Source organism: Kitasatospora purpeofusca, from assembly GCF_042691725.1.
Taxonomy (GTDB): domain Bacteria; phylum Actinomycetota; class Actinomycetes; order Streptomycetales; family Streptomycetaceae; genus Kitasatospora; species Kitasatospora purpeofusca_B.
Window position 1 is genome coordinate 3,854,449 of the sequence record NZ_CP170483.1, and the last position, 113,245, is coordinate 3,967,693.

Genomic DNA, 113,245 nt, shown 5'->3' on the forward strand with positions numbered 1-113,245 from the left:
TCAGGGTGGAGCGCAGCAGCGGGTCGGGGCCGGGCTCGGGGACGACGCTGCGGCCGGTGCGCAGCGCCCGGGCGTGCGGGGAGCGGCGCGGGTAGCAGAGGGTGCCGCCGGCCTCGGCGATGGGCAGGCCGGTGACCGAGCCGAGTACCGAGGAGGCGCCGCCGACCACGCTGGAGACGGCGACCCGGCGCAGTTCGCCGCTGCCGTCGGTGAGCACGGTGTCGCCGAGCCGGCCGGTGCTGGGCACGGTCTCGCCGGAGAGCAGCGCGGTGTAGAGGTCGACGGTGGCGAGGTCGCAGAACGGCGGGACGACGACGTCCAGCAGTTCCTTGGCGGTGGTCTCCAGGTCGAGGGTGGAGCCGATGTGGGCGCTGGCCTCGTTGAGCAGGGCGAGGTTGCGGCGCACGCCGTCGGCCTCGCGTTCGGCCACGTGCCGGCTGGTGACGTCGGAGACCTGTCCGGCGACGCCCATCGGCTGGCCGGCCGCGCCGTTGAGGCGGTAGAGCGAGACGGCCCAGAGCCGGTTGCCCTCGCGGGTCGGGACGGCGGCGTGGAAGCGCAGGTCGAAGACGGGCTCGCCGCTGGCGAGGACCTTGCGCAGGGCGGCGGTGAGCCGGTCGGCCTCGGAGCCGGGGAAGATGTCGTGCGGGGTGAGGCCCTCCAGGTCGGTGGGGGCCAGGCCCATCCCGGAGGCGAAGGCGTCGTTGACGCGCTGCAGCCGGAGCCGGTCGTCGAAGAGGACGAAGCCGGTCGGGGTCTGTCCGAAAACCGCCTCCGAAGCGGCCAGATCGGTCTCGATCCGGCGGAGCCGGCCCAGGTCGACCGCGAGACAGGTGGCCCCGGCAGCGGGCAGCTCGCTGTCCGGCATGAGGTAGAGCTCGGCGAGGCCCTCGCCGCCGTCGGCGTGCCGGTACGGCGTGGTGCCGACCCACTCCTCGCCCGCCAGGGTGCGCTCCAGCCGGGCGCGGCCGCGCAGCCAGAGTTCCCGCGGGACGAAGGTGGTCACCGGGTCGGCGCCGACCGCCTCGGCGGCGGGCACGCCGAAGAACTCGGCCGCGCGGTCGCTCCACTGGCTGATCCGGCCGTCCGGGCCGATCGCGAAGGTGGCGACCCGGATGTAGTCGTAGATCGAGCCCGGATCCCCGGCACCCCACCGCTGCTCCTCGGCCGCCGGCCGCGGGGCGCGGGCGGGTGCGGGCAGGTGGTGGGCAGGACCGGGCACGTGTTGAGCGCCGGCCTGCCCGGGTACAGCGGCATGACCGCTGCTGCTCGGCGCATTGCGCGCCGGGGTGCTGTTCACGGACCGACCCCTCCAAACCCGCGACCGTCCGGATGTCGAGAAGACCGAGTATTCATCATCGAGGGGTACGTTCACACGCCCTCAACATCACAACATCAGATCGGGCGAAGGTTTTTGTCCTACCGCCCGCGCAACCACAATGCCACGCTCGCGCCCCCTGCCGGAGCGCGCGCTCCCCCGGGGGCCCCCGAGGGCCTGGGCAGCGGCGTTCTCCCGGGCGGCCGGCCCGCCCCTGCGGCCACCGCCCCGCCACCGCCCGGTCACCGTCCCGCCGCCGTCCGGCCACCGCTCAGCCGCCGGCCACCTCCGCCTCGGGAGTGCCCGGCAGCGCCTGCTCGAACCAGACCACCTTGCCCATGCCCTCCGCCCTGGCCCCCCAGTGCAGGGCCAGCAGGGCCACCAGCTCCAGCCCGCGGCCGCCCTCGTCCGCCTCGGCCGCGTGCCGCTCGCGCGGCGGGTCCGGCAGCGGGTCGGAGATCTCCACCAGCAGCGTCTCGCCGAGCGTCAGCCGCACCCCGATCGGCGCGCTCGCGTACCGGACGGCGTTCGTGACCAGCTCGCTGACCAGCAGCTCCGCGGTGTCGGTCAGCTCCTCGACGCGCCACTCGGCCAGGGTCGCGCGGACCAGCCTGCGGGCCCGGGAGACGGCGGTCGGCTCGGCGGGCAGCGTCCAGCCCGCCGTCGGGGTGCCGGCCTGCCCGTGGCCGAGCCGGGCCAGCAGCAGCGCCACGTCGTCCGGCTCGCGGCCCTGCTCCATGGTGTCCAGCACCGCCTCGCAGGCCGCCTGGATCGAGGCGTAGGGCTGCTGGAGCACCGTGAGCAGCCGGTCGAGGCCGACGTCCAGGTCCTTGTCCCGGGACTCCACCAGGCCGTCGGTGCACAGCGCCAGCAGGCTGCCCTCGGGGATCTTCAGCTCGACGGACTCGAACGGGACGCCGCCGACCCCGAGCGGGGCGCCGGAGGGCAGCTCCAGGATCCGGCCGGCGCCGCCGGGCAGCGGGCCGCCGTTGCGGGTCGGTCCGTCCGCCTCCTCCCCCGGCACCACCAGCACCGGCGGGATGTGGCCGGCCTTGGCGGCGGTCAGGGTCGCGGTGGCCGGGTCGAACACCGCGTACACGCAGGTGGCGAGCAGCGCCTCGTCCGGGCCCTGGGCGAGGTCGTCGGCCAGTTCGTGGACGTGCCGCAGCAGCACGTCCGGCGGCAGGTCCAGGGCGGCCAGCACGCGGACCGCGGTGCGCAGCCGGCCCATCGTCGCGGCGGCCCGCAGGCCGTGGCCCATCACGTCGCCGACCACCAGCGCGGTCCGGTCGCCGGGCAGCGGGATGACGTCGAACCAGTCGCCGCCGACCTCGGTGCCGCTGCTGCCCGGCACGTACCGGTAGGCGACCTCGACGCCGGTGGGCTGCGGCACCTGCTGCGGCAGCAGGGTGCGCTGGAGGGTGAGGGCGGCGGTGCGTTCGCGGGCGTACAGCCGGGCGTTGTCCAGCGAGGAGCCGGCCCGGTCCGCCAGCTCGACGGTGAACGCCAGGTCGTCCCGGTCGAAGCCCTCGCGGTAGCCCGCCCGGCTGACCAGCAGCAGACCGATCACGATGCCCCGGGCCCGCAGCGGCACCACCAGCATCGAGTGCACGCCCAGGTCGTGGGCCGCCTGCATCTTCGGGTCGCCGGCGTAGGTGACGTCGCTCAGCCGGTCGGCGCCGGAGAGCAGCTCGGGCACGCCGGTGCGCAGCACCCGGCCGCAGGCGGAGTCCTCGGCGAAGGTGATCCGGGCGCCGCGCCGCAGCATCACCTCCACCTCCGGGCCGTCCTGGACGGAGGCGGTGCCGAGCTGGAGCAGCGAGGTGCGGCGGTCGTGGCCGTGCCGGGGCAGGTCGTCACCGTGCGCGACGGCCTGCAGCAGGACGACGGCGGCGTGGTCGGTCAGCCGGGGCACCACCGCGCCGGCCAGCTCCTGCGCGATCCGTGAGGCGTCCAGCAGGTCACCGACCCGGGAGCCGAACTCGTTGAGCAGCGAGAGGCGGCGGCGGGCGTGCTCGACCTTGGCCACCGCGCGGTAACGCTCGGTGACGTCCATCACGGTGCCGGAGATGCCGAGGACCCGCCCGGCGCGGTCGGTCATCCGGCTGTAGGAGACCGAGCGGTAGCCGGAGCGGGCGGTCATCGGCGAGGCGAGGGTGACGTCGATGACCGGCTCGCCGGTGGCCAGCACCTGGCGCTGGATCGCGGTGATCTCGTCGGCGGCCCGCTCGGGCAGGGTCTCGCCGGTGGTGCGGCCGACGTGGTCCTCCGACGCGACGCCGTTCATCTCGGCGAGGGTCCGGTTGACGGCGGTGTAGCGCAGTTCGGTGTCCATGATCGCGATGCCCAGCGGGGACTGCTCGAACAGCGCGTCGCGCACCGCGAGGTCCCGCTCCACCGCCCGGACGGCCGCCGCCTCGGCCAGGTTGACCTGGAGGAACGGGGTGCCGTCGCCGTCCACCAGGAGCGAGATCCGGGCGTCCACCAGCACCGGGCCGCCCTCGCGGTCGCGCAGCTCGGCCGGACCGGACCAGTGGCCGTGCCGCAGGGTGTCCTGGATCGCGGTCCGGATCCGGGCCACCTGGTCCTCGTCGGGGACCAGCTCGTCGATCCGGCGGCCGACCAGCAGCTCGTTCGGCCAGCCGAGGAGGTCCTCGGCGGCCGGGCTCCAGAGCACCACGCGGCCGGCGGTGTCCAGGATCGCGATGGCCACCCTGACCACGTCGAAGAGGCTGCCGCCCACGCGCGCGCCGCTCCCGCCGCCGAGGACCGCCGGGACGGCGCGCGGGCCGCCCGGGAACGGCCGGCCGGGGCGGCTGCGCAGGCCGGTCGGCGGCGCCGCGTCGGGCACCGTCAGCGACGGGGCGGGCTGCACCGGCTGGGCGGACGACGCGCCTTCGGGCATGCCCTCGCCCCGGCGCCGGCCGGACAGGCCGCCGGCCGTCCGGTTCGCGCCGCGGCGCAGCCGGGCGCGGGCGGCGGCGCCTCCCCCGGCGCCCGCACGTCGCGCTCCCCCGCCGCCGTACCCGCTGCTCGACACCGACGGGGCCTCCGGCTCTGCTCGGATCGGCGGCGCCGGCTGGGGGCGGCTCACCGATGGTGACGAATAGTGCCGAAAAGTGACATACCCAGCAGGACCAAGGCTATCCCGCCGGTCGCACCGGCTTTTCCGATTTGCCCGATCCGTCGCCCCCACGCGTCGTTCACGGGCGCGGCACGGCGGTTCGCCGGTGCGGGCCGGTACCATCCGGCCCGCACCGGCCCGGGGTGCCGCCGAGGGGCGCTCCGCGGACCGTGGCTCAGGGGGCGGTCAGCAGGCGGGCGACCTCGGGGAGGACCTCCCGGTCGTGCTCCAGCCACTCGACGTCGGCCAGCTCGGCCGGGCCGAGCCAGCGCAGCTCGTCGTGGTCCTGCAGGGGCCGCGGCTCCCCGGCGAGCAGTTCGGCCGCCCAGAGCCGCAGCTCCAGGCCCGGGCGCACCAGCCACGCGCCGGGCAGCCGGGTGAGCGCCCGGGCCCGGACGCCCAGCTCCTCCATGAGCTCGCGCTCCAGCGCCTCGGTCTCGGTCTCCCCCGGCTCGGCCTTGCCGCCCGGGAACTCCCAGCGCCCCGCCACCTCGGCGGGCGCGCTGCGCCGGGCGGCGAGCACCCGCGCCCGGTGGATCAGCGCGCCGCCGACGACGATCCGGTTCTCCGCCGCGCCGCCGTCGGGCTCCGGCCCGCCCATGCTCCTGTCCATGGACGCCGACCCTACGGCCTGCCCGTCAGTCGCGCGGGCCACGCGCCTGCGAGGCCCCGGCGGGCTCGGCCTCGACCCAGTACAGCTGCTGGTGGCCGCGCGCCTCGAACTCGGCCGCGAGCCGCTCGGCCGCCTCCCGCTCGATCCCCCCGACGACCAGGAACCGGTTGCCGTTGTCGTCCTGCCGCATCACCCGGTAGGTGTCCATGCCGCCCAGGCTAGGGCCCGTCAGACCCGGGCGTCGGAGGCCTGCTCGCCCGTCGACAGCCCCAGCGCGCTGCGGATGTCCACCGCGAGCCCGTTGCTCTTGACGGACAGCGCCCGCGCCTTGCGGACCTCGCGGACGAGCGTCTCGTCGTCCGTGGACTTGGCGGCGGCGTCCCAGGCGTTGGCCGCGTCCAGCTCGACGGCGCCCAGCTCGATCAGCTTGGCCCTGGCCCCGGCTGGCCAGTCGATCCCGTTGGCCGACAGGTCCGCGACCTCCTTGCGGCAGGCGCCGGCCATCGTCTTCGCCCAGGTGCGGTACTCGGCCGGCTCCTCGTCGACCTCGCCCTCCGGCTCGACGGCGAGTGCGCCGTTGTAGGCCTGGACGGCGTCCAGGTAGGTGCGCTGGGCCTGGGTGAGCTTGGTCCGGTCGGTGCGGACGCTGCCCGTGTGCATCCTCGTCTCGTCCTGGAAGGTGCAGGTCACCCGGCGGTCGCCGGACGCCCAGCCGGCGCGGCTCGGGTAGTAGTAGGACTCCTCCATGCCGTCGGGGACGAGCCAGGAGTCGAGGGCGTAGTCGTCGCGCACCGGGTTGCAGAGCCGCGCGGCGGCCTTCTCGATCTCGGTCAGGGTCGGGTACTCGGCGGGACCGCGGCCCGCGAGGTGGGAGAAGCCGGCGACCTCGCCGTGGTGCGGCGAGGAGCAGGGCACCACGCGCACCCAGTAGACGCTCGCGGACTCGGAGTCCTGGCCGGAGCCGAGCGGCGGCTGGTCGAAGCAGTCGCCCGCCGTCAGGTCGTCGATGGACACCGACCCCTTCGGGCCGTGCCGGGTGTCCGCGTACTGCTCCTCCTCGAAGCCGGCGGCGGCGAGGCCGATGAACGCGATCAGGGTGACGATCACCCCGAGGACACCGGTGACCAGACCGGTGACCGCCATGCCGCGGCCCTTCTCGTTCCGCTTGGGGATCTGGACCAGCGCGACGATCGCGAAGGCGAGCGCCAGCGGCCACATGCAGAGCAGGCCGGTGACCAGCGCGGCGACCGCGAAACCGTTGGTGATCGTCGGGGCGGCGGGATAGGCGAAGCCGGGCTGGAAGCCGGAGTGGGCGGCGGGGGTGACGGCCGCCCAGCCGGTGGCGCGCGGCCGGTCCGGGTCGAAGGGCGGCGGCCCGCCGACGGGGGTGGCCCACGGGTCGGCCGCGGGCGGCGCGGCGGGGGCGGAGCCGGGGGCGGGGGCGCCCAGGGGTCGGCGGCGGCCGCCGGGGCCCGGGGCCGCCTCCGCGGCGGGCGCGGGGGCGGACACGGGCTCAGGCGCGGGGACGGGCGCGGGCGCGGACACGGGCGCGGACACGGGCGCGGGCTCGGACACGGGCGCGGGCTCAGGCGCGGGCCCGGCCGTCGGCTTGGTCAGCTCGACCCGCTCGGCCGGCCCGACCGGCTCGGGGGCGGCGGCGTCGGACTCGGGCTTGGACACGTGCGATCTCCCCCGGCCCGCGGGTGGCGGGCGACAGCTCGGCAGGACGACGACCCGCGGAGCCCCTGGGCGGATCGCCCCGTCGGGCCGTCGGGTACGGGAACAGGCGCGCGACTTTACCCGATCTTGTGAAACACCCGCGCACCTTTTCGCCGCCCCACGAACCATCCCCTCACCGCACGCCCGTACCCCGGCTCAGCGCCGTGCCAGCACCTCCCCGTGCAGCATCGCGAACCACCCGTCGCCGGCGGCCGCCCACTCCCGCCACCCGGCCGCGATCCGGGCCAGCCCGGCCTCGTCCGCGTACCCCTGCGCCACCGCCGTCCGCGCGATGGCGGAGTCCGTGATCCGGTCGGCCCACAGCCCGCCCCACCACGCGCGCTGCTCGGGCGTCGCGTACGTCCAGGTGCTCGAGGTGGCGGTGACGTCGGTGAAGCCGGCCGCCCGCGCCCAGGACAGCAGCCGCCGTCCGGCGTCCGGCTCGCCGCCGTTGTGCCGGGCGATCCGCCGGTACAGCTCCAGCCAGTGGTCCAGCTCGGGCACCTCCGGGTACCAGGCCGTGGCCGCGAAGTCGACGTCCCGCACGGCGACCACGCCGCCCTCGGCGGTGACCCGGCGCAGCTCGCGCAGCGCGCCGACCGGGTCGGCCACGTGCTGCAGCACCTGATGGGCGTGCACCACGTCGAACTCCCCCTCGGCATACGGCAGCCGGTGCACGTCGGCGACCTCGAACGCGACGTTCGACAGGCCCCGCCCAGCGATGTACCCGGCGGCCGCCTCCAGCACCTCGGCGGAGGCGTCGGCGGCCACCACCCGGCCCTTCGGCCCGACCAGTTCGGCCAGGTCCGCGGTGATCGTGCCGGGGCCGCAGCCGATGTCCAGCACGGCCTGTCCGGGCCGCAGCCGCTCGCGCAGGTAGGCGGCGGAGTTCTCGACCGTCCGGGAGCGGTGCGAACGCAGCACCGACTCCTGGTGGCCGTGGGTGTAGACGGCGGGCTTCGGTGCGGTCATGGTGACGTCCCCCTCGGGATCGGCCGGCTCCTCGACAGCTCCGACGCTACTCCCGTCCCGCATTTCAAGAAGATTCGTCTCATATTCCGAACGCATCGGCGATGGGAACGAAACGGCCCCCGCCCGGACGACGGACCGTCCGGACGGGGGCCGAAAGCCCTGCGGTACCGCCTAGTTGAGCGTGAACCAGGTGGTCCGCGACTTCTTGAACTCCGGCTGGGCGAGGTCCTTCGCCTCGATGCCGTCGTTGTAGAGCACGGCCGAGCCGTCGTCGGTGATCAGCTGCACCCGGGCGCCGGGAGCGGTGAGGTCCGGGACGTCCGCCACGGCCTCCCAGCCGCCCGCGTCGGAGGTGGGCAGGTCGAGCACCTTGACCGGCTGCGAGCCGGGCTGCCCGTCCCAGCGGTAGAGCGCGTACGGGTCGGAGTTGTCGTCCGCCGCCCAGGAGCCGGCCACGATCAGGTACTGGCCGAGCGCGTTGCGCCGCAGGTCGCGCACGGAGAGCCCGCCGAGGTCCAGCTCGATCGGCTCGCCGAAGGTGGCGTGCGAACCGCTGAACAGCGACGGGAAGTTGGTGACCGGCACGATCAGCGCCCGGCCGCCGGTGACCGCCGGGGTGAGCGGCGCGCGGAAGCCCACGTACGCGGTGGTGGTGCTGCCCGGCGCGAACTCCAGGCCCTCGACGTTGAAGCCGTCGATCTGCTTGGGCGCCTGGCCGGACGCCGCGCCCGCCGCGAAGCCGTAACGGTTGCCGTGCGCGCGGTCCCAGGCGATCAGGTCGTCGCGCAGGACGGAGGAGGAGCCGGCGAGCGACAGCTGGGTGGTGGCGCCCGAGCCGGTGACGGTGGTGGCGAACACGGTGTGCCGGGCCGTCTTGATCTCGCCGTCCTTGTTGTTGCCCAGCGAGCCGGTCCAGTAGACGGTGTTGCCGACCCGGGTGGCGCCCTCGATGTCGATCTCCTTGGAGACGCCGAGCGCGGAGGAGAAGTCCCAGGTGCGGACGGGCGCCCCGGAGGCGTTGCGGTCGTACAGCCGCAGCACGTTGGACTCGTCGTCGGCCACCACGATGTAGCCGTTGCCCGCGTCCACCGCCGCCGAGGCGTCGCTGGAGCCGGTCAGGTAGCGGCTGTCCGCCGAGAAGCCCACCGCCGGCGAGGCCGCGTAGTGCAGCGTCTTCGACGCGGTCTTGCCGCCCAGCCCGGTGACCTTGACGGTGAGGTCGGTGTAGCCGACGCCCTGCGCGGCGACCGCGAGGGAGCGCGCGGAGCCGGTGCCGGTGACGGTGACGTCACCGGTCCGGGCCACGGCCGTGCGGGTGCTGGCGGTGGCGGCCACGGTGAGCGAGGAGACCGGGGCGCCGCTCTGGGCGACCGTGACGGTGACCGACGGGTCGCCGGTGGCACCGACCGCGCCGGACAGGTAGGCGGCGGAGAGCGTGATCGTCGGGGTGCCGTAGGCCACGGCGGCGGCGGGACCGGCCGGCAGCGCGAGCAGCGGCAGGGCGGCGGTGGCGACGGCCAGCGGCAGCAGGCGGCGGGAGGGACGGGACACGGTGACTGCCCTTCGACGTGGGGGCGGTGCGAGGTCCGCACCAGGGTGGGGCCCGTCGGCGAACACCGCCCCGACGGCAGCCGACCGTTCGGCGAACACCAGCCCTCGCCCGGCCCGCTCCTCCGCGGGCGCCGTACCGTGGACGGGCAGCCGCCTCACAGAACGGTCCCCACCATGCCCGCGCCGCGCCCCTTCGTCCTGCTGAGCGCCGCGATGTCGCTCGACGGGCACCTCGACGACGCCTCCCCGGAGCGGCTGCTGCTCTCCGGCCCGGCCGACTTCGACCGGGTGGACGCCGAACGGGCCGCGAGCGACGCCGTCCTGGTCGGCGGCAACACCCTGCGCGCGGACAACCCCCGGCTGCTGGTCAACGACCCCGGACGGCGGGCCGCCCGGCGCGCGGCGGGCCGCCCGGAGTACCCGCTGAAGGTGACGCTCAGCGCGAGCGGCCGGCTGGACCGCTCGCTGCGGTTCTGGCACACCGGCGGCGAACGGCTCGCCTACACCACGGACGCCGGGGCCGCCGTACTGCGCCCGGCGCTGGACGGGCTGGCCGAGGTGGTGGCGCTCGGCGCGGCGGTGGAGCTGGGCGCGGTGCTGGACGACCTCGGCGCGCGCGGGGTGCGGCGGCTGATGGTCGAGGGCGGCAGCGGGGTGCACACCCAGTTCCTGGCCCAGGGGCTCGCGGACGAGCTCCAGCTGGTGGTGGCGCCGCTGCTGGTCGGCCAGGCGCGGGCGCCGCGGTTCGTCGGCCCGGCGGACTTCCCCGGCGGCCCGGCCCGGCGGATGCGACTGTTGGAGGCCCGTACGGTGGGCGATGTCGTCCTGCTCAGGTACGCCCCGAAGGAGCCCGCCCCGTGACCGACCCGCGCCCCGCCGACCAGCGCCCCGCCGACCTGGCCTTCCTCCGCCGGGCGGTCGAGCTCTCCCGGCGCTGCCCGCCCTCGCAGACCGCGTTCTCGGTCGGCGCGGTGGTCGTCGCCGCCGACGGCACCGTGCTGGCCGAGGGGTTCAGCCGCGAGGTGGACGGCCACGCCCACGCCGAGGAGGCGGCGCTCGGCAAGCTCCCGGCCGGCGACCCGCGGCTGCGCGGCGCGACCGTCTACAGCTCGCTGGAGCCCTGCGGACAGCGCGCCTCCCGCCCGGTGCCGTGCGCCGAGCTGCTGATCGCGGCCGGCGTCCCCCGGGTGGTGGTGGCCTGGCGCGAGCCGTCCACCTTCGTCGCCGAGACCCGGGGCGCCGCCCGGCTGGAGGCGGCCGGCGTCGCGCTGGTGGAGCTGCCCGAGCTGGCCGAGGAGGCCCGCGCGGTCAACGCGCACCTGTTGGGCTGAAGCCACTCGAAGCGCGGGGCAATCTTTTGTATCCTTCTTAAACAATCTCCTTTGCCCGCCCTCCCCGCGCCCCCTGGAGCCGCCCGATGCCCGCGACGACCTTCACCCCCCGCGCCCTCCTGCTCGACATGGACGGCACCCTGGTCAACTCCGACGCCGTGGTCGAACGCTGCTGGCACCGCTGGGCCGAGGAGCACGGCCTCGACCCGGCCGAGGTGCTGCGCGTCGCCCACGGCCGCCAGGGCCACGCCACCATGGCCGCCCTGCTGCCCGACCGCCCGATGGAGGTCAACCTCGCCGAGAACGACCGGATGCTCGCCGAGGAGAAGGCCGACACCGAGGGCGTCGTCCCGGTCCCCGGCGCCCCCGCCTTCCTCGCCGCCCTGGCCGGCCTCCCGCACGCCCTGGTCACCTCCGCCGACGCCCCGCTCGCCCGCATCCGGATGGCCGCCGCCGGCCTCCCCCTGCCGCCGGTCCTGGTCACCGCCGAGTCCGTCGGCGCCAGCAAGCCCGACCCCGAGGGCTTCCTCAAGGGCGCCGCCGCCCTCGGCTTCGCCCCCGCCGACTGCCTCGCCTTCGAGGACTCCGAGGCCGGCATAGCCGCCGCCCACGCCGCCGGCGTCCCGGTCGTCGGCATCGGCCCCCGCGCCGCCGCCCACCGCCCCACCGCCCACGCCCTCACCCTCGAGTCCCTCACCATCACCCCGGGCCCCGCCGCCACCTTCACCGTCACCCTCGTCTGACCCGAGCAGGGGGACCGCCCGCCGCCGCGCGCTGCGCCCCGCGACCACCTGTGCTTCTCTGGAAATACGCCAGAAAGGCCGTCGCCCATCCGGGTGCGATCGCAAAGGAATTCCGAAGGTGACAGACAACCAGCCGACCCAGCGCTGCAACTTCACCGACGCCCGGCCCACCCTCAAGCAGGGCTCGTCGGGGGAAGCGGTCAAGCAGGCACAGTGCTACCTCGGTTCCTCACTGACCGGGGAAGCCATCCTCGTGGACGGCGATTTCGGCCCCGTGACGGACGCCGCGACCCGACGTTTCCAGAAATGCGCCAACATCACGGTGGACGGCGTCATCGGCGCCCAGACCTGGTCGTTCCTGACGTTCTGGTCCAATTCCACGGGCTTCGTCTGCTGAAATCCCCGCGCAAATCACCGAAAGCACCGAAAGCACCGAAAGGCCGCCCGCCCCGCTTCCGCGCGGGCCGGGCGGCCGCGAGCCGCAGGAACATCCCGACCGGCGAACGAAATCGGCACAGGACCAGCACGGTCGCGCGAACCGCAACCGGCGGTCAGTAGTGGTAGCGGGCCGCCAGGATGACGATCTCCCGGTCCGTGACCAGATAGACGAGACGGTGCTCGTCGTCGATCCGCCGCGACCACGCGCCGGGCAGGTGGTCCTTCAGCGGCTCGGGCTTGCCGATCCCGGTGAACGGGTCGCGCAGGACGTCCTCGACGAGCTTGTTGATCCTGGCGAGCGTCTTGCGGTCGTTCCTGAGCCAGGACGTGTAGTCCTCCCAGCCCAGTTCCTCGAAGACGAGCCTCACTCGGCGCCGCGCCCGGCATCGGCCGAGTCGGGGTCGATGAGCGCACGCTCGGAGAGCCCCGCGCCGCTCAGGGCGTTCTCGTACGCCTTGAGCAGACGGCGTGCGTTCGCCGGCGAACGCAGGAGGTAGGAGCCCTCGCGCAGGGCGGCGTAGTCCTCGGCGGAGACGAGTACGGCGTTTCCGTGCCTGGACACGATCTCGATGGCGTCGTGGTCCTCGTTGACCTTCTTGATCAACGGGAAGAGGTCCCTGCGGGCCTCGCTCGCGGTGATGGACAACGCGGCCCCCCCTTCGATGAGTGGTACCGGATAACGTACCACTCACCAGGCACGCGGAAACGCCGAGCGGGCCGGACTCCGGGGAGTCCGGCCCGCTGGGCGCGCAACGACGATCCGGTCAGACGTTGAAGCGGAACTCCACGACGTCGCCGTCCTGCATGAGGTAGTCCTTGCCCTCGATGCGGGCCTTGCCCTTGGCGCGGGCCTCGGGGAGGGAGCCGGTCTCGACGAGGTCGGTGAAGGAGATGACCTCGGCCTTGATGAAGCCCTTCTGGAAGTCGGTGTGGATCACGCCGGCGGCCTCGGGGGCGGTGGCGCCCTTCTTGATGGTCCAGGCGCGGGCTTCCTTGGGACCGGCGGTGAGGTAGGTCTGCAGGCCGAGGGTGTCGAAGCCGACGCGGGCGAGGGTGGCGAGGCCGGGCTCGTCCTGGCCCATGGACTGGAGGAGCTCCAGGGCCTCGGCGTCGTCCAGCTCGATCAGCTCGGACTCGATCTTGGCGTTGAGGAAGATCGCCTCGGCGGGGGCGACCAGCTCACGCTGGGCCTGCTTGAAGGCCTCGTCGGACAGCTCGTCCTCGTCGACGTTGAAGACGTAGAGGAAGGGCTTGGCGGTCAGCAGGTGCAGCTCGCGGATCGGGGCGGTGTCGAAGCCCGCCTCGAAGAGGGTCTTGCCGGTCTCCAGGATCGCCTGGGCGGCCTCGGCGGCGGCCAGCACGGGGGCGGTGTCCTTCTTGAGGCGCGCCTCCTTCTGGAGCCGGGGCAGGACCTTCTCGATGGTCTGCAGGTCGGCCAGGATCAGCTCGGTGTGGATGGTCTCGATGTCGTCCTTGGGGGACACCTTGCCGTCCACGTGGACCACATCGGGGTCGGTGAAGGCGCGCACGACCTGGCAGATGGCGTCCGACTCGCGGATGTTGGCGAGGAACTTGTTGCCCAGGCCCTCGCCCTCGCTGGCGCCGCGGACGATGCCCGCGATGTCGACGAAGTCGACGGTGGCCGGGAGGATGCGCTGCGAGCCGAAGATCTCGGCGAGCTTGTTCAGCCGCTCGTCCGGGACGCCGACGACGCCGACGTTGGGCTCGATGGTGGCGAACGGGTAGTTGGCCGCCAGCACGTCGTTCTTGGTCAGGGCGTTGAACAGGGTCGACTTGCCGACGTTCGGCAGGCCGACGATTCCGATCGTGAGCGACATGAAGCGCAGTCCTGTGGGCTTGGAGGAGTTGGGCCGGCCCGTCCACCGGACCGATCCCCCAGTCTACGGGCAGCGGGTCAGGCGTCCGCCGCCCCGGCAGCGGGGTGAGGAACTCCGGTCGGCCGCCGAGCCGGTCGCCGCAGCGGAAGCGACGGTGCCCGCCGGACTGTCCGGCCGTGGAGGTGGTGCAGCCGTTCGAACGGGAACCCGCCGGTCATCCGTTTCCCCCGCGCACTTGAGCGACGGTCACATCAATACTCCGTCCGGAGACACGGAACAAGCCCCGACGGCCCATTACACAGTGTGGCGATGATCGGACCGTACGTTGGGTGGGTGGAGCAGAGCATCCGTACCCAGCCGCCAGGGCCCAGACGCCGACCGCCGAACGGCGCGGCCGGGGCCGCCGTCCCCGGGCCGGGCCGGGCCCGCGAGAGCGCGGGGGACCCGGCCGCCCCGCCCGGGAGGGCCCGGGGAAGGACCACCGGGAAGGCCCCGGGCAAGGCCGGGGGGCGGGGCGGCGGCCCCGGTTCCCGGCTACGCCCCGTGTCCGGGCCTCCGGAGCGGCCCCGGATCGCCGGGCGGCTCTACGGGCGGCGGCGCACCGGCCGGCCGGCCCGGCTGACCGCGGTCGGCACCGGGGTGGTCGCACTGGTGGCGACGGTGGCGGTGGCCGGCCTGGACCGGCTGGCCTTCGGCGGGCTCGGGGTGCTGTTCGGCCTCGGCTACCTGCTGGTCTGCTTCCAGCTGGCGGTCCGGGTCCGGTACGCCGACCTGCTGGCCGCGCCGATCAGCGGGCCGATCGCCTTCGCCGCGGCGCTGCTGCTGTTCGGGCCGGTCACCTCCACCGGGGTGACCGCGCAGGTGGTGGCGCTGGCGACCAACCTGGCCACCCGCTCCGGCTGGCTGTTCACCGGCACCGGGCTGGCCGCCGCGATCGCGCTGGCCCGGTTCGTCGCCCAGCGCCGGATCCACCGCGCGCGCTGAGCGGCCGCGGGCGGACCGGCCGGACAGCCGGACAGGGGGCCAGGCGGACAGGGGGGTCAGGCGGTGGCGCGGGCCGCCGCCATGGCCGCGCCCACGATGCCGGCGTCGTTGCGCAGCTCCGCCGGGACGATCCGCGCCCCGCGGTCGCGCAGCAGCGGCAGGAACTTCTCGTGCTTGCGGCTCACCCCGCCGCCGATCACGATCAGCTGCGGCGAGAACAGCATCTCCACCAGGTCCAGGTACTCGTCCACCCGCCCGGCCCACTGCGCCCAGCTCAGCCCGTGCCGCTCCTTGGCCGCCGAGGAGGCCCGCCGTTCGGCGTCCTTGCCGCGCATCTCCAGGTGGCCGAGCTCGGTGTTGGGCACCAGCACGCCGTCCACGAACAGGGCACTGCCGATGCCGGTGCCGAAGGTGAGGACGAGGACCACGCCCGCCTGACCGCGGCCGGCACCGTGGGCGGTCTCGGCGAGGCCGGCCGCGTCGGCGTCGTTGAGCACAACGGCCGGCAGGTCGAGCGCCTCGCGGAACAGGCCCGCGGCGTCCAGGCCGACCCAGCCCTTGTCGACGTTGGCGGCGGTCACGGTGCGGCCGTCGACGACCACGCCGGGGAAGGTCAGGCCCACCGGACCCCGGTGGCCGAAGTTGCGGACCACCTCCCGGACGGCGGTGACCACGGCCTGCGGGGTGGACGGCTGCGGGGTGAGGACCTTGTGCCGCTCCTGGGCGAGCACGCCCCGGGCGAGGTCGACGGGGGCGCCCTTGATGCCCGACCCGCCGATGTCCACACCGAATACCGCCGTCATGACGACCGCCCTCCGCCGAAGTTGTCCACAGGCCTGTGCACAGAAACCTGCCCCTGCACAAAACCTACGAGAACCCGCCTGGCCCCGCACAGCAAAGGACCCGGCACCCGAACGGGCCACCGGGTCCTGCGCCGGACATCTCGCGCAATGTCCGGCGCAACGTCCTACAGCTTGCCCGCGGCCTCGGCGCGCAGATCGCGGCGGAGCTCCTTGGGCAGCGAGAAGGTGAGGTGCTCCTCGGCGGTCTTGACGGTGGAGACCTCGTCGTAGCCGCGCGCGGCCAGCCACTCCAGCACGCCCTCGACCAGGATCTCCGGCACCGAGGCGCCGCTGGTCAGGCCGACCGTGCCGACACCCTCCAGCCACTCCTCCCGGATCTCCTCGGCGAAGTCCACCAGGTGCGCGGCCTTGGCGCCGTACTCCAGGCCGACCTCGACCAGGCGCACCGAGTTGGAGGAGTTCTTCGAGCCGACCACGATCAGCAGGTCGGTCTCCGGGGCCATCTGCTTGACCGCGACCTGGCGGTTCTGGGTGGCGTAGCAGATGTCGTCGCTGGGCGGGCTGACCAGCAGCGGGAAGCGCTTCTTCAGCTCGCCGACGGTGGCCATGGTCTCGTCCACCGAGAGCGTGGTCTGGGAGAGCCAGACCACCTTGGAGTCGTCGCGGACCCGCACGTTGGCGACGTCCTCGGCGCCGTCCACCAGGTGGATCCGGTCCGGGGCCTCGCCCATCGTGCCGACGACCTCCTCGTGGCCCTCGTGGCCGACCAGCAGGATGTCGAAGCCCTCGTCGGCGAAGCGCACCGCCTCCTTGTGCACCTTGGTCACCAGCGGGCAGGTGGCGTCGACGGTGGCGAGCTTGCCGGCCCGGGCCTCGTCGTGCACCGAGGGCGCCACGCCGTGGGCCGAGAAGACCACGATCGAGCCCTCGGGCACCTCCTCCGTCTCGTCGACGAAGATCGCGCCCTTCTTCTCCAGGGTCTGCACCACGTACTTGTTGTGGACGATCTGCTTGCGGACGTAGATGGGGGCCCCGTACTGCTCCAGGGCCTTCTCCACGGCGATCACGGCGCGGTCGACGCCCGCGCAGTAGCCCCGGGGGGCGGCGAGCAGGACACGGCGCTGCGCGGTGTTGGAGGACATGGCTCCATCGTACGGGCGGCACGCGGCCGCGCCGACGGGAGCCGCGTTCCCGTCATCGGCGGTCACAGGTGCTCAAATGTGGAAGCTATGAGCGAGCGAGTCGAGCCGGACGGCCCCGAGCAGCGGGGCGCGCTGCGGCGCAGCCTGGGCGTGCGCGATCTGGTGGTGTACGGGCTGTTGTTCATCGCCCCGATGGCCCCGGTGGGGGTGTTCGGGGTGCTCGACGCCAAGAGCCACGGGGCGGTCGCGACGGTCTACCTGGTGGCCACCGTGGCGATGGGGTTCACCGCCGTCTCGTACGCCCGAATGGTGCGGGCGGTGCCGCAGACCGGTTCGGTGTACGCCTACGCGCGGGCCGGGCTGGGCGACGCGGCCGGGTTCGTCGCCGGCTGGATGGCGATGCTCGACTACCTGCTGATCCCGGCGGTCGCGTACCTGTTCAGCGGCATCGCGCTCAACTCGCTGGTGCCGGACGTCTCGCGCTGGGTGTGGACGGCGCTCGCGGTGGTGCTGACCACCGGGCTCAACCTGGCCGGGGTGCGGACGGCGGCCGCGGTGGGCCTCGCGGTGCTGGCGATGGAGCTCGCGGTGCTGGCGGTGTTCGTGGTCGCGGCGGCGGTGGTGCTGGCCCGGGACGGCGCGCAGCGCGACTGGGCGAGCCCGTTCACGGCCGTCGGCGGCTTCTCGACGGCGGCGGTGCTCTCGGCGGTCTCCGTGGCGGTGCTGTCCTACCTGGGCTTCGACGCGATCGCGACGTTCGTGGAGGAGGCGGTCGGCGCCTCGGCGGCGGTGGCGCGGGCGGTGCTGTGGTGCCTGGCGCTGTCCGGCGCGCTGTTCGTGGCGCAGACCTACCTGGCGGCGCTGCTGGAGCCGCTCGCCCCGCAGCAGCTGGCGGCGGACCCGGCGGCGCAGGGGTCGGCGTTCTACGACACGGTCGAGGGCTCGGTCGGGCACTGGCTGCACGTGCTGGTCGCGGCCGGCAAGGCGATCGGTGCGGCGTTCGCGGCGCTGGCCGGGCAGGCGGCGGCCGGGCGGCTGCTGTTCGCGATGGGCCGGGACGGGCGGCTGCCGCGTTTCCTGGGCGCGGTCGACCCGGACTCGGCGGTGCCCCGCCGGGCGCTGCTGGTGTCGGCGGCGATCACGATGGCGGCGGCGGTCTGGGCGGCGAACCGGGACGACGGGCTGGACCGGCTGACCTCGGTGGTGAACATCGGCGCGCTCACCGCGTTCACCCTGCTGCACGCCTCGGTGGTGGGCTGGTACGCGGTGAAGCACCGCTCCCGGAACCGGGCGGCGGACGTGGTGGTGCCGGTGCTGGGCGTGGCGGTGATCGGCGCGGTGGTGGCCGAGGCCTCGGGCACCGCGCAGGTGGTGGGGCTGGTCTGGCTGGCCGTCGGGCTGCTGGTGCTGCTCGGCCGGCGGGCTTCCGCTGTCGGCGGACGCGGATAGCCTCATAGGCATGGCCAACCCCAGCTCCCCCGAAGCGCCGCTCCCGGTCGGCAAGGTCTCCGCGCTGATCGGGGGCTGGATCGACCGGCTCGGCGCGGTCTGGGTGGAGGGGCAGATCACCCAGCTCAGCCGGCGGCCGGGGGCGGGCGTGGTGTTCCTGACGCTGCGCGACCCGCAGGCCGACGTCTCGCTGACCGTGACGTGCTTCCGCTCCGTCTTCGACCAGGTCGCGGACGCGGTGCAGGAGGGCTCACGGGTGATCGTGCACGCCAAGCCGGAGTGGTACGCGGCGCGCGGCCAGCTCTCGCTGCGGGCCTCCGAGATCCGGCTGGTCGGGCTGGGCGAGCTGCTGGCCCGGCTGGAGCAGCTGAAGCGGCGGCTGGCCGGCGAGGGCCTGTTCGCCGCGGACCGCAAGCGGCCGCTGCCGTTCCTGCCGCAGTGCGTCGGGCTGGTCACCGGCCGGGGTTCGGCGGCCGAGCGGGACGTCCTGGAGAACGCCCGGCGGCGCTGGCCGGCCGTCCGCTTCGAGGTCCGCAACGTGCCGGTGCAGGGCGTCAGCGCGGTGGAGCGGGTGAGCGAGGCCGTCCGGGAGCTGGACGAGCACCCCGAGGTGGACGTGATCATCGTGGCCCGGGGCGGCGGCAGCGTCGAGGACCTGCTGCCGTTCTCGGACGAGGGCCTGGTGCGGCTGGTCGCGGCCGCCCGGACGCCGGTGGTGAGCGCGATCGGACACGAGCCGGACCAGCCGCTGCTGGACTTCGTCGCCGACCTGCGCGCCTCCACGCCGACCGACGCCGCCAAACGGGTGGTCCCGGACGTCGGCGAGGAGCTGGCCAAGGTCCGCCAGCTGCGCGACCGGGCCCGGCGGCACGTGCTGGCCCGGGTGGAGCGCGAGCAGCACGGGCTGGACGGTGTGCGCAGCCGCCCGGTGCTGGCCGCGCCGCAGCGGATGCTGGACGGGCGCGGGCAGGAGGTGGACGGGCTGCTGGAGCGGGCCCGGCGCACGCTGCGCCACCGGCTGGACCACGCGCAGAGCGACCTCGGGCACACCCTGGCCCGGGTGGTGGCGCTCTCCCCGGCGGCCACCCTGGAGCGCGGTTACGCGGTGCTGCAGCGGGGCGACGGCACGGTGGTGACCGATCCGGCGCAGGCCGCGGCGGGCGAGGAACTGCACGCCCGGGTGGCGGGCGGCGGCTTCGACGTCACGGTGGCCGGCGGGCGGCGGGCCGACTGAGCGACGGGCGGGCGGGGGCGGTCCGCGCTGTCGGTGCGGGCCCCTACGCTGGCTGCCATGGCAGATCAGGAGCAGGACCCGGCGGTCGCCGCGCAGAGCCCGACCGCGGACGACGCGCTGGGCTACGAGCACGCGCGGGACGCGCTGCTGGAGGTGGTCCGGCAGCTGGAGAACGGCGGCACCTCGCTGGAGGAGTCGCTGGCGCTGTGGGAGCGCGGCGAGCAGCTGGCGAAGGTCTGCCAGCGCTGGCTGGACGGCGCGCGGGCCCAGCTGGACGCCGCGCTGGCGGCCGAGGAGGGGGCGCCGCCGCAGGGGTGACCCGGAGGGTCGAGCGGGGTGACGCAGGTCACAGCCGGGGTCGGAACAGTTGAATCTTCATTTATGTTGGGACTCAATGATCGGCTGCGGCCGGTCATCGACAACAGCTGAACCCCACCGTTTCTTCCTCCCCCGAGGTGTACAAAAAATGACCACCGACGCCCTGGTTCTCGACGCCGCCGCCCAGGACCTGCTGTTCCGCGAGGCCCGTACCGCCAACACCTTCACCGACGAGCAGGTCTCCGACGAGCAGGTCCAGGCCATCTACGAGCTGGTCAAGTTCGGCCCGACGGCGATGAACCAGCAGCCGCTGCGCGTCGTCCTGGTCCGCTCGGCCGAGGCCCGCGAGCGCCTCGTCCAGCACCTCGGCGAGGGCAACAAGGCCAAGACCACCGCCGCCCCGCTGACCGCCATCCTGGCCGTGGACAACGAGTTCCACGAGGAGCTGCCGACCGTCTTCCCGCACTTCCCCGGCGCCAAGGACTACTTCACCGAGCGCCCGGTCCGCGAGACCTCGGCCGCGATGAACGGCGCCCTGCAGGCCGGTTACTTCATCATCGGCGTCCGCGCCGCCGGCCTGGCCGCCGGCCCGATGACCGGCTACGACGCCGAGGGCATCAACAAGGAGTTCTTCGGCGACGGCGAGCACTCGGTGCTGGCCGTGGTGAACATCGGCAAGCCGGGCGAGAACGCCTGGTACCCGCGCTCCCCGCGCCTGGCCTACGACGAGGTCGTCACCACCGTCTGAGCCCCACGGCCGACGGACACCGCGAAGGGCCCCGCACACACGCCGTGTGCGGGGCCCTTCGCGTTCGCTCTCCGCCGTTCACCGCCGTTCACCCGGCCGGCCCCGGGGGGGCGGAGATCTCCGCTCCGGGGACGGCAACCGGACTACTTCAGCGCCTGCGCCAGCTCGGCCAGCTCCTCGTAGGAGGCGGTGCCGGTCAGTATCGTCGTCGCGCCGCCGGCCTGCACGGTGAGCGCCCGCGCCTTGGGGCCCTGCACCTTCTCCCAGGTCTGCCCGGCGACGTCCACGGTGCCGTCCGGCTTGCCGTCGGCCACCGCCGCCTTGAGCACGTCCTCGGGCTTGGCGTCGCTCTGCTCCAGCGCCGCGTACTGGCCGGAGGGGGTGAGGAAGCCCAGGTGCCAGGCGTTGCCCTTGCCGAGGCCCATCGACGCCGGGTTGTACGTCACCGAAGTGGCCCGCCACTGCGCGGGCAGGCCCTCCGGGGAGAGCAGCGGGTACGGCGCGGCCCGCTTCGCCGAGGCCGCGGCCACCGAGTACTCGACCGTACGGGGCCCCTGGCCGTTCGCGTCGTGCGGCAGGAACAGGTACCCGACCCAGACCACGACGCCGACGGCCAGCATCGACAGGACCATGTCCCGTACGGTCTGCCGGCCCCTCATGCCCTTGCTCTCTCCAGCCACCCCCACATGGTGACTCATGCCGACCCGCACCCCCGCACCCGGGGTGTCCACGTCCGGGTGAACAGGGGCGAAACCCGCCGTCCCCGTCCCCGTGGGGGACCCGCGCCACAGACACCCGTTCCGGGGGCAGATACGATCGCAACACCCTCACCACGGCGTTCGACCTGGCAGTAGTCGGGCGCTCACTGGCCGTCGCGTACAGAGAGGTAACGACGATGACCACGCAGTACCCGCACCACTTGCCCAGCGCCCTGGAGGTCGCGCCGGAGGCTCCCGATCGGAACCTCGCGCTCGAACTCGTCCGGGTCACCGAGGCCGCGGCGCTCGCCGCCGGCCGCTGGGTCGGCCGTGGCGACAAGAACGGCGCCGACGGCGCCGCCGTCCGGGCCATGCGCACCCTCGTCTCCACCGTCTCGATGAACGGCGTCGTCGTCATCGGCGAGGGCGAGAAGGACGAGGCGCCCATGCTCTACAACGGCGAGCGGGTCGGCGACGGCACCGGCGCCGAGTGCGACGTCGCGGTGGACCCGGTCGACGGCACCACCCTCACCGCCAAGGGCATGAACAACGCGGTCGCGGTCCTGGCCGTCGCCGACCGCGGCACCATGTTCGACCCGAGCGCGGTCTTCTACATGGACAAGCTGGTCGCCGGTCCGGAGGCCGCCGACTTCGTCGACATCACCGCGCCGACGGCCGTCAACATCCGCCGGGTCGCCAAGGCCAAGGGCATCGCCGTCGAGGACGTCACCGTGGTCGTCCTCGACCGCCCGCGCCACCAGGGCCTGGTCCGGGAGATCCGCGAGGCCGGCGCCCGGATCAAGTACATCTCCGACGGCGACGTCGCCGGCGCCATCATGGCCGCCCGCGAGGGCACCGGCGTCGACCTGCTGATGGGCATCGGCGGCACCCCCGAGGGCATCATCGCCGCCTGCGCGATGAAGTGCATGGGCGGCGTGATCCAGGGCCGGCTCTGGCCCAAGGACGACGCCGAGCGCCAGAAGGCCCTCGACGCCGGGCACGACCTCGACCGGGTGCTCTCCACCGACGACCTGGTCAGCGGCGAGAACGTGTTCTTCGTCGCCACCGGCATCACCGACGGCGAGCTGCTGCGCGGCGTGCACTACCGCCAGGAGACCGCCACCACCAGCTCGCTGGTGATGCGCTCCAAGAGCGGCACCATCCGGCAGATCGACTCCACCCACAAGCTGTCCAAGCTGCGGGCCTACAGCGCGATCGACTTCGACCGCGCCAACTGACCCCGGCAGCACGAAGCGGCCCGCGTCCCGGCGAAATCCCCCTTCGCCGGGACGCGGGCTGTGCTCTGCCGTCACCCGCCTGCGGTCGCTGCCGGTCCGGCGCCGGCGCCCGCCCCGGGGATCAGCCGGCGATCCGGCCACGCGCCCCCGGCACCCGGGCCTCGCGCAGCTCGACGTCCCGGCGGCGGCGCCGCGCCAGCACCACCCGGCGCTCGGCCGCCGTCAGCCCGCCCCAGACCCCGTACGGCTCCGGCTGGGCCAGCGCGTGCTCCCGGCAGTCCAGCAGCACCGGGCATCGGGCACACACCTGCTTCGCCTGCTCCTCGCGCGACAGCCGGGCCGCGGTCGGCTCCTTGGACGGCGCGAAGAACAGGCCCACCTCGTCCCGCCGGCAGGCCGCGGCGGTGTGCCACGGGCTGTCCTCACCCGCCGGCTGGGGGGCCGGGCGCCGCTCCAGCAGCTGGGCCGCGACCACCGGCGAGGCCGCGGCGGACGGCCGCGCGGCCGGCGACGGGGCGGCCGGCGCAGGGGCGGCGGACGAGGTGGTGCGGGACTCGATCGGATGCAGCACGGCCGTACTCCTGACGAGGCTCTCGGACACGGGGAAGCTCGCTCCCCTGCCCAGCTGCGGGCCCCCGTTCACACCCCCGGGCCGGCCTCAGGCCGCCTCCGGTACGCAGCCGTACAAGAAGCGATGTGCCAGAGGAACTACCCCACGCCCGCGCGATTCATGCACACTGCACGCAACCGACTACAGCCCGCACCCGACGCCATGGCGAGCGCCCGGCCCGAAGTCGCCCCCGACCGGGCGCCGGGCCCGCCCTCGGTGCGCGGCTCAGTCGGCGCCGAGCTGCTTGCGCACCCACTCCTTGAGCTTCTTGCCCCGGCGCGGCTTGGCCTCGCACCCGCCGAACACCGCGGTGCCCTTCACCCGCACCACCGGCGCGTACGGGTCGGCCGCGGTCTGCTCCTTGACGTCGAAGCCGCCGAAGATGCCGACGCCGCCACCGTGCAGGCTGACGTTCTCCGGCACCTTGATCTCCACCCCGCCGAAGATCGCGACCACGTCGATCACCACCTCGGGCGACTCGAACACGGCGTCGGTGAGGTCGATCTCGACCCCGCCGAAGATCGCCACGGCCCGCAGGTGGGACCCCACCCGCCACCGGCCCTTGCGGGACGAGCCGCCGAAGACCGCCAGCATGGTCGGCGCCTCGTTGCGGGCCGGCAGCCGCACCGGGCCCTCCGCCCGCGGGCCGGCGGCCGGCTCCGGGGCGCCCAGCGGCGGCTTCTCGAAGGAGATCTCACGGTGCACCGGGAGGTCCCGGGTCAGCGGCACGAGGTCACCCAGGGTCTTCGCCCCGTAGGCCGCCTCGATCCGCTCGGCGTGCTCGTCGACGTCCAGCCGCCCCTCGGCGTAGGCGTCGCGCAGCAGCTCCGCCACCCGTTCGCGATCGGCGTCCGAGGCCCGCATCTCGGCCTGCGCCACCGGGGCGGGCGCGGGCCGCGCGGGCGGTGCCGCCGCGGGCTTGGTCATCGGTACGGGCCCCTGCCCCTGATCGTCCATCTGCTGGTCCTGCGGGTCCTTCGACGGCGAGTTGTCCACGGGGGCAAGCCTAGTCAACGGGGCTGCCGGCACCCACCCCCCGGGGTGACCCTGGTCACGCAGGCGGACCTTCCCGCGTGCGGGATATCGGCGGGTCCTACCCTGGAGGGTGCTTTCGCCCCTCCAGGGTGCTTCGCCGACGCAGCCGGAACACCGGCAACACTGGACACCTAAGGACCGCCCCCATGGCTCCCACGCCGGACTTCGAGTACAGCGACCTGCTCCCCCTGGGCGCTGACCCGACCCCCTACCGCAAGCTCACCTCCGAAGGCGTCTCCACCTTCGAGGCCGGCGGACGCACCTTCCTCCAGGTCGAGCCGGAGGCCCTGCGGCTGCTCACCGCCGAGGCGATGCACGACATCTCGCACTACCTGCGCCCGGCCCACCTCGCCCAGCTGCGCCGCATCCTGGACGACCCGCAGGCCAGCCCGAACGACCGCTTCGTCGCGCTGGACCTGCTGAAGAACGTCAACATCTCGGCCGGCGGCATCCTGCCGATGTGCCAGGACACCGGCACCGCCATCGTCATGGGCAAGCGCGGCCAGAACGTGCTCACCGCGGGCGGCGACGAGGCCGCCGTCGCGCGCGGCGTCTACGACGCGTACACCAAGCTGAACCTGCGCTACTCCCAGATGGCCCCGGTCACCATGTGGGACGAGAAGAACACCGGCAACAACCTGCCGGCGCAGATCGAGCTGTACGCGACCGACGGCGACGCCTACAAGTTCCTCTTCATGGCCAAGGGCGGCGGCTCGGCCAACAAGTCGTACCTGTACCAGGAGACCAAGGCGATCCTGAACGAGGCCAGCATGCTCTCGTTCCTGGAGCAGAAGATCCGCTCGCTGGGCACCGCGGCCTGCCCGCCGTACCACCTGGCGATCGTGATCGGCGGCACCAGCGCCGAGTTCGCGCTGAAGACCGCCAAGTACGCCTCCGCGCACTACCTGGACAACCTGCCGACCTCCGGCGACGCGAAGACCGGCCACGGCTTCCGCGACCTGGAGCTGGAGGCCAAGGTCACCGAACTGACCCAGAAGATCGGCATCGGCGCGCAGTTCGGCGGCAAGTACTTCTGCCACGACGTGCGGGTCGTGCGCCTGCCGCGCCACGGCGCCTCGCTGCCCGTCGCGATGGCCGTCTCCTGCTCGGCCGACCGCCAGGCGCTCGGCAAGATCACCGCCGAGGGCGTCTTCCTGGAGCAGCTGGAGACCGACCCGGCGAAGTACCTGCCGGACACCACCGACGAGCACCTCGACGACGACGTGGTGCGCATCGACCTCGACCAGCCGATGCCCGCGATCCGCGCCGAGCTCTCCAAGTACCCGGTGAAGACCCGCCTCTCGCTCACCGGCACCCTGGTCGTCGCCCGCGACATCGCGCACGCCAAGATCAAGGAGCGCCTGGACGCCGGCGAGGGCATGCCCAAGTACCTGCAGGACCACCCGGTCTACTACGCCGGTCCGGCCAAGACCCCCGAGGGCTACGCCTCCGGCTCCTTCGGCCCCACCACCGCCGGCCGGATGGACTCCTACGTCGACCAGTTCCAGGCCGCCGGCGGCTCGATGGTCATGCTCGCCAAGGGCAACCGCTCCAAGCAGGTCACCGACGCCTGCGCCCAGCACGGCGGCTTCTACCTCGGCTCCATCGGCGGCCCCGCCGCCCGGCTGGCCCAGGACTGCATCAAGAAGGTCGAGGTCCTGGAGTACGCCGAGCTCGGCATGGAGGCCGTCTGGCGCATCGAGGTCGAGGACTTCCCGGCCTTCGTCGTCGTCGACGACAAGGGCAACGACTTCTTCCGCGAGACCACCGAGGGCCCGCTCATCACCAACCTCCGCGTCCGCTCCAAGGAGTAGCGCTCCCCGCACCCCCGCCCCGCCCCGGCCGCACCCGCGCCCGGGGCGGGGCCGTCTCCGGCCGACGATTCGACCTCGCGTCCCGTACCGGAAACTCGTACCATTCCGGTACGGGATCAGCCGTCTGACCGGAGGGCACGCCGATGACGATCAGCGCCAGCGACGCACGCACGCAGCTCTTTCCCCTGATCAAGAAGGTCAACGACGACCACGTCCCGATAAGGATCACCTCCAGGGGCGGTGATGCCGTCCTGATGTCCGCCGAGGACTACGACTCCTGGCAGGAGACGATCTACCTGCTGCGTTCCCCCGCGAACGCCCAGCGCCTCATGGCGGCCGTCGCCCGCGACAGGGCCGGCGACCCGGGCGTCACCCGGACCGTGGAGGAGTTGGAAGCCCTGGCGGGTGAGGCGTGAGGAGTGTCCACCTCGATCCGGACGCCTGGGAGGACTTCCTGTTCTGGCTCGGCTCGAACCGGAAGGCCGCTCAGCGGATCACCCGTCTGATCGGCGAGATCCAGCGCGACCCGTTCAGCGGGATCGGCAAACCGGAACCCTTGAAGGGCGACCTCGCCGGTTACTGGTCGCGCCGGATCGACGACGAGCACCGCCTCGTCTACCGGGCCGACGAGAAGGAAGTGAAGATCCTCAAGGCCCGCTACCACTACCGGTGACGGCGGGTGGCGGCGGTCAGGCGTCGAAGTCGTACTCGAGGACGTAGGAGGCCGCGTCCAGGGTCATCTCGTTCAGCTCGACGACCTGGCCCTCGTCGGCGAAGGCGGTGCGGCAGATGAGGATCACGGGGGTGCCGGCGGAGAGCTCCAGGCGGGCCGCCTCCTCGGCGCCCGGCATCCGGGAGCGGACCTCCTCGCGGAAGTGCACCGGCTTGGCGCCGATCTCGGCCAGCCGGGCGTAGGTGCCGCCCGGGCCGGTGTCCTCGCGGGTGATCGCGGTGCCCGCGACCAGGCCGGCCGGCAGGTAGGAGGTCGACAGCAGGACCGGCTTGCCGTCCAGCACGAAGCGCCGGTGCCGGACGCACATCGGCTCGCCCGGGTCGACGCCGAGCACCCGGGCCACGTGCTCCGGCGCGCCCTGCTCGGTGACCGAGACCTGGTCGACGACGAGGCTGCGGCTGTCGATGTCGGCCGACCATATCGAGCGGCCCGACCCCCACTGGCCCTGGGCGAGCCGCTGGATCCCGCGCCGGCGCAGCGGCCGGAAGTCCCGGACGAAGACGCCCGCCCCGCGGCGGGCCTCGGCGATGCCCTCGCTCTGCAGGACGCCGAGCGCCTGGCGGGCGGTCATCCGGGCCACGCCGTACGCGTCCATCAGGTCGTTCTCGCCGGGGAGCCGGTCGCCCGCGCGGTACTCGCCGGCGTCGATGGCCGCCTTCAGCGTGTCGGCGATCCGTTGGTATTTGGGCTGCTTCTCGCCGCTGCTGCTGCCGACCATCGCCTTCTCCCTCGTCCTTCGCCAGAAATGGTAGGCGCGCCTTCGGTCTGCGGTCAGCCGATAGGACCGGTTCGACCGTTGACATCTCTAGAGATATTAGCTTCTCTAGAGATGCTGGGTAGTCGCCGAGCAGAGCCGAACCAAGCCAAGCCACGACAGCGACCAGGGCCGGCCACCACCGTCGCCGCGCCCGCACCGGAGCAGCAAGGAGCAGCGCGGTGAGCATCCGAAAGCGCGCCGCCGCGGCCTACCGGCCGCGCGTGGGGGAATCCGTCCTCGACACCAGGACCGGACGCACCGGCATCTACATGGACACCATCGGTGGGGAGCACTACCTCCGGGCGCCCGAGGGCGGCTGCGAGTGGACCGCCCGCCCCGAGCACCTCGCCCCCGCGGCCCCGGCCGGCGGCGGGGGCATCGTCGAGGGCGCCGCCGACCCGGCGGGGCGGACCGGACCGGCCGGTCGCGCCGACCCCGCACCCGCACCCGCACCCGCACCCGCACAGGCCGCCTGACGGCCGCGCCCCCGGGCAACCCCACCGGCGAATTCCGGCCACCGGGCCCTGCGCCGGACGTGCGAGTGCCCCGCACCACCGGGACGGCGGGGGTGCGGGGCACTCGGATGTGTGTGGGCTACGGGTGACCGGTGATGATGCCGGCGGAGGCGCCGGTGGCGGTCACGAGGTAGCCGGTGGTCACCACGATCGTCGAGACGGCGACGACCGCGAGACGGCGGAGCGTGTTCAAGCGTTCCCCCCTGGGACTGCTGGTGCGGTGTTGCTCACGGGTGGCTGGAGATGATGCCCTGCGGCTCGCGCTCGGTGGTCGCCCCGCCGTCGCCCGCCGCCACGGTCTGCGCGACGTACTGGGCCTCGTCGCCGAAGAAGTCGTCCTCCAGGTCGGCCTTGCGGTCGGCGGAGGGCTCGGCGTACCCGGCCTGCTCCGAGGTCGCGGCGACCGCGCCCTCGACAACCTGGCCGGCCTGCGCGGCGACGGCCTCGTCGGCCGGCACGGTCGCCACGGGGGACTCACTCTGGTCGTTGGCCATGCGTCGGCCGCCTTTCGGTCGTCAAACTGTCTTCCGCCCCCACCGGATTGGCGCGGGCGCGAGCTCAGTATCGTAGGGTTGATTAAATGTCCGATAAACATCGTGCGGCTGACCGTGCCGTCCGGCAGAGTCGGCCCCCCGCCTAAGCTGAGGCCACCACCACAAGGGCGGAACCGCCGAGCGCCCTACCGGGAAATCGACACCAGGCCATCGGGGGACCACATGGAGTTGCGGGAGACGCCGCCTGCACCGGCGCTGCGCTTCCAGGTACTCGGTCCGGTCCAGGCCTGGCTCGACGGCAGGCAGCTCGCCCTCGGTTCACCGCAGCAGCAGGCCGTCCTGACGATGCTTCTGCTGCACGCCGGACGCCCGGTCACCACCCAGGACCTCGTCGACGGCCTCTGGGGCGACCGCCCGCCCGCCCAGGCCGTCGCGGCGCTGCGCACCTACGTCTCCCGGCTGCGCACGGTGATCGAGCCCCGTCGCGAGGTGCGGCGGCCCGCCGAGTTCCTCGTCTCCGTCGCCGACGGCTACGCGCTGCACATCCCGGGCGATGCCCTCGACATGACGGTCTTCGAGCAGCTCGCCGCCGAGGCGGCGACCGCCCGCAACGCCGGGGACCTCGACAACGCCCACCGGTTGCTGGTCCGCTCGCTCGCCCTGTTCGCCGGCCGCCCGCTCACCGGCGTCCCCGGCCCCTACGCGGACGCCCAGCGGCTGCGGCTGGGCGAGCGGCAGGTCTCGGCCGCCGAGGAGCGGTGCGCGCTCGCCCTCGACATCGGCCTGCACGCCGAGGTCGTCGGCGAGTTGAACTCGCTCACCGCCGAGCACCCGCTGCGCGAGCGGCTGCGCGAACTGCTGATGCTCGCGCTGTACCGCTGCGGCCGGCAGGCCGAGGCGCTCGGCGTCTACACCGACACCCGCAAGCTGCTGATCGACGAGCTGGGCGTCGAACCGGGCGCCGGGCTCTCCACCATGCACGCCCGGATCCTCGCCGCGGACCCGGCGCTGGCCCTGCCCGCCGCGCCCGCGCCGCCGGCCGCCGCCCGCGAGGAGGGGCCCGCCGCCCCGCCGGCCCCGGCCCAACTGCCGGCCGACGTGTCGGACTTCAGCGGCCGCTCCGACATGGTGGCCGACCTCTCGGCCGTGCTGATGAACGCCACCGGCCAGGCCGTGGTCGTCACCTCGCTGGCCGGCATCGGCGGCGTCGGGAAGACCACGCTCGCCGTGCACGTCGCCCACCGGGTGCGCGCGGAGTTCCCGGACGGGCAGCTCTACGTCGACCTGCGCGGCGCCGGAGCCTCCCCCGCCGACCCCGCGGTGGTGCTCGGTGACTTCCTGCACTCCCTGGGCGTCACCGAGAGCCCGGACTCGCTGGAGCAGCGCGCCGCCCACTACCGCTCGCTGCTCGCCAGCCGGCGGATGCTGATCCTGCTCGACAACGCCCAGGACGCCGAGCAGATCCGGCCGCTGATCCCGGGGGTCTCCAGCTGCGCGGTGCTCGCCACCAGCCGCTCCCGGCTGGCCGGCATCCCCGGAGCGCACCTGGTGGACGTCGAGGAGCTGACGCCGGAGGAGGCGCTGGCGCTGTTCTCCGCGATCGTCGGCGAGCAGCGCGTCGCCGCCGAACCGGAGGCGGCCATGGCGGTGGTGACGGCCTGCGGCTTCCTGCCGCTCGCCGTGCGGATCGCCGCGGCCCGGCTCGCCAGCCGTCCGCGGTGGAGCGTCTCGGACCTCGCGCGCCGCTTAGCCGATCAGCGCCGGCGCCTGGACGAGCTCCAACTCGGCAACCTCGCCGTGGAGACCACCATCGGGCTCGGCTACGGCCAGCTCTCCCCCGCCGAGGCCCGCGCCTTCCGCCTGCTCTCGGTGGTGGACTCGCCCGACCTGCCGCTGCCGGCGGTGTCGGCGCTGCTCGGGGTGGACGAGACCGAGGCCGAGGACCTCGCCGAGGCGCTCGTCGAGGCCAACATGCTGGAGACCTTCTCGGCGGGCCGCTACCGGTACCACGACCTGCTCCGGCTCTACGCGCAGCGGCAGAACGAGCGGGTGGGGGACGTCGAGGAACAGCAGGCCGCCGTCCTGCGCGTGCTCGACCTGCTGCTCGCGACGGTCCGCAACGCCGCGCAGGCCATCGAGCCCGAGGACCAGTTGCCCGAGCCGCTGAACGCCCCGGGCTCGCCCGGCATCCTGCTCACCACCAGCGGCTACGCGCAGGAGTGGCTACGCACCGAGATCGGCCTGCTGCTCAGCTCGGTCGAGGCCGCCGTCCAGGGGCCGGCCGGTCTGCTGCGCCCCGCCGTCGACCTGCTGATCGTCCTGAACAGCCTGGTCGAGGACCCGACGCACGGCCCTCGGGTCCGCCAGATGCTGGAGACCGCCGACCGCAACGCCACGTCGTACGGGGACTCCGCGGCTCTCGCACGGGTGCATTTCGCCTTCGGCACCCAGCAGTCGATCACCAACGACTTCCAGAGCGCCGAACAGTCGCTGCGCAGGAGCCTGGACCTCCAGGCCCCCGGGGAGATGACCGTCCTGCGCTCGGCGGCCTCGAACGACCTGGGCATCATCCTCAGCCTGGCGAACCGCTCCGCCGAGGCACTGCCGTTCTTCGAACAGGCCCTCGCCATCAGCCGGGTGGTGGGCGCGCCGATCAGCGAGGCACGGCTGCTCGGCAACATGGCCCGGGCCCAGCTCGGCCTGGGTCTGGTCGAGACCGCCGTCCGTTCCGTCACCGAGGCGGTGGCCACCGCGCGCGCCTCGAAGAACGGTCCCTGCCTGGCCGACACGCTGTACCAGCTCGGCGTGGTCCTCTCGTCCGCCGACTCTCCCGCGACCGCCGCCGAGCACCTGCGCGAGGCGCACCGGCTCTACCGGTCGCAGCAGAACCGGCTACGCGAGGGCTACACCCTCGCCCGGCTCTCCTCCTCGCTGCTCGCCGCCGGCCAGCAGGCCGAGGCCGCCGAGGCGGCGGAGGAGTCCCTGGCGATCGGCCTGGAGATGGACTCCGCCTACTGCCAGGGCCTGGCCGACGCCGCGCTGGGCGAGGCGTTGCTCGCCCTCGCCCAGCCCGCACGTGGCCTGGCGTGTCTGCGCGAAGCCCACGCCATCTTCACGCGGCTCGGTGTGCCCGAGGCCTCCCCCGTGGCGGACCTCATCTCCCAGCAGCACACCGAGCCCCTCTCTCCCCCCGCGCCGTAAGGCCTCCGCTCCCCCGTGTCCCCCCTGGAGGCCTTCCCCCGTGAGCGTCCGGCGCTCCCGCAGCCCCCGGCTGCGGGAGCGCCTTCAACGCTTCCCCGGCGCTGGACTCCACTGTGCACCGACCGGATTGACGTTCAATAAACGCCCGCTTGTCGGCCCGCGGATCGACGAAACCGCAGGTCGGCGCGGCTGTGGCGGCCGACCGTACGGCGCGCGGGGCCCGGCCGCACCACCCCGGCGCGCGCCCCGCGCTTCCGGGGAGGGGCGATGTCGGCCAACCGCCACGAGTTGGCCGGAAACGGACCCCATGGCGCAGTGATCACGCATATTCTCGGATGCCAGTACACACACGAGTGCACTTCTCCGGTGAAGCAATCCGGAAAAGGCAGCGCGGCGGCGCTCCCGCGGTGCAGAGTGTCCCTGTGCAAAGAGTCTGTGCAAAGTGTCAGCGTGCAGTCAGCGTGGCAATGCAGTCATTGTGACGCGGGGAGCGTGACGTACCGCCACCGGCAGCGGGCCGGCGGGGCAGCGCGGGCGCCGGGAGGAGACGGCGGTCCGGCCTCGTGCCTCGTCCAGCCGACCGGAGGCCCGGCCGGAAAGGTGCCTCTCAATCGTGACGACCGGACAGATATCGGATCCGTTCCCCGTCGACGAGGACGCGGGTGGCGACGACGGGTCCGACGTCCTGCGCCGCCGCGCCGAACGCGCCCTGCAGGCGGTCGCCTTCGACACCATCGGCACCGGCTACGCGGAGGCGTTCCCCTCGAAGGACGGGCAGCTGGCCTGCGGGCGACGGCTGCTGAGCGCGCTGGAGCCGGGCGCCGCGGTGCTGGACGTCGGCTGCGGCAACGGCGACCCGACCGTCCGCCAGCTGGCCGCGGCCGGGATGCGGGTCACCGCTGTGGACCTCTCCGACGTCATGCTGACCCTGGCCCGGCAGGCCCGCCACCCGGGCCCGCACCCGCCCGTCCTGCACCGCATCGACATGTACGACCTCGCCACCGAGCGTGCCCGCTCCGCCTGGAACGCGCCGCGGCTCGGCCCCGCCGGGCGGGGCACCTTCGACGCGGTCACCGCCTTCTTCTCGCTGTTCCTGCTCCCCCAGGACGAGATCCCCACCGTGCTGGGGCGGCTGCGCGACCTGCTGCGGCCCGGCGGGCTCCTGGCGCTCGGTATGGTCGAGGCGGATCTCGATCACGTTCCCCTGCCGTTCCTCGGCCGGGAGCTGCGGATCAGCGGATACCTGCGGGAGGATCTCGAACGGGTCCTGCTGGCCGCCGGGTTCGCGGTCGAGGAGCGGGAGGGGCGTCCGTACGCGCCCGCCAGCACCACGCTGCCGCCGGAGGAGCAGCTCTTCCTCCGTTGTCGGCGGGCCGGCTGACCGGCCGGGCCGCCGACCTCAGGCAGACCCCGGCCGGACCCCGGCCGGACCCCGGCAGACCACAGTCAGACCCAGGCAGACCCCCGACCGACCACAGACCGTACCGATCCCAGGACAGGCACCCGTGCGCGACCAGCTCAATCCCGAGGCCGGAGAGCCGCCTGCCCTGCCGGCCCCGCGCCGCCCGTCGTCGCCCCCGGAGCACGTCCCCGAGCGCCTCGCCTACCTCGACTCCGCGACCCGGCGGATCAACAGCGCGCTCGACCTGGCCGCCACCCTGCGCAACGTCGGCCGGGTGCTCGTCCCCGCCCTCGCCGACGCCGCCGTCGTCCACCTGCGCGACCCGCTGCCCAACGTCGAGCGCGAGCCCGGCTTCCCCGAGCAGCTGCGGATCCACCACAGCCAGGGCACCCGGCTGGGCCGGCGCGGCCGCCCGGCCGGCGACGACCGCCGCGACCGCTACGGCGCGCGCTACGGGAGCCGCTACGGCGCCCGCTCCACCGCCGACCCCGGCCCGGCCACCCCGGTCACCCGCGGCGGCGCGCTCGCCCACACCCTCCTCAGCCGCCGCCCCGCCGAAGCGGTCGTGCTCGGCGCCGACGGGGACGGCGGCCGCGCCCGCACCACCGAGCTGCTGCGCGAGCTGTACGGCGCCCGCGGCCTGGCCCGGCTCAGCCCGGGGACCTCGGTGCTCGCCCTGCCGCTGCGCGGGCGCAAGACCGTACTGGGGCTGCTGGTGCTGATCCGGCGCCCGTCCGCGAAGAGCGGCCGCCCCGGCTTCGACGCCACCGACACCGCCACCGCCGCCCACCTCGCCACCCAGGCCGGGCTGGCCGTCGACACCGCGCTGCGCTACGCCCGCGAATGGGAGATAGCCAACGAGCTCCAGCGCAGCATGCTGCCGCTGCGCCTGCCCCAGCCGCACGGCGTCCGGCTCGCCCAGCGCTACCTGCCCGGCGAGCGCGGCGCCCAGGTCGGCGGCGACTGGTACGACGCCGTCCCGCTGCCCGGCAACCGGGTGGCCCTGATCGTCGGCGACGTGATGGGCCACTCGCTCACCTCGGCCGCCATCATGGGCCAGCTGCGCACCAGCGCGCAGACCCTGGCCGCGCTCGACCTGCCGCCGCACGAGGTGCTCTACCACCTGGACGAGCAGGCCCAGCGGCTCGGCCGCGAACAGCACCTGGCGACCTGCGTCTACGCCGTCTACGACCCGATCGCCAACCGGGTGGTGCTCGCCAACGCCGGGCACGTGCCGCCGGTGCTCGTCCGGCCGGACGGCGCGGCCGAGCTGCTCGACCTGGAGGCGGGCGCGCCGATCGGCGTCGGCGGGGTCGACTTCTCCTCCGTCGAACTGCCCGCGCCGCCCGGCTCGGCCCTGCTGCTGTTCACCGACGGCCTGGTGGAGACCCGCAACCGGCCGCTCAGCGACGGCCTCGAACTGCTCCGCGCCCGGCTCGCCGGCGCCCAGCGGCACGCGCCCGAGCACCTCTGCCAGGAGGCGCTGCGGATCCTGCCGCCCGGCGACCGGGGCGACGACATCGCGCTGCTGGCCGCCTGCTTCGACGGCATCCCGGCCGGGGACGTCGCGCACTGGTACCTCCAGCCGCGCAACGAGACGCCGGGCCGGGCGCGCCGGCTGGCCGCGCACACGCTGCGCCGCTGGGGTCTCGAGGAGCTGACCGAGGCCACCGAGCTGATGGTCAGCGAACTGGTCACCAACGCCGTCCAGCACGCCACCCGCCCGGTGACGCTCAGCCTGGTCCGCACCACCCGGCTGCGCTGCGAGGTCGGCGACGACAGCCCGCTGCTGCCCCGGCCGCGCCGGACCGGGCCGGAGGACGAGCGCGGGCGGGGCCTGCAGATAGTGGCCCGGTGCGCCGAGCGCTGGGGCGCGACCCGGCTGGGCACCGGCAAGGTGGTCTGGTTCGAGCAGCGACTGCCGTGACGCGCGGGGGCCGCCCCGGGCGCGGTGCGCCGGGGCGGCCCTCGGTCACCTCCCGGGTCCGTCAGACCCGCTCGGGCACCTGGGTGCCGGGGGCCGTGCCGCTCCCGGCGGGCTCCAGCCGGGCCATCAGCTGCTCGCCCTCCATGTCCACCCGCGGCACCACCTTGTCCAGGCGCTTCGGGAACCACCAGGCGGCCCGGCCGAACAGCGCCATCGCGGCCGGCACCAGGGCCATCCGCACCACGAAGGCGTCCACGAACACGCCCACCGCGAGCGCGAAGCCGATCGGCTGGACGATCGGGTCGTGGCCGAAGACGAAGGAGCCGAAGACCGCGATCATGATCAGCGCGGCCGCGGTGACCACCCGGGCGCCGCCCCGCACCCCGGCCACCACCGCCTCGCGCGGCGCCATGCCGTGCACATGGTGCTCCTTCATCCCGGAGACCAGGAACAGCTCGTAGTCCATCGCCAGCCCGAACAGCACGCCGATCAGCAGGATCGGCACGAAGCTGACCACCGGGCCGACCTTCGGCACGTCGATCAGGCCGTCCAGCCAGCCCCACTGGTAGACCGCGACGACGGCGCCGAGCGAGGCCGTGATGGAGAGCAGGAAGCCCGCCACCGCCTTCAGCGGCACCAGGATCGAGCGGAAGGCCAGCGCCAGCAGCACCAGCGCGATGCCCACGATCACCGCGACGAACGGCGGCAGCGCGTCGGCGAGCTTGGCGGAGACGTCGATGTTGGCGGCGGTGGTGCCGGTGACGTCGATCCGCGCGCCGGTCCCGCCCTGGAGCGCCTCGCGCTGGTCGCGGATGTCGGTGACCAGCTGCCGGGTGTCGGCGTGGTCCGGGCCGGTCTTCGGGATGACCGGGACGAGCGCGGTGCCACTCGGGTCGAGCTGCGGCGGGAGCAGGGTCTGCACGCCGGGCAGGGCGGCGAGCCGGCCCGCCACGCCCTGCACCGCCTGCTCCGGCTGCGCGGTGCCGGCGGCGTCGACCACGACCACCAGCGGGGCGTTGAAGCCGGGGCCGAAGCTGCGGTCCACCAGGTCGTACGCGGTGCGGGCGTCGGTGCCCTCGGCCTGCGAGCCGCCGCCGGGCAGGCCGAGGGTGAGGCTCGCGGCGGGCACGGCGAGCGCGACCAGCGCGGTGAGGCCGGCCAGCAGGACGGCGAGCGGGCGGCGGACCACGAAGCCCGCCCAGCGTTCGCCGAGCGTCGTGCGCCCCGTGGTCCGCAGCGCGCGCCGCCAGACCGGCAGCCGGTCGATGCCGCGGCCGGCGAAGCCGAGCAGGGCGGGCAGCAGGGTGATCGCGACGAGCACCGCGACGACGACGGCGCCGGAGGCGGCCAGGCCCATCACGGTCAGGAACGGCACACCGGCGACGGCCAGGCCGGCCAGCGCGGCGACGACGGTGAGGCCGGCGAAGACCACCGCGCTGCCGGCGGTCGCGTTGGCACGGGCGGCGGCCTCCTCCGGCTCCAGCCCCTCGGTGAGGTGGCGGCGGTGCCGGGAGAGGATGAACAGGGCGTAGTCGATGCCGACCGCGAGGCCCACCATCAGCGCCAGCACCGGCGCGGTGGAGATGATCTCGAACGAGCCCGCCAGCGTGAACACCCCGGCCATCGCGACGCCGACCCCGATCAGGGCGGTGACCAGCGGGAGTCCGGCCGCGACCAGCGAGCCCAGGGTGACCACCAGGACCACCCCGGCCACGATCAGGCCGATCACCTCGCCGCCGTCGACCTGGGCCATCTCGTTGTAGGCGTCGCCGCCGAAGGCGACCGTGACCCCGGCCGCGCGGGCCGGGTCCGCCGCCGCCCGGACGGCGTCGCGCTGCTGGTCGGTGATGTCGCCGAGCCTGCCGTCGAAGGAGACCAGGCCCAGCGCGACCTTGCCGTCCGGGGAGAGCGCGCCGGTGGCGTACGGGTCGGGAACGGCGGCGACGCCCGGGACGGCGGCGATCCGGGCGACCGCCTCGCCGACCGCCCTGGCGTTCTCGGGGGCGGCGATGCCGCCGGGCGCCTCGGTGGCGAAGACCACCTGGGCGGAGCCGTGGTCCTGCTCGGGGAAGGTGCCCTTGATCCGGTCCAGGGTGGCCTGGGCCTCGGTGCCGGGGACCTTGAACTCCTCGGAGGTCGTGCCGCCGAAGGCCGCAGCCGCGCCGCCGACGGCGATCAGCAGGGCCAGCCAGACGGCGAGCACGGTGCGCCTGCGGCGGAAACAGAGTCGGCCCAGGCGGTACAGGTACGTGGCCATGCGTGCACCTTCGGTCGGGTCGTTCGGGCTGGTCGCCCAGTCGTCCGCACCACCGTACGCGCGACTTGTTCATCTGACAAAGTCGAATGACGAGAGCGTGTGACGCGATCGTCCGATCTGGTTGTGTGAACATGGCGATACCCTGGCCCAATGGCTCATGTCCCGGCCGCCGAACGGCGCCCCCAACTCATCCAGGCCGCCATCGACCTGATGGCCCGCGAGGGCGTGGCCGCCGGCAGCACCCGCGCCATCGCGGCCGAGCTGGGCGTGGCACAGGCGACGGTGCACTACACCTTCGGCACCAAGAAGGACCTCTACCGGGCCGTCGTCGAGCAGTTGACCGCCGACTTCATCGGCCAGGTGCGGGCGTCCGCGCCGGACGAGGGCCCGTTCGGCGAGCAGATCCGCACGATGGTCTACGCGCTGTGGGACAGCGCCGTCGGCGAGCGCGGCAGGTGCGCGCTGATCACCGAGTTCTCCGCGATGGCGCTGCGCGACCCGGACCTCCAGGAGATCATGCGGGCGGTCCAGCACGAGATCGAGTCCACCGCCGCCGAGCTCCTCACCGGGCTCGCCGCCGCCCACGGGCAGCCGTTGCCGCTGTCCGCGCAGGAGATCGCGGTGTACTTCCTGGCCGGCTTCAACGGGCTGACCGACCGCTACCTGGTCCTCAAGGCCGCCGGCGAGGACCCCGAGGAGGAGTCCCGCCGGGCGCTCGACCTGCTGGTCGCCACCACGGTCGGCCTCTGCCTCGGCGCACCCGCCCGGGCCTGACGGCCGGCCCTACGCCTCGACGATCCGGACCGGCAGTTCGGCCAGCACCTCGCGCAGCGTGGCGGCGAAGCGGTCGTACTCGGCGCTGCGGGCCGAGCCCGGCCGGGTGGCGAGGCCGATCCGGCGCCCCGGCGCGGGCGGGGCGAAGCGGACGGCGGCCAGCCGGTCGGTGCGGCCCGCCTCGACGTCCAGCGCCGTGGCGGGCAGCAGGGTCACCCCGAGGCCGCCCGCCACCAGCTGCACCAGGGTGGACAGGCCGGCCGCCCGGGTGGTGGAGCCGGCCGGGTCGGCGCCGACCTCCCGGCAGATGTCGAGGGCCTGGTCGCGCAGGCAGTGCCCCTCCTCCAGCAGCAGCACGTCCAGGTCGAGCAGCACGTCGCGCGGTACGTCGATCCGGCCGGCCAGCTCGTGGTCGGGCGGGGCGACCAGGACGAAGTCCTCGTCGAACAGCGGGATGTCCCGGGTCGGCGCGCTCCCGCCGGCCGGCAGCGCCAGCAGCAGCACGTCGAGCCGCCCGGCGGCCAGTCCCTCCAGCAGCGAGGGCGTCCGCTCCTCGTGGACGTGCAGCTCCAGCTCCCGGTAGCGGTCGCGGACCAGCCGCAGCACGATCGGCAGCAGGTACGGCGCGACGGTCGGGATGACGCCCAGGTGCAGCGGCCCGGTGAACGGGCGGCGGGCGGCCTCCACCTCCTCGGTGAGCGCCTGCAGGGAGGCGAGCACCCGGCGCGAATGCTCCAGTACGCGCTCCCCCAGCGGAGTGATCATGACCCGGCGCGTCGTACGCTCGACGAGCTGCGCGCCCAGCGATTCCTCCAGTGCCGCGACCGCCCCGGAGAGCGCTGGCTGGCTCGTCCCGGTGGCCGCCGCGGCCTCCCGGAAGTGCCGGTGCTCGGCCACCGCCACAAAGGCCTTGAGCTGGGCGACCGTGGGTGTCCGGGGGCTGCGCGAGGTGGCGTTCGCCACAGTCGCGTCGGGTTTGCGCGCGGGAGCCCTGCGACGGGCGGGGCGGGAGGGGGGCGTGGGGGCGTTGATAACTCTCTCCGATCAGACACATCGAGTGTAGCTATTTCCCTGATCAGTCCACGATGTGGAATGGTGGAACCCGTTCCGCAAACCGGACAAACTCCCCACCCCTCACAGGAGAAGCGAACGTGCTGACGATCGGTGACCAGTTCCCGGCCTACAACCTCAAGGGCGTGGAAGGGCCGTCCGCTGACAAGCTGGAGTTCAAGGACTACACCTCGGAGGACCAGAACGGCTGGAAGGTCGTCTTCTTCTGGCCCATGGACTTCACCTTCGTCTGTCCGACCGAGATCGCCGCGTTCGGCAAGCTGAACGAGGAGTTCGCCGACCGCGACGCCAAGATCTTCGGCGTCTCCGGCGACTCGGAGTTCGTGCACCACGCCTGGCGCAAGGACCACAAGGACCTCAACGACCTGCCGTTCCCGATGCTGGCCGACATCAAGCACGACCTGATGAGCGCCTGCGGCGTCGAGAACGCGGACGGCACCGCCCAGCGCGCCGTCTTCATCGTGGACCCGAACAACGAGATCCAGTTCGCCATGGTGACCGCCGGCTCCGTCGGCCGTAACCCCAAGGAGGTCCTGCGGGTGCTGGACGCCCTGCAGACCGACGAGCTGTGCCCCTGCAACTGGAACAAGGGCGAGGACACCCTCGACGCCCAGGCCCTGCTGGCGGGCTGACCCATGGCCCTCGACGACCTGAAGTCCGCCCTCCCGGGCTACGCCAAGGACCTCAAGCTCAACCTGGGCTCGGTCATCGGCAACTCCGACCTCCCCGCCCAGCAGCTGTGGGGCACCGTCCTCGCCTGCGCGATGGCCACCCGCAGCCCCGCCGTCCTGCGCGAGCTGGAGCCCGAGGCCAAGGCCAACCTCTCCCCGGAGGCGTACGACGCCGCCAAGGGCGCGGCCGCGATCATGGGGATGAACAACGTCTACTACCGGACGCTGCACCTGCTCTCCGACAAGGAGTACAGCAGCATGCGGGCCGGTCTGCGGATGAACATCATCGGCACTCCGGGCGTCGAGAAGGTCGACTTCGAGCTCTGGTGCTTCGCGGTCTCCGCGATCAACGGCTGCGGCCAGTGCCTCGACTCCCACGAGGCCGTCCTGCGCAAGGCCGGCGTCGACCGCGAGGTCGTCCAGGCCTCGATGAAGATCGCCGCCGTCCTCCAGGCCGTCGCCGGCGTCCTCGACTCCGAGGCCGCCCTCGCGACCGTCACCGCCTGACCCGCACCACCCCGAACGGGCCCCTCCCCCGGACTCCCCCCGAGTCCCGGCGAGGGGCCCGTTCGCGTACTCAGTGCACCTAGACGCTGCCGGAGGGCGGGGTGTGGGGGCGGGTGGCGGCTTCGCGGGCGGCTTCGAGGGCGGTGAAGACGGCCTGGCCGGCCTCGTTGCGGCGGCGGAGGTGGGTGACCACGGTGTTGGTGACGGCGATCAGGGGGACGGCGACGATGGCGCCGCCGATGCCGCCGATGATGGAGCCGGCGGCCACGCCGAGGACGACGCCGAGCGGGTGGACGCGGACGGCGCGGCCGAGGATCAGCGGCTGGAGCACATGGCCCTCGATCTGCTGGACGGCGATCAGCACCGCCAGCACCATCAGCGCCGTCCAGGGCGTGGTGGTGACCAGCGCGATCAGCACCGCGACCGTCCCGGTGACCAGCGCCCCGACCAGCGGGACGAAGGCGCCCAGGAAGATGATCACGGCGAGCGGCAGCGCCATCGGCACGCCGAGCAGCTGGATGCCGACGCCGATGCAGACCGCGTCGATGAAGGCCACGCAGACCGTGCCGCGGACGTAGGCGGTGAGCGTGGCCCAGGCCTTCGGGCCGGCGCCGGCCATCGCGTAGCGGGAGTGCCGGGGCAGCCCGCGCAGCGCCCAGTTCCAGATCCGCTCGCCGTCGTAGAGCAGGAAGAAGGTGGTGAAGAAGGCGAGCAGGACGGTGGTCAGCACCTCCACGGCGATCTGCGCGCCGGTGATGCTGGCCGAGGTGATCTGCTCGGTGTTGGTGCTGATCGCCTTGGTGATCTGGTTGGCGAAGTCGGTGATCTGCTGCTCGGTCAGGTGCAGCGGCCCGGTGATCAGCCAGTCCCGCAGCTGGTCGACACCGGCCTTGACCTTGCTGGTGACGGTCTCCAGGTTGGTGGTCACCTGCCAGACCACGAACCAGCCGACCAGCCCGATGCCGGCCAGTCCGCTCATGAACACCCCGCCGGCGGCCAGTGAGCGCGGCACGCCGTGGCGGCGCAGCCAGGAGACGGTGGGCTCCAGCAGGGCGGAGATCAGCAGCGAGGCCAGCACCGCGAAGGCGACCAGCCGCAGCATGTCGACGATGTAGAAGACCACGTACAGCGCGGCGCCGAGCAGCAGCAGCCGCCAGGTGGACTCGGCGGCGACCCGCAGGCTCCACGGCACCGCCTCGGCGGGGGTGGCCGGCCGGCCGAAGTGGCCGTGGGAGGGGGAGAGGGAGGGGGCGGGGGCAGGAGCGGGCGGGGGCGCGGGCGCGGGAGAAGCCGCCGCAACGACGGGGACGGCGGCGGGCGGCACCACGGCCTCGGTCCGCGGACCCGGCAGCGGGTCGGCGGTCGGCGGATCGGCGGTCGGCGGATCGGCGGTCGGCGGATCGGCCGGCGGCGGGGACAGCGGGGCGAGCGGCGGTTCGTGGAAGTCGGCCGCCATCGCGGCCCGCCGGCGCCGTTCGATCACGGCGGCGGCGCTCGCCGCCACGGCCATCCCCTTGGCCACGGCCTTGAAGGCCTTTCCGCCCCGCGCCATGCTCACTACCACTTCTCCCCGCCGGAGCCGCCCCGGTGCGGCGGCACGCCGTGGGTCCCGCCACGGCCGTCAGGGAGACGCTACCCGGCCGGGGGCCGGTGAGTCCGCCCAGCGGGCGGGATCCGGCCGGGTTCTTCGGAGCCGATTCCGGGGCAAACCAGCACCTCCCGGGTGGTTTCAGGCACACGGCAACGGGGAGGAGTCGGGCGGGAACCCGGAGCCAACTGTCGGCGGACCGGCCGGTGCGGGGAGTTACCAGGACCCCTCCCCGTCCCCGCGTCCGCACCCGGGCCCGCACCGCCCGCGGGCGCACTGGTCAGCGCGACCCGGGCGGCGCGGCCCGTCCGTGAACCGCGAACGCCGCGGCCCCCGGTCACCGCGTGGGTGACCGGGGGCCGCGGCGGCGTTGCCGGTACCGGTTCCTAGTACCAGTGGTGCGACTGCCAGAACGACCAGGCGCCGCAGGGGCTGCCGTAGCGGCTGTTCATGTAGTTCAGGCCCCACTTGATCTGGGTGGCCGGGTTGGTGCGCCAGTCGGCGCCGGCCGAGGCCATCTTGGAGCCGGGCAGCGCCTGGACCAGGCCGTACGCGCCGGAGCTCTTGTTGGTGGCGGTGTAGTTCCAGCCGCTCTCGCGCTTCACGATCTGGCTGAAGCACTGGAACTGGGCGTCGTTGCCGACGATCTGCTGGGCCAGCTCCTGCACCGAACCGGGGCTGACCGAGGTCGCCGGGGCGGACGCGGCGCCGTCGGTGGCGGACATCGCCGAACGGGCCTTGGAACGGTTGGCGGCGGCCTCGTCGGCCTTGCGCTTCTCCTCGGCGGCCTTCGCGGCCTTCTCCGCCTCGGCCTTGGCAGCGGCCTCCTTGGCCGCGGCGTCCGCCTTGGCCTGGGCCTCGGCGGCGGCCTGCTGGCGGGCTGCCTCCTCGGCGGCCTTCTGCTCGGCGGCGGCCTTGGCGGCCGCGTCGGCGGCGGCCTGCTGGGCGGATGCCTGCGTGCCGATGTTGTCGCTGATGGTCTGCGCCTGGGCGCCAGAGGGGACTTCGGCAAGCAGGGTCGCGCCGGCGACGTCGACCGTCTGCGTCGTCTTGCCCTCGCTGCCCGACGCCATGCCCACGACGGCACCGACAGCGGTGACGGCGGTGGCGGAGGCGACAGCAACTCCCCGGACCGAGATCCGAGTCACATGATTTCCTTCCAGCATCGCCCACGCGTGACCGTACGGGCGCAACCTGCCCCTTGGCGCTGCCCTCCGTACGGTGCTGGTCACGGGAGGTACTGACCCGGCGTCCGGCCGAGGTGAGGCGACCGGGCGTTTCATTCGGGCGGCGTACGGCTCACGGTTTTCAATTGTGCGCCCACCGACCGGAGTTGGCGGACCGTCCGGGCCGGACTCCCGGTCTCCCGGAAGCCCTGCCATGCCGTACGCGGGGCCTGACAGAACCCTCACCATGCCGCACGGGGACCTGTCGACGCAATTCCCTGTTGCGTGGCGGATGTCACATTCACCGAACCGGCGTTCGCCGGACACAAAGCACTCGATGTGATGAAAGGGACAGGGCCCGCTCCGCCAGGAACGGGCCCCATGTCAGGAGTTGACGCTTTTGTCCGTGAATGCCCGGATCGCCGGACATCACCGGATCACGGGTTGACGTCCTCCAGCATCTCCGTCACCAGCGCCGCGATCGGCGAGCGCTCCGAGCGGGTCAGCGTGACGTGCGCGAAGAGCGGATGCCCCTTCAGCTTCTCCACCACCGCCACCACGCCGTCGTACCGGCCGACCCGGAGGTTGTCCCGCTGCGCCACGTCGTGGGTGAGCACCACCCGCGAGCCCTGGCCGATCCGGGACAGCACCGTCAGCAGGACGTTGCGCTCCAGCGACTGCGCCTCGTCCACGATCACGAAGGCGTCGTGCAGGGAACGCCCGCGGATGTGGGTGAGCGGCAGGACCTCCAGCATGCCCCGGGAGATGACCTCCTCGATCACGTCCGGGGTGGTGACCGCCGAGAGGGTGTCGAAGACCGCCTGGGCCCAGGGGCTCATCTTCTCCGTCTCGCTGCCCGGCAGGTAGCCGAGCTCCTGCCCGCCGACCGCGTACAGCGGCCGGAAGACCATCACCTTGCGGTGCTGCTGCCGCTCCAGGACCGCCTCCAGGCCGGCGCACAGCGCCAGCGCGGACTTGCCGGTACCGGCCCGGCCGCCCAGCGAGACGATCCCGACCTCCGGGTCGAGCAGCAGGTCCAGCGCCACCCGCTGCTCGGCGCTGCGCCCGCGCAGGCCGAACGCCTCGCGCTCGCCGCGCACCAGCCGCACCCGGCCGTCCCCGGTGACCCGGCCGAGCGCCTTGCCGCGCTCGGAGGTGAGCACGAGTCCGGTGTGCACCGGCAGCTCGACGGCGCCGTCGACGTCCACCCCGGCGTCGTGGCCGGCCGCGAACAGCGCGTCCACGTCGTCGGCCGGCACGTGCAGCTCGGCCATGCCCGTCCAGCCGGAGGTGATCGCCAGCTCGGCCCGGTACTCCTCGGCGAGCAGGCCGACCGAGGACGCCTTGATCCGCAGCGGGAGGTCCTTGGAGACGACGGTGACGTCGTACCCCTCGGCCTGCAGGTTCCGGGCCACCGCCAGGATCCGGGTGTCGGCCTCGCCGCCGCCGGCCCGGTAGCCGACCGGCAGTATCGACGTGTCGGAGTGGTTGAGCTCCACCCGGATGGTGCCGCCGAGCTCGCCGACCGGGATGGGCTCGTCGAGGCGGCCGAACCGGATCCGGTAGTCGTCGAGCAGTCGCAGCGCCTGGCGGGCGAAGTATCCCAGCTCAGGGTGGTGCCGCTTGGCCTCCAGCTCCGTCACCACGACCACCGGGAGGACGACCTCGTGCTCCTCGAAACGGGTCATGGCGAGCGGGTCCGCCAGGAGCACACTGGTGTCGAGAACGTACGTGCGCCGGTCTGGTGTCCGGCGGCTCTTGGAACTGACCACTAGGCCTCCAGGGCGGATGACCCTGCGTCATCCGCGGCAAGCCGGCCCCGCTGCCCCGGTGGCCTCGGAGCCGGTCTGATCGGAGTATTCCCAGGCGGGGGGCGGTGCATTCGCGCCCTCGGAGAACTGACGGATCATTGCCGGTGAACGTTTGGCCTCGCCCGGCCACCGGGTAGGCCAGCCCCTACGGCGGTCGATCCGGCGCGCCGGACCGCCGGGCCCGGCCCCCCGGTGACGACGCGGCCCCCGTCAGAGGCCCATCCGCCGGCTGCGGTCCCCGAAGGCGCGCAGCGCCCGCAGGAAGTCGACCTTGCGGAAGGCCGGCCAGTACGCCTCGCAGAAGTAGAACTCGCTGTGCGCGCTCTGCCAGAGCAGGAAGCCGGAGAGCCGCTGCTCGCCCGAGGTGCGGATGACCAGGTCGGGGTCGGGCTGGCCCTTGGTGTACAGGTGCTCGGCGATGTGCTCGACGTCCAGGATCTCGGCCAGCTCCTCGATCGAGGTGCCCCGGCCGGCGTGCTCCTGGAGCAGCGAGCGGACGGCGTCGGCGATCTCGTGCCGGCCGCCGTAGCCGACGGCCACGTTCACGGTGATGCCGTCGATGCCCGCGGTCTCCTCGGCGGCCCGCTTCAGGATGTCGGCGGTGTGCTGCGGCAGCAGGTCCAGCGCGCCCACCGGGTGGATCCGCCAGCGGCGGGCGGCGGCCAGATTGGTGACCGCGTCCTCGATGATGCCGAGCAGCGGGACCAGCTCGTCGGCCGGACGGTCGAGGTTGTCGGTGGAGAGCATCCACAGGGTGACGACCTTGACGTGGGTCTCGTCGCACCAGCCGAGGAACTCGCTGATCTTGTCGGCGCCGCGCTGGTGGCCGTACGCGGTGGAGCCGCCGGTCGCCCGGGCCCAGCGGCGGTTGCCGTCGAGGATCACGCCGATGTGGTCCGGGGTGCGGGCCAGGTGCACCTCGACCCGGCGACCGTAGAGGCCGTACATCCCGTCCAGCAGGACGCGCAGACCCGGCGTGCGTTCGACGACATCGCGCAGACCCATGGTTTTCGGCCCCTCCGTACTCACTTCACCGGGTGCTTCACAACCCCCGGCGCAGCCTACTCCCGCACCGTGGCGGCAGGGAAAGCCACTGGTCGCGGAAGGGTCACGGTCCTGTGCGAAGTGTGTCGCGACGGGCGCGCCGAAGGTGGCCGGAACGCACCGGGACGGCGCCCCGGGGACGCTCCGGGGAACGGCCGGGGGCCGGATACGGAACGGTCTCCGATTCCTTAAGGAATCCGTAAGCCGACGGTTCAATGCTTGACGACCCCCAATGGTCTAGTCCAGCTTTTGTTCCCAGGGCGGAACAGAACACCGGACCGCCCTCGTCAAGGCAGTACTTCGGACGCTATGCCCTCCCCCACACGCGGCCGCCGCGCCCCCCACCGCGGCGGCCGCTCCTCCCCCCACAGGAGCGCACCTCCATGGCCCGTACGCTGAACCGGCCCGCGTCGCACAAGCGCCGCGGCCCCGTCCCGGCCCTCGCCGCCGGCGCCACCGCCCTCGCCCTGGCCGGCACCGGCCTCGCCCTCTTCGCCGGCGGCGCCAACGCGGCGGCCGGGAACCTGGTCGCCAACGGCGGCTTCGACGGCTCCCTCGGCGGCTGGGTCTGCGCCGGCGCCGCGAGCGCCGTCACCACGCCGGTCCACTCCGGCACGGGCGCGCTGCAGGCCACCCCGGGCGCGGCGGACACCGCCGAGTGCACCCAGACCATCAGCGTGCTGCCCAACACCAGCTACACCCTGAGCGCCTGGGTCCAGGGCCCGTACGCCTACCTCGGGGCGCGCGGCACCGGCGGCACCGACCCGAGCGTCTGGTCCAACCAGAACAGCTGGAACCAGCTCTCCACCACCTTCACCACCGGGGCGAGCGCCAAGAGCGTCACCGTCTACCTGCACGGCTGGTACGGCCAGAGCGCCTACCTCGCCGACGACGTCGTGCTGAGCGGTCCGGGCGGCCCCGTCACCCCGAGCCCGACCGCGACGGTCACCCCCACCCCGACCGCCACCCCCACGGTGACGCCGACGGCGACCCCGACCCAGACCGTCACCCCGACCCCCACCCAGACGGTCACCCCCACCCCGACCGCCACCCCCACGGTGACCCCCACCGCGACGCCCACCGGCAACCCGAACACCGGAGTGCCGAAGCACGCCATCACCGGTTACTGGCACAACTTCGACAACAAGGGCAACAACCTCCAGAAGCTGGCCGACGTCCCGAGCGCGTACGACATCATCGCGGTCTCCTTCGCCGACGCCGTCGCCAACCGCACCGGCGCCATCACCTTCAAGCTGGACCCGGAGCTCTCGACCGGCCTCGGCGGCTACACCGACGCCCAGTTCCGCGCCGACGTGAAGACCAAGCAGGCGGCCGGCAAGAAGGTCATCCTCTCCGTCGGCGGCCAGAACGGCGCCATCTCGGTCAACGACGCCACCGCGGCCCAGGCCTTCGTGGACACCGCCTACGGTGTCATCAAGGACTACGGCTTCGACGGCATCGACATCGACCTGGAGAACGGTGTCAACCCGACCTACATGGCCAACGCCCTGCACAGCCTCCAGGCCAAGGTCGGCTCCGGCTTCGTCCTGACGATGGCCCCGGAGACCATCGGGATGTACTCCACCGCCGGCGCCTACTTCCAGCTGGCGCTGAACACCAAGGACATCCTGACCGTCGTCAACACCCAGTTCTACAACTCGGGCGGCATGAACGGCTGCGACGGCAAGGTCTACACCCAGGGCACCATCGACTTCATCACCTCGCAGATCTGCACCCAGATCCAGGGCGGTCTGCGGCCCGACCAGGTCGGCATCGGCGTCCCGGCCTCCAGCAAGGCGGCCGGCGGCGGCTACGTCGCGCCGAGCGTCGTCAACAACGCGCTGGACTGCCTGGCCACCGGCAAGAACTGCGGCAGCTTCGTCCCGCCGGCCAAGTGGCCGACCATCCGGGGCGCGATGACCTGGTCCACCAACTGGGACTCCGTCAACGGGAACGCCTTCGCCAACACGGTCGGCCCGTTCGTCCACCAGATGCCGTAACTCCCCCCGGCGCGCCGCTCCTTGAGGGTGGGGCCTGCGCGTCGGCGGCGGGCCCGTCGTACCTGACCGGTACGGCGGGCCCGTTCGCGTCCCGGGACCGGCGCCTTCGGGATCCGGCGGGCTCAGGGGTGGCCTGGGCGTGTCAGGCACGCCCGAGCACCGCCAGCAGGGTGCCGAGCAGCAGGAACGGGCCCAGCGGCACCTCCCGGCCGCGCACCGGACGGCGGCGCACCAGGGCGGCCAGCAGCACAGCGACCGACCAGAGCCCGGCCAGCAGCACGAAGGCCACCAGCGCGGCGAAGGCGGCCGACCAGCCGTACCGGCCGAGCAGCGCGCCGAGGCCGAGCGCCAGCACGGTGTCCCCCGCGCCCACCAGCCCCAGCTGGACCGGGACTTCGAACAGCACCCCGGCGGCCAGCGCCACCAGCAGGCAGCGCGGCAGCACCCCCGGGGCGCCCTCGGCCAGCTGCACCGCGGTCAGCAGCACCGCGAGGCCCGCCGCCAGCGTCCAGGTGAGCGGGTAGGGCAGCCGGTGCACCCGGGCGTCGGTGAAGCCGAGCACCACACCGGGCCCGGCCAGCCAGAGCAGCAGCAGCGCGTCCGCCGGCTGCGCGGCGACGAGCGCGGCGGCGGCCGCGGCGGCGGTGACCGCCTCCACCCGCCAGGGGCCGGGGCCGAGGCCGGTCCGGCAGCCCGGACACCGCCCGGTGGGCGGCAGGCCGCGCAGCTCCCGCCCGCAGGACGGGCAGGCCAGGCACCACGGTTCGCCCTCCGGCACGGCGTAGCGCACCACCAGGCCGCGCAGCGCCGGCGCCACCAGCACCCCCGCCAGTACCGCTCCCAGCGCGCTCGCGATCACGGCTCGCCCCCTCCTCGCCCGCGACGGTGCGATCCGGCGGGTTCCGTTCCGGAACCGGCCGGACACCGTCGGCGTCCGACACTGACGGCACCGCGGAACCCGGGTGCCGCACCGACCACATCATCCACGGGGGAGAGACACCTTGACGAAGCTTCGGAGCACTCTGCGCGCGGCGGTCCCGGTCGCCGCGCTGGCGCTGGCACTGACCGCCTGCGGACCGGAGAACGACGACCCGGCGGTCGTCGCCGCCCCGACCACGGCTCCCACCTCCGCCGGCACCCCGACCACGGCCCCGACCGGTGCCACCCCGACCGGCGCCCCGACCTCCGCCCCGGCGGGCGGTACGGGCGGCGGAGCGAGCGGCGGCGGCGGCGCGACCGCCGCCCCGCTCCCGTCCGCGGCGACCAGCGGCAACCCGATCGGCGGGGCCAGCGGCGGCAACAGCAAGGTCACCTTCGACACCCCGCTGCCGTTCACCGCGACGGGCAGCTACCTGGGCAGGACCAAGGCCGACGTCACCCCGGTCTCGGTGGTCAAGGGCACCGCCGCCGAGATCGCGCCGTACAAGTTCAAGCCGGCCGACACCGCGGGCATGACCCCTTATTACGTGACGGTCAACTTCACCAACCGGACCGGCACTCCGCTGCAGGACGAGTACTTCATGATGCGGTTCAAGGTGCAGGCCGACGCCAAGGGCAGCGGCATCCTGCCCGCCCCGACCGTCCTGAAGTCGATCCCGCAGTGCGACACCGGCAAGAGCCCGGGCGTCCTGAACGACGGCCAGAGCCAGCAGCAGTGTGCCGTCTATCTCGTTCCGGACGGCACCCCGCCGCAGTTCCTCGTCTTCGGCAGCGTTCTGGACACCCAGCCGCTGATCTGGAAGGCGAGCTGAGGCATCCGCCTCCTGATCGAAGGCGGAGCGGAACGGTAGCGTCCGGGCGGTCCGACGGGTGTCCCACGACACGCGCCGGACCGCCCGTTCGTACCCCTAAAGTAGGCAGGCATGCAGGTCATCCAGTCCAGCAAGCTCGCCAATGTCTGCTACGACATCCGCGGTCCGGTGCTCGACGAGGCGATGCGGCTGGAGGAACAGGGCCACCGCATCCTGAAGCTCAACACCGGCAATCCCGCGCTGTTCGGCTTCGACGCGCCGCCCGAGATCCTCCAGGACATCCTGCGCAACCTCTCCACCGCGCACGGCTACGGCGACTCCAAGGGCCTGCTCTCCGCGCGCCGCGCCGTGGTGATGCACTACGAGGAGCGCGGCCTGGAGAGCCTGACGGTCGACGACGTCTTCCTCGGCAACGGCGTCTCCGAACTGATCCAGCTGGCGATGACCGCCCTGCTGGACGACGGCGACGAGGTGCTCGTCCCGGCCCCGGACTACCCGCTGTGGACCGCCTCCGTCTCGCTGGCCGGCGGCACCGCCGTCCACTACCGCTGCGACGAGCAGTCCGAGTGGTACCCGGACCTCGCCGACATCGAGGCCAAGGTCACCGACCGGACCAGGGCGCTGGTGGTCATCAACCCCAACAACCCGACCGGCGCGGTCTATCCGCGCGAGGTGCTGGAGGGGCTGGCCGGGATCGCCCGGCGCCACCGGCTGGTGATCTACGCGGACGAGATCTACGACAAGATCCTCTACGACGACGCCGAGCACGTCCCGCTGGCCAGCCTGGCGCCCGACCTGTTCTGCGTCACCTTCAACGGCCTGTCCAAGTCCTACCGGGTGGCGGGCTTCCGCTCCGGCTGGATGGTGCTCTCCGGCGACCGCTCCCGGGCCCGCAGCTACGTCGAGGGCCTGAACGTGCTCGCCTCGATGCGGCTGTGCGCCAACATGCCGGCCCAGCACGCGGTGGCCGCGGCGCTCGGCGGACGCCAGTCGATCAAGGACCTGGTCCTGCCCGGGGGCCGGCTGCTGGAGTCCCGGGACGCGGCGTACCGGCTGCTCAACGAGATCCCCGGGGTCAGCTGCGTGAAGCCCAAGGGCGCGCTGTACGCCTTCCCCCGGCTGGACCCGAAGGTCTTCAAGATCAAGGACGACGCCCGGATGGTGCTCGACCTGCTGCGGGCCGAGCGGATCCTGCTGGTCCAGGGCACCGGCTTCAACTGGCCCGAGCCGGACCACTTCCGGCTGGTCACCCTGCCGCGCGCGGAGGACATCACCGACGCGGTCACCCGGATCGGCCTGTTCCTGAGCGGCTACACCCAGCCCTGAGGGGCCGGGGGGAAGCGCTACGGCCGGAGTCCCGGTCGGGCGATCTCCTTGGTCGGGGAAAGATCGTCCGTCGGGGCTCCGGCCGTCCTGTCGCTTGCCGGTGCGCGGTTCGTGCAGCGCGCCGGCCTGTCTACCGCTCCTGCTGAGGCTCAGGCTCAGCCGAGGCGGGCGACCAGGTCTCGGTACTCGTCCCACAGCGCGGTGGGCGTGTGCTCACCGAACATCTCCAGGTGGGCCGGGACGAGCGCGGCCTCCTGACGCCAGATGTCGGCGTCGACGGTGAAGAGCAGGTCGAGGTCCTCCTTCGACAGCTCCAGCCCGTTCAGGTCGAAGCCCTCGACGGTCGGCAGCACGCCGATCGGGGTCTCGACGCCCTCGCCGGTGCCCTCCAGGCGCTCGACGACCCACTTCAGCACGCGGCTGTTCTCGCCGTAGCCCGGCCAGACGAACTGGCCGTCGGCGTTCTTGCGGAACCAGTTCACGTAGTAGATCTTCGGCAGCTTCTCGGCGTCCGCCTCGGCGCCGACCTTCAGCCAGTGGGCGAAGTAGTCACCCATGTTGTAGCCGCAGAACGGCAGCATCGCGAACGGGTCGCGGCGCAGCTCGCCGACGGTGCCCTCGGCGGCGGCGGTCTTCTCGGAGGCGATGTTGGCGCCGAGGAAGACGCCGTGCTGCCAGTCGAAGGACTCCGTCACCAGCGGGACGGCGGTGGCCCGGCGGCCGCCGAACAGGATGGCCGAGATCGGCACACCCGCCGGGTCCTCCCACTCGGGGGCGATGGTCGGGCACTGCGCGGCCGGGACGGCGAAGCGGGCGTTCGGGTGGGCGGCCGGGGTCGCGGACTCCGGCGTCCAGTCGTTGCCGCGCCAGTCGGTCAGGTGGGCCGGCTTCTCGTCGGTGAGGCCCTCCCACCAGACGTCACCGTCGTCGGTGAGCGCGACGTTGGTGAAGACGGTGTTGCCCCAGAGGGTGTCGATCGCGTTGGCGTTGGTGTCCACGCCGGTGCCGGGGGCGACGCCGAAGAAGCCCGCCTCGGGGTTGATGGCGTACAGGCGGCCGTCGGCGCCGAAGCGCATCCAGGCGATGTCGTCGCCGATCGTCTCGACCTTCCAGCCCGGGATGGTGGGCTGGAGCATCGCCAGGTTGGTCTTGCCGCAGGCGGACGGGAAGGCGGCGGCGACGTACTTGGGCTCCGCCTCGCCCGCCGGGCCCGCCGGCGGGGTGAGCTTCAGGATGAGCATGTGCTCGGCCAGCCAGCCCTCGTCGCGGGCCATGGTCGAGGCGATGCGCAGCGCGTAGCACTTCTTGCCGAGCAGGGCGTTGCCGCCGTAGCCGGAGCCGAAGGACCAGATCTCCCGGCCCTCCGGGAAGTGCGAGATGTACTTGGTGGTGTTGCACGGCCACGGCACGTCCGCCTGACCCTCGGCGAGCGGGGCGCCGACGGTGTGCACGGCCTTGACGAAGTCGCCGTCCTCGCCGAGCTGGTCGAGCACGGCCCGGCCCATGCGGGTCATCACGCGCATCGACACGGCGACGTAGGCGGAGTCGGTGATCTCGACGCCGTAGGCGGCCAGCGGGGAGCCGACCGGGCCCATCGAGAACGGCACGACGTACATGGTGCGGCCCTTCATGGCGCCGCGGAACAGGCCCTGCTCGCCCTGGAAGATCTCGCGCATCTCGGCGGGAGCCTTCCAGTGGTTGGTCGGGCCGGCGTCCTTCTCCTGCTCGGAGCAGATGAAGGTGCGGTCCTCCACGCGCGCCACGTCCGAGGGGTCCGAGGCGGCGTAGTAGGAGTTGGGTCGCTTGTCCTCGTTGAGCTTCTTGAAAGTGCCCTGGGCGACGAGCAGGTCCGCGAGGCGCTGGTACTCCTCCTCGGAACCGTCGCACCATTCGACGCGGTCCGGCTGGGTGAGCTCCGCGATCTCGTCCACCCACGCCAGCAGACGCTGGTGGCGGGTGGGCGCGGCGCTGAGAGCAGCCGAGTTCTCGTTCGACACGATCGCTCCGTTTCACGCCATCCCGGCGGGGAGACGGCGTAGCGGGGGTTGAGGGTGCTTGCAGCGTAGCTCCGGACTCCCGGCCCCCATGGGGCATAACGGCAGAGTTGACGCATCTTTTACTACAGTACGGATGATTACCAGCCAGTAGGACTGGACCTTCGGCGCCACCGGAGGCCCACCGACCCCCCTCCGAATACTCCAAAACGTCCAAGTCGTGATGAGCGCCACTTCCTACGGATCAGTAACCTACGGATCCGTAGGTAGCGGGTAGCATGCGGCTCATGACTGCTGAGCTCCTGGAGAGCACGGAGCGTGCCGAGAGCAAGCCGAAGTGGCGCGGCTGGCTGCACGCAGGAATGTTCCCCGCCACGGTGGCCGCCGGGATCGCGCTGATCCTCCTGGCCGAACCGGGGCCCGCGAGGATCGCGTGCGCGATCTACTCCGTCAGCGCCTGGCTGCTCTTCGGAGTCAGCGCGATCTACCACCGCTTCCACTGGGGGCCGCGCGGCGACGCGATCCTGCGCCGGCTGGACCACGCGAACATCTTCCTGATCATCGCGGGGACCTACACCCCGTTCACCGTCCTGCTGCTGGACGGCACCGACCGGAAGGTGCTGCTCTGGGCGGTCTGGGGCGGCGCACTGGCGGGGATAGCCTTCCGGGTCTTCTGGGTCGGCGCGCCGCGCTGGCTCTACACGCCGATCTACCTCGCGCTGGGCTGGGCCGCCGCGTTCTTCCTGCCGGACTTCCTGCGCGCCGGCGGCGTCGCGGTCCTGGTCCTGATGATCGTCGGCGGCGTGCTCTACAGCATCGGCGGCGTGGTGTACGGACTCAAGCGGCCGAACCCGTCACCGCACTGGTTCGGCTTCCACGAGGTGTTCCACGCCTTCACCCTCGGGGCCTTCATCGCGCAGTACATCGGGGTCTCACTGGTGGCCTACAGCGCGGCCGGCTGAGCCCGGCGCCCCGTGACGGGCGGTCGACCGGTCGTGCGACCGGACGGCCGCCCGTTCGGCCGTCCACTCCCGGACCGGGTGCTCGTGAACCCGGTCGTGCGGTGCGCGCTCGTGCGGCGCCCGCTCGTGCGGACCGTCGTACCGGCGCTCGCCGCGCAACCGGTCGAAGCGCTCATGGGTGTGCTGGCCACGGACCGGCCGCCCGGCCTGGCGCGCGTCGATCGCCTCCCGGGCCCGGCGGCAGCGCTCACAGTGCGCGGCGTCCACCGTGCCGTTGGCCGTGCGGTGCCCGCCCGGCGCCGGCCGTCGCTGCGGCGCGGGCGCCTGATGGAGCAGCCGCCAGCGACGGCCCACGTAGACCATCAGCAGCAGCACCTCGACCCCGGCGACCACCAGCACCAGCGCGGCGCCATGGATCAGATAGGCCGCGACCACGGCCAGCGCCGAGCCCACCACCACTGCGGCACCCCAGATCTGGGCACCCGACTCCCGAACGGCCATGACGGCTTCTCCTTCCTGCGCCGGGCTTGTGGTCGGCCCCTGCCGCCCCACCCCTTCTCCGCTCTCGGCACGCACCGGTCCGCACTGACCGACGGCCACATCGTATCTACCGACAGTCACCCGCAGTGGCCGGAAAGCGGCGAACGACAGATCAACGTTGCGTCAATTCCCCGTGCGGAACGCGCACTTCCAGGACACATCACGGAGCGTGACGACACCGGCGGGCCTCTGACATTGACGGCGACCATCTTTTGGGAGTTACTGTCATTTGACACCGACTACCTTCACGGTCTCCGGAGGTTCCCCGTGCCCACTCCGCCCACTGCGCCCACCGAGGACGGGGCGGCCTCGCCCGGCCCGGACCCACGGCGCTGGCTCGCGCTCGTCGCGGTCGCGCTGAGCGTCCTCGTGATCAGCCTCGACATGACGGTCCTGAACGTCGCCCTGCCCACGCTGGCCTCACAGCTCCGGGCCACCACCGGGCAGCAGCAGTGGATCGTCGACTCCTACACCGTGGTCTTCGCCGCCGTGATGCTCCCGGCCGGACTGATCGGCGACCGCTTCGGCCGCCGCTTCACGCTCACCCTGGGCCTCGCCCTGTTCGGCCTCGCCTCGGCGGTCGGCATGCTGGCCGACAGCCCCGCCACGCTGACCGCCGCCCGCGCCGCGATGGGCCTGGCCGGCGCGCTGGTGATGCCGATGTCCATGGCGGTGATCCCCGGCCTCTTCCCGCCCGGCGAGCAGCGGCGCGCCACCGCGATCCTGGCCGCGGCGCTGGCCGTCGGCACCCCGCTCGGCCCGCTGATCGGCGGCTTCATCCTCCAGCACTACTGGTGGGGCGCGATCTTCGCGATCAACCTGCCGATGGTGGCGATCGGCATCACCGCCTGCGCCGTCCTGCTGCCGGAGACCCGCAACCCCGCCGCGCCCCCGATCGACGTGCCCGCCACCCTGCTCGGCGCCGGCGGGCTGGCCGCGCTCACCTACGGCATCATCGAGAGCCCCGAGCGCGGCTGGACCGACCCGCTGGTGCTCGGCACCGTGGGCGGCGCGCTGGTCGCGCTCACCCTGCTGGTCCTGCGCAGCCGGCGCCGGCGCGACCCGATGCTCGACCTGTCACTGCTCGCCGACGCCGCCTTCCGCTGGTCGACGGTGGCCGCGACGCTGGTGTCCCTGGTCCTGTTCGGCGCCTTCTTCGTGCTCCCGCTGTACTTCCAGAGCGTCCTCGGCGCGGACGCCTTCGGCACCGGTCTGCGGCTGATGCCGATGATGCTCGGCCTGATGGTGGCCGCCCGGCTCAGCGACAAGCTGGTCGCCCGGACCAGCCCCCGGACGGTGATCGCCCTCGGGCTGGCCCTGCTGGCCGCCGCCCTGCTCGTCGGCAGCCGGACGGAGGTCTCGGACGGCTACGGCCTCGCCGCCGGCTGGCTCACCCTGCTCGGCGTCGGCATGGGCCTGTCCCTCATCACCGCGCAGGCCACCGCGCTGCTCACGCTGCCGCCCGCCCGGGCCGGTGTCGGCTCGGGTCTGCTGCAGACCTTCCGCCAGGTCGGCGGGGCCGTCGGGGTGGCCGTCTTCGGCAGCCTGCTCGCCAACGCCTACCGGGGCGCGCTGGACACCGGCGGGCTGGCGGCGGGCGCGGCCGAGCAGGCCGGGGGGTCGGTGGTCGCCGCCGACGCGGTCGCCGCCGCGGCCGGCGATCCGGCGCTGGCCGTCTCCGCGCACAGCGCGTACGTGCACGGGATGACGGTGGTGCTGCTGGTCTCCGGGGCGATCGCGGTGCTGTCGGCGGTGCTGGTCGCGCTGCGGATGCCCGCCGCCGAGCCGGCCGGTCCGGCCGGACCTGCCAGCGGGAGCACCGGGGCATCCGGGGCCGCCGGGGCCGCCGCGATGCCTGCGGCCGATCACGGATAATCGAAGACATGAACGCAACGCGGCCGGCAGCGGCACCTCCGGCAGGACCTGGCAATCCGATCCAGGCGATGCTGGAGGCGCCGCTGTCGCTGCGCGAGCGGAAGAAGCTGAAGACCCGCCAGACCATCCGGCGCGAGGCGTACCGGCTGATCGCCGCACAGGGGTACGAGAACACCACGGTGGACCAGATCGCGGCCGCCGCCGAGGTCTCCCCGTCCACCTTCTTCCGGTACTTCGCCACCAAGGAGGACCTCGTCCTCACCGACGAGTACGACCCGGCGATGATCGACGCGCTGCTCGCCCGGCCCTCCGACGAACCGTTTCTGCGCTCCTGCCGGGAGGCCCTCATAGGGATGATCCGGTACCTGCTGGAGCACGAGCGCGAGGAACTGCTCGTCCGGATGCGGCTGGTCAGGGAGGTCCCGTCGCTGCGCGCCCGGATGCTGGACGGCGCCAACGACCCCCGGCAGCTCTACCTCACCGTGCTGACCCGGCGGGCCGGCGTCCAGGAGCCGACCTTCGCGATGCGGATCGCCGCCGCCGCGCTCGCCGGGGCCACCACCGAGGCCGTGCTGCAGTGGGCCGGGTCCGAGGGCGCCGAGGACATCGCCGAGCTGGTCGACCGCACCTTCGCGATCCTGGAGGACGGGTTCGCCGGCCTGTAGGGACCGCACCACGGCGGGAGCGCACCACGGCGGGACCGGACGACGGCGGGGGCCCGGTCGCCGCACCGGGCCCCCGCCCCCGCTATCCGCCCGCCCGCACCCGCCGCCGCAGGGCCACGCCCGCGCCCGCGAGCGCGGTGGCGCCCAGGGCCGCGGCCGCCGTCACGGCGGGCAGCGTGCCGCCGCCCGCCGCCTGCGGGGCGCCGGGCTCGTAGCCACCGCCCCGGCCCGCCCGGTCGTACGCCGAGCCGGGCAGCTTGTCGCCGTACCGCTGCCGGACCAGGCCCTGGTACGCGGCCAGGCTCACCCCGGCCTCGCCCACCGAGCGGCGCGCCTCCTCGTCCAGCGGCAGCACCCGGCCGTCCCGCAGCACGTACCAGGCGTTGATCTGCGGCTCGCGGAACGCCGTCCCGCCGCCGCCGTCCGCCGCCCGCGCGGCGTAGTCGCCCTCGTCGCCGCCGGTGGCGATGTTGACGACCCGCCAGCCGTCGCCCTGCTTCACCGTCCAGACCGAGGCGACCCGGCCGTCAGCCGCGACCACCCGGCTCGCGGCGAACTCGGCCCGGGCCACCGGTGCGCCCGGTGTGCCGGACACGAAGGCGGCGTCCAGCGTGTACACCGGCACGGTGTCCCCGGCCAGCCGGGGCGTGGTGGCGGCCGCCGCGCCGTCGGCCGCCCCCGGCGCGAGCCGGGCGGTCGGCGGGAGGCCGTCGCGGGCGAAGAAGCGGCCCACCTGGTCGAGCACGGCCGGGCTCCGCACCGCGCTGCGGGCCTGGGCCAGCTCGGCGGCGGGCACCGGCTCGGGCACCCCGGCGGAACCGGACGGACCGGCCGCACCGGACGGACCGGCGGCGGACGCGGCCGGCGCGAGGGCCAGCCCCAGACCGGCGGCGAGCAGGACGCCCGCCGCGCCGCGGACCACCGCGGCCTTGCGCATGCTGCTGCTCATGTCGCCCCTCACGCGCCGATCCGGTACAGGGAGTGGGTCCAGGAGAACGTGCCGTTGGACACGTAGTAGGTGTAGTCCGCCCAGTTGTAGCGGTAGTTGGACGGCCACGGGTCGCCCCAGTAGACCCAGTTGCTGCCGGTGTCGTAGCCGTACAGGACGTGCATGTGGCCGCCGCCGGAGCTCCACTGGATCCGGGTCTCGACCGGCCGGTCGGCGTTCACCTCGGTCTGCACCGTGCTGTAGCGCAGATAGCCGGTGACGTAGGAGCCCGGATTGATGCCGATCCGGCTCAGGCCGTTCTGCACATCGCCCAGCGTGGCCTGGCTGTTGGGGCAGCCGGAGCTGCTCGAACGGCCGAACGCGGCGTTGCAGAACTGGTTCTGGCTGTAGGTGTAGCCGTACCAGGTGGCGATGGTGTTGCCGCTCGCCGCCCAGCACCAGTTGGTCTGCTGTTGCTGCTGCATGGTGATGTCGAGCGTCCTGGACGTGCCGGCCAGGCCGGCCGTGGCACCGGCGGGCCGCGCCCCCTGCTGGGGGCCGGCGGCCATGGGGGCGGCCTGGGCCATGGGGGCGGCCTGGGCCGGGGTGACGGCCGCGACGCTGAGCGCCGGGCCGAGGACGCCGAGCGCGAGCACCGAGACGGCGCGGCGCAGACGTATCCGGGGAACGGACATGGGGGATGGCCTCCTTGCGACAGGCAGAGGAGTCGGAGTCGTGGGGGTGCGGTCCGGATCGCGCCACCGAGCATCGCGCCGTCGACATGGCCGGTCAACGCCCCTCGGCCCCCGCCCGTCCGGGTGTGAACGGGCCCGACCCGCTGTGAACGCCGGCCCCGAAACCCCCGCCCGGAAACGTCGGGACCGGTGACAAACCCCCCTCCCCGTGTGAATATTCACGACCGACCGGGCCCACCGCACCGGTCCGCGCCGGGCCGCGCCGCCCCGCTCCCCGAGGAGGCCGCATGCAGCGGACCGACCAGCCCGACCTCGTCACCGCGCTGCGCACCGGCCCCTTCGACCTCGCCCTGCGCACCGCCATCGCCGCCCGCGGCCTCGCCCTGCACCGCATCCGCGACCACCTCGCGCTGCGCGGCGTCCACATCGGGGTCACCAGCCTCAGCTACTGGCAGCAGGGCCACCGCCGCCCCGAACGGCCCGAATCACTGCGCGCCGTCCGGGAGTTGGAGCGGGTCCTGGAGCTCCCCGCGCACTCCCTCACCCGGCTGCTCGGCCCCCGGCGCGCCGCCCCCGCCGCCCCCGCCGGTCCACCCGTCCGCCCCTACCGCGACCTCATCACCCCGCCCACCGCGGTCGACGACCTGCTCGCCGAGCTGGCCGGCCCGCGCGACAGCGGGCTGCACACCATCACCCACATCGAGCGGATCCGGATCGGCGCCGACCGCCGGCTCCGGCGCCGCGACTCCCAGCACGCCCTGCGCGCCCACCGCGACGGCATCGACCGCTACCTCGCCATCCACCAGGGCGACCCCGGCAGCGACATCACCCGGGTCGGCGTCCGCGCCGAGGAGAACTGCCGGCCCGGCCGCGTCCGCCGCGACCAGGCCCACGACCTGCTGATCGCCGAACTCCTGCTGGACCGGCGGCTGCGCGCGGGCGACACCCACCTGCTCGGCTACGGCTTCGACGACGCCCCGGCGCCCGAGCCCAGCTGCGAGTACCTCCGCGGCTTCCACGCGGGCGCCGGGCAGTACGTCCTCCAGATCACCTTCCACCCGGCCGCACTGCCCGTCCGCTGCCACCGCTTCGCGCGCCGCTCACCCGCCGAGAAGCCCCACGAGAGCGAGGAGTTGACCCTCGACGGCCACCACTGCGTCCATCTGGTCGCCACCGCCGTCGGGCCCTGCATCCTGGGCATCGGCTGGGACTGGGAGTAGCGCCCCGGGCGCCCGCCGCCGTCAGTCGCCGAAGGCCAGCTCCAGGCAGTCCCCCACCGGCCGGTAGCCGATCTGCTGGTAGATCGAGTTGCTGGTCGGATTGGCGAGGTCCGTGTGGAGCAGCACCTCCTCGGCCCCGTCGGCGAGGGCGGCGGCCGAGGCGGCGGCCGTGACGCCGCTGGCGTAACCGCGGCCGCGGGCCTCGCGCGGCGTGTACACCGGGCCGATGCGGGACATCCCGGCGACGACCGCGCTGGCCCCGGCCACCGCGACCGGCCGTCCGGTCTCGTCCTCCCACAGGTGCAGCCGGCCGTCGGCGGTCCGGTCGTCGACCACCATCGCGGTGTCGGGGATCCGGATGTCCACCTCGGCCGCGAACGCGTCGAACCAGCGGATCAGCAGCTCGCGGTCGCCCGCCCCGGCGAGCCGGGGGCGGCCGGCCGGCGGGCGCGGCGGGTCGGTCAGCTCGCCGAGCCGGTAGAGGCGCTCATTGGTCTTGACGGTCCCGGTGGTCCCGGTGGCGCCGGCCCACGCCTCACCGAACGCCCGCACCGCCGCCACCCCGCCGCCGACCCCGGCGAGGGCGGTGAACCCGGCCCGGGCGCCTGCGAGTTCGACGGCCAGCTCGGCCGCCGCCCGCTCGGGCATCAGCCCCAGCCTCGGGGCGAACGGCGGGGTCTGCAGGAACACCCCCGCGACCGGCGCGTCCGGCTCGGGGCGCCACCAGCCGAACAGGGGCGCGCCGTCGCCGTAGTACCGCAGGCCGCGCACCGCCAGCCGGTCGGTGATCGTGAGCAGCACGGTGTTCTCGGCCGGGTTCGCGGCGAGGAAGCCGCCGGCCTGGGTGCGGAAGTCGTCCAGGGAGGTGCTGAGGGTCCAGGGCATGCCCCATCCTCCCCCGCCGCACCGCCGCCGCCCACCGGTTTTCACCCGGCCGCGGACGCCCCCAGCCGCTCGGCGAGGGCCGCCGGGTCGGTGGTCGGGGCGTCGCAGGTGAAGTGCCGGCAGACGTACGCGGCGGGCGCGCCGTCGACCAGCGGCCGGCCGGCGAGCAGCGGGACCTCGTCGCTGCCGGCGCCCGGCTCGCCGAAGGCGACCACGGCGCCGGGCGCGGTGCCCAGCAGCGCGGTCCGGTGCAGCGCGGCCGTCCGGGGGTCGCCGGCCGGGCCGATCACCGCGACCTCCCGGGGGCCGTCGGCCAGCGCCTCGGCGGCGGCCAGGCCCCAGCCGACGAACCGCGGCGCGCGCGAGGCGAGCGCCCCGACGATGCCGAGCGCACGCTCGGCGGCGGTCCGGTGGCGGGCCGAGCCGGTGTACGCGGCGTACGTGAGCAGCGCGGCCGCGGCGGCGGTCCAGCCGGACGGGGTCGCGTTGTCGGTCGGGTCCTGCGGGCGCCGGATCAGCTCCTCGGCGTCGTCGGCGGTGTCGTACAGCGCGCCGCTCTCCTCGTCGGCGAAGTGCTTGAGCACGGTGTCGAGCAGACCGCCGGCCAGCTGGAGCCACTCGGCCTCGCCGGTGACGGCGTACAGCGCGAGGAAGCCCTCGGCGGTGTCGGCGTAGTCCTCCAGCACACCCGCGTTGGCGCCGGGGCGGCCGTCCCGGGAGGTGCGCAGCAGCCGGCCCTCCGGGGTGAGGTGGACGGCGAGCAGCAGGTCGGCGGCGCGCTCGGCGGCCCGGACGAGGTCGGGGCGCTCCAGCAGGGCGCCGGTCTCGGCGAGGGCGGCGACGGCGAGGCCGTTCCAGGCGGCGACCACCTTGTCGTCCCGGGCGGGCGCCGGACGGGCCGCGCGGGCCGCCAGCATGCGCTCGCGGATCGCCTCGTACTCGGCGGCGTCCTCGGGGTCGGCGAGGAGCTGGAGGACGGAGGTGCCGTGCTCGAAGGTGCCGTCGGCGGTGACGGAGAACAGCCGGGCGGCGGTGGCGGCGTCGGCGGGGCCGAGCAGGTCGACCAACTGGCCCGGCTCCCAGACGTAGTAGGCGCCCTCGGCGGTGGCCCCGGTCTCCTCGTCGAGGCTGTCGGCGTCCAGCGCGGAGGCGAACCCGCCCTCGGGGGTGCGCAGTTCGCGCAGCAGGAAGTCCGCGGTGGCGAGCGCGACCCGGCGGGCCAGCGGGGAGCCGGTCGCCCGCCACAGGTGCAGGTACGCGCGCAGCAGCAGCGCGTTGTCGTAGAGCATCTTCTCGAAGTGCGGGACCACCCAGCCGGCGTCCACCGCGTACCGGGCGAAGCCGCCGCCGAGCTGGTCGTGGATGCCGCCGCGGGCCATCGCCTCGCCGGTGCGGGCGGCCATCTCCAGCGCGGCCTGCGAGCCGGTCCGGGCGTGGTGGCGCAGCAGGAACTCGATCGCCATGGCGGGCGGGAACTTGGGCGCCCCGCCGAAGCCCCCGTGCCGCGGGTCGAAGTCACGGCTGAGCGTGACCAGCGCCTGGTGCAGATCGGCCTCCCCGGGCGGCTGGTGCACCCCGCTGCCGACCGCGTAGACGGAGCCCCGCTCGGCCAGGTCCGCCCGGATCCGGGCGGCGACCTCACCGACCTCCTCGCGCCGGTCCCGCCAGGCGGCGTGGACGCCCTCCAGCACCTGCCGGAACGACGGCATGCCGTGCCGGGGCTCGGACGGGAAGTACGTGCCGAAGTAGAACGGCTCCTTGCCGGGGGTCAGGAAGACGGTCATCGGCCAGCCGCCCTGCCCCGTCGCCGCCTGCACGGCCTCCATGTACACGGCGTCGACGTCCGGCCGCTCCTCCCGGTCGACCTTGACCGCGACGAACCGCTCGTTGAGGTACTCCGCCGTCCCCCCGTCCTCGAAGGACTCGTGCGCCATCACATGGCACCAATGACACGCCGCGTACCCGACCGAGAGCAGCACGGGTACGTCCCGCCGGGCTGCCTCTGCGAAGGCCTCGGGGCCCCAGGGCCACCAGTCGACCGGGTTCTCGGCGTGCTGCTGCAGGTACGGCGAGGTCGCGTCCGCGAGACGGTTCGGCATGCCCCCATCCTTGCGCATCGGCGCGCTGCGGGGGGCGCGGTCTCACTCCTTCGGGGACTCCGGCTCCTCGGCGAAGTCCACCCGCTTGAACTGCTTGTTCATCGACTTGGCCAGGAACCAGGTGGCCACGCCGAGGGCGGCGAAGACGAGGAAGCCCAGCAGGCCGGGGGTGACCTTGGCGTCGTCGACGGCGAGCTGGACGGCCAGGTGGGTGAGGTTCACGGGGGCACTCATATCTCTATGGTGGCCCGGCTCACGGGGAGCCGGGCCGTCGGGGGGTGCTTCAGTCCCGCGTGTCGGCCGACTCGGCCGTCAGGCTGGGGGCACGCAGGCCGGCGAACAGGTCGTCCTCCGGCAGGTCCACGTCGACCAGGGTACGGGCGAGCTCGTAGTCCTCGGTGGGCCACACCTCGCGCTGCACCTCCAGCGGGACGCGGAACCACGGGCCGTCCGGGTCGATCTGGGTGGCGTGCGCGATCAGCGCGCGGTCCCGGGTCTCGAACCAGTCGTCGCAGCGGACCCGGGTGGTGATCTCGCGCTCCGCGCGGCCGCTCTTCTCCCAGCCGGCGATCCACTCGCCGTAGGGGGACTCGTGGCCGTTCTCGGAGAGGTACTTGTGCAGGGCGCGGATCCGGCCCATCGGGAAGCCGTGGTTGTAGTACAGCTTCAGCGGCTGCCAGGGCTCGCCGGCCTCCGGGTACGCGTCGGGGTCCCCGGCGGCGTCGAAGGCCAGCATGGTGATCTTGTGGGTCATGATGTGGTCGGGGTGCGGGTAGCCGCCGTTCTCGTCGTAGGTCGTGATGACCTGCGGCTTGAACTCCCGGATCAGGCGGACCAGCGGTTCGGCCGCCTCCTTGACGTCCTGCAGGGCGAAGCAGCCCTCGGGAAGCGGGGGCAGCGGGTCGCCCTCCGGCAGGCCCGAGTCCACGAAGCCCAGCCAGGCCTGCTTGATCCCGAGGATCGCGCGGGCCTCGTCCATCTCCTTGCGCCGGACCTCGTGGATGTTCTCCTCGATCTCCGGCTTGCCCTGCAGCTTCGGGTTGAGGACCGAACCGCGTTCCCCCCCGGTGCAGGTGGCCACCAGCACGTCCACCCCATGGTCGACGTACATGGCCATGGTCGCCGCGCCCTTGCTGGACTCGTCGTCCGGGTGGGCGTGCACCGCCATCAGTCGCAACTGCTCAGTCAACGCGTGCGTTCCTTCCACAAAATGTCCGGGCGTACCGCGCAAGCCGGTCTGCCCACCGTCCGAGCCGCTCTCGGGGCCGCGTCACCGCAGGGCCGGCCGCCGCGCGGGGCGCCGACACGGCCGAGCCCGCCCCCGCCGGACCGGCCGCGGGCGTGCCCCTCCTATAGTGACGGACTGGAGGAGCACCGCATTCCCCCGCACCACCCGCGCGGCCCCCTCCCCACGAGAGGACTGAGCCCCATGAGCGCTGGCATCCGGCCCCCGCAGCTGCCCGAGGACCGCTACGGGCGGCGCGGCGACCGCGAGAGCGACCGCCGCCTCAAGGTCGTCGGCGCGGGCTGCGGGGTGCTGATGCTGGGCCTGATCGTCTGGCTGGGCGGCTCCTACCTGATCCGCGAGACGAAGATCAACGGCGCCGTGCCGACCTTCCAGGCGCTCTCCGACACCGAGCTCCAACTGCACCTGGCGGTGCGCAAGAGCGACGGCACGGCCGGCAGCTGCACCGTCCGCTCGCAGGGCGAGGACGGCGCGGTGGTCGGGGTGGCCGACTTCCCCGTCCCGGCGGAGGGCTCCGAGTACGACGCCGTGGTGAGCCTGCGGACCACCGCCCGCGGCACCACCGCCGAGCTGCTGGACTGTACGCCCAGGTAACGGCACGCCAGGCATATTCGCGCAGGAGAACGGGCATCCGTAGAGGAGTCCAGCCCGCCGATCCTGTACACCTTGGCGCAACGCTGTCGTCAATGGCGCGCCAACCACCCTCCCGCTTGTCGGCGGGAGTTGTTAGGCTCGTGGTTTCGCCCCTTCCGCACCAGCTGGTACGGGAGCGGGCGTTGCTTTGTAGTTAAGACCGATATCGGCATCACCCGACACGCTGACGACTCACACCCTCAGCACAGCCCCAGCACCTACGAGGAGCACCCGTGACCCAGACCAGCGAGAACGTGACCTGGCTCACTCAGTCCGGCTACGACCAGCTCAAGGCCGAGCTGGATCACCTGACCGGCCCCTGGCGGATCGAGATCGCGCAGAAGATCGAGGCCGCGCGGGAGGAGGGTGACCTCAAGGAGAACGCCGGCTACCACGCCGCCAAGGAGGAGCAGGGCAAGTACGAGCTGCGGATCCGCCAGCTCACCCAGATCCTGGAGCGGGCCAAGGTCGGCGAGGCCCCGGCGGACTCGGGCGTGGTGGCTCCGGGCATGGTCGTCACGGTCGCCTTCGACGGCGACGAGGACGACACCATGAGGTTCCTGCTGGGCTCGCGCGAGGTCGGCGACGACGACCTGGACATCTACTCGCCGCAGTCGCCGCTCGGCCGCGCGATCGACGCCAAGACGATCGGCGACGAGGCGACCTACGAGCTGCCGAACGGCAAGCAGGCCATGGTCAGGATCATCGAGGTCAAGCCCTACTCCGGCTGATCCCACCCCCGCCCACGCGAAGGGCGGCCGCGGCGTCGCGCCACGGCCGCCCTTCGCGCACCCGGGGCCGGCTCAGCGGGTGGAGGAGCGGTACTTGCGCACCGACAGCCAGGAGAACACCGCGGTGATCACCACCGACCAGAGCACCGACACCAGCTCGGCGTGCTGCATCGGCCACACGTCGTCCACCGGGCCCACCTGGTTGCCGAACAGGTTGCGGCAGGCCTGCACGGTGGCGCTGAACGGGTTCCAGTAGGCGATCGCCTGCAGCCAGCCCGGCATCGAGCTGACCGGTACGAAGGCGTTCGAGATGAAGGTCAGCGGGAAGAGCCAGATCAGCCCGGCCGAGGTGGCCGCCTCCGGGCTGCGCACCGAGAGGCCGATCAGCGCGCCGATCCAGGAGAAGGCGTAGCCGAGCAGGAGCAGCAGCCCGAACGCGCCCAGTGCGGACAGCAGCCCCTCGTGGATCCGCCAGCCGACCAGCAGCGCCACCAGGGCCAGCACCACCAGGGTGAACGCGGTCTGGCACAGGTCGGCCAGGGTGCGGCCGACCAGCACTGCCGAGCGGGCCATCGGCAGCGAGCGGAACCGGTCGACCAGGCCCTTGGACATGTCCTCGGCGATGCCCGCCGAGGCGCCGGCCACCGCGAAGGTGACGGTCTGGGCGAAGATGCCCGCCATCAGGTACTGGATGTACGCCGAGGAGCTGGACTGCGCGCCGGGGATCCTGATCGCGCCACCCATGACGTACGAGAACAGCAGCACGAACATGACCGGCTGCATGAGGCCGAACACCACGATCTCGGGTATGCGGGTCGTCCGGCGCAGGTTGCGCCTGGCGACCACCCAGGAGTCGTGCAGGACGGCGTCGGCGCCCCGGCGCTGCACGGGTACCGCCCCGCCGATGGCGTGCTCGGTCGCGGTGGCCATCTCAGCGCTCCTTCCCGGCCGCAACGGCCTGCTTGCCGGCGCCGGCGCCGCCGCCCCGCCCGCGCCCCTTGCCCCCGGCGGCGCCCTCCTCGCCCTCGGCCTCGGTGTGGTGGCCGGTGAGCGAGAGGAAGACGTCGTCCAGGGTCGGCCTGCGCAGGCCGATGTCGTCGATCCCGATCGAGCGGGAGTCCAGCTCGCGGATCACGTCGGCGAGCACCCGGGCGCCGCCGCTGACCGGGACGGTGATCCGCCGGGTGTTGCGCTCCACCGCCGGCTCGCCGATCGCGTAGGAGGAGAGCGCCGCGACCGCCTCGCCGACCAGATCGGGCCGCTGCACCACGACCTCGATCCGCTCGCCGCCGATCTGCGCCTTGAGCTGGTCGGCGGTGCCGCGCGCGATCACCTTGCCGTGGTCGACCACGGCGATGTCGTGGGCGAGGCGGTCCGCCTCCTCCAGGTACTGGGTGGTGAGCAGCAGCGTGGTGCCCTGTTCGACCAGGGTCTCGATGACCTCCCACAGGGCGAGCCGGTTGCGCGGGTCGAGGCCGGTGGTGGGCTCGTCCAGGAACATCACCGGCGGGCGGACGACCAGGGCGGCGGCGAGGTCGAGGCGCCGGCGCATGCCGCCGGAGTAGGTCTTGGCGGTACGGTCCTTGGCCTCGGTGAGGTTGAACCACTCCAGCAGTTCGAGCGCCCGGGCCTTCGCCGCGCGGGCGGGCATCTGGTACAGCTCGCCGACCATCTGGAGGTTCTCGAAGCCGGTGAGGTACTCGTCGACCGCGGCGTACTGGCCGGAGAGGCCGATCAGGCTGCGGACCCGGTTCGGGTGCTTGAGGACGTCGACGCCGGCCACCGTCGCGCGGCCGGAGTCGGGCTGGAGCAGGGTGGTGAGGACGCGCACGGTGGTGGTCTTGCCGGCGCCGTTCGGGCCGAGCAGCCCGAGCACCGCGCCCTCGGGGACGTCGAGGCTGACGCCGTCCAGGGCTCGTACGTCACCGAAGGTCTTGACCAGGTTCTCGGCTTGGATGGCTGGCGCCATGGGCCTGCCTCATCTCCTCGGAGGAACGGGCGGAACTGCGCGGTCTGTCCTACTTTGCCCCCAATGCGGGCAGGCAAGCGACTCGTTCCCGCCGCCGCGGCGACAGAACGCGATGTATCGCGAGTTTGGCATCCGCGATATATCGCGTCAAGGACCGGGCGCGCTCCCGGCTGCGCTCCCGGGCGCCGGCCCCCTACCGGCTGACCACGTACCCCGCGCCCCGCAGCTCGCCGAGCACCACCGCGCAGTGCTCCGGCCCCTTGGTCTCCAGGTGCAGGTCCACCTCCACCTCGGTCAGCCCCAGCTGCGGATCCACCCGTACGTGCGCCACGTCCAGGACATTGGCGTCCACCCTGGTCAGCACCGCGAGCAGGCCCGCCAGCGCGCCCGGCCGGTCGGCCAGCCGCACCCGCAGCGAGAGGTACCGGCCGGCCGCCGCCAGGCCGTGCCGCAGCACCCGCTGCATCAGCTGCGGGTCGATGTTGCCGCCGGACAGCACCGCCACCACCGGCCCCTCGAAGGAGTCCGGCTGCTCCAGCAGCGCCGCGACCGGGGCCGCCCCGGCCGGCTCCACCACCAGCTTCAGCCGTTCGAGGCCGAGCAGCAGGGCCCGGGACAGCGAGTCCTCGGAGACCGTCCGGACACCGTCCGCCAGGGTGTTGACGATCTCGAACGGGACGTCCCCCGGCCGGCCGACCATGATCCCGTCCGCCATCGTGGCGAACCGCTCCAGCGTGACCGGGTGCCCCGCCGCCAGCGAGGGCGGGTACGCGGCCGCGGCCGCCGCCTGCACCCCGATCACCCGCACGTCCGGCCGCAGCGGCTTGACCGCCGCCGCGATCCCGGCCAGCAGGCCGCCGCCGCCCACCCCGACCAGCACGGTCCGCACCTCGGGGCACTGCTCCAGGATCTCCAGCCCGACGGTGGCCTGCCCGATCACGACGTCCCGGTGGTCGAACGGGTGGATGAACACCGCGCCGCCCGCCTCCGCGTACCGCTGCGCCGCCTGCAGCGCCTCGTCGACGGTCGCCCCGTGCAGCCGCACCTCGGCGCCGTACTCCCGGGTCGCCGCGATCTTCGGCAGCGGCGCGGACACCGGCATGAAGACCGTCGAGCGCACCCCGAGCAGCGCCGCCGCCAGCGCCACCCCCTGGGCGTGGTTCCCGGCACTCGCCGCGACCACCCCGCCGGCCCGCTGCACCGGGGAGAGGCCCGCGATCCGCACATACGCCCCGCGCAGCTTGAACGAGCCGGTGCGCTGGAGGTTCTCGCACTTCAGGTGGACCGGCGCGCCGACCAGCGCGGAGAGGTGGCGGCTGCCCTCCATCGGCGTCACCCGGGCGACCCCGGCGAGCATCTTCTGGGCGCCGCGGACATCATCGAGGGTGATCGGCCAGCTGTGCATGACAGCAGCCTAGGGCGTGTCTGACGATTCCCGCCGGGCGTGCGACGCCCTGGCCGTCGCGACACGCGGTCCGGGGACGTCGGCCCTGTTCCCGGGCCCGCCCGGCCCGCGTACTCTGCTGCTCCTGAGCCTTCCTCACCGCACGACGATCGTGAGCCGCGATGACGACGACCTCGCCCCAGGCCACCGACCTCACCGACCCCGTGCACACCCAACTCCAGTACCAGCTGGCGCTGTTCGCCCGCCGCATGGAACAGGTCCGCGGATCCGACGGGGTGGCCGCCCTGGTCCGGGCCGCCTACCTGCTGCTCGAACGACTGGAGCGCCTCGGCCCCGCCAACGTCAAGGCGCTGGCCGACGCGCTGGGTGTCGACTCCTCCACCGTCACCCGGCAGGTCGCCCCGCTGGTCGCGGCCGGCCTGGTCGGCCGGGTGCAGGACCCGGCCGACCGGCGCGCCGTCCGGCTCGCGCTGACCCCGCTCGGCGCCGGCCGGCTGGCCGAAGTCCGGGCCGGGAGAACCGAGTTGACCCGCCGGCTGGTCGCCGACTGGCCGCGCGAGGAGCAGCAGGCGTTCTGCGCCCTGCTGGCCCGCTTCAACCACTCCATGGAGGAGTACACGGCGGGCCGGCAGGGCGCCGGCGGCGCGTAGGGCCTCGGCCCGGCGCCTGCTCTCGGCCCGACGCCTGCTCTCAGCCCAGCGCCTGCTTGAGGTCGGCCAGCAGGTCGTCGATCGACTCGATGCCGACGGAGACGCGCACCAGGTCGGACGGCACCTCCAGCGCCGAACCGGCCACCGAGGCGTGGGTCATCCGGCCCGGGTGCTCGATCAGCGACTCCACGCCCCCCAGCGACTCACCGAGGGTGAACAGCCGCGCCCGGTTGCAGACCTCGACCGCCGCCTCCTCGCCGCCGTTCACCCGGAACGACACCATGCCGCCGAAGGCCTTCATCTGCTTGGCGGCGATGTCGTGGCCGGGGTGCTCGGGCAGGCCCGGGTACAGCACCTGGCTGACCTTGGGGTGGCCCGCCAGCAGCTCGGCGACCTTCTCGGCGTTCGCGCTGTGCCGGTCCATCCGCACGCCGAGGGTCTTGATGCCGCGCAGCACCAGCCAGGCGTCGAACGGGCCGGAGACCGCGCCCATCGCGTTCTGGTGGTAGGCGACCTCCTCGCCGAGGCCCGCCTCGGCGATCACCAGGGCGCCGCCGACCACGTCCGAGTGGCCGCCCATGTACTTGGTGGTCGAGTGCACGACCACGTCGGCGCCGAGCGCGATCGGCTGCTGCAGGTAGGGGCTGGCGAAGGTGTTGTCGACCACCAGCAGCGCGCCGGCGTCGTGCGCGATCCCGGCCAGCGCGGCCAGGTCGGTGATGCCCAGCAGCGGGTTGGACGGGGTCTCCACCCACACCGCGCGGGTGTTGGGGCGCAGCGCCTCGCGGACGGTGGCGAGGTCCTGGGTGTTGGCCACGGAGAACTCGACGCCCCAGCGGGTCAGCACCTTGGCGAAGAGCCGGAAGGTGCCGCCGTAGGCGTCGTTGGGGATCACGATGTGGTCGCCCGGCTTGAGGATCGTGCGCAGCAGGGTGTCCTCGGCGGCGAGGCCGGAGGCGAAGGCGAGGCCGCGGGCACCGCCCTCCAGCGCGGCGAGGCACTCCTCCAGCGCGGTGCGGGTCGGGTTGGCGCTGCGGCTGTACTCGTAGCCGCCCCGCAGGCCGCCCACCCCGTCCTGCTTGTAGGTGGACACCTGGTAGATCGGCGTGACGACGGCCCCGGTCTGGGGGTCTGCTTCCTGACCCGCGTGGATGGCGAGGGTCTCGAAGCCCTGGGGAAGCTGGTGCTCGGTCATGGTCCGAGCGTAGTCGGCGTACGGGCGACTGCCGCGCGCACGCCGCCGGGACGCCGCCGGGACACCGTCGCGCGCCCGGAATCCCCGGGTGCCCGGCCGTGTTGGAACGTCCGCAACCCTTTCCGAACCGTTGGAGCAGGCCGTGCTGTTCAACCGCCACAAGACCTCGCTCGTTCCCGCCGACCAGGCGCTGCCCGGCCGCCAGGAGCCGGCGTTCACGCTGCGCGAGCCGCACACCGTACTCGGCCACCCGCTGACGGGCCCGTACCCCGACGGTCTCGAGGTCGCGGACTTCGGGCTGGGCTGCTTCTGGGGCGCCGAGCGCACCTTCTGGCGGCTGCCCGGCGTCTGGACGACGCTGGTCGGCTACCAGGGCGGTCACACCCCGAACCCGACGTACGAGGAGGTGTGCAGCGGCCTGACCGGGCACACCGAGGCGGTCCGGGTGGTGTACGACCCCGCGGTGGTCTCCTACGAGCGGCTGCTGAAGACCTTCTGGGAGGCGCACGACCCGACCCAGGGCAACCGGCAGGGCAACGACGTGGGCACTCAGTACCGCTCCGCGGTCTACACCCACTCCCCCGCCCAGGCCGCCGCCGCGACCGCCACCCGGGACGCCTTCCAGCCGGCCCTCACCGCCCTCGGCCTCGGCCCGGTCACCACTGAGATCGCCCCGGCCGGCCCGTTCTACCCGGCCGAGCCGTACCACCAGCAGTACCTCTCGGAGGCCAAGAACCCGAACGGCTACTGCGGCCTCGGCGGCACCGGCGCCAGCTGCCCGATCGGGGTGGCCCGCACGGACGCCTAGGGTCCCGTCCTCACGCAGGGTTCCCGAACCCGGCCCTGCGGGCGCAGACTGGAAGGACCGGTAGGGCGGCCTCGTCACCCTCCTGGTGGCGGGGCCGCCCCTGTCCCGAGGAGCACCTCATGGCCGGTCTCATCCGCAAGAACTTCGACACCGATCCCGAGGAGATCCGTCCGTTCGAGGCGGACAAGGGCGAAGTGCGCCTGGTCCACCTGGACGGCGGGGGCGTCGGACGGGCGGTGTTCCAGCCCGGCTGGCAGTGGTCCCAGCACGTCAAGCCGATCGCGAAGACGGACAGCTGCCAGGCGGCCCACGCCGGCTACGTCATCTCCGGACGGATGAAGATCGTCATGGACGACGGCCAGGAGGCCGAGTTCGGCCCCGGCGACTTCATGGTCTGCCCGCCCGGCCACGACGCCTGGGTGATCGGCGACGAGCCGACGGTCGTCCTGGACTGGCAGGGCTTCGGCGACTACGCCAAGCGCTCGTGAGCACCCGGGCCGGCGGCGGTCAGCCCCGCCGGACCTCGTGCTGGAAGCACCCGAACTCCACCGCGCGGACGTGCAGCACGGCCACCTTCGGGTCGGCCAGCAGTTCCGCCGCGACCGCCTCGGCGGTCTCCGGCTCGACCAGCTCGCCGCCGAGGATGCGCCCGCGCCGGTCGTACGCGCGCAGCACCCGCTGACCGCCGTGGAAGCCGGCCGGCCAGTCCTGGCCGACCGGACCGGCGCACGGCCCGTCGTGCACGAAGACCGGGCCGCACTCGTCGTACGGACCGGGCTCGGCCCCGGTCTCCGCGGCCCAGCGCCGCAGCGGCGCGTAGGAGACCAGGGCGATCCGCTCCCCGGCCCGCGCCCTGGTCAGGCAGCAGCGCAGCGGGGCGCCGCCGGTCTCGTCGACGGAGCGCACGGGCGGCTGGCCGGCGTCGTCGCGTTCCAGCAGGGCGCGGTGGACGGCCGGGTCGATCGCCCGGACGGTGAGCACGGACGGGGTGGCGCTGGTGGTCGTCGTCATGGCTCCACCCTGCCCCGGCCCCGGCCCGGCATCCGGCGGCTTTCGGCCGTCGCGTTCGGCCCCCGCCGGGGGCGTCAGATGGCGCTGCCGGCCTTCCAGTCGGCCCAGCCCATGTTCCAGCCGTTGAGGCCGTTGGACGGCGCGATGGTCTTGTCGCCGGAGTTCACGACCTCGACGACGTCGCCGACCATCGAGCTCTTGAAGAACTTGTAGCCGTCCGCGCTCGCGTCCTGGCCGCCCTTGACGTCGCGCAGGCCGACGCAGCCGTGGCTGGTGTTCTGGCTGCCGAAGGTGGACGCCAGGGACCAGTAGTTGCCGTGGATGAAGGTGCCGGAGGTGCTGAGCCGCTGGGCGTGCGGCACGTCCGGGATGTCGTACTCGCTGCCGAGGCCGACGGTCTGCGAGTTCATCCGGGTCTGCTGGTACTGCTCGGTGATCACCATCCTGCCGCCCCAGGTGCGGAACTCGGGCGAGCCGCCGGAGATCGCGTAGACGGCGCTGACCTGGCCGTCCGTGGTGACGGTGAGCTTCTTGGCGGCGAGGTCGGCGACGCTGGTCTGCGCGCGGCCGACGGTGAAGCGGACGTCCTTGGACTGGGTGCCGTAGACGCCCTTGGCGCCCTGGACGTCCTTCAGCCGGAGCTTGACGGTCACCTTGGTGCCCTTGGCCCAGTACTGCTGCGGCCGGAAGTCGAGGCGGGTGCTGGAGAACCAGTGCCCGACGATCTCGACGCCCGGCTCGGCTATCACGGTGATCGCCTGCTGGACGGTCTTGCGGTCGGTGACCGGCTTGCTGAAGTTGATCGAGACGGGCATGCCGACGCCGACGACCGAGCCGTCCTCGGGGGTGAAGTAGCCGACGAAGGTGTTCGCCGGGGTCGCCGTGGTGAAGACGGCGTTGGCGTCGGCCTCCAGCTTCTCCTTGTCGAGGGCGGCCGCGGACACCGTGTACTTGGTGCCGCTGGCCGGGGCCGCGGAGGAGGTCCAGACGGTGCCGTCGGAGGACAGCGCGCCGGCCAGCGCCTTGCCGGTGGAGTCGGTGACCTTGACGGTGGTGAGGGCGCCGCCCGCGACGGCGACCCGGACCGGCTCGCTGAAGCTGGCGGCGGCGGCGCCGTCGGCCGGGGTGACGGTGATCACGGCGGCCGAGGTCTTCGGGGTCGGAGTGCTGGTGGCGCTGGGCGTCGGCTGGGCGCTGCCGGTGGCCGTAGCGCCGGCGCCGCCGGTGTCGGCGGTGCCCCCGGTGCCGGCGGCGCCCGCGGTGCTGCCGGTGCCGCCGCCCGTGCCGCCCGACCCGCCGCTGCCACCGGTGCCGGTGGAGGCGGCGTTGTCGGCGCTCTTGCTGTCGTTGCAGGCCGCCAGCAGCAGGACCGGGGCGCCGATCAGGCCCGCCAGCACGCCGCGCCGGCTCCAGTTGCTGCCGGCCGCTCGACCCTGACCTTCCGGTGCCGCCACGTCGCCCACTCCCTGCTGAATCATCCGGGCATTACGGATGGAGAAACGCAATCCGTGCGTTCACGGTTCCATCACCAACGGCTTGCGATCGTACGAGAATCCGAAACTCGGCGCCAAATATGGACAAATGCCCGGTCTGCGGACGGCAGACCGGGCCTTCACGGACTGTGACGGGAGCGCCCTACTCGGCGGACTCCTCCACCACGTACTCGTCCCACTCGTCACTCTCCGGGTCGAAGTCGGTCTTCGCCGACTCCCAGGTCGCCGAGGCCAGCTCGATCCCCGGGACGTCGCCGAGCAGCGCCACCGGGTCGATGAAGTGGGCGAGCGAGCCGGACGGGTCCACCTCGATGGCCTCGACGGACTGGGCGCGCTCGTCGTCGTCGAGGTACTCGTCGCCGGCCACCTGCTGGAGGGCCGCCGCCTTGAGGGCGCCCTCGTCGGTGATCTCCGCGATGAGCTCGATGCTGAGCCGGACGTAGCGCGGGCTGTCCTGGCCGGTCGTGTCAGTGCTGGTCATGGCAGTGAGACTACGGGACGCCGGCCGTGTCAAGAGCATGGAACGTAGGCGGGGCCGGTCCCCTCCGGAGAGGGGACCGGCCCCGCCGCCTCCGCCGGGCTCCCCCACCCGGGAGCCGCGGAGACGCGCCAAGCGGCGCGGTCGCCCGGGGAGCCGCCTCACCCTGGTGACCGGCCGGAGCCGGGCAGGGGCGGGACGACGGCGTCTCCGCGGGCAGGGACACCACCGGTCGGATCAGGACCGACCGTCGTGCCCGAGACGGTCCGCGCCGCCGGGGAGCCGCTCCCGGTCGGTCGCCACCGCCTCGCTCGGTGTCTTGCCGTGAGCACAACGATGACGCAGCCGTGTTAAGCCCGTGCTGCACGGAGATGACGCCGGTGTACCAGTTCGCCCGGAAACGGAACCTCCGCCCCTCAGGTCCTCCGCCTCTCAGGTCCTCGGCCCCGCGGGTGCCCAGTCCCGCGGGTGCTCAGCCGCCGGGTCGGGGTCGGCGGCTGACCCGGCCTCAGTGCCCGGCGCGGTTGCCGGTCAGGAAGCCCAGCAGGTCCTGGCGGGTGACGATGCCCTGCGGCTTGCCCTCCACCAGCACCACCGCGGCGTCGGCCTTCTCCAGCACCGCCATCAGGTTGGTGACGGTCTCGCCCGAGCCGACCACCGGCAGCGGCTTGGACATCACCTTGTCCAGGGTGTCGGCCAGCTGGATGTCGCCCGCGAAGACGCCCTCCAGCAGCAGCTTCTCCACCACCGAGCCGATCACCTCGCCGGCCATGATGTCCGGGTGGCCGGCGCCCGGCGAGACCACCGGCATCTGCGAGACGCCGTACTCGCGCAGCACCCGGACCGCCTCGGAGACCGTCTCGTTGGGGTGCATGTGGACGAACTGCGGGATGCCCTCGTGCTCGATGGCGTCCTTGCGGGCCAGCACCTCGCCGATGTGCGCCTCGTCGGTGGCGGACGGCAGGAAGCCGTAGTCGGCCATCCAGTCGTCGTTGAAGATCTTCGACAGGTAGCCGCGGCCGCCGTCCGGCAGCAGCACCACGACGACGTCGTCCGGGCCGAGCTCGCGGGCGACCTCCAGCGCGGCGACGACCGCCATGCCGCAGGAGCCGCCGACCAGCAGGCCCTCCTCCTTGGCCAGGCGGCGGGTCATCTGGAAGGAGTCCTTGTCGGAGACGGCGACGATCCCGTCCGCGACGGAGCGGTCGTAGGCGGTCGGCCAGAAGTCCTCACCGACACCCTCGACCAGGTACGGCCGGCCGGTGCCGCCCGAGTAGACCGAGCCCTCCGGGTCGGCGCCGATCACCTTGACCTGGCCGCCGGAGACCTCCTTCAGGTAGTTGCCGGTGCCGGAGATGGTGCCGCCGGTGCCGACGCCCGCCACGAAGTGGGTGATCCGGCCCTCGGTCTGCTCCCACAGCTCCGGACCGGTGGAGTGGAAGTGCGAGGCCGGGTTGTCCGGGTTGGAGTACTGGTCCGGCTTCCAGGCGTTCGGGGTCTCACGGACCAGGCGGTCGGAGACGTTGTAGTACGAGTCCGGGTGCTCGGGGGCGACGGCGGTCGGACAGACGACCACCTCGGCGCCGTACGCGCGCAGCGTGTTGATCTTGTCGGTGGAGACCTTGTCGGGGCAGACGAAGATGCACTTGTAGCCCTTCTGCTGGGCCACGATCGCCAGGCCGACACCGGTGTTGCCGGAGGTCGGCTCGACGATGGTGCCGCCGGGCTTGAGGGCGCCGGAGGCCTCGGCGGCCTCGATCATGCGCATCGCGATGCGGTCCTTCACCGAGCCACCGGGGTTGAAGTACTCGACCTTGGCGAGCACGGTCGCGCTGATCCCCTCGGTGACCTTGTTCAGCTTGACCAGCGGCGTGTTGCCGACCAGGTCGATGATCGAGTTGTGGTACCGCACGGGGGGTCCTCCCGGTCTGTGGGCATGCAGTGGCTGTGGGCATGCAGTGACGCTTTCGGTACTGCAAAGCCTAGGCCGTACCAGGAGCCCCGTGAGGCCCGTACGCCCCACGAACGGACCACCCCCGTCGTAGGCCGGGTCGATCGCGGGTACTAGGGGTGTACACGCATCGGGAGCGGCCCTTCACCGGGTGGCACGAGGACGCGAAGGGGGCACCGGATGTCGACGGCGCAGGGGTCACGGGCCCGGGTGGCCCGCCGGATCGCCACCGCGGCGGCGTACGGCGGGGGCGGGCTCGGCGTGCTGGGCGTCGGCCTGGTGGGCCTGCTGCTGACCGAGAGCAGGCTGGCCGTCCAGGCCATCGGCATCCTGGAAGGCACCCCGCCGAGGGCCGACGGCGTCTACGGCGAGGCCTTCGCCGACACCTCCGCCGGCCCGCAGCCGCCGCTGGTGCTGGCCTTCCTCGGCGACTCCACGGCGGCCGGCCTGGGGGTGCTGCGGGCCCGCGAGACGCCGGGCGCGCTGCTCGCCGCCGGGCTCGCCTCGGTCGCCGAGCGCCCGGTCCGGCTGGTCAACGTGGCGTTCACCGGCGGCCGCTCCGCCGACCTGGCCGGCCAGCTGGACCAGGCCCTGGCACACCGCCCCGACATCGCCGTGATCATGGTCGGCGCCAATGACGTGACCCGGCACAGCCCGGCCCAGCTCGCGGTGCGCCAGCTCGGCGAGACGGTCGCCGCGCTGCGCGCCGCCGGCTGCCAGGTGGTGGTCGGCACCTGCCCGGACCTCGGGACGATCAAGCCGGTCCGCCCGCCGCTGCGCTGGGTGGCCCGCCGGCTGAGCCGCCAGCTGGCCGCCGCCCAGACCATCGCGGTGGTGGAGGCGGGCGGCCGGACGGTCTCGCTCGGCTCGCTGCTCGGGCCGGAGTTCGCGGCCCGCCCGGAGATGTTCGCCGCCGACCGCTACCACCCCTCCGCCCAGGGCTACGCGACGGCCGCGATGGCCGTGCTGCCCTCGGTCTGCGCCACGCTGGACCTCTGGCCGCAGGAGGAGCGGCCGGACGGGACGGTCCCGGGCGAGGCCGTGCTGCCGGTGGCGGTGGCCGCAGCGGCCGCGGCCGGGCGGTCCGGCTCCGAGGTGGCGGCGGTCGGCGGCGAGGGCGGCGCGGCCGGGCGCTGGGCGCTGCTGCGCCACCGGCTGCGGGTCGGCCTGCCGGGCTCCGCAGCCGCCGGGGAACCGCCCGCGGGGGGTTCCCCGGGCCCCGGGAGCACGTCGGCCAGCTCACACCCCGGGGCGGATGACGACCGACCTACCAGGCGGTAACTTTCCTCCCGGACGCCTGTCCGCCGCCACTCAGCGAGGAGCCCGCCATGCCCGAAGCCGTCATCGTCAGCGCCGCCCGTTCGCCGATCGGCCGGGCCTTCAAGGGCTCGCTGAAGGACGTCCGCCCCGACGACCTCACCGCGCACATCATCCAGGCCGCCCTGGCCAAGGTGCCGCAGCTCGACCCGCGCGAGATCGACGACCTGATGCTCGGCTGCGGCCTGCCCGGCGGCGAGCAGGGCCACAACCTGGCCCGCATCGTGGCCGTGCGGATGGGCATGGACTACCTGCCCGGCGCCACCATCACCCGCTACTGCTCCTCCTCGCTGCAGACCACGCGGATGGCGCTGCACGCGATCAGGGCCGGCGAGGGCGACGTCTTCGTCTCGGCCGGCGTGGAGACCGTCTCGCGCAGCGTCCACGGCACCTCGGACGGCATGCCGGGCACCATGAACCCGCTCTTCGACGAGGCGCAGGCGCGGACCGCCCGGCGGGCGGCGGAAGGCGGCGGGGAGTGGCACGACCCGCGGGAGGACGGGCTGCTGCCGGACGCCTACATCGCGATGGGCCAGACCGCCGAGAACCTGGCCGCCCTCAAGGGCATCACCCGCGCCGAGCAGGACGCGTTCGGCGTGCGCTCGCAGAACCTCGCCGAGGCCGCCCTCGAGGCCGGCTTCTGGGAGCGCGAGATCACCCCGGTCACGCTGCCGGACGGCACCGTGGTCAGCAAGGACGACGGCCCGCGCGCGGGCGTCACGCTGGAGGGCGTCTCCGGCCTGAAGCCGGTGTTCCGCCCGGACGGCACGGTGACCGCCGGTAACTGCTGCCCGCTGAACGACGGCGCCGCCGCGCTGGTCGTCATGTCCGACACCAAGGCCCGCGAGCTGGGCATCACCCCGCTCGCCCGGGTGGTCTCCACCGGCGTCAGCGCGCTCTCCCCCGAGATCATGGGCTACGGCCCGGTCGAGGCCTCCCGGCAGGCGCTGAAGCGGGCCGGTCTGACCATCGGCGACATCGACCTGGTCGAGATCAACGAGGCCTTCGCCGCCCAGGTGATCCCGTCCTACCGCGACCTCGGCGTCGACCTGGACCGGCTGAACGTCAACGGCGGCGCGATCGCGGTCGGCCACCCCTTCGGCATGACCGGCGCCCGGATCACCACCACCCTGATCAACTCCCTGCAGTGGCACGACAAGCAGTTCGGCCTGGAGACCATGTGCGTCGGCGGCGGCCAGGGCATGGCGATGGTCGTCGAGCGGCTCAGCTGACCCACCGCCACCCCCTCCCCCGTCAACCCCGAAGGGTCCAGACCACCCATTTGGAGTGACGCAGCGTAATTGAGGGCCGGATCACACCGAGAGGTCGATCCGGCCCTCTTTTCCTACCGTTCCGGACCGGAAATCGACAGTGCGGAGCGGATCAACTCCGCAGCGTAGAGCGGGACTCTCTAACAATTTGGGGACAAGAGCGAAAGTCACCGACAAAGTGGACATTCGCCACTGCGGTAACAGGGCCGGATGCGGCAGTGTGGAGACGTAACCCCGTTCCGCTCCTCGCTAGGAGTACGTTCCGTGAGCGCCGTCTACACCATCCTGCTGCTGATCCTGATCGCCGTGTCGACCGCCGTGCTGCTCCACCTCCGGGGACTCTCCCGCCGGCTGGACGCGCGGGCCGCCGCCGCCCCGGCCGTCGACGAGGCGGCGATACGCCGGGCCGTCGCCGACGCGCTGGCCGCCGACCGCGAGCGGGAGATCACCGAGGCGCGGGCGTTCTGGGCCGAGCAGGAGGCCCGTGCGGCCGAGGACGCGCCACTGTTCGACTCCCCGTTCGCCGGGGTCTTCAGCACCACCGACGAGTGGCCGCTGTTCTTCCCCCGCCCGACCGGACCGAGCGAGGCGGCCGACAACGCGGGCACCATGGACCCGGAGTTCGGCGAGGCGCTGCGCTCCGCCCTGGAGGACCTCATCACCGAGGGCGGCGTCCGCCCGGCCGAGCCCGGCGGCACCGAGGGCGGCGTCCCGCTGCGCCCCGGCCACCCGGCCGGCGCCCCGTCCGCCGAGACCTCCGGGGAGGCCCGGGCCCGCCGCGAGGCCGACCTGCTGGCCACCGGCCTGGAGGCCGGGCTGCTGGACACCGAGCCGGCCGTCGAGGACGCCCCGGTGGCCGCCCCCGACCCGCGCCGCCACCCCTCGCACCCCGACTTCGTCCCCAGCCAGGCGCCGTCGCGCGAGTGGACCGACACCCGGCTGACCACGCTCGCCGAGGAGGGCACCGCCCTGGTCGACGTCCGGCCCGGCCCGCTCGGCACCCTGGACGTCTACGCCTTCGCCGACGGCACCACGCTCTGCGTGGCCCCGGGCGACCGCGAGGCCGCGTACCGGCTGATCGACGCCGTCCGGGCCGGCGAGGACGTCCGGCTGCTCGGCGGCTCCCGGTTCTCCGGCTCCTACTCGCTGACCTTCTCCACCGACGAGGACGCCGTCTACGTGCTCGCCGACCGGGTGGTGGCCAGTATCTGAGCCGACCTGCGACAAGGCCGGGGGCCGGCCGGATCACGGGGTTACCGATCCGGCCGGCCCCCGGCCTTCCGGTTCCCGGGCTCAGACGGCCGCGGCGGTCTCCGCGAGCCTGCGCAGGGCGTCCGCCCGCACCGCCTGCGCCGTCGCCGGTCCGTCCGGCAGCGCCACCACGGCGTCCCCGGGCAGCGCGGCCAGCGCCGCCGCCAGATCGTGCCCGACCACCGCGAGCTGGTCGCCGACGGCGAACGCCCCGGCATCCGGCAGCTCGCGCGGCGCCGCGCCGCCCGCCCCGCCGTCCACCCGCGCCGCCTCGGCCGCCTGCGCCGCGGCCGCCAGCCGACGGGCCAGCGCCAGCCCGGCCGCCGCCCGCGAGGGGTGCCCCGGGACGGCGCCCAGCAGCCGGCTCTGCGGCATCGCGCGGAACCGGTCCGCCAGCGCGTCGACGGCTTCGGCCAGGGTCTTCTCGTCGGAGGTCTCGGACATGCCGCGAGCATACGGCGCACCGGCACGGAAAGCCGCCGGGCCCCGGAGCGGGTGGCTCCGGGGCCCGGCGGCAGTGGTGGTGCGACGGAGGATCAGTCGTCGCCGCGCAGGATCGCGATCAGCCGCAGCATCTCGACGTAGATCCAGACCAGCGACAGGGTGAGCCCGAAGGCGGCCCGCCAGGCCTCCTTCTGCGGCGCGCCGTGCGCGATCGCCTCCTCGACGGCCGCGAAGTCCAGCGAGAGGAAGAACGCGCCGAGGCCGATGCCGACCAGGCCGACCACGACGCCGAGCGGGCCGGAACGCAGCCCCATGTCGGCACCGAAGACCAGCGAGGCCACCATGTTGACCAGCATCAGCAGCACGAAGCCCATGGCGATCGCGATGCCGATCCGGGTGTAGCGCGGGGTGACCCGGATCCGGCCGGTCTTGTAGGCGATCAGCATCGCCGCGAAGACCGCCGCGGTGCCCAGCACCGCCTGGATCGCGATGCCCTCCCAGATGGTGTTGAACACCTTGGTGATCGCGCCGAGCGCGAAGCCCTGCAGACCCGCGTAGAGCAGGATCAGCGGCGGGCTGACGCTCCGCTTGAAGGAGATCACCATGCCGATCACGAAGGCGATCAGCGAGGCGCCGCCGGCCAGGCCGAAGTTCCGCTCCGGCAGGGCGAACCAGGCCAGGCCGCCGGCGGCGACCATGGTGAGCAGCGTCATCGCGGTGCGCGCGACCACGTCGTCGAGCGTCATCCGGCCCGTCGCCAGCGGACCGGCGGACGGGGCGTTGTACATCTCGACGAGCTGCTCGTCGGTCAGCGGAGCCTGGCCCTGCGGCTGCTGGGCGTAGGGGCTGTTGGCGTACGGGTTGTTGCCGTACGGGCTGGTGCCGTACGGGTTGGTGGCGGTCTGGCCCCCGGCCGGCGGGGTCTGGGTGGTCCCGAAACCCGCGTAGCCGGACTCGCGGGTGAAGGACCCCTCCCGCGAGAAGACCGGGTTGCTGCTTCTCATTGCTCATTCCCTCCGGGGCGGCACTGCACCGCCCGAAGCACAAGGGTAATGGCTTGGCAAAGAAATCGGCATCCGCCGCGAGAAGGATTCGCACCATCGATGCCCGACGGGGACGCCGGTCGGCGTCCCCGCGAGCAAGCACGTGTGCCCAGAGCCGGACTCGAACCGGCACGGCCTTTCGGCCAAGCAGTTTTAAGCTGCCCGTGTCTGCGTTCCACCATCTGGGCGTCCTGCGGACCCGGCCCCGCCGACGGAGCGGAGAGCATCGCTCCGCCGCCCGTGCGGACCACCCCTGAGCCTAGTCTCCCGGCCTCCCCTTTCGCATGTTCCAAGGCGGGGAAGTTGTCATGTTTCCTTGCCATCTGACGAACAGTTCGTGATTTGGCCACCGGACCCGCTCGATCCGGCCACCGGCCTTCCGTTCAGGGTCGATGTCATACCGCAGGAGGAGGGTGCCACCTGGCCGTACACCCAGCGGCGGTCAGGCCAACCGTCCGGCGGAGCGACGAGAAACCATGATCACCCGGCGGAGCATGGAGGTACGGCCGGACGCCCCTGGAAGGGCCCGGCCGCCCCACCGATCTCCCGCGCCGCACCACCCGGCGCGCCCCCTCTCTGCCGAGACCCGAGGAGCACCCCCGTGAGCACGTCGACCGCAACCGCCGTCCGCACCGGCCGGGCGGCCGCCCGCGCCACCGGCCTGAACAAGGTCTACGGGGAGGGCGAGACCCGCGTCGTCGCCCTCGACAACGTCAGCGTCACCTTCCCGCAGGGCGAGTTCACCGCCATCATGGGGCCCTCCGGCTCCGGCAAGTCCACCCTCATGCACTGCATGGCCGGCCTCGACACCGTCTCCTCCGGCTCCTCCACCATCGGCGACACCGAACTCGTCGGCCTCAAGGACAAGCAGCTCACCCAGCTGCGCCGCGACCACATCGGCTTCATCTTCCAGGCCTTCAACCTGCTCCCCACCCTGACGGCCCTGGAGAACATCACCCTCCCGATGGACATCGCCGGCCGCAAGGCCGACAAGCAGTGGCTCGACAAGGTGGTCGAGACCGTCGGCCTCTCCGGCCGGCTCTCCCACCGCCCCAGCCAGCTCTCCGGCGGCCAGCAGCAGCGCGTCGCCTGCGCCCGCGCCCTCGCGAGCAAGCCCGACATCATCTTCGCCGACGAACCGACCGGCAATCTCGACTCCCGCTCCGGCGCCGAAATCCTCTCCTTCCTGCGCAACTCCGTACGCGAACTCGGCCAGACCGTCGTCATGGTCACCCACGACCCCGTCGCCGCCTCCTACGCCGACCGCGTCGTCTTCCTCGCCGACGGCCGCATCGTCGACGAACTGGCCCAGCCGACCGCCGACGCCGTCCTGGACCGCATGCGCCGCTTCGACGCCAAGGGCCGCACCAGCTGACGCCCCGCGTCCGCCGCCCGCCCCTTCGCAGACCCAGGACCCCAGGACACCCCATGTATCGCACCGCACTGCGCAATGTGCTGGCCCACAAGGGCCGACTGCTGATGACGGCGCTCGCCGTCATGTTGGGCACCGCCTTCGTGGCCGGCACCATGGTCTTCTCCGACACCTTCGGCAAGGCCATGCGGGAGAACAACTCCACGAGCTACTCCGACGTGTCGGTCCAGATCGTCGACAAGGCCGCCGGCGCCACCGCGAGCGCCAAGGAGAAGAGCGAGAAGAGCCCGGTCACCCTGACCGACGCCACCGTGCAGCAGCTCGCCGCGCTGCCCGGCACGGCGAGCGCCCGCGGCGTGGTCGGCGGCTTCACCGGCGTCGCCGACAAGAGCGGCACCCTGATCGGCCGGCCGTGGACGGCCAGGGGCGCCAACTTCGCGCCCGGTCCGGACGGCAAGGACGCCCGCTACCCGATGGCCGAGGGCCAGGGGCCGAAGACCGGCAAGGAGATCGCCCTCGACCGCAAGACCGCCGACAAGGGCGGCTACAAGGTCGGCGACACCGTCCGGGTGGGCTCCAACGGCCCGGTCCTGGAGGCGAAGCTCACCGGCATCTTCACCACCGACGATCCGGTGGCGAACAGCGGCGGCACGCTCACCCTGTTCGACCGCGCGACCGCCCAGCAGCTCCTGCTGGAGCCCGGCCGCTACAGCAGCATCGTGCTCGCCGCCAAGCCCGGCACCAGCGAGACGGCCCTGCGCGACGAGGTGAACCAGAAGCTCAGGCCCGAGCAGCAGATCGACGTCCGCACCGGCGCCGACCTGAAGGCGGAGGACGAGCGGCTGGTCACCAAGAGCAGCGAGAGCATGCGCACCATGCTGCTCGCGTTCGCCGGGATCTCGCTCTTCGTCGGCATCTTCATCATCGCCAACACCTTCACCATGCTGATCGCCCAGCGCACCAAGGAGCTGGCCCTGCTCCGCGCGGTCGGGGCGAGCCGCAAGCAGGTCACCGCCTCGGTGCTGGTCGAGGCCCTCGCCATCGGCGCCATCTCGGCCGCGGCCGGTCTGCTCGCCGGTGTCGGCATCGGCGCCGGGCTGCAGTCCGTGGTCGCCTCGCTGGACGACGGCATGCCGACCGCCTCGCTCGTGATCAAGCCGCTGACCGTGGTGGTCACCCTGGTCGTCGGCGTCCTGGTGACGGTGCTCTCCGCGCTGCTGCCGGCCGTCCGCGCCGCGCGGATCGCCCCGGTCGCCGCGATGAGCAGCGGCGACCAGCCGGTCAGCCAGAAGTCCCTGGTGGTCCGCAACGCGATCGGTTCGGTGCTGGCCGCGGCCGGCATCGCCCTGGTCGCGTTCGGCGCCTCGAAGGGCAACTCCGACGGCCGGATGCCGGTCGCGATCGGCGCGCTGCTCGCGGTCCTGGGCGTCTTCGTCCTGCTGCCGCTGCTGTCCCGTCCGGTGATCGCGCTGGTCGGCCCGGCCATCGGCAAGCTGTTCGGCATGCCCGGCAAGCTGGCCCGGCAGAACGCGGTGCGCAACCCGCGCCGCACCGCCGCCACCGCCGCCGCGCTCACCATCGGTCTGACCCTGGTCAGCGGTCTCACGGTGATCGGAGCCTCGGTCGCCGACACCATCGACCGGGCCGTCACCAGCTCGATGAAGGCCGACTTCCTGGTCGCCGCGGCCAACGGGATGAGCCTGTCCGAGCAGGTCCCGGCCGAGATCGCCAAGGCCCCCGGGGTGACCGCCTCCTCGCCGCTGACCAGCGTCTTCTGGGACCTCAACGGCACCAGCAAGGAGGTCACCGGCGTCAACGCGGACAGCCTCGCCAAGCTGCTGTCGGTGACCATGAAGAGCGGCTCGCCGACCGCCGCCGGCCAGGGGCAGCTGCTGGTGGACGACGAACTCGCGAAGAAGCTGGGCGTCACCACCGGCTCGACCGTCAACGTCACCTTCGGCGACGAGACCAAGGGTTCCCTGACCGTCGGGGGCGTCTACGAGAAGAGCGGCCTGCTCGGCGGGGCCCTGGTGGCCAACAGCGAGATCGTCAAGCACGAGCCGCAGCCGTACCTGAGGAACGTCCTGGTCAAGGGCGCGAACGGGGAGACCGACGCGCTCAAGAAGGCGCTGAAGGACGCCACCGGCGCCAACCCGGTGATCGAGGTCAAGTCGCGCCAGGACGTCCGGAACGACTTCAGCCAGACCATCACCTTCGCGCTGAACCTCATGTACGGCCTGCTGGCGATGTCCGTGATCGTCGCGATCCTCGGCGTCATCAACACCCTGGCGATGTCGGTCTTCGAGCGCAAGCGCGAGATCGGCATGCTGCGGGCGATCGGCCTGGACCGCTCCGGCATCAAGCGGATGGTCCGTCTGGAGTCCGTGGTGATCTCGGTGTTCGGCGCCGGCATCGGGATCCTGCTCGGCGGCTTCATGGCCTGGGCGATCAACGGCACCCTGAAGTCCAGCCTGCCGGGTCTGGCCACGGTGGTCCCCTACGGCCAGCTGCTGCTCTTCCTGGCCCTGGCCGGCCTGGTCGGCCTGGTGGCCGCCTTCTGGCCCGCCCGCCGGGCCTCCAAGCTGGACATCCTGGCCAGCATCAAGACCGACTGACGACCAGCGCGAGAAGGCCCCTGCCGGAGGGTTCGGCAGGGGCCTTCTCGTTCACTTCTGTACTCCGCCCGACTCGCACAGCCGGCTGAGCACCACGGAGGTCGTGGTCCGGCAGCACTGCCGGGCGGAGGGCCTCCGACTCATACCCCGGTGCTCCCACACCGGGGTCCGCAGTCGCTTACTTGCTGGCGAGCTCCTTGTCGGCGGCCGGCTTGGCGGCCTCGACGGCGGGCTTGGTGGGGGCCGTGACCTCCTGGATCGGCTGGTACGGGTTCTCCATCTGCGACAGGCCGACCATCTCGCGCTTCAGGAAGACGGCGAGGGTCCAGTCGGTGAAGACGCGGACCTTCCGGTTGAAGGTGGGGACCATGGCGCCGTGGTACAGGCGGTGGAACCACCAGGCCGGACGGCCCTTCAGCTTGTACTTGCCGAAGAGGATCGCGACACCCTTGTGCAGGCCGAGGCCGGCCACCGCACCCAGGTTCTTGTGCTTGTACTCCTGCTGCGGGAAGCCGCGCATGCCGGAGATCACGTTGTCGCCGAGGACGGCGGCCTGGCGCACGGCGTGCTGCGCGTTCGGCGGGCACCAGGCGCCCTCGCCGGCGGCGAGGTCCGGCACCTGGGCGTTGTCGCCGGCGGCCCAGACGTAGTCGAAGCCCTGGACCTGGAGGGTCGGCGCGGTGTCGACGTGGCCGCGCGGGCCCAGCGGCAGGCCGAACCGGGCCAGCACCGGGTTCGGCTTCACGCCGGCCGTCCACACGATGGTGGAGGCGTCCATCTCCATGCCGTTCTTCAGCACGACGTGGCCGTCGACGCAGGAGTCCATCGAGGTCTCGATGTAGACCTCGATGTTGCGCTCTTCGAGCTTCTCCTTGGTCCACAGACCGAGGTCCGGGCCCATCTCCGGGAGGATCCGGTTGGCGGCCTCGACCACGACGAAGCGCATGTCGTCGCGGCTGACGGTCTTGTAGATCTTGGCGGCGTCGCGCGCCATGTCCTCGATCTCGGCGATCGTCTCGACGCCGGCGAAGCCGCCGCCGATGATGACGAAGGTCAGCGCCCTGCGGCGGACCGCCTCGTCCGTGGTGGACTCGGCCTTGTCCAGCTGCGCCATGACGTGGTTGCGGAGGGCGATGGCCTCCTCCACGGTCTTCATGCCGATGCCGTGCTCGGCCAGACCCGGGATCGGGAAGGTCCGGGAGACCGAACCGGTCGCGACGACCAGGTAGTCGAAGGGCAGCTCGTACGAGTCGCCCGCCGAGGGCTGGATGGTCGCGATCTTGCGCTCGTGGTCCACACCGGTGACCGCACCGGTGAGCACCTCCGCGTTCTTCAGCGCGGTGCGCAGGGGCGCGACGAGGTTGCGGGGCGCGACGTTGCCGCCGGCCGCCTCGGGGAGGAAGGGCAGGTACGTCATGTACGACCGCGGGTCCACGACCGTGACGGTCGCTTCGCCGTAGCGCATCTTCTTGAGGATGCGCATCGCGGCATACAGGCCGACGTAACCACCGCCGACAATGAGGATGCGAGGACGCTCCGTGGTGCTCATATCCGAAAGTATCCAGCACCGGTCGGAGCAGCCTTCGTGAGCCCGCTCACAAGCTTATGGGACCCTTCTGCTACACTGCGCGCCCCCGTTTTGACCCCCCGCCCCACCCCTCACGACCCGTCCGGCCCGCCGACGGGCAGACCTGTACGGACGGCCGCGCTGAGCAGCAACGATCCATGACCCGGCCCGGTTCCCGCACGGGATTTCGATTTTCAAACCTCCGGCGGGCCAGAACCTGCGATCCCATGGCCATTACGCCCAGCGAGCCTTCGGTCCCACATATCGGACGGACTGGACCGCCCGACCCGGCGAAAGGCTGGATCCTCATGTGAAGAAATTCACGAACATTCCCGCGCCACCCCCGGCGCGCCCCGGCCCCAGCGCCCCGGGGGGGCGTCCGGGGCCGGTCCGGTAAGTCCCGCGCCTGGTCAGCGGGCGATACTCCAGGCGATGCCGTCCAGGATGTCGTGCTCGCTGACGACCACCTCGGCGGCGCCCGTCCGCGCCATGATCTCCAGCAGCTCCAGCGCGCCGGCCGCGATCACGTCCACCCGGCCCGGGTGCATCGACGGGATCGCCGCCCGCTCCGCGTGGGTGGCGTGCAGCAGCCGGTCGGCGATCTCGGCGACCCGCTCGCGGGAGATCCGGGAGTGGTGGATCGCCTCCGAGTCGTACCGGGGCAGGTCCTGGGCGATCGCCGAGATGGTGGTGACCGTGCCGGCCAGGCCGACCAGGGTGGCCGCGCCGGTCAGCGGGACGGCCTCCTCGGCCCGGTCCAGCTCCGCCCGCACGTGCGCCCGGGCCTCGGCGATCCGCTCGTCCGAGGGCAGCTCGGCGCCGTCGAAGTGCCGCTCGGTCAGCCGGACGCAGCCGATGTCCACCGAGCGCGCCGCCTGCACGTCCTCGGCCCCGAGCACGAACTCGGTCGAACCGCCGCCCAGGTCGAAGACCAGGTACGGGGCCGGGAACTGACCGCCGGTGAGCTCCTTGGTGGCGCCGACGAACGACAGGTGCGCCTCCTCCTCGCCGCTGACCACCTCGGGCTCGACGCCCAGGGCCGCCCGCACGCCGTCGACGTACTCGGCGCTGTTCTCGGCGTCCCGGGAGGCGCTGGTGGCGACGAAGCGGATCCGCTCCGGGCCCACCCCGAAGCCGGAGATCACCTCGGCGTACTCCCGGCAGGCGGCGAAGGTGCGCTCCAGCGCGTCCGGGTGCAGCCGGCCGGTGCGGTCCACGCCCTGGCCCAGCCGGTTGATGATCATCCGCCGGTCCAGGTCGGTGATCGCCCCGGTCTCCGGATCGAGGTCGGCGACCAGCAGCCGGATCGAGTTGGTCCCGCAGTCGATCGCGGCCACCCGGGTGGTGCTCATGCGTCGGCCTCCCCCGCCTCGTCCGCCTCCTGCGCGGCCCGCTTCGCGGCGCGCTCGGCGGTCTTCTGCTCCTTGGCCGCGATCACGGCCTCGTGGTCCTGCTCCTTGGCCCGGTTGCGGGCCACCCGCTCGCCGGCGGCCGCGACCTCGGCGGCGGAGACGCACGGGCCCTTGGCCCACCAGTCCTCCAGCATGCCGAGCGCCTCGTCGCCGAGCGGGTTGACGCCCTCGCCGGCCGCCAGCGAGTGGCCGACCAGCACGTGCAGGCACTTCACCCGGTCCGGCATGCCGCCGGCGCTCGGGAAGCCCTCCAGCACCTCGATGGCGTCACGGCGGGCGATGTAGTCCTCGTGCGCCTTCTGGTACGCCGCGGCCAGCTCGGGGTCCTCGGCGAGCCGGGCGCTCTGGTCCTTCATCACGCCGTCCGCCTCCAGGGTGCCGATCAGCGAGGCGGCCTTGGGGCAGGTCAGGTAGTAGAGCGTCGGGAACGGCGTGCCGTCCGGCAGCCGGGGGGCCGTCTCCACGACGTCCGGGTTGCCGCACGGGCAGCGGTGGGCCACGCCGCGCAGGCCGCGCGGGACCCGGCCGAGCTGCGCGGCGATCGCCGCGATGTCCTCGTCGGAGACGGTGGGGTGGTTCTCAGTGGTCATGGGAGGAGCTGTCTCCAGCAGGGGCGGGGGCGGGTGGTGAGGGAGGGGCGGGCTGCCCCGGGGTGGCGGGGGTCGGGGGCGCGGCTGCGGCCACCGGCGCGGCGGCGGCGTCGACGGAGTCCCAGACACCGGCGTACCACGGCCGGGCCGCCGCGGCCGGACCGGCCGCCGGGCCCGCCGCGGGCGGCGGCGCGCCCAGCGCGGACTTCGCCGCGTCCTGGGCCGCCGGGTCCACCGCGATGTACGGGGTCTCCCCCGGCATCGCGTAGTGCAGCCGAGTGCGGGCCTGGGCCTTGACGTACTCCGGGTCCTGCCAGCGGGCCTTCTCCCGGCGCAGCTGCTCGACCTGCTGCCGGGCGTGCTCGGCCCGGGCGCGCTGGGCCGAGATCTCCGAGCGCTGCGAGACGAACTGCCGCGTCGGATAGGCCAGGATCGCCACCAGGGAGCAGAGCACCAGCACGAGGACGGTCGCCCGGCTCGTGAACCGAGGCCGGGCCGCCAAGCCCGGGATCCTCCAGCCTGCCATCTCCGGTGTCCCCTCCTGGTCGCGACGGTGCCCCGCCGTCCACCCTACGGGGTGAACGGCGGGGCACCGGTCAGGCGTGCGCTACCGGGCGTCCCGGCGATACCGGCCGGGCGCCGGCGGTCGGGCTCAGCCCTCGTGCTTGAACCGCGGGAAGGCGCCGCGGCCGGCGTACTCGGCGGCGTCGTCGAGGATCTCCTCGATGCGCAGCAGCTGGTTGTACTTGGCGACGCGCTCGGAGCGGGCCGGGGCGCCGGTCTTGATCTGGCCGCAGTTGGTGGCGACGGCCAGGTCGGCGATGGTGACGTCCTCGGTCTCGCCGGAGCGGTGCGACATCATGCAGCGGTAGCCGTTGCGCTGGGCCAGCTCGACGGCGTCCAGGGTCTCGGTCAGCGAGCCGATCTGGTTGACCTTCACCAGCAGCGCGTTGGCGGTGCCGGTCTCGATGCCGCGGGCCAGGCGGGCCGGGTTGGTGACGAACAGGTCGTCGCCGACCAGCTGGACCTTGTCGCCCAGCTTCTCGGTCATGGCCTTCCAGCCGTCCCAGTCCGACTCGTCCAGCGGGTCCTCGATGGAGACCAGCGGGTAGGCGGCGACCAGGCCGGCGTAGTACTCGATGAGCTCGGCGGCGGTGAGCGCCTTGCCCTCGAACTGGTAGGCGCCGTCCTCGTAGAACTCGGAGGAGGCGACGTCCAGGGCCAGCGCGACGTCCTTGCCCGGCACGTAGCCGGCCTTCTGGATGGCCTCGACGATGAGGTCCAGGGCCTCGCGGTTGGAGTCCAGGTTCGGGGCGAAGCCGCCCTCGTCGCCCAGGCCGGTCGACAGACCGCGCTCCTTCAGCACGCCCTTGAGGGTGTGGTAGACCTCGACGCCCCAGCGGACGGCCTCGGAGAAGGACTCCGCGCCGATCGGGGCGATCATGAACTCCTGGATGTCGACGTTGGAGTCCGCGTGCGAGCCGCCGTTGAGGATGTTCATCATCGGGACCGGCAGGACGTGCGCGTTCGGGCCGCCCAGGTAGCGGAACAGCGGGAGGTCGCTGGCCTCGGAGGCGGCGTGCGCGACGGCGAGCGAGACGCCCAGGATGGCGTTGGCGCCGAGCGAGGACTTGTCCGGGGTGGCGTCCAGGTCGAGCATGGCCTGGTCGATCAGGCGCTGCTCGGTGGCGTCGTAGCCGACCAGCTCGGGGCCGATCTGCTCGATGACGGCCAGGACGGCCTTCTCCACGCCCTTGCCGAAGTAGCGGTTCTTGTCGCCGTCGCGGAGCTCCAGAGCCTCGAAGGCACCGGTGGAGGCACCCGACGGAACGGCGGCACGGCCGGTGCTGCCGTCGTCGAGGCCGACCTCGACCTCGACCGTGGGATTGCCGCGCGAGTCGAGAATCTCACGAGCGACGACGACATCGATGGACGGCACGAGGCATCTCCTAGCGGAAGCAGGTTCGGCCGACGGTGGGGTGCGGTCGGCCGGACGATTGCGGAGTCGTTACGACCAGAGCCTAACCGCACGGGCTGTCCGGGCCACGTCGACCTCGGCTCCGTCTCAGCGTGTGGCCGTGCTACCCACCGGTAGTTCACCTGGTTGCCCGACCGGAGGGGTCCGGATACGGACGAAGGGGACCGATCGGCCCCCTCCGCCCGTCCGGTCGGACCGACCGTCAGCCGAGGGCCAGGACCTGGCCCGGGACGATCAGGTTCGGGTCGGCGCCGACGGTGCCGCGGTTGCCGTCGTACAGCGCCTGCCAGCCGCCGGACACGCCCTGGGCGGTGGCGATCCCGGCGAGGGTGTCGCCGGAGCGGACGGTGTAGCCGTGGCCGGCCGACTGCTGCTGCTGCGCGGCGGGGGCGGCCTGGGCGGCCGGCTGGCCGGCGTACTGCTGGTAGACGCTCTGGTGGCTGGTCCAGTACCAGGCGCCGTTGCTCTGGTACCAGAACACCTTGGCGTCGGCGTCCCAGCCGGCCTTGCCGGAGAAGGCCGGCGACTGCGGGGCCTGCTGCTGGGCCTGCGGAGCCTGCTGGGCGCTCTGCGGCGCGTACTGGCGGGCCTGCGGCTTGGCGGCCTGCTGCTGGGGCTGGGCCTGCGGCGCGGCGGCGGCCGGCTTCGCGGGAGCGGGCTTCGGGGTCTGCTGCTGCGGCTGGGCCTGCGGCTTCGGGGCGGCCGGCTTGGCGTCCGTCGCGGTGTCGACCGCGGCCGGGGCGCCGCCCTTGCTCAGGCCGGCCTTCTTGGAGCAGACCGGCCAGGCGCCGGGGCCCTGCGAGGCGAGGACCTTCTCGGCGACCGAGATCTGCTGGGCCTTCGAGGCCTGGTTGGCCTGCGGCGCGTAGGCGGTGCCGCCGTACCCCTTCCAGGTGCTGGAGGTGAACTGGAGGCCGCCGTAGAAGCCGTTGCCGGTGTTGATGCTCCAGTTGCCGCCGCTCTCGCACTGGGCGACCGCGTCCCAGGTGGAGACCGGGGCGGCGGAGGCGCCGGTGGCGCTGAGGATCGGCATCGCCAGTCCGACGCCGGCGACACCGGCGACGGCGATGGCCTTCTCGGCCTGGGTACGGCGACGGTGACGACCGGTTCCAACGAACAGCATGAAGAGGTCCCTCTCCGCACGCCTGCGAGGTGAGCTGTCGGGTTCGGACCGGGAGGTGGCCCGGCCGCGCAAAGGCGGCTTCACCCCTAGCCGTGGGAGACGGCACGAAACCTGGTTCCCCCGCCCCTGCCCAGGGTTCTGATCGGTGTCCCGTGGCGCGGCGGGCAGGACTCGGCGTTCCGCGGACGGGGCTCGCAGCTGCGAACTCCACGGAGACTAGACAGATCTTCAGAGCAATCACAAGCTCATATCACCGAGATCACATGGACATCACGTCATGTGATGGATTGCCTACCAACCGAAGAGGTATGTCCGGATTGAGGGTGGTTCAGACCCCTGGAAAGCGGGCAACGGAGAGCGTTCGTCAGCGTGTTGCGCCGGTCCGTCAGCCCTCGGACGGGGTGTCGGAAGCGGTTGTTCCAGGCACTTTCTCCGGCGTGAATTCCACCGGAAGTTCACGGAGTCCCCGCATGATCAGACCACCTCGCCAGCGCAGGTCCTCCGGGCTCGCGGCGAGCCGGAGGTCCGGCAGCCGGGTCAGCAGGGTGGCCAGCGCGGACCGCCCCTCCAGCCGCGCCAGCGGCGCGCCGATGCAGTAGTGGATGCCGTGCCCGAAGCCCAGGTGCGGGTTGTCCGCCCGGGCCAGGTCCAGGGTGTTCTCGGCGGCGAACCGCGCCGGGTCCCGGTCCGCCGCCGCGAGCACCACCAGCACCGGGTCGCCGACCGGGATCCCCACCCCGCCGATGGTCAGCGGACTGGTCGCGAACCGCCAGGTCGCCAGCTCCACCGGCCCGTCGTAGCGCAGGAGTTCCTCGATCCCGGTCTCCAGCAGCGCGCTCTCGCCGCGGCGCAGCGAGTCCTGGAGCAGGTGGCGCTGCTCCGGGTGCCGGAACAGGGCGAAACACCCGTTTCCGATCAGGTTGATGGTGGTTTCGAAGCCGGCGAACAGGAGGATGAAGGCCATCGCCGCGGCCTCGTTCTCGGTCAGGTGCTCGCCGTGGTCGCCGGCCCGGATCAGGCCCGAGATCAGGTCGTCGCCGAGGTCCGCCCGCTTGCGGTGGATCAGCTCCAGCAGGTAGGCGCGGATGTTCTTCACCGCGCGGCCCACACCGCCGCGCCGGCCGCCGTGGTGGCGGATCATCGCGCCCGCCCAGTCCCGCAGGTCGTCCTGGTCCTCGGCCGGCACCCCGAGCAGGTCGCAGATCGCGTAGATGGGGAGCGGGAACGCGAACTCGTGGATGAGGTCCGCGGACCCGCGCGCCGCGAAGTCGTCGATCAGCCGGTCGGTCAGCTGCTGCACCCGCGGCTCGAAGGCCGCCACCCGGCGCGGGGTGAACGCCTTCGACACCAGACGGCGCAGCCGGGTGTGGTCCGGCGGGTCGATGTTCAGCAGATGGGTCATGAGGTCGGCCTGGCGCTCGCCCGGAATGCCGACCCGGCCGGTGCGGTGGGCCTGCTCGCTGTGGTGCACCGGGTTCTTGGAGAGCCGGGCGTCCGCGAGCGCCTGCCGGGCGTCCGCGTACCGCGTGACCAGCCACGCCTCCACCCCGCTCGGCAGGGTGGTCCGGTGCACCGGCTCGTGCTCGCGCAGCCAGGCGTACGCGGGGTACGGATCGGCGGCGAAGTCCCAGGTGAACAGGGGCGGACGGGCAAAGGAGGGCTGCGCTGGCATGGATCGACGGTATCCCGGGCGTGTCCCGGCCACCGCACGGCGGGCACGGCGGCGTGCGCGGCGCCGGGTGAAGCGGTCGCGCGCGGCAGGCGTGAGCCTGGTCACCTGAGGGGTAATTCCTGTTGCGGGGGATCGGGACCTGCCTACGATCCTCCGCAAGATGTCCGTGGGCGCCGGTGCGGAGCCGCCCACAGGGAGGAGCAAGGCCATGCGGGTCATCGGTTCGGTCGTCGTGATCGCCGTACTCGACGGCGGGTCGGGGGCGGACCTCGCCCGCCGGCTCACCGCGGCGGGAGCCGTCGGCGTGCTGATCGCCGACCAGCAGGCCGGGGTCGCCGAGGACCTCGCCACCGAACTCGACCGGCCGGGCTGCCGGGTCGTCGGCGTCGGCGGCGACGTCCGCCGCCCCAGCGACGTCGCCGCGCTGGTCGACACCGCCGAGAAGCACCTGGGCCCGATCGACCTGTTCTGCGTGGCCGGGCCGGACGGCGAGCGGATCGTCTCCCTCTGCGACCTGCCCGACCACCTCGACCTGGAACGGCTCGCCGAACTCGTCGCCCTGGTCGGCGAGGCGATCGGCGAGGTCGTCGTCCCGGCGCGGCGCCGCCCGGTGCAGGACGTCGCCACCGTCTGAGGCGGCGTCCGTCCGGGGTGTCTACCGCTCGGGCTTCAGACCCTCGGCAGCGCGCACCGCGTCCCGGTAGCCGCGCGCCGCGGCCCGCAGCGCGGCGTCCACGTCGATGCCGGCGTCGTGCGCGCGCTGCGCCACCGCGAGCAGCAGCCGGCCCGCCGACTCCGCCGTGAGCTCGGCGGGCAGCCCGTACGGCTCGTCCGGCACGCCCGTGAACCCGGCCCGGCGCACCCGCGACACCAGCTTCGCCGCGTACGCGAGCGAGGGCAGCCCGGCCGGCACGCCGTCCAGCACCGACTCGCGCTCCGACTTCTCGGCCGCCTTGAGCGCCTCCCAGTTGGCCTCCACCTCGGCCGCGCCGTCCGCCTCGGCGTCGCCGAACACATGCGGGTGGCGGTACATCAGCTTGTCGACGATGTCGCCCGCCACGTCGTCGATCGAGAAGGCGCCGGTGGGGTGCTCCTCGGCGATCCGGGAGTGGAAGAAGACCTGGAGCAGGACGTCGCCGAGCTCCTCGCGGAGCATGTCGCGGTCCCCCTCCTCGATCGCCTCGACCAGCTCGTAGGCCTCCTCGACCAGGTACTTCACCAGGCTGGCGTGGGTCTGCTCGGCGTCCCACGGGCAGCCGCCCGGCGAGCGGAGCCGGTCCATCACCGAGACCAGGTCCAGCAGCCGCGCGCCCGGCAGGTCGTACGACCCGGGCAGCACCTCGATCTCCGGCACCTCGCCGGCGTGCTCGACCGCGAGGCGGGCCAGCGCGTCGGTCAGCCCGGGGTCGCCGTCCGGGCTGCCCAGCCAGACCGTCGGGCCGGCTCCGGCCGGCAGGTCCTCCGGGGCCCCGGTGAGCAGCCGGGCCAGCGCGGGGGCGGAGCCGGACGGCACGATCCGGACCTCGACACCGGCCTGCGCCACGGCGGGCAGCTGCGGGTGGGCGGGGTCGGCGGCGAGCACCCGGCCGGCCGACCGCAGCGCCTCCCAGGCGGGCCAGGACAGCAGGCCGGGGGCCACCCGGTGGGTGGTGATGAGGAGGATCAGCTTCGGGCCCGGAGGATTCGTCGTCACCCTCCGAACCTACCCGTCCGGTCCGCACCCCCGCCCCCGGGTTCCGGGGCCCGCGCGCGCCCCGCCGCCACCGGCCCGCCGACGACGACGGCGGTCCCGGGCGCCACCGCCCGGGCCCGCCGTCCCGCTGCCGTACCCCTCGTCGGGGGCCTTTGCTTCCCGGCCCGCTTCCCGGCCTACTTCCTGGCCCCCGCCAGGTCGTCGAACATCGTCGACAGGAACTCCCGGGACCACGCCAGCAGCTCCCGCCCGACCAGCGGCTTGCCGCCGATCCGCCCGGTGGCCGGCCGCGGCACCAGCACCTGCTGGGTCGCCGCCTTCACCTGGCTGCGCGGGTGGAGCCGGTTCAGCCGCAGCTGCTGCGACTCCCGCAGCTCGACCGGCCCGAACCGCACATGGGAGCCCTGCAGGGTGATGTCCGCGATGCCGCACCGCCGCGCGTAGAGCCGCAGCGCCGCCACCAGCAGCAGGTTCTCCACCGGCTCGGGCAGCTTGCCGTACCGGTCGACCAGCTCGTCCCGGACCTGCTGGATGTCCTCCTCCGAGTTGACCGCCGCGATCGAGCGGTAGGCCTGGAGCCGCAGCCGCTCCCCCGGCGCGTAGTCGTGCGGCACATGGGCGTCGACCGGCAGCTCGATCTTCACCTCCAGCGGCTCCTCCTCCGGCTCGCCGCCGCCCGTCAGCGACTCCCGGAACTCGGCCACCGCCTCGCCGACCATCCGCATGTAGAGGTCGAAGCCGACGCCCGCGATGTGCCCGGACTGCTCACCGCCGAGCAGATTGCCCGCGCCGCGGATCTCCAGGTCCTTCATCGCCACGTACATGCCCGCGCCCATCTCGGTGTGCTGGGCGATGGTGGCCAGCCGCTCGTGCGCGGTCTCGGTCAGCGGCTTCTCCGGCGGGTACAGCATGTACGCGTACCCGCGCTCCCGCCCGCGGCCCACCCGGCCGCGCAGCTGGTGCAGCTGGGAGAGGCCGAAGGTGTCGCCGCGCTCGACGATGAGCGTGTTGGCGTTGGAGATGTCGATGCCGGACTCCACAATCGTGGTCGACACCAGGACGTCGAACTCCTTCTCCCAGAAGTCGACGACCACCTTCTCCAGCTGGGTCTCGCCCATCTGCCCGTGCGCGGTGGCGATCCGCGCCTCGGGCACCAGGTCCTTCAGCCGGGCGGCCGCCCGGTCGATCGACTCGACCCGGTTGTGGATGTAGAACACCTGGCCCTCGCGCAGGAGTTCACGCCGGATCGCCGCCGAGATCTGCTTCTCGTCGTACGGTCCGACGAAGGTCAGCACCGGGTGCCGCTCCTCCGGCGGGGTGGTGATGGTGGACATCTCGCGGATGCCGGTGACCGCCATCTCCAGGGTGCGCGGGATCGGGGTCGCGGACATGGTGAGCACGTCCACATTGGCCCGCAGCTTCTTCAGCTGCTCCTTGTGCTCGACGCCGAACCGCTGCTCCTCGTCGACGATGACCAGCCCGAGGTCCTTGAAGCGGGTCTCCGAGGAGAACAGCCGGTGGGTGCCGATGACGACGTCCACCGAGCCCTCGAACAGCCCCTCCAGCACGGCCTTGGCCTCGCTGTCGGTCTGGAACCGGGACAGCGCCTTCACGGCGACCGGGAAGTTGGCGTACCGCTCGGCGAAGGTCGAGAAGTGCTGCTGCACCAGCAGCGTGGTCGGCACCAGCACCGCCACCTGCTTGCCGTCCTGCACCGCCTTGAAGGCGGCGCGCACCGCGATCTCGGTCTTGCCGTAGCCGACGTCGCCGCAGATCAGCCGGTCCATCGGGACGGACTTCTCCATGTCCGACTTGACCTCGGCGATGGTGGTCAGCTGGTCCGGCGTCTCCGCGTACGGGAAGGCGTCCTCCAGCTCCCGCTGCCACGGGGTGTCCGGGCCGAAGGTGTGGCCGGGCGCGGCCATCCGGGCCGAGTACAGCTTGATGAGGTCGGCGGCGATCTCCTTGACCGCCTTCTTGGCCCGCTGCTTGGTCTTCGCCCAGTCCGCGCCGCCGAGCCGGTGCAGCGTCGGGGCCTCGCCGCCGACGTACTTGGTGACCTGGTCGAGCTGGTCGGTCGGCACGAACAGCCGGTCGCCGGGGTGGCCCCGCTTGGCCGGCGCGTACTCCAGCACCAGGTACTCGCGGGTGGCGCCCTGCACGGTGCGCTGCACCATCTCCACGTACCGGCCGACGCCGTGCGCCTCGTGCACCACGTAGTCGCCGGCCACCAGCGCCAGCGGGTCGATCGCGTTGCGGCGCCGGGACGGCATCCGCCGCATGTCCTTGGTGGAGGACTTCTGACCGGACAGGTCGGTCTCGGTGATGACGGTCAGCTTGAGCGCCTCGTCGACGAAGCCGTGCTCGATCGAGCCGCAGGAGACGTGCACGACGTCCCGGGTCGGCGCCTCGGACAGGTCGGCGACCAGCCGCGCCGGGATGCCCTCGTTGCCGAGCACCTCGGCGAGCCGCGAGGCCGGGCCGTGCCCCTCGGTCACCATGACGACCCGCCAGTCGGCGGCCAGCCGCTCCTTGGCGTCGGCGATCGCCCGCGCGGTGTCGCCCCGGTACGCCTCGACCGCGTGCATGCCGAGGGTCAGCGTGTTGGCGTCGAACTCCAGCAGGCCGTCGACCGAGGCGTCGCTGGTCGCGAACGGGCTGACCGACCACCACGGCAGGCCGACCTCGGCGGCGTGCTCGCGCACCTCGGCGAGCGAGCGCAGCGAGGCGGCCGAGACGTCGATCGCCTCCAGGTCGATCGGCCGGTCGCCGCCGGCCGCGGCGGCCACCCAGGAGGCGTGCAGGAACTCCTGGCTGGTCGCCACCAGGTCGGCGGCCCGGGTGCGGACCCGCTCGGGGTCGCAGACCACCGCGACCGAGCCGAGCGGCAGCACGTCCACCAGCAGCTCCATGTCGTCGACCAGGACGGGCGCCAGCGACTCCATGCCCTCGACCGCGATGCCCTCGGCGATCCTGTCCAGGATCTCGGCCAGCCCCGGGTGCTCGGCGGACAGCTCGGCGGCCCGGGCCCGCACCTCGTCGGTCAGCAGCAGCTCGCGACAGGGCGGCGCCCACAGGCCGTGCTCGGCGATCTCCAGCGACCGCTGGTCGGCCACCTTGAAGTACCGGATCTCCTCGACGTCGTCGCCCCAGAACTCCACCCGCAGCGGGTGCTCCTCGGTCGGCGGGAAGACGTCCAGGATGCCGCCGCGCACCGCGAACTCGCCGCGCTTCTCGACCAGTTCGACCCGGGAGTAGGCGGCCGCGGCGAGCCGCCGGGCGATCTCCTCCAGGTCGTGCGACTCGCCCCGCTGGACGGCCACCGGCTCCAGCTCGGCCAGCCCCTTCACCTGCGGCTGGAGCACCGAGCGGACCGGCGCCACGACCACCTGCACCGGCCCGGCGGCCGGATCCTCGGCGCGCGGGTGGACGATCCGGCGCAGCACGGCGAGCCGGCGGCCGACGGTGTCGGAGCGCGGCGAGAGCCGCTCGTGCGGCAGCGTCTCCCAGGCCGGGAACTCGGCGACCGCGTCCGGCGGCAGCAGCGAGCGCAGCGAGGCGGCGAGGTCCTCGGCCTCCCGGCCGGTGGCGGTGACGGCCAGCACCGGCCGGCCCCGGTCCCCGGCCGCCTGCCCGGCGAGCGCGCGGGCGAGCGCGGCGATCGCGAACGGCCGGGCGGCGGGCGGCCCGACCAGGTCGAGGTGCCGGCGGCCGCCGGCCGCGGCACCGGTGGCGGTCGCGGCCTCGATCGCCTCGGCGAGGGCCGCGTCCCGCGCGACGACATCGAGCAGTCCGGTCAGGCTCATCTGGAGTCTCTTCTTCGTCCCGTGGCTGGTGCTGCCCTGGGGGCCGGGGCCCGTCCGGGCAACGCGAACGGCCCGGCACGCCGAGCGGCCGGGGGTCTCCAGCCTACGCCGCGGGGCCGACCCGCACCCGGCACACGGCCGGGGGCGGGACGGGGCGCGATCCGGCGCGGACGAACCACCGGCCGGACGCTGCCGCTCCGGTCGTTTTGCCGGACCGTTTCCCCGCTGTCGCGATCTGCCACGAACTGGACATACTCCTGTCACTGCCCGTCCATGGAGATCGCGCACCATGGTGAATGTGCCCGCCGCACCCAACCGTGGGGGATGGCTGCGGGGGCACGGTCGCACACCCGATGGGGGTCGGGGGTGCGAGGCCGGGCGACCCTGGGTGGGGGCGCCCGCCCACGCGCCGGGAACCGTGGCGTCCTTTCCTGGAGGACGCCACGGGTCTCGGCCTCACTCCTTCCCCGGCCCGGCACTCCTCTTCCGGCCCCTTCCGGCGCAATCCCGGGAAAACCCGCGCGGACAGGCCCCGCTCCCTACCCTGATGTGAAGACCGTGTGGGGGACGCCCGGAGGGGCCAGGGGGCGTCGCGATGGAGGGGGTTCTTCGTCATGCGCGTTGTCATCGCAGGCCAGGGCTACGTGGGGCTGCCGCTCGCGGTCCGCGCGGCCGAGGTCGGGCACCGGGTGGTCGGCTACGACGTGGACGAGCGCCGGATCAAACGGCTGGCCGTCGGCGAGTCGTACGTCGAGGACATCCCGGCCGAGCGGCTGCGGCCGCTGCTGGAGAACGGGAGCTACCTGCCGTCCGCCGAGCCGTCCGACGTGGCGGGCTTCGACGTCGCGGTGATCACCGTGCCGACGCCGCTGCGCGAGGGCGTGCCCGACCTGTCGTTCATCGAGGCCTCGGCGGCCCTGCTCGCCCAGCACCTGCGGCCCGGGGCGACCGTCGTCCTGGAGTCGACCACCTACCCCGGCACCACCGAGGAGCTGCTCGCGCCGCTGCTGGAGGCGGGGTCCGGGCTGACCGCCGGGCGGGACTTCCACCTCGGCTACAGCCCCGAGCGGATCGACCCGGGCAACCCGACCTGGCGGCTGGAGAACACCCCGAAGGTGGTCTCCGGGATCGACCCGGCCTCGCTGGCGGCGGTCGAGGGCTTCTACGGCGGGCTGGTCGAGCGGACCGTCCCGGTCTCCTCCTGCAAGGAGGCCGAACTGACCAAGCTGCTGGAGAACACCTTCCGGCACGTGAACATCGCGCTGGTCAACGAGCTGGCGATGTTCGCGCACGACCTCGGCATCGACGTCTGGGAGGCCATCGACGCGGCCTCCACCAAGCCCTTCGGCTATCTGCGGTTCACCCCCGGCCCCGGGGTGGGCGGGCACTGCCTGCCGATCGACCCGTCCTACCTGTCCTGGCGGGTCGAGCGGGCGCTCGGCCAGTCGTTCCGGTTCGTCGAGCTGGCCAACGACGTCAACAGCCACATGCCCGACTACGTGGTCCGCCGGCTCGCCGAGGCGCTGAACGACCGGCAGCGCTCGGTCAAGGGCTCGCGGGTGCTGCTGCTCGGGCTGGCGTACAAGAAGAACACCGGCGACGCCCGGGAGACGCCGGCCGCCCGGGTCGCCGAGCTGCTGGTCCGGATGGGCGCCGAGGTCCGGGCCGCCGACCCGCACGTGGTGGTCGGGGTGCACGTGCCCGAGCCGGTGATCCCCGGCCAGCGGGCCGCCGAGCACGACCCGCACGGGGACCCGTTCGGCGCGGTCCGCCGGGTCGAGGCGAGCCCGGAGGAGCTGGCGGCGGCGGACGCGGTGGTGCTGCTCGCCGACCACGACGACTTCGACTACGAGGCGGTCACCGCCCACGCCCGGTACGTGCTGGACTGCCGGCGCCGGCTGCCCCGGGGCGCCGCGGTCGAGGTGCTCTGACCCTTCGGAAACGGTGCCGGGCATCCGCACCCGCCCGGCACCGCGGATCAGCGGGCCTCCTCGCCCGCGGGGCCCCGCGGGGCCCGTCTCCCGGGGCCTACCAGCGGGAGAGGTTGATGTCGTACATCATCACCTCGTGGCCCACGTGGGCGTTGAAGTCGTACTGCTCCCAGTTGAAGACGGTCCACGAGCCCATGCCGTCGCCGAGGTACGTGATGACCTTGTTGTTCCCGGCGTCGATCCGGTCGACGTTGTAGACGCGCACGGCCATCCACCCGTCGTTCGCGAAACAGAGCGTGCCGCCGTAGCCGTAGTTGTAGACCTTCGCGAAATCGTTGCGGTTTCCGCAGTCGATTCGATTGACGGCCCCGGAATTCGTGGCCGGCAGTAACGTGGCGGCCGCCGCGGTGAGCACGGCGAGTACGCCGATCCGGCGGCTCCGGACATTTCCGGAAAGATACCCGGGAGAGCGCTCCCGAAGATTTGTGCGGCGAATCATCTGAACCCTCCGAAGGGGTAGCGGCTGCGACTCCAGAGGCTGACATGACGCCGCACGGCCGAACAGTTCTTTTCCGGCCAAGCCGCACCGCCCCGGCGCCCCGCGGGCCTTCTCGCACAGGCATGCGCTAGGGTCCGGACAGTCCCGCCGTTCCTGAGGATCGGAGCTTCCGCTTGGCCCGCCCGCCGCATTTCGGACGATTCACCGCCGTCACTACAGCGGTCGTTTTATCGGCCTTTTTCGCAGGCTGCTCCGGGTCCCCCGGAGGAGGTTCCGCGGATTCCGTTCCGACGCCACCGGCGATCGACTCGCCCAAAGCCCCGGAATCCGGCCGGGCCGGAATGACCGGACTTCCGCTTTCCGCTTATCAGGCCGACGACCAGGCCGCCCTGAGAGAGATCAAGGTACGCAATTCCCTGGTCGTCTCGTGCATGCGCCGGGCCGGTTATGCCGGTTTCAGCGGCGACGGCCTGCAGGAGGCCCGGCCGCCGGACAACGCCACCGCCCTGCCGGCCGGCGCCTGGGGGTACCTCGGGGCGGAGGTGGCGGCCGCCCAGGGCTTCCACGCGCACCGGCGAGCCGCGCCCGGGACGGGCGCCGCGCCGGCGGCCGGCGCCGGCGAGGCCTACGTCACCGCCCGGGTCGACTGCGACCGGCAGGCCGCCGAACGGATCGGCGCGCCGCCGGGGCCCGGGGCCGACCTGATCGGGCGGCTCTTCGCCGACTCGATGGCCGCCACCGGGAAGGACGAACGGGTGGTGGCGGCGACCGCGCAGTGGGCCGCCTGCATGGCCGCCGCGGGGTTCCGGGCCGACGACCCGGCGACCCTCCCGGAGCGCTTCCGCACCGTGGCCGAGACCACCCCGGCCGAACTGGCCACCGCCCGGGCCGACGCCGACTGCACCACCCGCAGCAACCTCGCCGGGATCTGGTTCACCGTCCTGGCCGGCTACCAGCGCCAGCAGATCGACCGCAACGCCCAGGCCCTGAACGACCACCGCGAGGCCGTCCGCGCCCAGGACGCCAAGCTCACCCGGCTCCTCGCCGAAGGGGACGCCGGGCCGACCCCGTGAGCCCCCCCCGGACGGCGGACGGCGGTCACACGCGTCAGGCCCCGGGCGCCGGACGGGCGCTCGGGGCCTGACGGAGAACCGACGCAGGGCGGATCAGCGGCGGTGGTAGCCGACCGTGTTCGGGGTGGCGTAGTCGCTGCCGTCGTCGACGATCACGATCTTCGGGATGATCCGGGTCTCCTCCTCGGCCGGCCGCTCGGCCGCGGCGCCCGCGCCCTTCTCCGCCGCCACCGACGGCGGCGCGGCCGGCCTCGGCGGCACCGGTCCGGTGGCGACCGCCGCGGCCTCGGGCGGGGACACCCGTCCCGGGGTGACCCGCAGCACCGCGGTGGCCGCCTCCTCGGCGGGCACCGGGACCGGCACCTTGCGGAGGTCGGCCCGCGGGTCCGCGAGGACGGGCAGCGGGATCTCCCCGGTGTCCGCCTCCGAGTCCACCGGGGCCCGGTCGGCCGGAACCCGGCCCACCGGGACGCCGTCCGCCGGGGCGCTGTCCGCCGGGGCGCCGTTCACCGGGGCACCGCTCACCGGCCCGGAGCCGGACCCCGGCGGCAGGGACGCCACCGCCGACGCCGCCGCCTCCAGCACCGCGGGCTCGATCGCGCCGACCGCCGCGCCCGTCAGCGAGGCCAGCGTCGCCTTGATGTGGTCGAGGTGCTGCTGCACCGTCTCCAGCTTGGTCGCGTACTCGCGCTGCTCGCGCTCGCTCGCCGTGTTGATCCGCTCGGCCTCGCGCCGGGCCTGCTCGACCAGCTGGTCCGCCCGGGCCTGTGCCTCGGCGTCGCTCTGCTTGATCTGGCCGAGCACCGTCTCGCGGAACTGCTCGGCCTCCTTGACCCGCCGCTCGGCGGTGGCGGAGACCGCCGAGTCCTCGGCGTCGGCCTCGGCCTGCGCCTCGGCGAACATCTCGTCGGCCTTGCGGCGCAGCTCGGCCAGCTTGGCCTCGGCCCGCTCGGAGGCCTCGGCCGCCGCGACCCGGACCTTGGCGGCGTGCGCGGTGGCGGCGTCCCGGACGGACCGGACCTCGCGGTCGGTCTCGGCCCGGATGGTCTCCGCCTCGGCCCGGGTGCGCTCGTCGGTGCGGCGGGCGGCGGCGTCGGCCTCGGTGCGGGTGGTGGCCGCGTACTCCTTGGCGGCGCGGTCGAGCGCCTGGCCGGCCTCGTACACCTCGTCGCGGAGGTCCTCGGCGAACCGCTCGGCCTTGTCGCGGACGGCGCGGGCCTCGTTCTCCGCCATCCGGGCCAGGCCGGCGGCCTCGTCGCTGAGCACCTGGTAGTCGGGCTCGGGGGCGTCGGCGGCGACCTGCTGGATCTCGGCCAGCCGGCGCTCCATCTCCCGGAGTCCGGCGCCGAGCACGCTCAGCCGCTCCCACCCCTCGTCGCGCTGCGCGGTGAGCGCGGTCAGGGATCGGTCGACCTGCTCCGGCGCGTAACCGCGCCGGGCAACGGTGAAGCCGTACTGGGGGACGGCGTCGCTCATGGGCTCTTCCCCTCGTGTCGCGGGCTGCGGAGCCCATGATCGGACGGATCGGTCCGCTCGGGAACCGGGTCGGGGAACCCGGTCTGGATTCGGACGTCGGGCGGATCGAAACATGTCGAGGATGGACGCTTGCGACCATCCTCTTGACCTATTTTGCGCGGATGTGGACGAAACCCCAACGAGGCACCGCCGCGGCGGTACGCCGAAGGGGCCGTTCCGGGCACCGGAACGACCCCCTGCCACCTGCGTGGATCCGGCACGGCCTGCTCAGAGCAGGCCGTCCCAGAACTGCTCCAGCAGCACGGCCCACCAGGTGTCCGCAGACTGCAGCGCAGCCGGGTCGATCGCGGCCAGCTGGGCCTGGAAGTCGGTCGTCCAGCGACCGGCCTGGTCCGGGGTCAGCCCGTACCGCAGCCGCCACATCCGGCCCAGCAGGGCCAGGGTGCGGACGAACTCCGGTACACCTGTGTTGACGAACCGGGGGGGCTCACCGGTTCCTTCCAGGTCCACCGCGACCACGTGCGCCGTGCCGTACTGCACGCAGAGCTGGCGGCCGTAGTCGTTGCCGAGCACCAGGTAGCCGCCGAAGTCCGGGCCGCCCGGCAGGCCGCGCTCGGCGGCCAGCTCGGCGAGCGTCGGGATCGGCCGGCCCTCCTGGGCCTGCGCCCAGAAGAACGGCCCGAACTCGCGCGGCAGGCCCGACCACATCAGTGTCTGCGCCACCGGCTCGGGCACGCCCTGGCGGGCCACCGCGCGCTGCTCGAAGCGGAACACGTTCGGCCCGAAGGCCTGGCCGAGCTCCTGGGCGAGCTGCTGCGGCGCGAGCGGCGGCAGCGGCTGGACGGTGCCCGGCGCGGGCAGCGGCACCCGGAACGGCCGGACCCGCTGCGGACCGGAGGCCAGCTGGTGCAGCTCGTCCAGGTGGTCGAGCAGCTGGGCCATGCCGGCCTGCCGGGAGTGGTGCTCGCGGCCGTAGTCGGCGGTGTGGGTGAGCCGGACGTTCGGCCAGGAGGCGGTGATCATCCGGTTGCAGTAGCCGCCGGGCAGGTCGCACGACTCCAGCTCGGTGTAGAGCTCCAGGACCTGCTCCGGCGGCACGTTCAGCCGCCGCAGGTCCTGGAGGATCTTCCACTCCGGGTGCGGGGTGCCGGGCTCGCTGCGGTGCAGCAGCTTCTGCTCCGAGCCGTCCGGGCCCCGGTAGCTGAGCGCGGCGAAGTAGCCCGGGCCGACGGCGGGCACGCCGGGCGGCACCGGGGCACCCGGCGGCGGTCCGGGGACGGGCGCCGGCGGGGCGGCCGGGGTGGGCACCGGGGCGGCGGCCGGTGCGGGCGCCGGGGCTCCGGCGGGCGCGGGGCCGCCCGGGTAGCCGTAGCCGGCCCCCGGCGCACCGACGGGCGCGCCCGCGGCGGGCGGCGGCGGGACGGCGGGGCCGCCGGACGGCGGGGTGCCCGGGTCGGCGGGGGCTCCGCCGAGCAGCGCCGGGTCGATCGCGCCCGCCAGCTGGGTGCGCTCGTACGCCGCGCCGCCCGGAGCGGGCGGCGCGGGCGGCACGGGCGGGGCGTCGCCGGGCCGCAGACCCGCCGGGGGCGGGGGCGGCGGGGTGCTGGAGGCGTTGCGGCCGCCGGCGGCGGCGGGGGCCGGACCGGAGCCGCCGCGCAGGCCGGCGGGCGGGGGCGGCGGCGGGGCGGAGGCCGGGTTGCGGCCGTGCCCGGCGGGAGCGGCGCCCGCACCGGGGGCGGACGGGCCGCCGCGCAGACCGGCGGGCGGAGGAGGCGGCGGGGCGGAGGCCGGATTGCGGCCGTGCCCGCCGGCGGGCGCGTCCACCTGCGGCGGCGGACCGGCCGGCGGCGGCACCGGGGCGCCGGGCGCGGGCGCGGGCGCGCCGGGCAGGCCCGCGAGGCCGGGCGGACCGTCCGGCGAGGCCAGCATGGTCGGGGCGTGCTCGACGGACGCGGCGGGCGGCGGGACGGGCGTACCGGGCGCGGGCGCACCGGGACCGCCGGGCGCGCCGGGCAGGCCCGCCAGGCCGGGCGGACCGTCCGGCGGCGCCAGCAGCGTCGGCGCGGGCTCCGCCGCCGCACCCGGCGGCGGGACGGGCGTGCCGGGCACGGGCGTACCGGGCGAACCCGCCGGCCGCGGCAGGCCGCCCTCGGGCAGCAGCACGGTGGCGGCCTCGGACCCGGCCCGCGGCTCGCCGGGCAGCCCGGCGCCGTTGGTGCGCAGTCCGTCCGGCAGCAGCACGGTCGCCGCCTCGGCGCCGGCGCGCGGCGCGGGCGGACCGACCGGCTCGTCGTGGCCGGGCGGCGGGGCGAGCATGGTCGGCGCGTCCCCGGCGGGCCGCTCGGAGACCGGCGGCGTGGTCAGGACGGCGGGCGCGGGCAGGTCCCCGTGCTCCACCGCGACCGGCGGAGCCGCGACCGGCACAGCGACGGGCGGTACTGCGACGGGCGGCGCAACGACGGGCGGCGCAACGACCGGGGCGGCCGGGGCAGCCGGCGCGGGCGGCACCGCGGCGGGCGCCGCCGTCCCCAGCCGCTCCGCCTCCGCGGCGAGCGCCGCGTCGCCCGCCTCCTGCAGCCACTGCGGCGGGCTCAGCAGGAAGGACGTCGCCTCGACCGGCCCCGGCGCGGGCCGCGCCGCCCCGGCCGGATTGGCCGCGACCGGCCGCCCGTAGGCCTCCTCGTACTGCCGGACCACCTCGTTGACGGGCAGCGCGGGCCAGAGCGTGCTCGCGCCGGAGTCCCGGGCGATCACCAGCCGGGCCTCCCCCTCGGCGCCGACCGTGCCGTCGCCGGGCTGCACCGCCCAGCAGACGAAGCCCAGGTCGAACTCCCGGACCCGCACCTCGCGCTGCCGCTCCTGCGACACCCCGCCGTTGATCCACTCCTCGGCGAGCTCCTGCGCCTGCGCGTACGTCACCACGCCCGCTTCACCCCTGTCCCCATCGTCCCCGCTCGTTCCACACCCTGGCCGACCACCCGGACCGCTGCCGGGGCCACCGCGCGGCCCACGTCAGCCCACCGGTACGGCGCGCGCGAAGCCGCCGTCCACCATCAGCCCGGCGACCGTCTCCAGCTCCGCCGGACTCCCCGCCAGCCGCAGCAGGAAGGCGTCGAAGTCCTCCCCGCAGGGCAGCAGCAGCCGCCCGACCCGGTCCTCGGCCGCCTCGGGCGCCCCGGCGTCGCGGGCGTCGTCGTAGAGGCAGAACCAGACCGACCCGGCCCGCTCGCCGCGCACCTTCAGCGCCACGATGCCGCCCTGGGCGTAGGCGATGCCGAGGTAGTCCTTGGTGAGGTGGTCGCGCAGGCACTTGTTGGCGTAGACGACGTCCTGGGTGCCGTACTCCTCGGTGAGCGTCAGGAACGGCTGGTCGAGCAGCAGCCCGAGCTCCGGGTCGAGCGCCACCCCGACCGGGGCGCGGCCCCCGCCGAGCTTGAGGAAGGTGCGGTAGGCGCCGGGCAGCCGGTAGCCCAGCCGCTCCTCGGCCCGCTGCACGAGGTCCTCGGAGACGCCGATCGGATCGCCGCCGTCCTTGGCGAGCGAGAAGTGCACCGGCCGCTTCTCCTGCAACGGCCGGGTGCCGCGGCGCGTGTGGTCGGCGGAGGAGACGGCCAGGCCGCCGTGGTGCCGCAGCAGCGCCTTGACCTCGACCGGGACCAGCTCCATCCGCCGCCAGCCGGGCGCGGCGCCGCCGACCGCGTGGTGCCAGGTCCAGCCCGGCGGGGTGGCGACGGCGGTCCCCAGGTCGGCCCAGAGCGGGTGGCCCTGGGTGAACAGCGCGGCGTTGGCCGAGACGTAGTCGGTCAGCCGCAGCTCGTCGACGCCGAAGCCGGCCGGCGGGTCGGCGACCTCGGCGGCCGCGGCGGTGTACGGGCCGAAGTCCGGGTAGCCGTACTCGTCCACCCGGACCCCGGCGGGGTGCCGCTCCGCGCGGACCGGGTCCGGGAACTGCACCACCTGACCTGCGTACGCCGCGTTCGGTGCGGCGGCGACGCCGGGCCGACCTGTCGTCATCTGGGAGCCCCCACTGGCTGCTGCGTGTTCTCCGTGCGCTTGTCGGCAACCAGCGTAGGGGGTGCGCCCGCGACCCGGTTCCCCGCCCGGCACGCCCGCGCGCGACCCGGGGCGAGCGGCACCCGGCCGGCGCGTTGCGCGCGGCTCAGGCCGTGAGCGCCTTGGCCAGGACCTCCACCACCCGCTCCTGCTGCGCGGCGGTGATCTGCGGGTACAGCGGCAGCGTCAGCAGCTCCCCCGCGGCCCGCTCGGCGACCGGGAACGCCCCCTCGCCGTGGCCGAGGTGGCGGAACGCCGGCTGCAGGTGGACCGGCACCGGGTAGTGCACGCCCGCGCCGATCCCGGCCGCGTTCAGCGCGGCCAGCAGGGCGTCCCGCCGCTCGCGGCCCGCACCGACCCGGACGGCGTACAGGTGCCAGACGTGCTCGTTGCCGGGCGCGGTGCGCGGCGCGGCCACCCCGTCCGGCCCGGCCCCGTCGAGCCCGGCCAGCAGCCGGTCGTAGCGGGCGGCGGCGGCCCGCCGGGCCTCGTTCCAGGCGGACAGCCGGCGCAGCTTGGCGCGGAGCACGACGGCCTGCAGCGCGTCCATCCGGGAGTTGAAGCCGAACCGCTCGTGCGCGTACTTGCGCGCCGAGCCGTGGTCGCCGATCAGCCGCACGGCGGCGGCCAGGCCGTCGTCGTCGGTGACGACGGCGCCCGCGTCCCCGTAGGCGCCGAGGTTCTTGCCGGGGTAGAAGCTGGTGGCCGCGATCCGGCCGTGCAGGGCCCGGCCGTCCTGCCGGGCGCCCTGCGACTGCGCGGCGTCCTCCACCACCGGGCGTTCGCCCGCCAGGTCGAGCAGCGCCGCCATCGGGGCGAGCTGGCCGCCCAGGTGGACGGGCAGCAGCGCGACGGCGTCCGCGAGCACCTCGGCGACCCGGGCCGGGTCGATCAGCAGGTGCTCGGGATCGGCGTCGACCAGGACGGGGCGCAGACCGGCCCGCTGGACGGCCTCGGCGGTGGCCACGAAGGTGTTGGCGGGCAGCACCACGCCGCCGCCGGGCGGCAGGTCGAGGGCGCGCAGGGCCAGTTCGAGGGCGTCGGTGCCGTTGGCGGCGCCGACGCAGTGCCGGGCGCCGGAGAAGGCCGCGTACTCCTCCTCGAAGCCCGCCACCTCCGGCCCCTTGACGTAGCCGCCGCTCGCGAGCACCCGGTCGAAGCCGGCCCGGACCTCCGCCTCGATCTCGGTGTGCGCGGCCGCGAGGTCGACGAGCGGGACGGGCTGGTCGGTGGTCATCCTGTGGTCTCCCCTGGGCCGATCGGTGGGTGTTCGGTGGGTATGACGAGTGGACGGACGGGCCGGCGGCGGGTGTCAGCCGAGCGCCGCCCGCAGCGCGGCCGCCACCCGGTCCTGCTGCTCCTCGGTCAGCGCGTGGAACAGCGGCAGGATCAGCGAACGCCGGGTGAGCAGTTCGGTGGCGGGCAGCGGCACCCGGGCGCTCCCCTTGTACGGCGCCTCCAGATGGGCGGCCATGATGCCGCGCCGGGCCGAGACCCCGGCCCCGGCGAGCCGGGCCAGCAGCTCGGCCCGGTCCGGGGCGCCGTCCGGCGGCAGCACCCAGCAGGACTGGTAGTTGGTGGTGCCGTGCTCCGGGTCGGCGACCAGCCGCAGGCCGGTGCCGGCCAGCAGCTCCCGGTAGCGGTCGGCGAGTTCGCGCCGCCGGGCGACCATCGCGGGCAGCTTGCGCAGCTGCACCAGGCCGACGGCGGCCTGGATGTCGGTCATCCGGTGGTTGAAGCCGATCTCGTCGTAGGTCTCCAGCAGGTTCGCGCCACCGGCCGAGGCATGCCGGTCGGCCGCCGAGACGCTCATCCCGTGCTCGCGCAACCGCCGCAGCCGGGCGGCGAGTTCACCGTCCCGGCAGGTGACCATGCCGCCCTCGCCGGTGGTCAGCAGCTTGCGCGGGTGGAAGGAGTACGCGGCGAGGTCCGCGCCCGCGCCGACCGGCCGGCCCCGGTACACCGAGCCGGCCCCGCAGGCGGCGTCCTCGACGACGGTGACGCCGCGCGGTGCGACCGCGGCCCGGACGGCGTCCAGGTCGACCGGCACACCGCCCTGGTCGACCGCGATCACGGCCCTGGTCCGCCCGGTGAGCAGCGGCTCGACGGTGGCGGCGGTGAGGTTGCCGGTGGCCGGGTCGACGTCGGCGAAGACCGGCACCGCGCCGACGTAGGTGACGGCGTTGGCGGTGGCGATGAAGGACAGCGAGGGGACGACCACCTCGTCGCCCGGCCCGACGCCCGCGCCGATCAGCGCCAGGTGCAGCGCGGTGGTGCAGGAGGAGACGGCGACCGCGTGCTCGACGCCGAGGTACTCGGCGAAGGCCCGCTCGAACGCGGCGACCCGGGGGCCCTGGGCGACCCAGCCCGAGCGGACCGCCTCGGCGGCGGCCTCGGCCTCCTCCTCGCCGAGCCAGGGCACCATGACCGGGATGTTGGGCAGGACGGGCGTGCTGGACACAGGTGTGCTCCGAAGGACGGCTCGGTCAAGGTGAGGGTCGAGGACGGCCGGCGCTACTGCTCGCGCCACCAGGCGACCAGCCGGCGCAGGCCCTCGTCGAGGCCCAGCTCGGGCTTCCAGCCGAGGTCGCGCTCGGCGGCGCCGATGTCCGCGAGCCGCCGGACCACCCCGCCCGCGGTGCCCCGGGCCGGTCCGTGCTCGACGCCCAGGTCGCCGCGGTCCATCGCGGTGAGCAGCGCGTCGGCCAGGCCGCGCAGCGAGACCTCGCTCGCGCTGGCGATGTTGTAGACCCGGTCGGTGACGGGCGCGGCGGCGGCCAGCAGATTGGCCCGGGCGATGTCCTCGGTGTAGACGAAGTCCATCGTCTGGGCGCCGTCGCCGAAGATCAGCGGCGGCTGCCCGGCGGCTATCCGCTCCATCCAGCGGATGAACACCTCGGTGTACCGGCCGTGCACGTCCATCCGCGGCCCGTACACGTTGAAGTAGCGCAGCGCGACGTAGTCGAGGCCGGCCATGGCGTGGAAGGAGCGCAGCAGGCCCTCGTTGAAGACCTTCGCCGCCCCGTACAGGGTGTCGTTGTTGTACGGGTGGTGGGTCTCGGGCGTCGGGAAGACCTCGGCGAGGCCGTAGACGGAGGCGGTGGACGAGGCGACCACCTTGCCGACGCCCACCTCGGCGGCGGCCTCGACCACGTCGAAGGTGCCGTCCACCATGACCTCCAGGGCCAGCCTGGGCTCACCGGCGCACTGGGTGATGCGGATCGCGGCCAGGTGGAAGAGCAGGTCGGTGCCCGGGTCGAGCAGCCGGCGCAGCAGGGCGCGGTCGCGGATGTCGCCCTCCACCACCCGCAGCTGTCCCGGGGCGGCGATCTCCTCGGCGTACCCGAGGTTGGCCGCCCGGCCGCGGACGAAGTTGTCGAGCACGACCACCTCGCGGGCGCCGGCCTCGATCAGCTGGTCGACCACGGTGGAGCCGATGGTGCCGGCGCCTCCGGTGACCAGGCAGCGGGAGCCCTCGATCTGTACAGCGTTCACCGCGTGGCGGCCCTTTCCTGAGCTTCGGACAGTGCGGAGTCGAGGCCGATGCCCACCGGGACGGTGGCACCGCCGAGTTCGAGGCTGAGCGAGGCCGCCTCCAGCAGTTGGAGCACCCGCAGGCCGGCCCGGCCGTCGGTGAGCGGGGCGCGGCCCTCGGTGATGGCGGCGGCGAACTCGGCCATCACGTTGCGCAGCGCCTCCTGCTCGACCAGGGCGGGGGCGACCATCGAGCCGACCCGGTACGAGATGAGCGCCCGGTGGCGGATGGCGTCGGTCAGCTCGTCGGGCGGGGTGAGGTCCACCCCGCGGTCGTGGACCACGAGCCGGGCCTGCGGGTTGAGGTCGTCCCAGACCAGGGTGCGCCGCGAGCCGCCGATCAGCGTGGTGCGGACCTTGGTCGGCGAGAGCCAGTTGACGTGGCAGTGCGCCAGCGCGCCGTTGCTCAGCCGGACGGTCAGGTACGCGACGCAGGCCCGGCCGGCGCCGATCGGGTCGGCGCCCTGGGCGGAGACGCCGACGGGTTCGACGCCCGGCGGCAGGACGAAGTCCAGGATGGACAGGTCGTGCGGGGCGAGGTCCCAGAGCACGTCGACGTCCGGCTGGACCAGCCCGAGGTTGATCCGCACCGAGTCGAAGAACTGGACGTCGCCGATCTCCCCGCCGTGCACGAGCTCGCGGATCCGGCGCACCACCGGGGTGTAGCAGAAGGTGTGGTCGCACATCAGCACCAGCCCGCGCGCCTCGGCGAGCGCCACCAGCTCGGCGGCCTCCGCGGCGGAGGTGGTGATCGGCTTCTCCACCAGGACGTGCTTGCCGGCCTCCAGCGCGGCCCGGACCAGCCGGTAGTGCGCGGCGGCGGGAGTGGCCACCGCGACCGCGGCGACCCGTTCGTCGGCCAGCACCTCCTCGAACGAGGTGGTGGCGCGGACGGTGCTGTACTCGCCGAGCACCCGGCGGGACTTCTCCTCGTCCAGGTCGCAGAGCCAGTGCAGGCGCAGCGCCGGCGTCTGCTGCGCGTTGCGGACCAGGTTCGGCCCCCAGTAGCCGGCGCCGACCACCGCGATCCCGATCCGGTGTGCCGGCGCGGGCTGCGGCGGCGTGCCCGGTGTGGGCACGTGCTCGCCCGGTGCCTCGTTGGCGGTTTCCGTCTCCGTCATCGCAAGACCCCCCTTGCTAGGCGTCAGGGCCCCCGGCCCCGGCGGCCCCAACGGCCATGGCAAGCAAGGGCGTTGCCGCTTCCCCCCGGAAATCCCCACCGGACCGGCCGACCCCTTGGCTCGCTGCTGGAACGCTACCGGCCACCGCGGCCGCCCGGGGGCCGATTCGGGAAACCGGCGAACGAGTCGTGATGATGCCGTGCGGATCCGGCCAACGTTGCGTGCACGTCCGCCGGTCGGTGCGGCGCGCCGCACC

Annotated in this window: 96 protein-coding genes, 1 tRNA gene, 2 pseudogenes and 1 riboswitch (1 of these 100 cut by a window edge); of the genes and pseudogenes, 39 read left to right on the plus strand and 60 right to left on the minus strand. The window is 73.6% G+C overall.

Annotated features, from left to right (window positions below; genetic code table 11):
- The 7 genes from ACFCLZ_RS16185 to ACFCLZ_RS16215 all read right to left on the minus strand — a co-directional run.
- Positions 1-1,222, minus strand: partial view of a SpoIIE family protein phosphatase gene (locus tag ACFCLZ_RS16185; RefSeq protein ID WP_380285593.1) — the beginning only. It extends 1,304 nt beyond the left edge of the window; 1,222 of the gene's 2,526 nt are visible here — the first part of the coding sequence; the start codon lies at positions 1,220-1,222; its stop codon lies beyond the left edge, outside the window.
- Positions 1,223-1,589: 367 nt separating this feature from the next.
- Complete coding sequence (locus ACFCLZ_RS16190) at positions 1,590-4,358, minus strand: SpoIIE family protein phosphatase (protein WP_380285594.1); 2,769 nt, start codon at positions 4,356-4,358, stop codon at positions 1,590-1,592.
- A gap of 259 nt (positions 4,359-4,617) precedes the next feature.
- A complete protein-coding gene (locus ACFCLZ_RS16195; RefSeq protein WP_380285595.1) occupies positions 4,618-5,055 on the minus strand; it encodes a (deoxy)nucleoside triphosphate pyrophosphohydrolase in 438 nt (145 codons plus the stop codon).
- Positions 5,056-5,080: 25 nt separating this feature from the next.
- Positions 5,081-5,263: an SPOR domain-containing protein gene (locus tag ACFCLZ_RS16200; RefSeq protein WP_380285596.1), complete on the minus strand. Its 183-nt coding sequence runs from the start codon at positions 5,261-5,263 to the stop codon at positions 5,081-5,083.
- Between the two features lie 20 nt (positions 5,264-5,283).
- Positions 5,284-6,735 (minus strand): DUF4190 domain-containing protein, encoded by a 1,452-nt coding sequence (locus ACFCLZ_RS16205; RefSeq protein WP_380285597.1) that lies wholly within the window; start codon positions 6,733-6,735, stop codon positions 5,284-5,286.
- A gap of 195 nt (positions 6,736-6,930) precedes the next feature.
- Positions 6,931-7,746 (minus strand): methyltransferase domain-containing protein, encoded by an 816-nt coding sequence (locus tag ACFCLZ_RS16210; RefSeq protein WP_380285598.1) that lies wholly within the window; start codon positions 7,744-7,746, stop codon positions 6,931-6,933.
- A 171-nt stretch (positions 7,747-7,917) separates the two neighbouring features.
- Entirely contained in the window at positions 7,918-9,297 is a 1,380-nt protein-coding gene (locus tag ACFCLZ_RS16215; RefSeq protein ID WP_380285599.1) for a hypothetical protein, read from the minus strand.
- A gap of 174 nt (positions 9,298-9,471) precedes the next feature.
- On the opposite strand from ACFCLZ_RS16215, the pseudogene ACFCLZ_RS16220 reads away from it, so the two are divergent.
- The 3 genes and pseudogenes from ACFCLZ_RS16220 (at position 9,472) to ACFCLZ_RS16230 (ending at position 11,768) form a co-directional block, all read left to right on the plus strand.
- A pseudogene (locus tag ACFCLZ_RS16220) lies at positions 9,472-10,628 on the plus strand (dihydrofolate reductase family protein).
- An 86-nt stretch (positions 10,629-10,714) separates the two neighbouring features.
- A complete protein-coding gene (locus ACFCLZ_RS16225) occupies positions 10,715-11,371 on the plus strand; it encodes an HAD-IA family hydrolase (protein WP_380285600.1) in 657 nt (218 codons plus the stop codon).
- 118 nt (positions 11,372-11,489) lie between these two features.
- Complete coding sequence (locus ACFCLZ_RS16230) at positions 11,490-11,768, plus strand: peptidoglycan-binding protein (protein WP_380285601.1); 279 nt, start codon at positions 11,490-11,492, stop codon at positions 11,766-11,768.
- Positions 11,769-11,922: 154 nt separating this feature from the next.
- Here the strand turns inward: ACFCLZ_RS16230 and ACFCLZ_RS16235 are convergent, their stop codons facing one another.
- From ACFCLZ_RS16235 to ychF, 3 genes are all read right to left on the minus strand, one after another.
- Entirely contained in the window at positions 11,923-12,177 is a 255-nt protein-coding gene (locus tag ACFCLZ_RS16235; RefSeq protein ID WP_380285602.1) for a Txe/YoeB family addiction module toxin, read from the minus strand.
- Positions 12,174-12,455, minus strand: coding sequence for a type II toxin-antitoxin system Phd/YefM family antitoxin (locus ACFCLZ_RS16240; protein ID WP_380285603.1), 282 nt, complete (start codon positions 12,453-12,455; stop codon positions 12,174-12,176). The genes ACFCLZ_RS16235 and ACFCLZ_RS16240 overlap by 4 nt, the downstream gene beginning before the upstream one ends.
- A gap of 118 nt (positions 12,456-12,573) precedes the next feature.
- Complete coding sequence (gene ychF / locus ACFCLZ_RS16245) at positions 12,574-13,647, minus strand: redox-regulated ATPase YchF (protein WP_380285604.1); 1,074 nt, start codon at positions 13,645-13,647, stop codon at positions 12,574-12,576.
- Positions 13,648-14,190: 543 nt separating this feature from the next.
- On the opposite strand from ychF, the gene ACFCLZ_RS16250 reads away from it, so the two are divergent.
- The gene (locus ACFCLZ_RS16250; RefSeq protein ID WP_380285605.1) at positions 14,191-14,631 is read left to right on the plus strand and encodes a DUF6542 domain-containing protein; all 441 of its coding nucleotides are present in this window, start codon (positions 14,191-14,193) and stop codon (positions 14,629-14,631) included.
- A 56-nt stretch (positions 14,632-14,687) separates the two neighbouring features.
- Here ACFCLZ_RS16250 and ppgK read toward each other — a convergent pair whose 3' ends face one another.
- Positions 14,688-15,434: a polyphosphate--glucose phosphotransferase gene (gene ppgK / locus ACFCLZ_RS16255; RefSeq protein ID WP_380285606.1), complete on the minus strand. Its 747-nt coding sequence runs from the start codon at positions 15,432-15,434 to the stop codon at positions 14,688-14,690.
- A gap of 164 nt (positions 15,435-15,598) precedes the next feature.
- The gene (locus ACFCLZ_RS16260; protein ID WP_380285607.1) at positions 15,599-16,576 is read right to left on the minus strand and encodes a 4-hydroxy-3-methylbut-2-enyl diphosphate reductase; all 978 of its coding nucleotides are present in this window, start codon (positions 16,574-16,576) and stop codon (positions 15,599-15,601) included.
- Positions 16,577-16,663: 87 nt separating this feature from the next.
- On the opposite strand from ACFCLZ_RS16260, the gene ACFCLZ_RS16265 reads away from it, so the two are divergent.
- The 4 genes from ACFCLZ_RS16265 to ACFCLZ_RS16280 all read left to right on the plus strand — a co-directional run bounded on the left by ACFCLZ_RS16265 (position 16,664) and on the right by ACFCLZ_RS16280 (position 20,325).
- Complete coding sequence (locus tag ACFCLZ_RS16265) at positions 16,664-18,025, plus strand: APC family permease (RefSeq protein ID WP_380285608.1); 1,362 nt, start codon at positions 16,664-16,666, stop codon at positions 18,023-18,025.
- A 10-nt stretch (positions 18,026-18,035) separates the two neighbouring features.
- On the plus strand, positions 18,036-19,259 hold the full coding sequence (gene xseA / locus ACFCLZ_RS16270) for an exodeoxyribonuclease VII large subunit (protein ID WP_380285609.1): 1,224 nt from the start codon (positions 18,036-18,038) through the stop codon (positions 19,257-19,259).
- A gap of 57 nt (positions 19,260-19,316) precedes the next feature.
- Positions 19,317-19,577, plus strand: a complete 261-nt coding sequence (locus ACFCLZ_RS16275) for an exodeoxyribonuclease VII small subunit (protein ID WP_380285610.1) — start codon at positions 19,317-19,319, stop codon at positions 19,575-19,577.
- Positions 19,578-19,725: 148 nt separating this feature from the next.
- On the plus strand, positions 19,726-20,325 hold the full coding sequence (locus ACFCLZ_RS16280) for a malonic semialdehyde reductase (RefSeq protein ID WP_380285611.1): 600 nt from the start codon (positions 19,726-19,728) through the stop codon (positions 20,323-20,325).
- A 143-nt stretch (positions 20,326-20,468) separates the two neighbouring features.
- Here the strand turns inward: ACFCLZ_RS16280 and ACFCLZ_RS16285 are convergent, their stop codons facing one another.
- Complete coding sequence (locus ACFCLZ_RS16285) at positions 20,469-21,005, minus strand: DUF4245 domain-containing protein (protein WP_380285612.1); 537 nt, start codon at positions 21,003-21,005, stop codon at positions 20,469-20,471.
- A gap of 215 nt (positions 21,006-21,220) precedes the next feature.
- Here ACFCLZ_RS16285 and glpX point away from each other — a divergent pair, with 215 nt between their 5' ends.
- Entirely contained in the window at positions 21,221-22,261 is a 1,041-nt protein-coding gene (glpX, locus tag ACFCLZ_RS16290) for a class II fructose-bisphosphatase (RefSeq protein ID WP_380285613.1), read from the plus strand.
- A 121-nt stretch (positions 22,262-22,382) separates the two neighbouring features.
- Here glpX and ACFCLZ_RS16295 read toward each other — a convergent pair whose 3' ends face one another.
- Positions 22,383-22,736, minus strand: a complete 354-nt coding sequence (locus tag ACFCLZ_RS16295) for a WhiB family transcriptional regulator (RefSeq protein ID WP_380286189.1) — start codon at positions 22,734-22,736, stop codon at positions 22,383-22,385.
- A 360-nt stretch (positions 22,737-23,096) separates the two neighbouring features.
- Positions 23,097-23,828, minus strand: a complete 732-nt coding sequence (locus ACFCLZ_RS16300) for a DUF1707 domain-containing protein (protein WP_380286190.1) — start codon at positions 23,826-23,828, stop codon at positions 23,097-23,099.
- A 224-nt stretch (positions 23,829-24,052) separates the two neighbouring features.
- Here ACFCLZ_RS16300 and ACFCLZ_RS16305 point away from each other — a divergent pair, with 224 nt between their 5' ends.
- The 3 genes from ACFCLZ_RS16305 (at position 24,053) to ACFCLZ_RS16315 (ending at position 26,393) form a co-directional block, all read left to right on the plus strand.
- A complete protein-coding gene (locus ACFCLZ_RS16305; RefSeq protein WP_380285614.1) occupies positions 24,053-25,720 on the plus strand; it encodes a fumarate hydratase in 1,668 nt (555 codons plus the stop codon).
- Positions 25,721-25,863: 143 nt separating this feature from the next.
- The gene (locus ACFCLZ_RS16310) at positions 25,864-26,136 is read left to right on the plus strand and encodes a type II toxin-antitoxin system Phd/YefM family antitoxin (protein WP_380285615.1); all 273 of its coding nucleotides are present in this window, start codon (positions 25,864-25,866) and stop codon (positions 26,134-26,136) included.
- The gene (locus tag ACFCLZ_RS16315) at positions 26,133-26,393 is read left to right on the plus strand and encodes a Txe/YoeB family addiction module toxin (protein ID WP_380285616.1); all 261 of its coding nucleotides are present in this window, start codon (positions 26,133-26,135) and stop codon (positions 26,391-26,393) included. Before ACFCLZ_RS16310 ends, ACFCLZ_RS16315 begins: the two co-directional genes overlap by 4 nt.
- Before the next feature lie 16 nt (positions 26,394-26,409).
- Here the strand turns inward: ACFCLZ_RS16315 and ACFCLZ_RS16320 are convergent, their stop codons facing one another.
- On the minus strand, positions 26,410-27,171 hold the full coding sequence (locus tag ACFCLZ_RS16320) for a GntR family transcriptional regulator (RefSeq protein WP_380285617.1): 762 nt from the start codon (positions 27,169-27,171) through the stop codon (positions 26,410-26,412).
- Between the two features lie 218 nt (positions 27,172-27,389).
- Between ACFCLZ_RS16320 and ACFCLZ_RS16325 the strand changes: the two genes are divergently transcribed.
- The gene (locus ACFCLZ_RS16325; RefSeq protein WP_380285618.1) at positions 27,390-27,686 is read left to right on the plus strand and encodes a hypothetical protein; all 297 of its coding nucleotides are present in this window, start codon (positions 27,390-27,392) and stop codon (positions 27,684-27,686) included.
- A 266-nt stretch (positions 27,687-27,952) separates the two neighbouring features.
- On the opposite strand, the gene ACFCLZ_RS16330 is transcribed toward ACFCLZ_RS16325, so the two are convergent.
- Positions 27,953-28,219: a hypothetical protein gene (locus ACFCLZ_RS16330; protein ID WP_380285619.1), complete on the minus strand. Its 267-nt coding sequence runs from the start codon at positions 28,217-28,219 to the stop codon at positions 27,953-27,955.
- A 222-nt stretch (positions 28,220-28,441) separates the two neighbouring features.
- Here ACFCLZ_RS16330 and ACFCLZ_RS16335 point away from each other — a divergent pair, with 222 nt between their 5' ends.
- The 3 genes from ACFCLZ_RS16335 to ACFCLZ_RS16345 all read left to right on the plus strand — a co-directional run bounded on the left by ACFCLZ_RS16335 (position 28,442) and on the right by ACFCLZ_RS16345 (position 34,749).
- On the plus strand, positions 28,442-31,420 hold the full coding sequence (locus tag ACFCLZ_RS16335) for a BTAD domain-containing putative transcriptional regulator (RefSeq protein WP_380285620.1): 2,979 nt from the start codon (positions 28,442-28,444) through the stop codon (positions 31,418-31,420).
- 613 nt (positions 31,421-32,033) lie between these two features.
- A complete protein-coding gene (locus ACFCLZ_RS16340) occupies positions 32,034-32,801 on the plus strand; it encodes a class I SAM-dependent methyltransferase (protein WP_380285621.1) in 768 nt (255 codons plus the stop codon).
- A gap of 124 nt (positions 32,802-32,925) precedes the next feature.
- Positions 32,926-34,749: a SpoIIE family protein phosphatase gene (locus ACFCLZ_RS16345; protein ID WP_380285622.1), complete on the plus strand. Its 1,824-nt coding sequence runs from the start codon at positions 32,926-32,928 to the stop codon at positions 34,747-34,749.
- Between the two features lie 61 nt (positions 34,750-34,810).
- Here the strand turns inward: ACFCLZ_RS16345 and ACFCLZ_RS16350 are convergent, their stop codons facing one another.
- A complete protein-coding gene (locus ACFCLZ_RS16350; RefSeq protein WP_380285623.1) occupies positions 34,811-37,006 on the minus strand; it encodes an MMPL family transporter in 2,196 nt (731 codons plus the stop codon).
- A 150-nt stretch (positions 37,007-37,156) separates the two neighbouring features.
- On the opposite strand from ACFCLZ_RS16350, the gene ACFCLZ_RS16355 reads away from it, so the two are divergent.
- Positions 37,157-37,780: a TetR/AcrR family transcriptional regulator gene (locus ACFCLZ_RS16355; protein WP_380285624.1), complete on the plus strand. Its 624-nt coding sequence runs from the start codon at positions 37,157-37,159 to the stop codon at positions 37,778-37,780.
- A gap of 9 nt (positions 37,781-37,789) precedes the next feature.
- On the opposite strand, the gene ACFCLZ_RS16360 is transcribed toward ACFCLZ_RS16355, so the two are convergent.
- Entirely contained in the window at positions 37,790-38,743 is a 954-nt protein-coding gene (locus ACFCLZ_RS16360; RefSeq protein WP_380285625.1) for a LysR substrate-binding domain-containing protein, read from the minus strand.
- A gap of 188 nt (positions 38,744-38,931) precedes the next feature.
- On the opposite strand from ACFCLZ_RS16360, the gene ACFCLZ_RS16365 reads away from it, so the two are divergent.
- A complete protein-coding gene (locus tag ACFCLZ_RS16365) occupies positions 38,932-39,483 on the plus strand; it encodes a peroxiredoxin (RefSeq protein WP_380285626.1) in 552 nt (183 codons plus the stop codon).
- Positions 39,484-39,486: 3 nt separating this feature from the next.
- Positions 39,487-40,029: an alkyl hydroperoxide reductase gene (locus tag ACFCLZ_RS16370; protein ID WP_380285627.1), complete on the plus strand. Its 543-nt coding sequence runs from the start codon at positions 39,487-39,489 to the stop codon at positions 40,027-40,029.
- 79 nt (positions 40,030-40,108) lie between these two features.
- Here the strand turns inward: ACFCLZ_RS16370 and ACFCLZ_RS16375 are convergent, their stop codons facing one another.
- The 4 genes from ACFCLZ_RS16375 to ACFCLZ_RS16390 form a co-directional block, all read right to left on the minus strand.
- Entirely contained in the window at positions 40,109-41,581 is a 1,473-nt protein-coding gene (locus tag ACFCLZ_RS16375; RefSeq protein ID WP_380286191.1) for an AI-2E family transporter, read from the minus strand.
- 422 nt (positions 41,582-42,003) lie between these two features.
- Positions 42,004-42,765, minus strand: a complete 762-nt coding sequence (locus ACFCLZ_RS16380; protein WP_380285628.1) for a transglycosylase SLT domain-containing protein — start codon at positions 42,763-42,765, stop codon at positions 42,004-42,006.
- Positions 42,766-43,220: 455 nt separating this feature from the next.
- Positions 43,221-44,555: a PhoH family protein gene (locus ACFCLZ_RS16385; RefSeq protein ID WP_380285629.1), complete on the minus strand. Its 1,335-nt coding sequence runs from the start codon at positions 44,553-44,555 to the stop codon at positions 43,221-43,223.
- Positions 44,556-44,804: 249 nt separating this feature from the next.
- A complete protein-coding gene (locus tag ACFCLZ_RS16390; RefSeq protein ID WP_380285630.1) occupies positions 44,805-45,599 on the minus strand; it encodes an isoprenyl transferase in 795 nt (264 codons plus the stop codon).
- 422 nt (positions 45,600-46,021) lie between these two features.
- Between ACFCLZ_RS16390 and ACFCLZ_RS16395 the strand changes: the two genes are divergently transcribed.
- Complete coding sequence (locus ACFCLZ_RS16395; RefSeq protein ID WP_380285631.1) at positions 46,022-47,638, plus strand: chitinase; 1,617 nt, start codon at positions 46,022-46,024, stop codon at positions 47,636-47,638.
- Between the two features lie 142 nt (positions 47,639-47,780).
- Here the strand turns inward: ACFCLZ_RS16395 and ACFCLZ_RS16400 are convergent, their stop codons facing one another.
- Entirely contained in the window at positions 47,781-48,497 is a 717-nt protein-coding gene (locus ACFCLZ_RS16400) for a prepilin peptidase (RefSeq protein ID WP_380285632.1), read from the minus strand.
- Between the two features lie 142 nt (positions 48,498-48,639).
- Between ACFCLZ_RS16400 and ACFCLZ_RS16405 the strand changes: the two genes are divergently transcribed.
- On the plus strand, positions 48,640-49,389 hold the full coding sequence (locus ACFCLZ_RS16405; protein WP_380285633.1) for a hypothetical protein: 750 nt from the start codon (positions 48,640-48,642) through the stop codon (positions 49,387-49,389).
- 111 nt (positions 49,390-49,500) lie between these two features.
- On the plus strand, positions 49,501-50,715 hold the full coding sequence (locus tag ACFCLZ_RS16410) for a pyridoxal phosphate-dependent aminotransferase (protein WP_380285634.1): 1,215 nt from the start codon (positions 49,501-49,503) through the stop codon (positions 50,713-50,715).
- Positions 50,716-50,870: 155 nt separating this feature from the next.
- Here ACFCLZ_RS16410 and ACFCLZ_RS16415 read toward each other — a convergent pair whose 3' ends face one another.
- Positions 50,871-52,712, minus strand: coding sequence for a phosphoenolpyruvate carboxykinase (GTP) (locus ACFCLZ_RS16415; RefSeq protein ID WP_380285635.1), 1,842 nt, complete (start codon positions 52,710-52,712; stop codon positions 50,871-50,873).
- Positions 52,713-52,996: 284 nt separating this feature from the next.
- Between ACFCLZ_RS16415 and ACFCLZ_RS16420 the strand changes: the two genes are divergently transcribed.
- On the plus strand, positions 52,997-53,671 hold the full coding sequence (locus tag ACFCLZ_RS16420; protein ID WP_380285636.1) for a hemolysin III family protein: 675 nt from the start codon (positions 52,997-52,999) through the stop codon (positions 53,669-53,671).
- Here the strand turns inward: ACFCLZ_RS16420 and ACFCLZ_RS16425 are convergent.
- Positions 53,642-54,172: a hypothetical protein gene (locus ACFCLZ_RS16425; RefSeq protein ID WP_380285637.1), complete on the minus strand. Its 531-nt coding sequence runs from the start codon at positions 54,170-54,172 to the stop codon at positions 53,642-53,644. The two genes, ACFCLZ_RS16420 and ACFCLZ_RS16425, sit on opposite strands and share 30 nt — an antisense overlap.
- A 306-nt stretch (positions 54,173-54,478) precedes the next feature.
- Between ACFCLZ_RS16425 and ACFCLZ_RS16430 the strand changes: the two genes are divergently transcribed.
- Both ACFCLZ_RS16430 and ACFCLZ_RS16435 read left to right on the plus strand, forming a co-directional pair.
- Positions 54,479-56,086 carry an MFS transporter gene (locus ACFCLZ_RS16430; RefSeq protein WP_380285638.1) on the plus strand — a complete coding sequence of 536 codons (1,608 nt, stop codon included), beginning with the start codon at positions 54,479-54,481 and terminating at the stop codon, positions 56,084-56,086.
- Between the two features lie 68 nt (positions 56,087-56,154).
- On the plus strand, positions 56,155-56,751 hold the full coding sequence (locus ACFCLZ_RS16435) for a TetR family transcriptional regulator (protein WP_380285639.1): 597 nt from the start codon (positions 56,155-56,157) through the stop codon (positions 56,749-56,751).
- An 82-nt stretch (positions 56,752-56,833) separates the two neighbouring features.
- Here ACFCLZ_RS16435 and ACFCLZ_RS16440 read toward each other — a convergent pair whose 3' ends face one another.
- Together ACFCLZ_RS16440 and ACFCLZ_RS16445 are read right to left on the minus strand one after the other, a co-directional pair.
- Positions 56,834-57,700 (minus strand): hypothetical protein, encoded by an 867-nt coding sequence (locus tag ACFCLZ_RS16440; protein WP_380285640.1) that lies wholly within the window; start codon positions 57,698-57,700, stop codon positions 56,834-56,836.
- Between the two features lie 8 nt (positions 57,701-57,708).
- On the minus strand, positions 57,709-58,374 hold the full coding sequence (locus ACFCLZ_RS16445; protein WP_380285641.1) for a papain-like cysteine protease family protein: 666 nt from the start codon (positions 58,372-58,374) through the stop codon (positions 57,709-57,711).
- A 287-nt stretch (positions 58,375-58,661) separates the two neighbouring features.
- Between ACFCLZ_RS16445 and ACFCLZ_RS16450 the strand changes: the two genes are divergently transcribed.
- A complete protein-coding gene (locus ACFCLZ_RS16450; RefSeq protein ID WP_380285642.1) occupies positions 58,662-59,594 on the plus strand; it encodes a hypothetical protein in 933 nt (310 codons plus the stop codon).
- A 21-nt stretch (positions 59,595-59,615) separates the two neighbouring features.
- Here ACFCLZ_RS16450 and ACFCLZ_RS16455 read toward each other — a convergent pair whose 3' ends face one another.
- From ACFCLZ_RS16455 to mca, 4 genes are read right to left on the minus strand one after another with little or no spacing between them, the layout of a single operon-like run.
- Positions 59,616-60,479: a GNAT family N-acetyltransferase gene (locus ACFCLZ_RS16455; protein WP_380285643.1), complete on the minus strand. Its 864-nt coding sequence runs from the start codon at positions 60,477-60,479 to the stop codon at positions 59,616-59,618.
- 41 nt (positions 60,480-60,520) lie between these two features.
- Positions 60,521-62,578 (minus strand): thioredoxin domain-containing protein, encoded by a 2,058-nt coding sequence (locus tag ACFCLZ_RS16460; RefSeq protein ID WP_380285644.1) that lies wholly within the window; start codon positions 62,576-62,578, stop codon positions 60,521-60,523.
- Positions 62,579-62,620: 42 nt separating this feature from the next.
- The gene (locus ACFCLZ_RS16465; RefSeq protein ID WP_380285645.1) at positions 62,621-62,812 is read right to left on the minus strand and encodes a hypothetical protein; all 192 of its coding nucleotides are present in this window, start codon (positions 62,810-62,812) and stop codon (positions 62,621-62,623) included.
- 49 nt (positions 62,813-62,861) lie between these two features.
- Positions 62,862-63,767, minus strand: a complete 906-nt coding sequence (gene mca, locus ACFCLZ_RS16470; protein ID WP_380285646.1) for a mycothiol conjugate amidase Mca — start codon at positions 63,765-63,767, stop codon at positions 62,862-62,864.
- Between the two features lie 240 nt (positions 63,768-64,007).
- Here mca and ACFCLZ_RS16475 point away from each other — a divergent pair, with 240 nt between their 5' ends.
- Together ACFCLZ_RS16475 and greA are read left to right on the plus strand one after the other, a co-directional pair.
- Complete coding sequence (locus tag ACFCLZ_RS16475; protein WP_380285647.1) at positions 64,008-64,418, plus strand: DUF4307 domain-containing protein; 411 nt, start codon at positions 64,008-64,010, stop codon at positions 64,416-64,418.
- Positions 64,419-64,690: 272 nt separating this feature from the next.
- The gene (gene greA, locus ACFCLZ_RS16480; RefSeq protein ID WP_380285648.1) at positions 64,691-65,188 is read left to right on the plus strand and encodes a transcription elongation factor GreA; all 498 of its coding nucleotides are present in this window, start codon (positions 64,691-64,693) and stop codon (positions 65,186-65,188) included.
- Positions 65,189-65,260: 72 nt separating this feature from the next.
- On the opposite strand, the gene ACFCLZ_RS16485 is transcribed toward greA, so the two are convergent.
- The 3 genes from ACFCLZ_RS16485 to ilvA form a co-directional block, all read right to left on the minus strand.
- A complete protein-coding gene (locus ACFCLZ_RS16485) occupies positions 65,261-66,118 on the minus strand; it encodes an ABC transporter permease (RefSeq protein WP_380285649.1) in 858 nt (285 codons plus the stop codon).
- Between the two features lies 1 nt (position 66,119).
- Positions 66,120-67,157 carry an ATP-binding cassette domain-containing protein gene (locus tag ACFCLZ_RS16490; RefSeq protein WP_380285650.1) on the minus strand — a complete coding sequence of 346 codons (1,038 nt, stop codon included), beginning with the start codon at positions 67,155-67,157 and terminating at the stop codon, positions 66,120-66,122.
- A 193-nt stretch (positions 67,158-67,350) separates the two neighbouring features.
- Positions 67,351-68,562, minus strand: coding sequence for a threonine ammonia-lyase (gene ilvA / locus ACFCLZ_RS16495; RefSeq protein WP_380285651.1), 1,212 nt, complete (start codon positions 68,560-68,562; stop codon positions 67,351-67,353).
- 161 nt (positions 68,563-68,723) lie between these two features.
- Here ilvA and ACFCLZ_RS16500 point away from each other — a divergent pair, with 161 nt between their 5' ends.
- Positions 68,724-69,212 carry a MarR family winged helix-turn-helix transcriptional regulator gene (locus ACFCLZ_RS16500; RefSeq protein WP_380285652.1) on the plus strand — a complete coding sequence of 163 codons (489 nt, stop codon included), beginning with the start codon at positions 68,724-68,726 and terminating at the stop codon, positions 69,210-69,212.
- Positions 69,213-69,252: 40 nt separating this feature from the next.
- Here ACFCLZ_RS16500 and ACFCLZ_RS16505 read toward each other — a convergent pair whose 3' ends face one another.
- Complete coding sequence (locus ACFCLZ_RS16505; protein WP_380285653.1) at positions 69,253-70,407, minus strand: cystathionine gamma-synthase; 1,155 nt, start codon at positions 70,405-70,407, stop codon at positions 69,253-69,255.
- A 142-nt stretch (positions 70,408-70,549) separates the two neighbouring features.
- On the opposite strand from ACFCLZ_RS16505, the gene msrA reads away from it, so the two are divergent.
- Both msrA and ACFCLZ_RS16515 read left to right on the plus strand, forming a co-directional pair.
- A complete protein-coding gene (gene msrA / locus ACFCLZ_RS16510) occupies positions 70,550-71,215 on the plus strand; it encodes a peptide-methionine (S)-S-oxide reductase MsrA (RefSeq protein WP_380285654.1) in 666 nt (221 codons plus the stop codon).
- A 119-nt stretch (positions 71,216-71,334) separates the two neighbouring features.
- Positions 71,335-71,703 carry a cupin domain-containing protein gene (locus ACFCLZ_RS16515; protein ID WP_380285655.1) on the plus strand — a complete coding sequence of 123 codons (369 nt, stop codon included), beginning with the start codon at positions 71,335-71,337 and terminating at the stop codon, positions 71,701-71,703.
- A gap of 19 nt (positions 71,704-71,722) precedes the next feature.
- On the opposite strand, the gene ACFCLZ_RS16520 is transcribed toward ACFCLZ_RS16515, so the two are convergent.
- From ACFCLZ_RS16520 to ACFCLZ_RS16535, 4 genes are all read right to left on the minus strand, one after another.
- Positions 71,723-72,226 carry a DUF1203 domain-containing protein gene (locus ACFCLZ_RS16520; protein WP_380285656.1) on the minus strand — a complete coding sequence of 168 codons (504 nt, stop codon included), beginning with the start codon at positions 72,224-72,226 and terminating at the stop codon, positions 71,723-71,725.
- A 74-nt stretch (positions 72,227-72,300) separates the two neighbouring features.
- Positions 72,301-73,680, minus strand: coding sequence for an Ig-like domain-containing protein (locus tag ACFCLZ_RS16525; protein WP_380285657.1), 1,380 nt, complete (start codon positions 73,678-73,680; stop codon positions 72,301-72,303).
- 181 nt (positions 73,681-73,861) lie between these two features.
- A complete protein-coding gene (locus tag ACFCLZ_RS16530; protein WP_380285658.1) occupies positions 73,862-74,200 on the minus strand; it encodes a hypothetical protein in 339 nt (112 codons plus the stop codon).
- Between the two features lie 505 nt (positions 74,201-74,705).
- Positions 74,706-76,109: a cystathionine beta-synthase gene (locus ACFCLZ_RS16535; protein ID WP_380285659.1), complete on the minus strand. Its 1,404-nt coding sequence runs from the start codon at positions 76,107-76,109 to the stop codon at positions 74,706-74,708.
- Positions 76,110-76,328: 219 nt separating this feature from the next.
- Between ACFCLZ_RS16535 and ACFCLZ_RS16540 the strand changes: the two genes are divergently transcribed.
- From ACFCLZ_RS16540 to ACFCLZ_RS16550, 3 genes are all read left to right on the plus strand, one after another.
- The gene (locus tag ACFCLZ_RS16540) at positions 76,329-77,429 is read left to right on the plus strand and encodes an SGNH/GDSL hydrolase family protein (RefSeq protein ID WP_380285660.1); all 1,101 of its coding nucleotides are present in this window, start codon (positions 76,329-76,331) and stop codon (positions 77,427-77,429) included.
- Between the two features lie 47 nt (positions 77,430-77,476).
- Positions 77,477-78,697 (plus strand): acetyl-CoA C-acetyltransferase, encoded by a 1,221-nt coding sequence (locus ACFCLZ_RS16545; RefSeq protein WP_380285661.1) that lies wholly within the window; start codon positions 77,477-77,479, stop codon positions 78,695-78,697.
- A 303-nt stretch (positions 78,698-79,000) separates the two neighbouring features.
- A complete protein-coding gene (locus ACFCLZ_RS16550; protein WP_380285662.1) occupies positions 79,001-79,948 on the plus strand; it encodes a hypothetical protein in 948 nt (315 codons plus the stop codon).
- 81 nt (positions 79,949-80,029) lie between these two features.
- Here ACFCLZ_RS16550 and ACFCLZ_RS16555 read toward each other — a convergent pair whose 3' ends face one another.
- The 3 genes from ACFCLZ_RS16555 to ACFCLZ_RS16565 form a co-directional block, all read right to left on the minus strand.
- Positions 80,030-80,431: a hypothetical protein gene (locus ACFCLZ_RS16555; protein WP_380285663.1), complete on the minus strand. Its 402-nt coding sequence runs from the start codon at positions 80,429-80,431 to the stop codon at positions 80,030-80,032.
- 92 nt (positions 80,432-80,523) lie between these two features.
- Complete coding sequence (locus ACFCLZ_RS16560; protein ID WP_380285664.1) at positions 80,524-81,435, minus strand: Bax inhibitor-1/YccA family protein; 912 nt, start codon at positions 81,433-81,435, stop codon at positions 80,524-80,526.
- A 145-nt stretch (positions 81,436-81,580) separates the two neighbouring features.
- A tRNA-Leu gene (locus ACFCLZ_RS16565) sits at positions 81,581-81,662 on the minus strand.
- Positions 81,663-82,075: 413 nt separating this feature from the next.
- On the opposite strand from ACFCLZ_RS16565, the gene ACFCLZ_RS16570 reads away from it, so the two are divergent.
- Positions 82,076-82,849, plus strand: a complete 774-nt coding sequence (locus ACFCLZ_RS16570) for an ABC transporter ATP-binding protein (RefSeq protein ID WP_380285665.1) — start codon at positions 82,076-82,078, stop codon at positions 82,847-82,849.
- Between the two features lie 53 nt (positions 82,850-82,902).
- The gene (locus ACFCLZ_RS16575) at positions 82,903-85,461 is read left to right on the plus strand and encodes an ABC transporter permease (RefSeq protein WP_380285666.1); all 2,559 of its coding nucleotides are present in this window, start codon (positions 82,903-82,905) and stop codon (positions 85,459-85,461) included.
- A gap of 178 nt (positions 85,462-85,639) precedes the next feature.
- On the opposite strand, the gene ACFCLZ_RS16580 is transcribed toward ACFCLZ_RS16575, so the two are convergent.
- The 7 genes and pseudogenes from ACFCLZ_RS16580 to ACFCLZ_RS16610 form a co-directional block, all read right to left on the minus strand.
- A complete protein-coding gene (locus ACFCLZ_RS16580; RefSeq protein ID WP_380285667.1) occupies positions 85,640-87,010 on the minus strand; it encodes an NAD(P)/FAD-dependent oxidoreductase in 1,371 nt (456 codons plus the stop codon).
- A 428-nt stretch (positions 87,011-87,438) separates the two neighbouring features.
- A complete protein-coding gene (locus tag ACFCLZ_RS16585; RefSeq protein WP_380285668.1) occupies positions 87,439-88,380 on the minus strand; it encodes an exopolyphosphatase in 942 nt (313 codons plus the stop codon).
- A gap of 155 nt (positions 88,381-88,535) precedes the next feature.
- Positions 88,536-89,048: pseudogene (locus ACFCLZ_RS16590) on the minus strand (DUF501 domain-containing protein); the annotation flags it as partial.
- Entirely contained in the window at positions 89,020-89,532 is a 513-nt protein-coding gene (locus tag ACFCLZ_RS16595) for a septum formation initiator family protein (protein ID WP_380285669.1), read from the minus strand. The pseudogene ACFCLZ_RS16590 and the gene ACFCLZ_RS16595, both read right to left, overlap by 29 nt.
- A 150-nt stretch (positions 89,533-89,682) precedes the next feature.
- Positions 89,683-90,969 (minus strand): phosphopyruvate hydratase, encoded by a 1,287-nt coding sequence (gene eno / locus ACFCLZ_RS16600; RefSeq protein WP_376093245.1) that lies wholly within the window; start codon positions 90,967-90,969, stop codon positions 89,683-89,685.
- Between the two features lie 241 nt (positions 90,970-91,210).
- Complete coding sequence (locus ACFCLZ_RS16605; protein ID WP_380285670.1) at positions 91,211-92,131, minus strand: transglycosylase family protein; 921 nt, start codon at positions 92,129-92,131, stop codon at positions 91,211-91,213.
- A gap of 5 nt (positions 92,132-92,136) precedes the next feature.
- Positions 92,137-92,280: riboswitch (cyclic di-AMP (ydaO/yuaA leader) on the minus strand.
- A 236-nt stretch (positions 92,281-92,516) separates the two neighbouring features.
- A complete protein-coding gene (locus tag ACFCLZ_RS16610; RefSeq protein WP_380285671.1) occupies positions 92,517-93,803 on the minus strand; it encodes a cytochrome P450 in 1,287 nt (428 codons plus the stop codon).
- 208 nt (positions 93,804-94,011) lie between these two features.
- On the opposite strand from ACFCLZ_RS16610, the gene ACFCLZ_RS16615 reads away from it, so the two are divergent.
- Positions 94,012-94,437, plus strand: coding sequence for an SDR family NAD(P)-dependent oxidoreductase (locus ACFCLZ_RS16615; protein WP_380285672.1), 426 nt, complete (start codon positions 94,012-94,014; stop codon positions 94,435-94,437).
- A gap of 21 nt (positions 94,438-94,458) precedes the next feature.
- Here the strand turns inward: ACFCLZ_RS16615 and ACFCLZ_RS16620 are convergent, their stop codons facing one another.
- Together ACFCLZ_RS16620 and mfd are read right to left on the minus strand one after the other, a co-directional pair.
- Entirely contained in the window at positions 94,459-95,496 is a 1,038-nt protein-coding gene (locus ACFCLZ_RS16620; RefSeq protein WP_380285673.1) for a MazG family protein, read from the minus strand.
- Positions 95,497-95,672: 176 nt separating this feature from the next.
- Entirely contained in the window at positions 95,673-99,302 is a 3,630-nt protein-coding gene (gene mfd / locus ACFCLZ_RS16625) for a transcription-repair coupling factor (protein ID WP_380285674.1), read from the minus strand.
- A gap of 614 nt (positions 99,303-99,916) precedes the next feature.
- On the opposite strand from mfd, the gene ACFCLZ_RS16630 reads away from it, so the two are divergent.
- Positions 99,917-101,233 (plus strand): nucleotide sugar dehydrogenase, encoded by a 1,317-nt coding sequence (locus ACFCLZ_RS16630; protein WP_380285675.1) that lies wholly within the window; start codon positions 99,917-99,919, stop codon positions 101,231-101,233.
- A gap of 97 nt (positions 101,234-101,330) precedes the next feature.
- On the opposite strand, the gene ACFCLZ_RS16635 is transcribed toward ACFCLZ_RS16630, so the two are convergent.
- Positions 101,331-101,732, minus strand: a complete 402-nt coding sequence (locus tag ACFCLZ_RS16635; protein WP_380285676.1) for a beta/gamma crystallin domain-containing protein — start codon at positions 101,730-101,732, stop codon at positions 101,331-101,333.
- A 431-nt stretch (positions 101,733-102,163) separates the two neighbouring features.
- Between ACFCLZ_RS16635 and ACFCLZ_RS16640 the strand changes: the two genes are divergently transcribed.
- Positions 102,164-102,805, plus strand: coding sequence for a hypothetical protein (locus ACFCLZ_RS16640; RefSeq protein ID WP_380285677.1), 642 nt, complete (start codon positions 102,164-102,166; stop codon positions 102,803-102,805).
- 93 nt (positions 102,806-102,898) lie between these two features.
- Here ACFCLZ_RS16640 and ACFCLZ_RS16645 read toward each other — a convergent pair whose 3' ends face one another.
- The 7 genes from ACFCLZ_RS16645 to ACFCLZ_RS16675 all read right to left on the minus strand — a co-directional run bounded on the left by ACFCLZ_RS16645 (position 102,899) and on the right by ACFCLZ_RS16675 (position 112,989).
- Positions 102,899-104,281 (minus strand): hypothetical protein, encoded by a 1,383-nt coding sequence (locus ACFCLZ_RS16645; protein WP_380285678.1) that lies wholly within the window; start codon positions 104,279-104,281, stop codon positions 102,899-102,901.
- Positions 104,282-104,548: 267 nt separating this feature from the next.
- Positions 104,549-107,200 carry an SUKH-4 family immunity protein gene (locus ACFCLZ_RS16650; protein ID WP_380285679.1) on the minus strand — a complete coding sequence of 884 codons (2,652 nt, stop codon included), beginning with the start codon at positions 107,198-107,200 and terminating at the stop codon, positions 104,549-104,551.
- A gap of 93 nt (positions 107,201-107,293) precedes the next feature.
- The gene (locus ACFCLZ_RS16655) at positions 107,294-108,295 is read right to left on the minus strand and encodes an SMI1/KNR4 family protein (protein WP_380285680.1); all 1,002 of its coding nucleotides are present in this window, start codon (positions 108,293-108,295) and stop codon (positions 107,294-107,296) included.
- A 145-nt stretch (positions 108,296-108,440) separates the two neighbouring features.
- On the minus strand, positions 108,441-109,571 hold the full coding sequence (locus tag ACFCLZ_RS16660) for a DegT/DnrJ/EryC1/StrS family aminotransferase (RefSeq protein WP_380285681.1): 1,131 nt from the start codon (positions 109,569-109,571) through the stop codon (positions 108,441-108,443).
- 75 nt (positions 109,572-109,646) lie between these two features.
- Entirely contained in the window at positions 109,647-110,795 is a 1,149-nt protein-coding gene (locus ACFCLZ_RS16665) for a DegT/DnrJ/EryC1/StrS family aminotransferase (protein WP_380285682.1), read from the minus strand.
- 53 nt (positions 110,796-110,848) lie between these two features.
- On the minus strand, positions 110,849-111,829 hold the full coding sequence (locus ACFCLZ_RS16670) for an NAD-dependent epimerase/dehydratase family protein (RefSeq protein ID WP_380285683.1): 981 nt from the start codon (positions 111,827-111,829) through the stop codon (positions 110,849-110,851).
- Entirely contained in the window at positions 111,826-112,989 is a 1,164-nt protein-coding gene (locus ACFCLZ_RS16675) for a Gfo/Idh/MocA family protein (RefSeq protein ID WP_380285684.1), read from the minus strand. The genes ACFCLZ_RS16670 and ACFCLZ_RS16675 overlap by 4 nt, the downstream gene beginning before the upstream one ends.
- Positions 112,990-113,245 lie beyond the last annotated feature (256 nt).

Coding starts and splice junctions, on each gene's coding strand:
- ACFCLZ_RS16195 (WP_380285595.1), bottom strand. CDS start 5,055: ATGGACAGGAGCATGGGCGGGCCGGAGCCCGACGGCGGCGCGGCGGAG.
- ACFCLZ_RS16540 (WP_380285660.1), top strand. CDS start 76,329: ATGTCGACGGCGCAGGGGTCACGGGCCCGGGTGGCCCGCCGGATCGCC.
- ACFCLZ_RS16560 (WP_380285664.1), bottom strand. CDS start 81,435: ATGAGAAGCAGCAACCCGGTCTTCTCGCGGGAGGGGTCCTTCACCCGC.
- xseA (WP_380285609.1), top strand. CDS start 18,036: ATGGCCAACCCCAGCTCCCCCGAAGCGCCGCTCCCGGTCGGCAAGGTC.
- ACFCLZ_RS16445 (WP_380285641.1), bottom strand. CDS start 58,374: ATGTCCGTTCCCCGGATACGTCTGCGCCGCGCCGTCTCGGTGCTCGCG.
- ACFCLZ_RS16260 (WP_380285607.1), bottom strand. CDS start 16,576: ATGTCCTCCAACACCGCGCAGCGCCGTGTCCTGCTCGCCGCCCCCCGG.
- ACFCLZ_RS16575 (WP_380285666.1), top strand. CDS start 82,903: ATGTATCGCACCGCACTGCGCAATGTGCTGGCCCACAAGGGCCGACTG.
- ppgK (WP_380285606.1), bottom strand. CDS start 15,434: ATGACGGCGGTATTCGGTGTGGACATCGGCGGGTCGGGCATCAAGGGC.
- ACFCLZ_RS16655 (WP_380285680.1), bottom strand. CDS start 108,295: ATGACGACAGGTCGGCCCGGCGTCGCCGCCGCACCGAACGCGGCGTAC.
- ACFCLZ_RS16310 (WP_380285615.1), top strand. CDS start 25,864: ATGACGATCAGCGCCAGCGACGCACGCACGCAGCTCTTTCCCCTGATC.
- ACFCLZ_RS16580 (WP_380285667.1), bottom strand. CDS start 87,010: ATGAGCACCACGGAGCGTCCTCGCATCCTCATTGTCGGCGGTGGTTAC.
- ACFCLZ_RS16610 (WP_380285671.1), bottom strand. CDS start 93,803: ATGCCAGCGCAGCCCTCCTTTGCCCGTCCGCCCCTGTTCACCTGGGAC.
- ACFCLZ_RS16645 (WP_380285678.1), bottom strand. CDS start 104,281: ATGAGCGACGCCGTCCCCCAGTACGGCTTCACCGTTGCCCGGCGCGGT.
- ACFCLZ_RS16280 (WP_380285611.1), top strand. CDS start 19,726: ATGACCACCGACGCCCTGGTTCTCGACGCCGCCGCCCAGGACCTGCTG.
- ACFCLZ_RS16605 (WP_380285670.1), bottom strand. CDS start 92,131: ATGCTGTTCGTTGGAACCGGTCGTCACCGTCGCCGTACCCAGGCCGAG.
- ACFCLZ_RS16490 (WP_380285650.1), bottom strand. CDS start 67,157: ATGGCGCCAGCCATCCAAGCCGAGAACCTGGTCAAGACCTTCGGTGAC.
- ACFCLZ_RS16370 (WP_380285627.1), top strand. CDS start 39,487: ATGGCCCTCGACGACCTGAAGTCCGCCCTCCCGGGCTACGCCAAGGAC.
- ACFCLZ_RS16300 (WP_380286190.1), bottom strand. CDS start 23,828: ATGGACGATCAGGGGCAGGGGCCCGTACCGATGACCAAGCCCGCGGCG.
- ACFCLZ_RS16410 (WP_380285634.1), top strand. CDS start 49,501: ATGCAGGTCATCCAGTCCAGCAAGCTCGCCAATGTCTGCTACGACATC.
- ACFCLZ_RS16440 (WP_380285640.1), bottom strand. CDS start 57,700: ATGAGCAGCAGCATGCGCAAGGCCGCGGTGGTCCGCGGCGCGGCGGGC.
- ACFCLZ_RS16275 (WP_380285610.1), top strand. CDS start 19,317: ATGGCAGATCAGGAGCAGGACCCGGCGGTCGCCGCGCAGAGCCCGACC.
- ACFCLZ_RS16225 (WP_380285600.1), top strand. CDS start 10,715: ATGCCCGCGACGACCTTCACCCCCCGCGCCCTCCTGCTCGACATGGAC.
- ACFCLZ_RS16630 (WP_380285675.1), top strand. CDS start 99,917: ATGCGCGTTGTCATCGCAGGCCAGGGCTACGTGGGGCTGCCGCTCGCG.
- ACFCLZ_RS16545 (WP_380285661.1), top strand. CDS start 77,477: ATGCCCGAAGCCGTCATCGTCAGCGCCGCCCGTTCGCCGATCGGCCGG.
- ACFCLZ_RS16520 (WP_380285656.1), bottom strand. CDS start 72,226: ATGACGACGACCACCAGCGCCACCCCGTCCGTGCTCACCGTCCGGGCG.
- ACFCLZ_RS16530 (WP_380285658.1), bottom strand. CDS start 74,200: ATGACCAGCACTGACACGACCGGCCAGGACAGCCCGCGCTACGTCCGG.
- ACFCLZ_RS16390 (WP_380285630.1), bottom strand. CDS start 45,599: ATGGGTCTGCGCGATGTCGTCGAACGCACGCCGGGTCTGCGCGTCCTG.
- ACFCLZ_RS16330 (WP_380285619.1), bottom strand. CDS start 28,219: ATGGCCAACGACCAGAGTGAGTCCCCCGTGGCGACCGTGCCGGCCGAC.
- ACFCLZ_RS16615 (WP_380285672.1), top strand. CDS start 94,012: ATGCGGGTCATCGGTTCGGTCGTCGTGATCGCCGTACTCGACGGCGGG.
- ACFCLZ_RS16505 (WP_380285653.1), bottom strand. CDS start 70,407: ATGACCGAGCACCAGCTTCCCCAGGGCTTCGAGACCCTCGCCATCCAC.
- ACFCLZ_RS16500 (WP_380285652.1), top strand. CDS start 68,724: ATGACGACGACCTCGCCCCAGGCCACCGACCTCACCGACCCCGTGCAC.
- glpX (WP_380285613.1), top strand. CDS start 21,221: ATGACCACGCAGTACCCGCACCACTTGCCCAGCGCCCTGGAGGTCGCG.
- ychF (WP_380285604.1), bottom strand. CDS start 13,647: ATGTCGCTCACGATCGGAATCGTCGGCCTGCCGAACGTCGGCAAGTCG.
- ACFCLZ_RS16585 (WP_380285668.1), bottom strand. CDS start 88,380: ATGAGCACCACCCGGGTGGCCGCGATCGACTGCGGGACCAACTCGATC.
- ACFCLZ_RS16425 (WP_380285637.1), bottom strand. CDS start 54,172: ATGGCCGTTCGGGAGTCGGGTGCCCAGATCTGGGGTGCCGCAGTGGTG.
- ACFCLZ_RS16555 (WP_380285663.1), bottom strand. CDS start 80,431: ATGTCCGAGACCTCCGACGAGAAGACCCTGGCCGAAGCCGTCGACGCG.
- ACFCLZ_RS16200 (WP_380285596.1), bottom strand. CDS start 5,263: ATGGACACCTACCGGGTGATGCGGCAGGACGACAACGGCAACCGGTTC.
- ACFCLZ_RS16660 (WP_380285681.1), bottom strand. CDS start 109,571: ATGACCACCGACCAGCCCGTCCCGCTCGTCGACCTCGCGGCCGCGCAC.
- ACFCLZ_RS16395 (WP_380285631.1), top strand. CDS start 46,022: ATGGCCCGTACGCTGAACCGGCCCGCGTCGCACAAGCGCCGCGGCCCC.
- ACFCLZ_RS16515 (WP_380285655.1), top strand. CDS start 71,335: ATGGCCGGTCTCATCCGCAAGAACTTCGACACCGATCCCGAGGAGATC.
- ACFCLZ_RS16635 (WP_380285676.1), bottom strand. CDS start 101,732: ATGATTCGCCGCACAAATCTTCGGGAGCGCTCTCCCGGGTATCTTTCC.
- ACFCLZ_RS16465 (WP_380285645.1), bottom strand. CDS start 62,812: ATGAGTGCCCCCGTGAACCTCACCCACCTGGCCGTCCAGCTCGCCGTC.
- ACFCLZ_RS16640 (WP_380285677.1), top strand. CDS start 102,164: ATGCGCCGGGCCGGTTATGCCGGTTTCAGCGGCGACGGCCTGCAGGAG.
- ACFCLZ_RS16460 (WP_380285644.1), bottom strand. CDS start 62,578: ATGCCGAACCGTCTCGCGGACGCGACCTCGCCGTACCTGCAGCAGCAC.
- ACFCLZ_RS16210 (WP_380285598.1), bottom strand. CDS start 7,746: ATGACCGCACCGAAGCCCGCCGTCTACACCCACGGCCACCAGGAGTCG.
- ACFCLZ_RS16355 (WP_380285624.1), top strand. CDS start 37,157: ATGGCTCATGTCCCGGCCGCCGAACGGCGCCCCCAACTCATCCAGGCC.
- ilvA (WP_380285651.1), bottom strand. CDS start 68,562: ATGCACAGCTGGCCGATCACCCTCGATGATGTCCGCGGCGCCCAGAAG.
- mfd (WP_380285674.1), bottom strand. CDS start 99,302: ATGAGCCTGACCGGACTGCTCGATGTCGTCGCGCGGGACGCGGCCCTC.
- ACFCLZ_RS16305 (WP_380285614.1), top strand. CDS start 24,053: ATGGCTCCCACGCCGGACTTCGAGTACAGCGACCTGCTCCCCCTGGGC.
- ACFCLZ_RS16450 (WP_380285642.1), top strand. CDS start 58,662: ATGCAGCGGACCGACCAGCCCGACCTCGTCACCGCGCTGCGCACCGGC.
- ACFCLZ_RS16485 (WP_380285649.1), bottom strand. CDS start 66,118: ATGGCCACCGCGACCGAGCACGCCATCGGCGGGGCGGTACCCGTGCAG.
- ACFCLZ_RS16350 (WP_380285623.1), bottom strand. CDS start 37,006: ATGGCCACGTACCTGTACCGCCTGGGCCGACTCTGTTTCCGCCGCAGG.
- ACFCLZ_RS16475 (WP_380285647.1), top strand. CDS start 64,008: ATGAGCGCTGGCATCCGGCCCCCGCAGCTGCCCGAGGACCGCTACGGG.
- ACFCLZ_RS16455 (WP_380285643.1), bottom strand. CDS start 60,479: ATGCCCTGGACCCTCAGCACCTCCCTGGACGACTTCCGCACCCAGGCC.
- ACFCLZ_RS16335 (WP_380285620.1), top strand. CDS start 28,442: ATGGAGTTGCGGGAGACGCCGCCTGCACCGGCGCTGCGCTTCCAGGTA.
- ACFCLZ_RS16375 (WP_380286191.1), bottom strand. CDS start 41,581: ATGGCGCGGGGCGGAAAGGCCTTCAAGGCCGTGGCCAAGGGGATGGCC.
- ACFCLZ_RS16420 (WP_380285636.1), top strand. CDS start 52,997: ATGACTGCTGAGCTCCTGGAGAGCACGGAGCGTGCCGAGAGCAAGCCG.
- ACFCLZ_RS16675 (WP_380285684.1), bottom strand. CDS start 112,989: ATGACGGAGACGGAAACCGCCAACGAGGCACCGGGCGAGCACGTGCCC.
- ACFCLZ_RS16320 (WP_380285617.1), bottom strand. CDS start 27,171: ATGGTCGGCAGCAGCAGCGGCGAGAAGCAGCCCAAATACCAACGGATC.
- ACFCLZ_RS16265 (WP_380285608.1), top strand. CDS start 16,664: ATGAGCGAGCGAGTCGAGCCGGACGGCCCCGAGCAGCGGGGCGCGCTG.
- ACFCLZ_RS16435 (WP_380285639.1), top strand. CDS start 56,155: ATGCTGGAGGCGCCGCTGTCGCTGCGCGAGCGGAAGAAGCTGAAGACC.